At 43.3% G+C, this 115343-nt stretch carries 108 protein-coding genes (2 of these 108 only partly in view); 53 read left to right on the top strand and 55 right to left on the bottom strand.

The window, feature by feature from the left end:
• Positions 1 to 749, bottom strand: the 5' portion of a protein-coding gene (locus PQ469_RS05090) for an aldo/keto reductase (protein WP_274211969.1). Its footprint begins 271 nt before the window's first position; 749 of the gene's 1020 nt are visible here — the first part of the coding sequence; it begins with the start codon at positions 747 to 749; its stop codon lies beyond the left edge, outside the window.
• Between the two features lie 283 nt (positions 750 to 1032).
• On the opposite strand from PQ469_RS05090, the gene PQ469_RS05085 reads away from it, so the two are divergent.
• On the top strand, positions 1033 to 1359 hold the full coding sequence (locus tag PQ469_RS05085) for a hypothetical protein (protein WP_274211968.1): 327 nt from the start codon (positions 1033 to 1035) through the stop codon (positions 1357 to 1359).
• A gap of 46 nt (positions 1360 to 1405) precedes the next feature.
• Positions 1406 to 3031, top strand: coding sequence for a mechanosensitive ion channel family protein (locus PQ469_RS05080; protein WP_274211967.1), 1626 nt, complete (start codon positions 1406 to 1408; stop codon positions 3029 to 3031).
• A gap of 111 nt (positions 3032 to 3142) precedes the next feature.
• On the opposite strand, the gene PQ469_RS05075 is transcribed toward PQ469_RS05080, so the two are convergent.
• Together PQ469_RS05075 and PQ469_RS05070 are read right to left on the bottom strand one after the other, a co-directional pair.
• Positions 3143 to 4123: an acyl-ACP desaturase gene (locus PQ469_RS05075; RefSeq protein ID WP_090653297.1), complete on the bottom strand. Its 981-nt coding sequence runs from the start codon at positions 4121 to 4123 to the stop codon at positions 3143 to 3145.
• 62 nt (positions 4124 to 4185) lie between these two features.
• Positions 4186 to 5208, bottom strand: a complete 1023-nt coding sequence (locus tag PQ469_RS05070) for a glycoside hydrolase family 5 protein (protein ID WP_274211966.1) — start codon at positions 5206 to 5208, stop codon at positions 4186 to 4188.
• Positions 5209 to 5376: 168 nt separating this feature from the next.
• On the opposite strand from PQ469_RS05070, the gene PQ469_RS05065 reads away from it, so the two are divergent.
• The 4 genes from PQ469_RS05065 to PQ469_RS05050 all read left to right on the top strand — a co-directional run bounded on the left by PQ469_RS05065 (position 5377) and on the right by PQ469_RS05050 (position 12346).
• Positions 5377 to 6723 carry a sensor histidine kinase gene (locus PQ469_RS05065; RefSeq protein ID WP_090653295.1) on the top strand — a complete coding sequence of 449 codons (1347 nt, stop codon included), beginning with the start codon at positions 5377 to 5379 and terminating at the stop codon, positions 6721 to 6723.
• Positions 6724 to 6737: 14 nt separating this feature from the next.
• Positions 6738 to 8819 (top strand): cellulose biosynthesis cyclic di-GMP-binding regulatory protein BcsB, encoded by a 2082-nt coding sequence (locus tag PQ469_RS05060; RefSeq protein ID WP_090653294.1) that lies wholly within the window; start codon positions 6738 to 6740, stop codon positions 8817 to 8819.
• A 110-nt stretch (positions 8820 to 8929) separates the two neighbouring features.
• On the top strand, positions 8930 to 10774 hold the full coding sequence (locus PQ469_RS05055; RefSeq protein ID WP_274211965.1) for a glycosyltransferase: 1845 nt from the start codon (positions 8930 to 8932) through the stop codon (positions 10772 to 10774).
• 3 nt (positions 10775 to 10777) lie between these two features.
• Positions 10778 to 12346 (top strand): hypothetical protein, encoded by a 1569-nt coding sequence (locus PQ469_RS05050; protein WP_274211964.1) that lies wholly within the window; start codon positions 10778 to 10780, stop codon positions 12344 to 12346.
• Positions 12347 to 12431: 85 nt separating this feature from the next.
• Here the strand turns inward: PQ469_RS05050 and PQ469_RS05045 are convergent, their stop codons facing one another.
• The 5 genes from PQ469_RS05045 to PQ469_RS05025 all read right to left on the bottom strand — a co-directional run bounded on the left by PQ469_RS05045 (position 12432) and on the right by PQ469_RS05025 (position 18437).
• Positions 12432 to 12812 carry a nuclear transport factor 2 family protein gene (locus PQ469_RS05045; protein ID WP_274211963.1) on the bottom strand — a complete coding sequence of 127 codons (381 nt, stop codon included), beginning with the start codon at positions 12810 to 12812 and terminating at the stop codon, positions 12432 to 12434.
• Positions 12813 to 12875: 63 nt separating this feature from the next.
• A complete protein-coding gene (locus tag PQ469_RS05040; protein ID WP_274211962.1) occupies positions 12876 to 13691 on the bottom strand; it encodes a glycine-rich domain-containing protein in 816 nt (271 codons plus the stop codon).
• 117 nt (positions 13692 to 13808) lie between these two features.
• Positions 13809 to 16481, bottom strand: a complete 2673-nt coding sequence (locus PQ469_RS05035) for a TonB-dependent receptor (RefSeq protein WP_274211961.1) — start codon at positions 16479 to 16481, stop codon at positions 13809 to 13811.
• Positions 16478 to 17425, bottom strand: coding sequence for a GLPGLI family protein (locus tag PQ469_RS05030; RefSeq protein ID WP_274211960.1), 948 nt, complete (start codon positions 17423 to 17425; stop codon positions 16478 to 16480). Before PQ469_RS05030 ends, PQ469_RS05035 begins: the two co-directional genes overlap by 4 nt.
• A 244-nt stretch (positions 17426 to 17669) precedes the next feature.
• Positions 17670 to 18437 (bottom strand): DeoR/GlpR family DNA-binding transcription regulator, encoded by a 768-nt coding sequence (locus PQ469_RS05025; RefSeq protein ID WP_274211959.1) that lies wholly within the window; start codon positions 18435 to 18437, stop codon positions 17670 to 17672.
• A 123-nt stretch (positions 18438 to 18560) separates the two neighbouring features.
• Between PQ469_RS05025 and PQ469_RS05020 the strand changes: the two genes are divergently transcribed.
• The 3 genes from PQ469_RS05020 to PQ469_RS05010 all read left to right on the top strand — a co-directional run bounded on the left by PQ469_RS05020 (position 18561) and on the right by PQ469_RS05010 (position 22644).
• On the top strand, positions 18561 to 20150 hold the full coding sequence (locus PQ469_RS05020) for a glycerol-3-phosphate dehydrogenase/oxidase (RefSeq protein WP_274211958.1): 1590 nt from the start codon (positions 18561 to 18563) through the stop codon (positions 20148 to 20150).
• Between the two features lie 142 nt (positions 20151 to 20292).
• Positions 20293 to 21789, top strand: coding sequence for a glycerol kinase GlpK (glpK, locus tag PQ469_RS05015; protein ID WP_274211957.1), 1497 nt, complete (start codon positions 20293 to 20295; stop codon positions 21787 to 21789).
• 126 nt (positions 21790 to 21915) lie between these two features.
• Positions 21916 to 22644: an MIP/aquaporin family protein gene (locus PQ469_RS05010; RefSeq protein WP_274211956.1), complete on the top strand. Its 729-nt coding sequence runs from the start codon at positions 21916 to 21918 to the stop codon at positions 22642 to 22644.
• Positions 22645 to 22879: 235 nt separating this feature from the next.
• Here the strand turns inward: PQ469_RS05010 and PQ469_RS05005 are convergent, their stop codons facing one another.
• A complete protein-coding gene (locus PQ469_RS05005; RefSeq protein WP_274211955.1) occupies positions 22880 to 24067 on the bottom strand; it encodes a glycosyltransferase WbsX family protein in 1188 nt (395 codons plus the stop codon).
• Positions 24068 to 24255: 188 nt separating this feature from the next.
• Here PQ469_RS05005 and PQ469_RS05000 point away from each other — a divergent pair, with 188 nt between their 5' ends.
• A complete protein-coding gene (locus PQ469_RS05000; RefSeq protein WP_274211954.1) occupies positions 24256 to 24804 on the top strand; it encodes a CAP domain-containing protein in 549 nt (182 codons plus the stop codon).
• Between the two features lie 162 nt (positions 24805 to 24966).
• On the opposite strand, the gene PQ469_RS04995 is transcribed toward PQ469_RS05000, so the two are convergent.
• Positions 24967 to 26028, bottom strand: coding sequence for a polysaccharide deacetylase family protein (locus tag PQ469_RS04995; protein WP_274211953.1), 1062 nt, complete (start codon positions 26026 to 26028; stop codon positions 24967 to 24969).
• A gap of 115 nt (positions 26029 to 26143) precedes the next feature.
• On the opposite strand from PQ469_RS04995, the gene PQ469_RS04990 reads away from it, so the two are divergent.
• The gene (locus PQ469_RS04990) at positions 26144 to 26416 is read left to right on the top strand and encodes a hypothetical protein (RefSeq protein ID WP_090653283.1); all 273 of its coding nucleotides are present in this window, start codon (positions 26144 to 26146) and stop codon (positions 26414 to 26416) included.
• Positions 26413 to 27174, top strand: a complete 762-nt coding sequence (locus PQ469_RS04985; RefSeq protein ID WP_274211952.1) for an MBL fold metallo-hydrolase — start codon at positions 26413 to 26415, stop codon at positions 27172 to 27174. The genes PQ469_RS04990 and PQ469_RS04985 overlap by 4 nt, the downstream gene beginning before the upstream one ends.
• Positions 27175 to 27373: 199 nt before the next feature.
• On the opposite strand, the gene PQ469_RS04980 is transcribed toward PQ469_RS04985, so the two are convergent.
• Positions 27374 to 27841: a hypothetical protein gene (locus tag PQ469_RS04980; protein ID WP_274211951.1), complete on the bottom strand. Its 468-nt coding sequence runs from the start codon at positions 27839 to 27841 to the stop codon at positions 27374 to 27376.
• A 277-nt stretch (positions 27842 to 28118) separates the two neighbouring features.
• Between PQ469_RS04980 and PQ469_RS04975 the strand changes: the two genes are divergently transcribed.
• From PQ469_RS04975 to PQ469_RS04955, 5 genes are all read left to right on the top strand, one after another.
• On the top strand, positions 28119 to 28625 hold the full coding sequence (locus PQ469_RS04975) for a hypothetical protein (protein ID WP_274211950.1): 507 nt from the start codon (positions 28119 to 28121) through the stop codon (positions 28623 to 28625).
• A 50-nt stretch (positions 28626 to 28675) separates the two neighbouring features.
• Positions 28676 to 29530, top strand: a complete 855-nt coding sequence (locus PQ469_RS04970; protein ID WP_274211949.1) for a helix-turn-helix domain-containing protein — start codon at positions 28676 to 28678, stop codon at positions 29528 to 29530.
• Between the two features lie 88 nt (positions 29531 to 29618).
• On the top strand, positions 29619 to 30161 hold the full coding sequence (locus tag PQ469_RS04965) for a YbhB/YbcL family Raf kinase inhibitor-like protein (RefSeq protein WP_274211948.1): 543 nt from the start codon (positions 29619 to 29621) through the stop codon (positions 30159 to 30161).
• 118 nt (positions 30162 to 30279) lie between these two features.
• A complete protein-coding gene (locus tag PQ469_RS04960) occupies positions 30280 to 31911 on the top strand; it encodes an amidase (protein WP_274211947.1) in 1632 nt (543 codons plus the stop codon).
• A gap of 122 nt (positions 31912 to 32033) precedes the next feature.
• A complete protein-coding gene (locus tag PQ469_RS04955) occupies positions 32034 to 32960 on the top strand; it encodes a DUF72 domain-containing protein (RefSeq protein ID WP_274211946.1) in 927 nt (308 codons plus the stop codon).
• On the opposite strand, the gene PQ469_RS04950 is transcribed toward PQ469_RS04955, so the two are convergent.
• The 5 genes from PQ469_RS04950 to PQ469_RS04930 all read right to left on the bottom strand — a co-directional run bounded on the left by PQ469_RS04950 (position 32957) and on the right by PQ469_RS04930 (position 37959).
• Positions 32957 to 33736 (bottom strand): DUF1345 domain-containing protein, encoded by a 780-nt coding sequence (locus PQ469_RS04950; protein ID WP_274211945.1) that lies wholly within the window; start codon positions 33734 to 33736, stop codon positions 32957 to 32959. The genes PQ469_RS04955 and PQ469_RS04950 overlap by 4 nt on opposite strands.
• Positions 33717 to 33926 (bottom strand): YwbE family protein, encoded by a 210-nt coding sequence (locus PQ469_RS04945; RefSeq protein WP_274211944.1) that lies wholly within the window; start codon positions 33924 to 33926, stop codon positions 33717 to 33719. The genes PQ469_RS04950 and PQ469_RS04945 overlap by 20 nt, the downstream gene beginning before the upstream one ends.
• Before the next feature lie 31 nt (positions 33927 to 33957).
• Complete coding sequence (locus tag PQ469_RS04940; RefSeq protein WP_274211943.1) at positions 33958 to 34422, bottom strand: HAD domain-containing protein; 465 nt, start codon at positions 34420 to 34422, stop codon at positions 33958 to 33960.
• 3 nt (positions 34423 to 34425) lie between these two features.
• The gene (gene argH, locus PQ469_RS04935; protein WP_274211942.1) at positions 34426 to 35760 is read right to left on the bottom strand and encodes an argininosuccinate lyase; all 1335 of its coding nucleotides are present in this window, start codon (positions 35758 to 35760) and stop codon (positions 34426 to 34428) included.
• Positions 35761 to 36717: 957 nt separating this feature from the next.
• Entirely contained in the window at positions 36718 to 37959 is a 1242-nt protein-coding gene (locus PQ469_RS04930; RefSeq protein WP_274211941.1) for a glycoside hydrolase family 76 protein, read from the bottom strand.
• A 1010-nt stretch (positions 37960 to 38969) separates the two neighbouring features.
• Here PQ469_RS04930 and PQ469_RS04925 point away from each other — a divergent pair.
• A complete protein-coding gene (locus tag PQ469_RS04925) occupies positions 38970 to 39521 on the top strand; it encodes a dihydrofolate reductase family protein (protein ID WP_274211940.1) in 552 nt (183 codons plus the stop codon).
• Between the two features lie 456 nt (positions 39522 to 39977).
• Here the strand turns inward: PQ469_RS04925 and PQ469_RS04920 are convergent, their stop codons facing one another.
• The 6 genes from PQ469_RS04920 to PQ469_RS04895 all read right to left on the bottom strand — a co-directional run bounded on the left by PQ469_RS04920 (position 39978) and on the right by PQ469_RS04895 (position 46996).
• Positions 39978 to 41090: a hypothetical protein gene (locus PQ469_RS04920; RefSeq protein ID WP_274211939.1), complete on the bottom strand. Its 1113-nt coding sequence runs from the start codon at positions 41088 to 41090 to the stop codon at positions 39978 to 39980.
• An 840-nt stretch (positions 41091 to 41930) separates the two neighbouring features.
• Positions 41931 to 42575: a response regulator transcription factor gene (locus tag PQ469_RS04915; RefSeq protein WP_274211938.1), complete on the bottom strand. Its 645-nt coding sequence runs from the start codon at positions 42573 to 42575 to the stop codon at positions 41931 to 41933.
• A 9-nt stretch (positions 42576 to 42584) separates the two neighbouring features.
• Positions 42585 to 45410 carry a sensor histidine kinase gene (locus PQ469_RS04910; protein WP_274211937.1) on the bottom strand — a complete coding sequence of 942 codons (2826 nt, stop codon included), beginning with the start codon at positions 45408 to 45410 and terminating at the stop codon, positions 42585 to 42587.
• A 90-nt stretch (positions 45411 to 45500) separates the two neighbouring features.
• On the bottom strand, positions 45501 to 45641 hold the full coding sequence (locus PQ469_RS04905) for a hypothetical protein (RefSeq protein WP_274211936.1): 141 nt from the start codon (positions 45639 to 45641) through the stop codon (positions 45501 to 45503).
• 181 nt (positions 45642 to 45822) lie between these two features.
• Positions 45823 to 46434: a dihydrofolate reductase family protein gene (locus PQ469_RS04900; protein WP_274211935.1), complete on the bottom strand. Its 612-nt coding sequence runs from the start codon at positions 46432 to 46434 to the stop codon at positions 45823 to 45825.
• Positions 46435 to 46585: 151 nt separating this feature from the next.
• The gene (locus PQ469_RS04895) at positions 46586 to 46996 is read right to left on the bottom strand and encodes a DoxX family protein (RefSeq protein WP_274211934.1); all 411 of its coding nucleotides are present in this window, start codon (positions 46994 to 46996) and stop codon (positions 46586 to 46588) included.
• 133 nt (positions 46997 to 47129) lie between these two features.
• Here PQ469_RS04895 and PQ469_RS04890 point away from each other — a divergent pair, with 133 nt between their 5' ends.
• The 3 genes from PQ469_RS04890 to PQ469_RS04880 all read left to right on the top strand — a co-directional run bounded on the left by PQ469_RS04890 (position 47130) and on the right by PQ469_RS04880 (position 49147).
• On the top strand, positions 47130 to 48107 hold the full coding sequence (locus PQ469_RS04890) for a GlxA family transcriptional regulator (protein WP_090643786.1): 978 nt from the start codon (positions 47130 to 47132) through the stop codon (positions 48105 to 48107).
• 272 nt (positions 48108 to 48379) lie between these two features.
• Entirely contained in the window at positions 48380 to 48907 is a 528-nt protein-coding gene (locus PQ469_RS04885) for a hypothetical protein (RefSeq protein WP_274211933.1), read from the top strand.
• A 3-nt stretch (positions 48908 to 48910) separates the two neighbouring features.
• Entirely contained in the window at positions 48911 to 49147 is a 237-nt protein-coding gene (locus PQ469_RS04880; RefSeq protein ID WP_274211932.1) for a hypothetical protein, read from the top strand.
• Positions 49148 to 49338: 191 nt separating this feature from the next.
• Here the strand turns inward: PQ469_RS04880 and PQ469_RS04875 are convergent, their stop codons facing one another.
• Together PQ469_RS04875 and PQ469_RS04870 are read right to left on the bottom strand one after the other, a co-directional pair.
• Positions 49339 to 50235, bottom strand: coding sequence for a slipin family protein (locus PQ469_RS04875; RefSeq protein ID WP_090643773.1), 897 nt, complete (start codon positions 50233 to 50235; stop codon positions 49339 to 49341).
• Between the two features lies 1 nt (position 50236).
• Positions 50237 to 50602 (bottom strand): GntR family transcriptional regulator, encoded by a 366-nt coding sequence (locus PQ469_RS04870; RefSeq protein WP_090643767.1) that lies wholly within the window; start codon positions 50600 to 50602, stop codon positions 50237 to 50239.
• 278 nt (positions 50603 to 50880) lie between these two features.
• On the opposite strand from PQ469_RS04870, the gene PQ469_RS04865 reads away from it, so the two are divergent.
• Positions 50881 to 52164, top strand: a complete 1284-nt coding sequence (locus tag PQ469_RS04865; protein WP_274211931.1) for an acetyl-CoA hydrolase/transferase family protein — start codon at positions 50881 to 50883, stop codon at positions 52162 to 52164.
• Between the two features lie 203 nt (positions 52165 to 52367).
• On the opposite strand, the gene PQ469_RS04860 is transcribed toward PQ469_RS04865, so the two are convergent.
• A complete protein-coding gene (locus PQ469_RS04860; RefSeq protein WP_090643760.1) occupies positions 52368 to 52808 on the bottom strand; it encodes a hypothetical protein in 441 nt (146 codons plus the stop codon).
• Positions 52809 to 53033: 225 nt separating this feature from the next.
• Between PQ469_RS04860 and PQ469_RS04855 the strand changes: the two genes are divergently transcribed.
• The 9 genes from PQ469_RS04855 (at position 53034) to PQ469_RS04815 (ending at position 63050) form a co-directional block, all read left to right on the top strand.
• Positions 53034 to 54869 carry a PQQ-dependent sugar dehydrogenase gene (locus PQ469_RS04855; RefSeq protein ID WP_274211930.1) on the top strand — a complete coding sequence of 612 codons (1836 nt, stop codon included), beginning with the start codon at positions 53034 to 53036 and terminating at the stop codon, positions 54867 to 54869.
• On the top strand, positions 54859 to 55305 hold the full coding sequence (locus PQ469_RS04850; RefSeq protein WP_274211929.1) for a c-type cytochrome: 447 nt from the start codon (positions 54859 to 54861) through the stop codon (positions 55303 to 55305). The genes PQ469_RS04855 and PQ469_RS04850 overlap by 11 nt, the downstream gene beginning before the upstream one ends.
• Positions 55306 to 55352: 47 nt before the next feature.
• Entirely contained in the window at positions 55353 to 55814 is a 462-nt protein-coding gene (locus tag PQ469_RS04845; protein WP_274211928.1) for a RidA family protein, read from the top strand.
• A 10-nt stretch (positions 55815 to 55824) separates the two neighbouring features.
• Complete coding sequence (locus PQ469_RS04840) at positions 55825 to 57030, top strand: aminotransferase class V-fold PLP-dependent enzyme (RefSeq protein WP_274211927.1); 1206 nt, start codon at positions 55825 to 55827, stop codon at positions 57028 to 57030.
• Positions 57031 to 57112: 82 nt separating this feature from the next.
• The gene (locus PQ469_RS04835; RefSeq protein WP_274211926.1) at positions 57113 to 58405 is read left to right on the top strand and encodes an amidohydrolase/deacetylase family metallohydrolase; all 1293 of its coding nucleotides are present in this window, start codon (positions 57113 to 57115) and stop codon (positions 58403 to 58405) included.
• Positions 58406 to 58433: 28 nt separating this feature from the next.
• On the top strand, positions 58434 to 59363 hold the full coding sequence (locus tag PQ469_RS04830) for an RraA family protein (RefSeq protein ID WP_274211925.1): 930 nt from the start codon (positions 58434 to 58436) through the stop codon (positions 59361 to 59363).
• A 134-nt stretch (positions 59364 to 59497) separates the two neighbouring features.
• Entirely contained in the window at positions 59498 to 60589 is a 1092-nt protein-coding gene (locus PQ469_RS04825; RefSeq protein WP_274211924.1) for a bile acid:sodium symporter family protein, read from the top strand.
• A gap of 263 nt (positions 60590 to 60852) precedes the next feature.
• A complete protein-coding gene (gene map / locus PQ469_RS04820) occupies positions 60853 to 61617 on the top strand; it encodes a type I methionyl aminopeptidase (RefSeq protein WP_274211923.1) in 765 nt (254 codons plus the stop codon).
• 137 nt (positions 61618 to 61754) lie between these two features.
• Positions 61755 to 63050 (top strand): NRAMP family divalent metal transporter, encoded by a 1296-nt coding sequence (locus PQ469_RS04815; RefSeq protein ID WP_274211922.1) that lies wholly within the window; start codon positions 61755 to 61757, stop codon positions 63048 to 63050.
• Between the two features lie 16 nt (positions 63051 to 63066).
• Here PQ469_RS04815 and PQ469_RS04810 read toward each other — a convergent pair whose 3' ends face one another.
• The 4 genes from PQ469_RS04810 to PQ469_RS04795 are packed head-to-tail and all read right to left on the bottom strand — an operon-like array spanning position 63067 to position 65810.
• Positions 63067 to 63720 (bottom strand): response regulator transcription factor, encoded by a 654-nt coding sequence (locus tag PQ469_RS04810; RefSeq protein WP_090643685.1) that lies wholly within the window; start codon positions 63718 to 63720, stop codon positions 63067 to 63069.
• 59 nt (positions 63721 to 63779) lie between these two features.
• Positions 63780 to 64589: a sensor histidine kinase gene (locus tag PQ469_RS04805; RefSeq protein ID WP_274211921.1), complete on the bottom strand. Its 810-nt coding sequence runs from the start codon at positions 64587 to 64589 to the stop codon at positions 63780 to 63782.
• A complete protein-coding gene (locus tag PQ469_RS04800) occupies positions 64573 to 65238 on the bottom strand; it encodes a hypothetical protein (RefSeq protein WP_274211920.1) in 666 nt (221 codons plus the stop codon). Before PQ469_RS04800 ends, PQ469_RS04805 begins: the two co-directional genes overlap by 17 nt.
• Before the next feature lie 14 nt (positions 65239 to 65252).
• Positions 65253 to 65810 carry a hypothetical protein gene (locus tag PQ469_RS04795; RefSeq protein WP_274211919.1) on the bottom strand — a complete coding sequence of 186 codons (558 nt, stop codon included), beginning with the start codon at positions 65808 to 65810 and terminating at the stop codon, positions 65253 to 65255.
• Positions 65811 to 66150: 340 nt separating this feature from the next.
• On the opposite strand from PQ469_RS04795, the gene PQ469_RS04790 reads away from it, so the two are divergent.
• Positions 66151 to 66702: an inclusion body family protein gene (locus PQ469_RS04790; RefSeq protein ID WP_274211918.1), complete on the top strand. Its 552-nt coding sequence runs from the start codon at positions 66151 to 66153 to the stop codon at positions 66700 to 66702.
• 199 nt (positions 66703 to 66901) lie between these two features.
• On the opposite strand, the gene PQ469_RS04785 is transcribed toward PQ469_RS04790, so the two are convergent.
• Together PQ469_RS04785 and PQ469_RS04780 are read right to left on the bottom strand one after the other, a co-directional pair.
• Complete coding sequence (locus tag PQ469_RS04785) at positions 66902 to 67261, bottom strand: hypothetical protein (RefSeq protein ID WP_274211917.1); 360 nt, start codon at positions 67259 to 67261, stop codon at positions 66902 to 66904.
• Entirely contained in the window at positions 67258 to 67899 is a 642-nt protein-coding gene (locus PQ469_RS04780) for a TNT domain-containing protein (RefSeq protein ID WP_274211916.1), read from the bottom strand. Before PQ469_RS04780 ends, PQ469_RS04785 begins: the two co-directional genes overlap by 4 nt.
• Before the next feature lie 223 nt (positions 67900 to 68122).
• Between PQ469_RS04780 and PQ469_RS04775 the strand changes: the two genes are divergently transcribed.
• Together PQ469_RS04775 and PQ469_RS04770 are read left to right on the top strand one after the other, a co-directional pair.
• The gene (locus PQ469_RS04775) at positions 68123 to 68692 is read left to right on the top strand and encodes a C40 family peptidase (protein WP_274211915.1); all 570 of its coding nucleotides are present in this window, start codon (positions 68123 to 68125) and stop codon (positions 68690 to 68692) included.
• Positions 68693 to 68832: 140 nt separating this feature from the next.
• Positions 68833 to 69618, top strand: coding sequence for a hypothetical protein (locus PQ469_RS04770; protein WP_274211914.1), 786 nt, complete (start codon positions 68833 to 68835; stop codon positions 69616 to 69618).
• Between the two features lie 170 nt (positions 69619 to 69788).
• On the opposite strand, the gene PQ469_RS04765 is transcribed toward PQ469_RS04770, so the two are convergent.
• From PQ469_RS04765 to PQ469_RS04745, 5 genes are all read right to left on the bottom strand, one after another.
• Positions 69789 to 70433, bottom strand: a complete 645-nt coding sequence (locus PQ469_RS04765; RefSeq protein ID WP_274211913.1) for an START domain-containing protein — start codon at positions 70431 to 70433, stop codon at positions 69789 to 69791.
• A 190-nt stretch (positions 70434 to 70623) separates the two neighbouring features.
• Positions 70624 to 71268 (bottom strand): START domain-containing protein, encoded by a 645-nt coding sequence (locus PQ469_RS04760; protein WP_274211912.1) that lies wholly within the window; start codon positions 71266 to 71268, stop codon positions 70624 to 70626.
• Positions 71269 to 71408: 140 nt separating this feature from the next.
• Positions 71409 to 74096 carry an alpha-L-rhamnosidase gene (locus tag PQ469_RS04755; RefSeq protein WP_274211911.1) on the bottom strand — a complete coding sequence of 896 codons (2688 nt, stop codon included), beginning with the start codon at positions 74094 to 74096 and terminating at the stop codon, positions 71409 to 71411.
• A gap of 248 nt (positions 74097 to 74344) precedes the next feature.
• Positions 74345 to 75154: an alpha/beta fold hydrolase gene (locus tag PQ469_RS04750; protein ID WP_090643636.1), complete on the bottom strand. Its 810-nt coding sequence runs from the start codon at positions 75152 to 75154 to the stop codon at positions 74345 to 74347.
• An 8-nt stretch (positions 75155 to 75162) separates the two neighbouring features.
• A complete protein-coding gene (locus PQ469_RS04745; RefSeq protein WP_274211910.1) occupies positions 75163 to 76479 on the bottom strand; it encodes a GntT/GntP/DsdX family permease in 1317 nt (438 codons plus the stop codon).
• Positions 76480 to 76833: 354 nt separating this feature from the next.
• Here PQ469_RS04745 and PQ469_RS04740 point away from each other — a divergent pair, with 354 nt between their 5' ends.
• Both PQ469_RS04740 and PQ469_RS04735 read left to right on the top strand, forming a co-directional pair.
• Positions 76834 to 77193 (top strand): response regulator transcription factor, encoded by a 360-nt coding sequence (locus PQ469_RS04740; protein WP_090643628.1) that lies wholly within the window; start codon positions 76834 to 76836, stop codon positions 77191 to 77193.
• A 1078-nt stretch (positions 77194 to 78271) separates the two neighbouring features.
• A complete protein-coding gene (locus PQ469_RS04735) occupies positions 78272 to 78643 on the top strand; it encodes a response regulator transcription factor (protein WP_274211909.1) in 372 nt (123 codons plus the stop codon).
• Between the two features lie 84 nt (positions 78644 to 78727).
• Here the strand turns inward: PQ469_RS04735 and PQ469_RS04730 are convergent, their stop codons facing one another.
• From PQ469_RS04730 to PQ469_RS04720, 3 genes are all read right to left on the bottom strand, one after another.
• Positions 78728 to 79102, bottom strand: coding sequence for a hypothetical protein (locus PQ469_RS04730; protein WP_274211908.1), 375 nt, complete (start codon positions 79100 to 79102; stop codon positions 78728 to 78730).
• Positions 79103 to 79179: 77 nt separating this feature from the next.
• Positions 79180 to 79686 (bottom strand): GbsR/MarR family transcriptional regulator, encoded by a 507-nt coding sequence (locus PQ469_RS04725; protein ID WP_274211907.1) that lies wholly within the window; start codon positions 79684 to 79686, stop codon positions 79180 to 79182.
• Between the two features lie 163 nt (positions 79687 to 79849).
• Positions 79850 to 80989 carry a hypothetical protein gene (locus PQ469_RS04720; RefSeq protein WP_274211906.1) on the bottom strand — a complete coding sequence of 380 codons (1140 nt, stop codon included), beginning with the start codon at positions 80987 to 80989 and terminating at the stop codon, positions 79850 to 79852.
• A 219-nt stretch (positions 80990 to 81208) separates the two neighbouring features.
• On the opposite strand from PQ469_RS04720, the gene PQ469_RS04715 reads away from it, so the two are divergent.
• From PQ469_RS04715 to PQ469_RS04665, 11 genes are all read left to right on the top strand, one after another.
• On the top strand, positions 81209 to 84328 hold the full coding sequence (locus PQ469_RS04715; RefSeq protein ID WP_274211905.1) for a tetratricopeptide repeat protein: 3120 nt from the start codon (positions 81209 to 81211) through the stop codon (positions 84326 to 84328).
• A gap of 36 nt (positions 84329 to 84364) precedes the next feature.
• Complete coding sequence (locus tag PQ469_RS04710) at positions 84365 to 86239, top strand: TonB-dependent receptor (protein ID WP_274211904.1); 1875 nt, start codon at positions 84365 to 84367, stop codon at positions 86237 to 86239.
• Positions 86240 to 86273: 34 nt separating this feature from the next.
• Positions 86274 to 87407 (top strand): HU domain-containing protein, encoded by a 1134-nt coding sequence (locus PQ469_RS04705; protein ID WP_274211903.1) that lies wholly within the window; start codon positions 86274 to 86276, stop codon positions 87405 to 87407.
• Positions 87404 to 88114, top strand: a complete 711-nt coding sequence (locus PQ469_RS04700) for a MotA/TolQ/ExbB proton channel family protein (protein ID WP_090643596.1) — start codon at positions 87404 to 87406, stop codon at positions 88112 to 88114. The genes PQ469_RS04705 and PQ469_RS04700 overlap by 4 nt, the downstream gene beginning before the upstream one ends.
• A complete protein-coding gene (locus PQ469_RS04695; RefSeq protein WP_090643595.1) occupies positions 88111 to 88509 on the top strand; it encodes an ExbD/TolR family protein in 399 nt (132 codons plus the stop codon). Before PQ469_RS04700 ends, PQ469_RS04695 begins: the two co-directional genes overlap by 4 nt.
• Positions 88510 to 88609: 100 nt before the next feature.
• Entirely contained in the window at positions 88610 to 89485 is an 876-nt protein-coding gene (locus tag PQ469_RS04690; RefSeq protein ID WP_274211902.1) for an energy transducer TonB, read from the top strand.
• Between the two features lie 150 nt (positions 89486 to 89635).
• On the top strand, positions 89636 to 90937 hold the full coding sequence (locus PQ469_RS04685) for a bifunctional folylpolyglutamate synthase/dihydrofolate synthase (protein ID WP_274211901.1): 1302 nt from the start codon (positions 89636 to 89638) through the stop codon (positions 90935 to 90937).
• A gap of 164 nt (positions 90938 to 91101) precedes the next feature.
• Positions 91102 to 92094 carry an L-glyceraldehyde 3-phosphate reductase gene (gene mgrA, locus PQ469_RS04680; protein WP_274211900.1) on the top strand — a complete coding sequence of 331 codons (993 nt, stop codon included), beginning with the start codon at positions 91102 to 91104 and terminating at the stop codon, positions 92092 to 92094.
• Positions 92095 to 92197: 103 nt separating this feature from the next.
• On the top strand, positions 92198 to 93169 hold the full coding sequence (locus tag PQ469_RS04675) for a Gfo/Idh/MocA family protein (protein ID WP_274211899.1): 972 nt from the start codon (positions 92198 to 92200) through the stop codon (positions 93167 to 93169).
• Positions 93166 to 95268: a M48 family metallopeptidase gene (locus tag PQ469_RS04670; protein WP_274211898.1), complete on the top strand. Its 2103-nt coding sequence runs from the start codon at positions 93166 to 93168 to the stop codon at positions 95266 to 95268. The genes PQ469_RS04675 and PQ469_RS04670 overlap by 4 nt, the downstream gene beginning before the upstream one ends.
• Before the next feature lie 3 nt (positions 95269 to 95271).
• Entirely contained in the window at positions 95272 to 95775 is a 504-nt protein-coding gene (locus PQ469_RS04665; protein WP_274211897.1) for a hypothetical protein, read from the top strand.
• Between the two features lie 69 nt (positions 95776 to 95844).
• On the opposite strand, the gene PQ469_RS04660 is transcribed toward PQ469_RS04665, so the two are convergent.
• Positions 95845 to 96021: a DUF6496 domain-containing protein gene (locus PQ469_RS04660; RefSeq protein WP_167516215.1), complete on the bottom strand. Its 177-nt coding sequence runs from the start codon at positions 96019 to 96021 to the stop codon at positions 95845 to 95847.
• A 260-nt stretch (positions 96022 to 96281) separates the two neighbouring features.
• Here PQ469_RS04660 and PQ469_RS04655 point away from each other — a divergent pair, with 260 nt between their 5' ends.
• Positions 96282 to 96587 carry a VOC family protein gene (locus PQ469_RS04655; RefSeq protein WP_274211896.1) on the top strand — a complete coding sequence of 102 codons (306 nt, stop codon included), beginning with the start codon at positions 96282 to 96284 and terminating at the stop codon, positions 96585 to 96587.
• 214 nt (positions 96588 to 96801) lie between these two features.
• Here the strand turns inward: PQ469_RS04655 and PQ469_RS04650 are convergent, their stop codons facing one another.
• The 14 genes from PQ469_RS04650 to PQ469_RS04585 form a co-directional block, all read right to left on the bottom strand.
• Complete coding sequence (locus PQ469_RS04650; protein WP_090643567.1) at positions 96802 to 97134, bottom strand: MGMT family protein; 333 nt, start codon at positions 97132 to 97134, stop codon at positions 96802 to 96804.
• Positions 97135 to 97254: 120 nt separating this feature from the next.
• Positions 97255 to 97905, bottom strand: coding sequence for a tRNA (guanosine(46)-N7)-methyltransferase TrmB (gene trmB / locus PQ469_RS04645; RefSeq protein WP_274211895.1), 651 nt, complete (start codon positions 97903 to 97905; stop codon positions 97255 to 97257).
• A gap of 65 nt (positions 97906 to 97970) precedes the next feature.
• Positions 97971 to 98417 (bottom strand): hypothetical protein, encoded by a 447-nt coding sequence (locus tag PQ469_RS04640; protein WP_090643558.1) that lies wholly within the window; start codon positions 98415 to 98417, stop codon positions 97971 to 97973.
• A gap of 5 nt (positions 98418 to 98422) precedes the next feature.
• On the bottom strand, positions 98423 to 98773 hold the full coding sequence (locus PQ469_RS04635; protein WP_090643554.1) for a phage holin family protein: 351 nt from the start codon (positions 98771 to 98773) through the stop codon (positions 98423 to 98425).
• Positions 98774 to 98842: 69 nt separating this feature from the next.
• Positions 98843 to 99109: a YtxH domain-containing protein gene (locus tag PQ469_RS04630; RefSeq protein ID WP_090643549.1), complete on the bottom strand. Its 267-nt coding sequence runs from the start codon at positions 99107 to 99109 to the stop codon at positions 98843 to 98845.
• Positions 99110 to 99261: 152 nt separating this feature from the next.
• Complete coding sequence (locus PQ469_RS04625) at positions 99262 to 100305, bottom strand: AI-2E family transporter (RefSeq protein ID WP_090643544.1); 1044 nt, start codon at positions 100303 to 100305, stop codon at positions 99262 to 99264.
• A gap of 151 nt (positions 100306 to 100456) precedes the next feature.
• Positions 100457 to 100666, bottom strand: a complete 210-nt coding sequence (locus PQ469_RS04620; protein ID WP_090643540.1) for a hypothetical protein — start codon at positions 100664 to 100666, stop codon at positions 100457 to 100459.
• A gap of 4 nt (positions 100667 to 100670) precedes the next feature.
• Positions 100671 to 102104, bottom strand: a complete 1434-nt coding sequence (locus tag PQ469_RS04615; RefSeq protein ID WP_274211894.1) for a sigma-54-dependent transcriptional regulator — start codon at positions 102102 to 102104, stop codon at positions 100671 to 100673.
• A 180-nt stretch (positions 102105 to 102284) separates the two neighbouring features.
• On the bottom strand, positions 102285 to 102890 hold the full coding sequence (locus PQ469_RS04610; RefSeq protein ID WP_090644027.1) for a hypothetical protein: 606 nt from the start codon (positions 102888 to 102890) through the stop codon (positions 102285 to 102287).
• Between the two features lie 599 nt (positions 102891 to 103489).
• Positions 103490 to 104272, bottom strand: coding sequence for an enoyl-CoA hydratase-related protein (locus tag PQ469_RS04605; RefSeq protein ID WP_274211893.1), 783 nt, complete (start codon positions 104270 to 104272; stop codon positions 103490 to 103492).
• A 12-nt stretch (positions 104273 to 104284) separates the two neighbouring features.
• Positions 104285 to 104704 (bottom strand): cobalamin B12-binding domain-containing protein, encoded by a 420-nt coding sequence (locus PQ469_RS04600; protein WP_274211892.1) that lies wholly within the window; start codon positions 104702 to 104704, stop codon positions 104285 to 104287.
• A gap of 131 nt (positions 104705 to 104835) precedes the next feature.
• Positions 104836 to 105534 (bottom strand): response regulator transcription factor, encoded by a 699-nt coding sequence (locus PQ469_RS04595; RefSeq protein WP_274211891.1) that lies wholly within the window; start codon positions 105532 to 105534, stop codon positions 104836 to 104838.
• Position 105535: 1 nt separating this feature from the next.
• A complete protein-coding gene (locus PQ469_RS04590) occupies positions 105536 to 107182 on the bottom strand; it encodes a sensor histidine kinase (RefSeq protein ID WP_274211890.1) in 1647 nt (548 codons plus the stop codon).
• A gap of 116 nt (positions 107183 to 107298) precedes the next feature.
• Complete coding sequence (locus PQ469_RS04585; protein WP_274211889.1) at positions 107299 to 107706, bottom strand: hypothetical protein; 408 nt, start codon at positions 107704 to 107706, stop codon at positions 107299 to 107301.
• A 143-nt stretch (positions 107707 to 107849) separates the two neighbouring features.
• Here PQ469_RS04585 and pdeM point away from each other — a divergent pair, with 143 nt between their 5' ends.
• The 4 genes from pdeM to PQ469_RS04565 all read left to right on the top strand — a co-directional run bounded on the left by pdeM (position 107850) and on the right by PQ469_RS04565 (position 112439).
• Positions 107850 to 108515 (top strand): ligase-associated DNA damage response endonuclease PdeM, encoded by a 666-nt coding sequence (gene pdeM, locus PQ469_RS04580; RefSeq protein WP_274211888.1) that lies wholly within the window; start codon positions 107850 to 107852, stop codon positions 108513 to 108515.
• Between the two features lie 159 nt (positions 108516 to 108674).
• Positions 108675 to 109460, top strand: coding sequence for a succinate dehydrogenase cytochrome b subunit (locus PQ469_RS04575; protein ID WP_274211887.1), 786 nt, complete (start codon positions 108675 to 108677; stop codon positions 109458 to 109460).
• Positions 109461 to 109625: 165 nt separating this feature from the next.
• Positions 109626 to 111560, top strand: coding sequence for a fumarate reductase/succinate dehydrogenase flavoprotein subunit (locus tag PQ469_RS04570; protein ID WP_274211886.1), 1935 nt, complete (start codon positions 109626 to 109628; stop codon positions 111558 to 111560).
• 93 nt (positions 111561 to 111653) lie between these two features.
• Positions 111654 to 112439, top strand: coding sequence for a succinate dehydrogenase/fumarate reductase iron-sulfur subunit (locus PQ469_RS04565; protein ID WP_274211885.1), 786 nt, complete (start codon positions 111654 to 111656; stop codon positions 112437 to 112439).
• A gap of 260 nt (positions 112440 to 112699) precedes the next feature.
• On the opposite strand, the gene PQ469_RS04560 is transcribed toward PQ469_RS04565, so the two are convergent.
• Entirely contained in the window at positions 112700 to 113461 is a 762-nt protein-coding gene (locus PQ469_RS04560) for a hypothetical protein (protein ID WP_274211884.1), read from the bottom strand.
• A gap of 792 nt (positions 113462 to 114253) precedes the next feature.
• Here PQ469_RS04560 and PQ469_RS04555 point away from each other — a divergent pair.
• A protein-coding gene (locus PQ469_RS04555) for a circularly permuted type 2 ATP-grasp protein (RefSeq protein WP_274211883.1) crosses the window boundary here: on the top strand, positions 114254 to 115343 show its 5' portion. 359 nt of this gene lie beyond the right edge of the window; only the first 1090 of its 1449 coding nucleotides appear in the window; its start codon is at positions 114254 to 114256; its stop codon lies beyond the right edge, outside the window.

Genomic DNA, 115343 nt, shown 5'->3' with positions numbered 1-115343 from the left:
ACTTCCATCACTACTTTTGTAATCTTTTCGGCGCGGGCATTCAGCCGGTTACTTTCGGGTTTTATGCGGCCTTTATCACCTTTTAAATATTTACCGGTAAGCGCACCTCCGGCAAGCGGGGCCCAGGGGGTAACCGTCATCCCAAAATGTTTGGCCATCGGTATCAGCTCGCGCTCCGCTGTGCGGGCAAGCAGGCTGTACTCAACCTGTAAAGCTATAAACTGACTCCAGCCCATCAGTTCGGCCAGGGTATTGCCTTTGGCTACCACCCATGCGGGCGTATCGCTTATAGCGGCATAGGTAATTTTACCTTGTTTTATCAGGTCGTCCATGGCGCGCAGCACCTCGTCAATGGGGGTAATATTATCCCATATATGCAGGTATAAAACATCAATAAAATCAGTTTTAAGGCGCTTCAGGCTTTCCTCTACACTACGCATCATGTTTTTACGGCTGTTGCCCGATGCGTTCGGATTGGTTACGTTATCTTTTAGGGTATACTTTGTTGCCAGCACAAAATAATCCCGGTCGTGATTGCTCATATAATCGCCTATGATATTTTCGCTGGTGCCCAGCTTGTAAACATTGGCGGTATCCAAAAAATTGCCTCCTGCGTTGGCGTAGGCATCCATAATGGCAAAACTGGTTGCCGCATCGGCACCCCAGCCGCCTTCGGTACCGAAACCCATAGTGCCCAGGCACAGTTCAGAAACTTTAAGGCCCGACCGGCCGAGTAATTTGTAGTTCATAGGAGATGATGTTAATAGTTCAATTGCAGGGCGGTCAGACTCACCCGACATCGCTGCACTCGTCACCCTCTCTTCTGCTGCGCAGGAAAGAGGGCCTTGAAAGTTTGCTTATATTGTTATTAATTCTTTTAACATTGTTCAAGCCCATCTTTCCACCGCAGGTGAAGAGAGAAGCGTGCCCCAGCGCAGCGTCGGGCGGGTGAGTATAACCGCCTTCCTTAACCTGGATGCTCAAACAATAACAAAAGTGCTTTGTAATATTAAACAATACAAATGTATTACCATGAAAATTATAACACTCCACGTCCCAATACATATTCACGAGTTATTTAACATATTGCAGCATAAGCTTAACACGCTTTTTCACGAACGCAGGCAGGTTGATATTAATTTTACCATTAACGGGCATAATGATGTTATTGAAATAAGTCAGCCCGATTTGTACCAAGGTGTTTTGTTTAAGCTGGAAATAGTTGATCACGAACTGCATATTACCCGTAATGAGCATTATGTGGATGATGTAAATTCGCTCACGGTGGAATCTATCCTGAACGACCTGTTTGCCGATGTGGCTGGCAAGTACGGCACCGACCTTGTACAGGAAGGCTAAGCGAAAATTTGAAATATAATTTTTAGCTTTAACAGAAAAACTACCTATGCGTAATATTTGGTACCTGTTGATCTGTTTTTTATTAACATCTGTCAACCTGAACGCGCAAGCGCCTGTTAAAGCCAAAGGCCCGGCCACTGCGCCTTTGCGGGGCGAGCCTGTTATCATTAAGCGCGATACGCTGTTTAAATTTTATGCCGGCCAGGGCTTGTTTAACGTGCAGGAACGTGCCGCCATAGTTACCAAACGGATAGAGGCCCTTGTAGCACGGATGGATTTTAATCCCGATTCGCTCACTTTAAAAAACGACAGCACATTATCGGTTATTTATTATAACTCGCAAATTGTGATGGCCGTAAATAACCAGGACGCTACTTTTACCGAGCTTAACCGCCCGCAACTTGCCGCCAGCTATTTACTCATCCTTAAACAAAAACTGGGCAACTACTTTACCAATAATGGCACCCAACAGGTTATAGTTAATATTTTAGAAGCTATAGCCGTTATTATACTGTTAATAGCGCTTATTTGGGCACTATTTAAAGCCTCGCGATGGTTAAAGCTGAAACTATTAACGGCTTGGGAAACCCGGATGGATAAACTGGCATCGCAGGGCGCGCCCGTGGTTTACGCACACCGGCTGCTGCCCGTTATTACCGGCCTGCTGCGCATAGCACGCATCATTGTTATTATTATGCTGGTGTATCTTGCACTCCCGGTTTTGTTTTATATTTTCCCTTCGTCGAAACCAATATCGGTACAGTTGCTTGGCTATGTGATTACGCCGTTTAAAAGCATATTGCTTGCTATTGTGCATTATATCCCCAACCTGCTTACTATTGCGGTTATTTACCTGGTAACACGTTACATTGTTAAGCTGGTAAAATTTATAGCCAACGAAATAGCCCTGGGCAATTTTACTATCAAAGGTTTTTATGCCGAGTGGGCCATGCCAACCTATAACATCATCAGGGTGTTGCTTTTCGCATTTATGTTTGTGGTGATATTCCCTTATTTGCCAGGGTCTGATTCCAAAATTTTCCAGGGTGTTACTGTGTTCCTGGGAATATTGTTCTCGTTGGGGTCATCGTCGGCTATATCCAACATGGTAGCAGGAATTGTACTTACCTATATGCGCCCCTATAAAATTGGCGACCGCATAAAAGTAGGCGAAGTTATGGGCGATGTGGTAGAAAAAAACTTATTGGTAACGCGCCTGCGCACCATCAAAAATGAAGATATCACCATACCCAACGCCACTATATTAAGCGGCCACACCACCAACTATACAACCGTGGCTAATACAATGGGCCTGATATTGAACACCACAGTTACCATTGGTTACGATGTGTCCTGGCAAACGGTACATCATCTTTTAATCAGCGCAGCCGAAGCCACCGAAGGCATTATGGCCGATAAAAAACCTTTTGTACTGCAAACCGAATTAAACGATTTTAACGTGAGCTACCAGTTGAATGCATACACAGCCTTATCAAACCAAATGCCCGCCATCTATTCGCGATTACACCAAAACATACAGGACAAGTTTAACGAGGCGGGGGTCGAGATCATGTCGCCGCATTATACATCGTTACGGGATGGCAACCATATCCAGATTCCGGATGGCTATGTGGCCGACGGGTATGTTAAACCAGGGTTTAAGGTGGAGTAGGAATATTAAATGACAATGGGTCTTTTTGAAGGTAAATATTTTCAAACCACCCCCTAAACAAAAAAAGACGCATATAATGCGTCTCTTTAAAAATCTTATCGGTTTAAAAACTTATCCGTTTATCCAGCTAAACTTGTACTCCAGCATCGGGTTTTTCATCCTATCGGCAACGCGTAGTAAGCGGCCGGGCAGGTTCATGATATAATCGCGTGCTTTTTCGCCGCTTTCGTTAAGGTCGGTAACGCTTTCGATGTGCCAGTCTTCAATCAACTCTTTTAATATGTCAACATAATCAATTGCGGTGTAAATACCTAAACGCTGGGCGGCATCGGTAAAGTGGCCAAAAGTTTGGCCTATTTTTAAACCTACTTCGCGCAGGAAGTGGGCCGGCATTACAATTTTTTTGCGCATCATATCCTCAAAGGCTATCATGGCTTCGTTAGGGTCAACCTCAAATATTTTTTCGATAAAGTATTTGTAAGCCTTGGCGTGGCGGGCCTCATCGCCTGCAATTACACCACACATTTTTGACAATAAAGTATCGCCATCTTTTTTGGCCTGCGATGCTACACGCCTGTGCGATACATTGGTTGCCAGCTCCTGGAAAGAGGTATATATAAAGTTGCGGTACGGGTCGGTACCGGTGCCTATATCAAAACCATCGGCAATAAGGTATTGGGTAGATACCTCCATCATGCGCATATTAACACGGCCCGATAAATAAAGATATTTGTTAAGCAAATCGCCGTGGCGGTTTTCTTCGGCAGTCCAGTGGCGTGTCCATTTCATCCAGCCACCTTCTTCGTTTTTTGAAACACCATCAACCATGGTTAACCATGATTCGTAGGTTGGCAACGCTTCTTCTGTAATGGTATCACCTATCAATACCGCAATAAGGTCATAGCTTAATCCCTGTGCGCTTTCCTGCAGTTCTTTAATTTCGTTAAAGAAGGTATCTCTTGAAGAATCGGGTAAAAAATCTGAGGGCTGCCATATCGTATCAACAGGTTTTAAAAAATCATACATCTTTTCGAGCATGAATTTTTCAATGTGGCTCATTACTTCCCTGCGTTTTTCTACAAAAAATTCCATAACAAATTATTAGTGTTCAAAGGTAACATTTAAACCACAATAAAGTTACATCATTTTAAGGCTTAATAAGCTATTGCGTCTTTCATACACGCAGGCAAATTATCCATCGAGGGCTTGCCCGTGAATATCGAGAACGAATCATTATAGTCCCAAAGCATCCCTGGGATACCCAGCTTTTTTAGTGCCGCCCTTACCGCTTTAATATACCTGCAGCGGCTGTCTAAATCTGCGTATTTATTATATACGCCATACTCGCCGCAAATTATTGGTACGCCATATTTATCGCCCCAGGCCTTCACAATTTGCAGCTTATCATTTACCGACTGTTCGTTACCATCACGTTTATACATTTCGTGGTTGCTTTCGCCCGGCGTTCCTTTTGCCCTGGGATCAAGGGCTGGAAAATTTTCCGCACTATAAGGAAATGATACCCCGGTTGTGGCAACCTGGTTACCTACCCAACTGGCCCCCTGGTGGGTAAAAAAGAAAGGTTCGTAAAAGTGAAATGTGTATATAATGTTATCATCGGCAAGCCGCGCAAAGCGGCTTAACTCATATATACTGTTGTAGTTACTGGCACCTATGATAAATGTACGCGTTTTATCAACTTTTCGCAGTGCGGTTACGACGTTATATGCTACGTCTTTCCACACATCGGGGTTCATGTGGGGCGGCTCGTTGTATAACTCAAAAAACAGCTCGCCGGCATCGATATGTTTATACCTTTTGGCCAGTTTTGTCCACAAAGTGATAATTTTAACGGTTTCGGCATTGCCGTTTATATCATTTAAATTGCCATAATGGTAATCCAATACCAATTTAAATCCGTACCTATGGCATTGCTTAACTACGTTATCAATGTATTCCAATATTTCGGCAGCCGGCACGCCTGCAGATTCAAAATATGTAAAAGCTACCGGGAGCCTGATACTCCTAAACCCCAACCTTTTTATTAGTTTAAAATCGGTATCGTTTATAGCGCCCTGCCTCAATGAATTTTTATTCCAGGTTTGCTCGAGCCATGAAAAGCTAATGCCGTTGTTGAGGGTTGCGGCCCGTTTAAAGACCAGTGCACGCGCGTTCATATTTTTTGGACTGCTTTTTGCAATCGGGCATGTTGTTGCTATACATAATAATATTAACAAACAGTATAATAACCGCGTATAACACATAATTTTATTTTTCACAATAAAGCATTTACACCGATTAACTTAAAGCTTTTATTTTTGATCATAATTTCAAGATAACGAATAATGTTTGTTCAAATTACAAAAGAAGAATTAATAAAAGAGACCTCAAAAAAAGCATGGTTCCAAACCAACAATATTGTTTGGATGATCATATTTCTTTACCCGCTTTTTAGCATAGTCGATTTTATTTACGCGCCCGACATCTGGATACAGTTTTTTATTGTGAGGATAATTACCTGCCTTATAATTTATGCTTTATATACTTACATTCAATACAAAAAATACGACTATCGCATATTGTTACATGTTAGTATGTTACTGTTATCGGTAACATCGGCACTGCTTTGTAATATAGTAGGAGTGTCCAATTTAAATATATATTATTCGCTTTTTGCTACACTTGTACTGTTTTTTAACCTACAGGTTTTTTGGGAGCCTATACATTCAATCATCCAGTTTTTGCTGGCCATTTTGTTGCTTGCTGTGTTTTTTAACATGCAGCACGAGTACAACCTGGATATTGTGATAAACGGTGGCGGGCAGCTTTTTTTCATTATATCGGCCATTTCGTGTATTGTGCCTAATACCCGCTTTAAGATAATGAAGCGCGATGCGCGTTCGGCAATACTTATCGAGAAGTCAAACGAGCAGCTGAAGGAGCAAAATACATCTATCAACGAGAAAAACAACCTTATTGATTTACAGTATGCAGAACTGCGCAAACTGGATGAGCAAAAAAACAGCTTCATTAATATAGCAGGGCATGATTTAAAAAACCTGATCGGTTCTATCACCATGAGCAACAACATGATCAAAGAAGAGGATTACCGCTTGAGCAATGATCAGAAAGAATATGTGGGCTACATAGCCGAATCGGCCGATAAAATGCAATATATGCTTAATAAGCTGATGGATGTTAAAGAGATCGAATCGCCGGAGATTAAGTTCAACACCGAGATTTTTGATATTAATGTTGAGGTAATGCATGTTTTCAGGGGCCTGTATGATACCGCTCAAATGAAAAATATCCACCTGGTTGATAACATATTAAAACTGCCTTTAAACGTAAAACTTGATAAAGTATTTGCCGGGCAGGTATTCCAAAACCTTTTATCAAATGCCATTAAGTTTTCGCAAACCAATAATACCATCAAAGTCGTAACCAGCCTGCAGCGCCAACGCTTTGTTTTTGAAATTATTGACGAAGGTATTGCCATAGGGCAAAGCGAATTGGATATGATGTTTAATAAATTAAAAACATTAAACGATACATCGGGCATAACCGAAAGCCGTTTGGGGCTTGGCCTGTCAATAGCCAAATTAATGGCCCAGGAAATGGGCGGCGATTTATCATACCGCAGCGATGAAAATGGCAATTATTTCCGGGTAGAATTTTACGTTATAAGTTAATTATTTACAATCAGATGAATAAATTTTTTTCCCTCTTAGCCTTTGTATTTGTTATTAGTACGGCGTCAAAAGCACAGCAGCTTTTAACCTTTAAGTCGCTGGGCCACGATGATGATATGATATACGGCATGAGCGGTGCCAACTCATTTTATTTTAAAATTACGCCGCTTACCGAGATGAACGGAAGCAAAGTGGTGTTGTTTTTTGAGCCCTCACAGGCCCTGCTTAAAGATCATTCGTACATTAACATCGTTATAAACAACAAACCCGCTTATAGCGCCCGGATGACTAAGGATTCTATCCAAAAAATAGTACTTACCTTAACCAGGGCCGATTTATCGAACGATAAGTTCCTTAAAATTCAGATTAAAACACTGCTAACCATCACCGATGATGAGTGCCGCGATCTTGACAACCCGGGCATGTGGCTGAAAATTAAAAATTATTCATACCTATCATTATTGCGCAGCAATAAAGGTTTTTTTGATAATGTAAACATTAGCAATTGCTTCGATTCAAAAAAGGCCATTGTTTACCCTGCAAACCCAACCCTTTCCGATCTTAAAGCGGTTGCATGGGCCTACTCCAGGTTAAAAAAGACACAAACCAGAGACATTATGGTTTATGACGAAGCCCATATGCCCGATACTTTACGGAACTATATTAAAGTTGGTTTGGTTGGCAAGTTGAATGCCGATGCACGCCAACTGATAAAAGTAACCCCACAAAATGACCAGGGTTTATTTTACCTGCATAAATCAATGAGTTTGGTTACTGATACCAATACCCGCCTGGTTGATGTTAAAGGTGTACTTACAGCGGTAAAAACCGCAACACAGGAAATGCAGCCAAAAGAGATTTTATTTGTAACCGGCGGCGACGATGCTGGCTACGAAAAAGCCATTACCGCCCTGGGTAACATGAATATTTTAAATTCGACCTTTGGCGATTACCTGCTGATAGAAAAAGCACAAAACACCTTTTCAAAAACTATCGACGAAAACCGTTCAAAACTTTCATTAAAACAAATTGGCGGTGTAGCCGACTTTTTATCGGGTATAGGATCGTTAAAAAGTGCATACTCATTTAAAAACAGCGATTTTAGTTTTACTCCAAAAGAGGTGGAGATTCGTTTTGTGGCCAATTACAGCGCTTTAAGCGCAGGCGACCGTGGTTTCTTTAATATATACCTTAACGGCCTGCTTATTAACAGCGAAAAGCTTGATGGTACCGGTAAATTAAATACAGCCATTACCATTAACCGTTATCAGCACCACAAGTACAACACGCTGGAAGCCGAATTCAGGTTTTACCCAACCAGTGGACATTGCAAGGATAGCTTCACCAACTTTTTTGCCGAAGTTGATGTAGACAAATCATACCTGGAATCAAAAAATCCTTTTATAACCACCGATCTTAGCTTTTACCAATACCCCGAGGCATTTAATACCGGCACAACACGCATCATCGTATCTAAAGAATATGCAAAATACGCAGCCGGCGCTATGGGCGAAATTATTTATGAACTAAACAACAACATTAACGCCAACAACTTCCCAGAGTTTGCTTACTCAGCCGATTTTCCGTCAAACGACCTGAAAAAATATAATATCATTGCGTTGTTATCCAAAAATGACAAGTTAATGAAAGAATTTCCTGATGCCCCCATCCGCTTCGACAAGGATTTCAGGCTATATAAAACCGACGATAACACTGTAGTATACTCCTTAAATGATACCGTATCAAATGGGCTTGCGCAAATATTTTATGGCCGCAGCAATAACGCCACGCTGGTACTCACCGCAACCGGAACACACATAGCCGAAGCTTTTCTGGCCGCGTCAAAATCAATCACCGAGCAGCTTTCAACCCTGTCAAGCAACGTATGTATATCTGATGTAAACTCCAACAAATACCTGTTTAATATCAATAAATCGAGCGAAAACCTGGAGTATATTGATACTAAAAGTGGTTTAACCCGTTTCTGGGATAGTTATAACCTTTACATTTTGCTGGGGATACTTATATTGATATTGCTATCGTTCCTGTACGTTCGTTCAAGAGTTCAAAGGTCACAGGATTTGTTTAACGATTAACTTTTTAAGTATCAAGTAGTAAGTATCAAGTAGTAAGATAGCTGCAAAAGCTGCCTTCAGTACTAGCTACTTGATACTTACTACTTGATACTAATCTTACATTATATATAATGAGTATTTCAATTCCTGAACTTTTGGTTAATGACGGGTTTATAACACCAGGCGATCAGGTAAAAATTAAAAGTTTTGCGGAAAGATCTGGAATGGCCTATATTAAAATAGCGCTAAACTTCGGTTACATTTCGCGCAAAAACTATGAACGCTCATTAAGTAACGCAGGTTATCATTTTGAACAAATAAGGGAGGAAGCTTTTGATACCGAAGTATTAAAAAAAGTTGAACTCAAATTTGCCAATGACCACCTTGCCCTACCCCTGCGTATCGAGAACAACCGGGTGGTTACGCTTATGGCCGATCCTTCCGACCAGCTTTTTGTAGACTTCGTCAGGTTTACTTATGATATGGAACCCGATATTATTGTTGCCTATGATTTGGATATTACCTGGCTTAGTCACAAACTATTGGGCGAAAAGTATGTTAAAGCATCCGTTTATGAGCTTATGAGGCGCGATCCTAAAAGTTCGGCCTCTACCACTTTTACAACCCCGCAGCTGGCATTCCTGTTTATACTGCTGGGTATCATAGCGGCCGGGATGGTTTTGAATTTTAAAAATACATCCATCGCCATCAATGTGGTTATCAGTATGTTTTTCCTGGTTGCCATCACCTTCAAATTATTTTTGGCACTGGTTGGCTCGCGGTTTGAATTGCACCAGGCCGTAACAAAGGATGAAGTGCGCGATGTTGTTAATACCGACCTGCCGCTATACACCGTATTATTGCCGGTGTACAAAGAGGATAAGCTTATCAAAAAGCTCATTTGGAACTTGCAAAGTCTTGACTATCCGCGCGAAATGCTGGATATAAAGCTATTGATTGAGGAAGATGATGATAAAACATTAAAAGCTGTTCAAAACCTTGATTTCCCGGCTGTATTTGAAGTAATTGTGGTACCTTTTCACATGCCCAAAACCAAGCCCAAGGCTTGCAATTACGGCCTGCATTTTTCAAAAGGCAAATTTTTAACCATTTATGATGCCGAGGATATCCCGGATACCGACCAGCTTAAAAAAGTAGTTACCCTGTTTGGCAAACTGCCTGATCATTATATTTGTATCCAAAGCGCACTTAACTACTTTAACCGTAACGAGAACTTCCTTACCCGCATGTTTACACTGGAATATTCGTATTGGTTTGATTATATGCTACCCGGATTAGATACCCTTGATATCCCTATCCCATTGGGCGGCACCAGCAACCACTTTAAAATGGATGCCCTTGTTGAGCTTGGTGCCTGGGATCCTTTTAACGTAACCGAAGACGCCGACCTTGGTGTGCGCGCCTATGCCAAAGGCTATAAAATAGCCATTATCAATTCAACCACTTACGAAGAGGCCAATAATGAGCCTTTTAACTGGATAAGGCAGCGCTCAAGATGGATAAAAGGTTATATGCAAACTTACCTGGTGCACATGCGCAATCCCGCCGAATTAATAAAAAAGATTGGTTTTAAAGGCTTTTTAGGCTTTAACTTTTTTATCGGCGCCACATCGGCCACGTTTTTAGTTTACCCGCTGTTGCTGGCCATATTTATCAGTTACCTAATATTTGATTTTTCAACCATCCGCACCCTGTTTCCTGATTGGGTTTTGTTTATGGCTATATTTAATTTGATGGTAGGCAACATCCTGATGATATATGTAAACATGATGGCTGTATTTAAACGCCGCTATTTTGAACTGATATTGTTTGCCCTTGCCAACCCCGTTTACTGGTTAATGCACTCGGCAGCCGCTTACATGGGCTTATACCAATTGATAACCAATCCGTTTTATTGGGAAAAAACCAATCATGGTTTAAGCAAAGTTAATAACCCTACAAACGTTGTTAAATAAAAAATGAGGATCTCTAAAAGTCAATATCTGTTTATAATAACCGCAGTGCTTGCCGTTTATTACCTGGCAGCCGGCATTTATATGAACCATTTGGGCTATTATAACCAGGAGAGTATTTTTTATATCGAAAAAACCAAAATTATTTTTGAAGGCCTTGGCAACCGCATCAAAGTAATGGGGCTTACATCGCCGCTATTGCCTTTTTATTGTTCCATCATATTTAGCTCCATCAGCACTTTCCTGGCCCCGGTAATAGCATCTGCGTTGGGTACAGCCGCTTTATTTTACATCCTTGCATCCACGCTGCGCACCCGCATACCAAATGACGACTTTTATTTTTACCTTTTAATAGCCCTGTTTTTTTTACATCCCGGTTTGCTGTATGTGGCCACATCGGGCAAGGCCATTTACCTGGTGCTTATCAGTTTTTTCCTGTTCTTTTTTAACCTGTTAAAGTTTTACCGGTCAAATACAACCTTCCATGTGTCGTTGGCCAGTATAGCGCTGGTTACCCTTATTTTTTGCGATTATAAGTTTGTATGGCTTTGCCTGTTCTTTATCCCGCTGGTATTGGCCATTACTTTACAAAGCTTAAACCTGGGCGAAAAGGAATCCATCTTCCGGCTGTTTTTAAGCTTTAACAGCCCATCATTGCGCCGTAAGCTGGTAAGCAAAACCTTTGCTATTTATATCATCCTGTTTATTTTGCCCATAGCATCTATCATTTGTTATAAACTACTCAATTTAACCCACGCCAGCGATCTTAATTACTTTATTGAAAGCCCTTACGCAACCTGGAATGTATTGGTTGATAAACTTAATTATGACATCACCACAGCCGCTACCAATTACCAGTTGCCCGAGCTTTCGGTACTGGTATCGGTAAGGGTTGTTTATTTTTGCCCGCTCATTTTGGTTGCTATATATCTTTTCCGCGAAAGCACCTACCAGGCTTTAACCATTTTAAGCCCATTCGCTTTTATCGAGTTTTTACATATCAAATACGATAAACTATATATTACCTACGAGTACTATCTCATTTTCCTGGTGCTATCATTGCTTTGCCTTACTTTTAAAGCGCTGGTAGTTAAAAATCAAAAGGTATTTAAAATAATTGTGTCGGTTGCCGTACTCGCCCAGCTTTATACGGGCTATGCATTCCTCAAGGGGTCATTCATTCATGATGAAAAAGCATTTATCACCACGCTCTTCAGCGGTAAGCATAATATGGACCAGGCCGAAATTATGGACATGGCTGGATACATCAATACCCTGCCCAAAAGTTCGCACGTGCTCATGGACGATGCCGTAGCTTATCCGGTTGCAGCATTTACAAACGACATCAGAAAGCTGACCCTGCCTTACCAGGACTTGTTTTTAAGTGCTATAGAAACGCCTTACCGCTATGATGATTATATTCTGATTGCCACAGCAAAAAATCCATTTACCGGCTATACGCAGCTCAATAATAAGTACATCCCGGCCATACGCATTGTAAACAGCGGTATAAACTACAGGCGTGTGCACGAAAGCGACAACTGGGTACTGTACAAAATCATCTCTATTCAATAAAGCCGAACTATTAACTATTGACTGACTTATATTAACTAAGACCTGCTCCACAAAGCAGGTCTTTTATGTTTAAAGGCAATCCAGTTCACGTGGCAGTATCCCGTATTGGCGTACCCATTACAAACCAGGCTTTGGTAATTTTATCACCTGCCACTTCATAAATACAAAGCGCATCAATATAGCCCGGCCCATCAGGAAAAGTACGGGATACCAGCTCAAAGTCGACAACTTTATTATGGAGTACTGTTCGGCTAATCAGCTTACCGAATAAATTTGGCTCCTGAAACCTTACCAGGTGCCTTTCGCGGATGGCTGCAGCGCCGCTGGCCAGCAGCGTATCCGGAAATTCATAATACAAGGCATCGTCGGCCCAACAGGTCATGAACAAATCAATATCTTTTGAATTATAGGCATCAAGCTGTTTTTTTACCACTTGTTCCATAACGGTTTGGGCGGTGTTTTCCATCGGTAATTTATTGGTGCAGCTAATATAGCTGTTGTGGGGTTATAATATGCACAGCGGGCTTTGTTAGTCCCCGCCGCAGCCGCTACAACCCGAGGATGAGCAGCCCGAGCAGCCGCTGCTGCAACCGCTGTGCCCACCGCAGCCATGTGAACCACCGTGACCGGAATGACCACCATGGTGGCCGCTATCAGCGTCGCCACCGCAACCACTGCTACCACCATCACTCTTATTTTTACTATCGTCGTCGCTATCATCGTCCACGCCCTTGTAAACCGCTACAATAACCAACCCAATAACACCTGCCACAATGGCCAATGCGATGTTAGTTTCTGACGCCTGTATAAACAAGCCTACGGCAACAATCAGCATCAATAAAATAACAACCTGGCTAATACTTCGGGGCTTGGGCAGCAGCCAATACCTCCCTAAATTTACCCGCCTGTAATTGATATCTGTAAAACGGGTTGTGTTATTGTGCCAGATATCCGCCGGAGGCACTGCGCCAAAAGTCTGACTATACAGCTGGTGGGTATGGGTGTAATAACCATCGAACTTAACAGCCTCGACCTTGCCGCCTTTGGTTGGGTTATGATGTATTTGCTGCCCCAGGGTATCGCGGCATAAATCGTTCCAATACGATCGGGTGAAGGTTAAATGCAGGTGCCAGGCCTGGTCTACCGGGTCAGACGGGGTTACGCCGCCGGGCGTGATACAACACAGGAAGATAAACTTTTTATATTCTTCAATCACGCGCAGGGCATAGGCGGGTGGCCACCCGTTTTCGCGGGCAAGCCGGTCCGAAAATTTGAAATCGACACCGGGATTATCTAAACTAAAGTTTTGAATATTTTGCCAGAGTGGTTCTTGTGCGGGTATCATGATAGTGCAGGTTATCTGGCTTAAATGTAGTTAAACGGCGGCAGAAGAAAAAGAGGAACAATGCTGGATATTTATCGTGATCTTATTCTTAATCCGATACTGATACCTCCTTCCTTATCACAAATTAAACATCACCTTAACCAGCAACATTCTCCCCGGAATACTGTAAGTGCTTGACGTAAACACGTTGGCCGACAGGTACAGCGAGGTATAGTTTTTCAGGTTGAACAGGTTTTGCGCGGTTAGCTGTACATCTATTTTAGGTTTGCTGAATTTGTAGCGTATAGTTGCATCGGCAAAAAAGTATTTAAGATCATTGGCCTGCTGCTGGTGGGTATAATAATGATCGGCAGCAAGGTTGAATTGCAGGGTATTAAGCGGATTATATTCAATGGCGGCAGTTTGGATAAGCCGCTGAAATTTGTTGCTGCCCGCAACCGCTGTTGATTTGCTGGTGGTTTGGCTGTAATTGGCCTTATAGCTTAAATTAACTACACTGCTCAATTTGCTTTCGGCCCCCACGTTCAGTGTTTCGCCTACCGTATTGAAAGGCAGGATAAGCCCATTTTGCAGCTGGTTTAGCCGGGCGGTTTGCCAGGAAGCCCCGGCGCTGAAAGTGGTTTGTAAATCAAAATCATACTTGCTGACGTAGCCGCTAACCGCCCAGGCATCCGTTTTATTATCATAGGGCAGTACAACCCGTTGCTGCAGGTTATTGGTTAATGTGCTGGATGCAATATTGTTGGCGTAAATATGGCTGTAATTAACATTCAGGCTAAAAAAGAACAGCGTGATGGCTTTGCGGTAGTTAAATCCCAGTCCTGCATTTTGGCTCTGCCGCTCGGTAAGGTCGGCGCTGTTGGCGTACAGCGTGCGGTAATTGGTCAGGATATAGCCACGGTACACATCCTGGATGCTGCCAATGTTATTGCGCAGGCCATAATTCAGGGTAAAATAGTTTTCGATGCCGCTTTGATATTTTACATACAGCCGCGGGTTAAAGTACAAGCGGTTAAGGCTGTTGCTTAACTGGTAATAATCATCATTGTAATGGGTTTGCTGCCAGCTCAGGGGCAGGCTGGCCTCTATCTTCAGGATTTTGCCGGGTATGTCAAAATCCGCCTCGGCGTATGCCTTGTTACGGCTCCAGTTTAAGCTATTGCGGGTACTATCGCCAACCGGGTTAACCGTATTGTTTTGCTGGGTAGCTGATAGCGCCGAATTTAAGGTTTGCGACTGGCTGCTGAATCCTGCCTTATAGCTTTGTGTTATATGCTGGCCCGGTATTTTATAAGCCAGGTAATTATTGCTGAACCAGGTAGGGATATTCACCGTTTGAGTAAGCAGCGAATAATTAACACCATTGTTAAAAATATCCGGATTAAGGTTTGGCTCAATACCCCTACTCTCGGGTTCAGATGTGCGGTTAATGTAGCTGTACACCTCCATAATTTTATCGGAATGGAAGGTTTTCATCCAATTAAGCTCGTTTGAAAAATTGAACAAATTATCCTTAAACGTTTGGTTTACGGGTACGCCATTGCTCACCAGGTTTGAGTACGAGGTATTGTGGTTATAATCGGTTACCAGGTTATCGTTCAGGTAATATTTGTTTTGGTTAACGTTCAGGGTAAACTGGGTATGAATTAAATCGGGCCGCCATTTGTTGTTTTGCTTTTCGGTGTAACGTATGGTATCGCCGGGCAGGTAAACCTCGCTCAGGCGGCTGTAATCCTGGTGCTGGCTATCGCGCAGGTATGATATATTGGCCCGCAGTTGCACATCTTTTTTCAGGTTAACCAAGTTGTTAAGGTTAACTATACCCGATTGGTTAAACAAATACCTGTTGCGTGGCAGATCCGGGTCGCCGGCAGTACCTAAGGACAATACCGTACCAGGCTGATCATTATCCAGGCGTTGCATGTGCTCGGCCGAATTGTGCGACACTAAATCGCCGGCCACATCATAGCCCGTGTTGTTGCCGCGCAGGTAATTAATAGCCTTGTATTTATCCTTAAACATCATGGCATTAAGGTCTTCATCGTACTTTTTGGGCAGGCCCGCGCCTATTGTTTCCTGCCCTATCAGCTGTAGTTTGGCATCTTTTTTTATGGTGAGGTTAAGGGCCACATCCTCGCTTACCACCTTATCGCGCAGCATTTTTACAGGCTGATGGTTTTCCATTACCTGCACCTGGTCAACCACCCCATGCGGTATGGTGCCGGTAGCAATGTTATATTTATCGTCCAGCAGGTTATCGCCGCCTATATACAGGTTAGATATGGCCTTGCCGTTGTAGCTTATTTTACCATCCTTGGCTACATCAATGCCCGGCAGTTTTTTAATTACATCGCCAATAACCCTATCCTGCGGGCTGCTAAAATCCGACACCTTGTAGCTGGTAGTATCGCCGCTAACCCGCAGCCGCGGCCGGTTATTTTTTATGGTAACACCCTGCAGCTGATGCACCGCGCCTGCAAGTTTAAAGTTGTAGGGTATTGTAAAGCTGCTTACCGGTAGCCCCGCCTTTTTAAAGCCTATGCAACTGGCCTCTAAAGTAAGGCCGTTTTTATCGGCATTAGCGGGAATGCCCAGGCTGTATAGCCCCCCGGCATCGCTGGTGGTATAGGCTATAATTAATCTCCTGCTGTTTTTAAGGTTGATGCCGGCGTAGCTTATTGGCTTGCCCAGGCTATCAGTTACTTTGCCTTTAATGTTTTGGCCAAGGCATACCATGACCATGAGCATCCAAAATATGAACACCCCGGCGCTTTTATGCAGGCAACTCATTTTTTTTCGGGAAGCTCTAAAGGATTATTAATCACCGGTCCTGTGCCATTTATTCGAATTTTTACCTGGTCGCCACCACCCGGGCCCTGGCCTGGCCCGCCGGCCCGCATGCCGCCGCCCGAGCCTGCCATGGCCGACTGTGCAAAAGCATTGGGGTCTTTCCGCATGGCGGCTTCCAGGTTTTTAAATTCCTTTTCGGTGGTTTTAACCGCGTCGGTTGGCAAGGCTATTACGTTGGGATCGTCGTTGTCATCGTCCATGCCAATTAGTTTAATTGTTGCGCCACCCGGAACCGGGGTCTCTGCGGCCGTTTTTGGCGTGTTAGTTACCTCGTCGAGTCCGTCAAACTTAAAAACCACCTCTTTATTGGTATCATAAGCCTCCACAATTAAGCCCGGCAAACCATTCAGTTTCCACGGCCCGGCGTGAAAAGGCAGATCCTGGCAAAACCAGGCAGTATAATCCCTGCCCTTGAAATGGCCGGTTGCTTTTTGGCAATGCAGCCCTGAAAAACTGGCCGTATCGGCGCTTATCTTCCAGTCAATCACCGGCATGGGCTCTTCAATCATATACGGGGTTATCAGCCGCTCTTTACGTACCAGTTTATGTTGCAACGGAAACTGGTAAAACTCGTTCCGGGTGGTAGGCGCGCCGCCGGTTATTTTAATATTGACGCTACCACTTCCCTTTTGCTCGGCCATCTGGTCGGCAACCTGCTTTTTCATCAGGGCCTCCTGCAACTTACGGTCGTAACTTTTGTAGGCACTGGAAGTTGCGCCCACAAACAGTACCATATTTTCGGTATATGGCTTATCGCGATGCGCAGTATCCCGCAGGTGCGAAAACTTGTAATGCACAACAGCCCTGGCAGTATCAGGCTTTTGCGCCTGTGCCCCAAGTGCAAAACCAAGCAGGCAGGCTAAAGAGAATATTGTTTTTTTCATGATGGTTATAAGGTTATATCTGTTTTTTAATAATTACAGATCAAATATAACTAACATAATAGTTAAACTACGAAACTCTCGTAGAATTAACAAATTTTAACAATTAGGCCATTGTTCATTGGTTCACTGGTTCATCGTTGGATAGTTGGATAACTGATCGGCGCAGTATCCTTTACCCCTAAATCTTCCAACCATAAAAAAGTCTTAATTCTTGATTCTTGACTCTTGCATCTTCTTCACCAACCTATTTCACCACCGTAACGGCTATCCCCTTTTCCTGCAATACTTTCAGCATGGCCGGGCTGATGCCGCTATCGGTAATAATATGCTGGACCTGGTCGAGAGGACAGATTTTGCCTAAGCCGCGTTTGCCAAATTTGGTGCTGTCGGCCAGTACAACTACGGTTTGGGCGGCTTCTATCATTTTTTGGTTCAGGCGGGCTTCCATTAAATTGGTGGTGGTAAGGCCAATTTCGGGGTCGATGCCGTCGACACCTAAAAAAAGCATACTGCATGCCATATCCTGCAGCATCACTTCGGCATATGACCCGGTTACCGATGATGACGAGCTGCGCAACTGGCCGCCTAACTGAATTACCTCTATATTGGGGTGATGCGATAGTTCGATAGCCACATTGAGGGCCGATGTGATCACCGTTAAATGCTTCCCCGCATTTACCGACCGGGCCAGGGCCAGCATGGTAGTGCCCGATGCAATAATGATAGAATCGTTATTGCCAATAAGCGCCGCAGCAGCTATACCTATCTGTTGCTTTTCGGCAGCATTCAGCTTTTCTTTTTCGGCAACGGGCCTGTCGTTGGTGTAGGGGTTGCTTTTGGTAGCCCCGCCATGCGTGCGGAATAGTAGCTTTTTATCCTCCAAAAGTTTCAGATCCTTTCGGATGGTCACTTCCGAAACATTTAACTGCTTGCCCAATTCCTGTACGTTTACAAAGCCGCCGTCTTCCAGTTGCCTGAGTATGATTTTATGCCTGTCGGTATTTTTATTCATAACAAACAAAAATAAGTAAAAAACCGACATGGGCTAAATTGAAACAAAAAATAAGTTTCGATTTGTTATTTTATGCTTCGATATTGTATATTTGGAGCATTATCGAAATACAACATAACAAAAATGAGTATTTTCAGCAGGGATTCAATTTTGCAATCCATCCATGATCAGGATAAAATTTGGGACATCGTCATCATTGGCGGTGGCGCAACCGGACTTGGCGCTGCGGTTGATGCAGCCTCGAGAGGACTATCAACCCTGCTACTGGAACAGGCTGACTTTGCCAAAGGCACATCCAGCCGCGCTACTAAACTGGTACATGGCGGCGTACGTTACCTGGCGCAGGGCGATATTGGCCTGGTGCGAGAGGCACTGCACGAACGGGGCTTACTGTTAAAGAACGCGCCGCACCTGGTAAAAAACGAAAGTTTTATTATTCCTAATTACAGTTGGTTTGATGGTGTGTTTTATACCATCGGGCTAACGATATATGATTTGCTGGCTGGCAAGCTGGGCTTTGGCCGGGCGAAGCATATCTCGAAAAAAGAAACCGTAAGCAGGCTGCCCGGAATTGAAGAGAAGGGCCTGCATGGCGGTGTTGTATACCACGACGGGCAGTTTGATGATTCGCGACTGGCTATAAACCTGGCACAAACCGCTTTGGAGCAAGGCGCCAGCGTGTTAAATTATTTTAAAGTTACCGGGCTGATAAAAGATGGCAACCACAAAATAGCAGGCGTTAATGCCATTGACACCGATACCGGACTTAGCTACAGGCTAAAAGCCAAAACCGTTATTAACGCTACCGGGGTTTTTGTTGATGACGTGCTTAAAATGGATGTACCCGATAAAAAGCCTTTGGTAAGGCCCAGCCAGGGCGTGCACCTGGTTTTCGACAGGAAGTTTATGCCCGGCGAAGACGCCATCATGATCCCCAAAACCGAGGATGGGCGGGTACTGTTTGTGGTGCCCTGGCATAACAAGCTTTTGGTAGGCACCACCGATACGCCTATTGACGAACATAGCCTGGAGCCTGTAGCCCTCGACGCCGAAATAGATTTTATTTTGCGCACCGCAGCTAAGTATCTTAAAAAGGTACCCGCCCGTGCGGATGTGCTAAGCGTTTTTGCCGGACTAAGACCATTGGCTGCGCCGCAGGACGATTCATCCAAAACAAAAGAAATTTCGCGCAGCCATAAACTGATAGTTTCTAAATCAAACCTCATCACCATCACCGGTGGCAAGTGGACCACCTATCGAAAAATGGGCGAGGATACCATTGATAAAGCTATAGAGGTGGGCAAATTGCCAGCCAACCTTTGCCACACCGCCTGCTTGGCAATCCATGGCAGCAGGCCGAACCCGGATAGAAGCAATCATATGTACGTTTATGGCGATGATATAGAAAAGGTGCTGGCCCTGGCAAATGGGGATGACGACTGGAAAAACCCGGTGCACCCGGATGATGAGTACACCAAAGGCGAGGTGATCTGGTCGGTAAGGTACGAGATGGCGCGTACCGTTGAGGATATACTGGCCCGCCGCACCCGGGTATTATTTTTAAATGCCCGCCTGGCCATAGCCATGGCGCCCGAAGTTGCCCGGTTAATGGCTGGCGAATTAAATAAAGATGCCCAATGGGAGAAAGAACAGACAGAAGCCTTTAATAAGGTGGCCGGAAACTATATATTAGCAGGAAGAATCAAGAGTTAAATAGAAGAATCAAGAGTCAAGACAGGAAAAAAGTCTGGCGGATGGATAGTGTTTTAACAGTGCACGATACATTACGATAAACGAACATTTTTCCTCTTGATTCTTGACTCTAAAATAACCAACCAATTATAAACACTTAGTAATGGAACAATACATTTTGGCCCTCGACCAGGGGACAACCAGTTCGAGGGCGATCATATTTGATCATGCGGGGCAAATTATAGCGCTGTCGCAGAAAGAATTCAAACAATATTTCCCAAAACCGGGCTGGGTTGAGCACGATCCGAACGAGATCTGGTCGACCCAGGCGGGTGTTGCTGCCGAGGCTACAGTTAAGGCCGGGCTTAATGGCAAAAATATTAAAGCCATAGGCATTACCAACCAGCGCGAAACCACCATTGTATGGAACCGCGAAACCGGCGAAGCCATTTACAACGCCATAGTTTGGCAGGACAGGCGCACCGCGGCTTACTGCGATAAATTGAAACAAGACGGACACAGTGATATGATCCGCTCTAAAACCGGGCTGGTGATAGATGCCTATTTTTCGGGCTCCAAAATAAAGTGGATCCTGGATAATGTGGATGGCGCACGAGCGCTGGCCGACGCCGGTAAACTGGCCTTTGGCACGGTTGATAGCTGGCTGGTATGGAAATTTACCCGCGGCCAGGTGCACGTTACCGATGTAACCAACGCCAGTCGTACCATGCTGTTCAACATCCGCACCCAGCAATGGGATGATGAGTTGCTGCAGCTGCTGGATATCCCTAAAAGCATGCTGCCCGAGGTAAAGCAATCAAGCGAGGTTTATGGCGAAACAGCCACCACCATATTCGCCAGCAAAATACCTATCGCGGGTATAGCCGGCGATCAGCATGCCGCGCTGTTTGGGCAAATGTGTATTGACAAGGCCATGGTTAAAAATACGTATGGCACCGGTTGTTTTATGCTGATGAACATTGGCAACCAGTTTATCGAATCAAAAAACAACCTGCTTACCACCATTGCCTGGAAAATTAACGGCGAAATACAGTACGCCTTCGAAGGCAGCATATTTATTGGCGGCGCCGTGGTACAGTGGCTGCGCGATGGCTTAGGCATCATCAAAACATCTGCCGATGTTGAAGAGCTGGCCACCAGTGTTAAGGATACCGGCGGCGTATTTTTTGTACCTGCCTTTGCCGGCCTGGGCGCCCCTTACTGGGATCCCGAGGCGCGGGGCACAATAGTTGGCCTTACACGCGGAACTACCGCCGGTCACCTGGCCCGTGCGGCCCTGGCATCAATAGCCTACCAAACTATGGATGTACTAAAAGCCATGGAGGCCGATGCCGGGATGCCTATTAAAGAATTGCGGGTAGATGGCGGCGCTACTGCCAACGATTTGCTGATGCAGTACCAGGCCGATGTGTTAAATTGTAAAGTAATAAGGCCAAACGTGGTAGAAACCACCGCCTTGGGCGCGGCATACCTTGCCGGCCTGGCAGTAGGCTTTTGGAAAGATGTGGCCGAAATACAGCAACTGTGGCAATCCGAAAAAGAATTTATCCCCGCCGGCAACCCGGAGGATATTAAAGCGGATATTGAAGGCTGGAAAAGAGCCATTCATGCGGCTAAGAGTTGGGCCGATAAAGGCTAAAAGCGAAAGGCAGAAAGCAGAAAGCCTGGAAGCAAGAGGGATTAATTATCAAAGCGGTAGGCTGATGCATCTGGAATATTTTATTATAACCCGTTAAAATTATTTAAACCTATAAATTTTATTACCATGTCTCCATTTATTGCCGAACTGATTGGCACCATGTTACTCATACTTTTAGGCGATGGCGTTGTGGCCAACGTAGTATTAAAAGATACTAAGGGAAATAACAGCGGCTGGATAGTTATTACCACGGCCTGGGGCCTGGCCGTATTTGTTGGGGTGGTGGTTGCGGGGCCCTACAGCGGCGCTCACCTTAATCCCGCGGTTACCATAGCGCTGGCCATAGCGGGTAAGTTTGCCTGGGCGCAGGTGCCATTGTATATAGCCGCGCAATTTTTAGGTGCTATGATAGGCTCATTCCTGGTATGGATGATGTATTACGATCATTTTAAACGCACCAATGATCCGGCCTCGATACTGGCCGTGTTTTGCACCGGCCCGGCCGTACGCAATTACATCTCCAACATTACCAGCGAAGTTATTGGCGCCTTCGTACTGTTATTTACCATATTTTACATTGCGGGCGCGCAAATTGTGCCTACAAATACGCCTATAGGCCTCGGCTCCGTTGGCGCCATACCCGTGGCATTGCTGGTATGGGTAATAGGCTTATCGCTGGGAGGTACTACCGGCTACGCCATTAACCCCTGCCGCGACCTTGGCCCGCGCATTATGCACATGATACTCCCCATCAAAAACAAAGGCACCAGCGACTGGCCCTACGCCTGGATCCCTGTTTTTGGACCTATAGCAGGCGCAGCGATAGCCGCCGGCTTGTATTTATGGATAAGGTAAATGCTCACAGTATTAAAAGGCGTAATACATTAACAACGGGCATCGGCCCTACTTACCCGGTAGCTTTGCAAGTCCGGTCTCCATAGTCGGGGATTGCTTCGTATCTCGCAACGACGGTCTGTTGTTTTATTTTTAGACAGCTTCTTATTTAAAAGAGGTGCTCACAGGACAGCCCGAGAGAGGAAAACCGCACATTTCCAACGCTTTTTTAAAGAGCGCCCGGTCACAAAACCTTTCATTTTAAAAACACATTTTTAACAGCCTCCAGGTAACCGTAGCCGTGTTTTTTATCCGGTTCAAGGTAGCTGCCTTCGGCCCACTCGTTCCAGGCGTTTATGGTAATTAGTGGCGGCTGGTTAGGGTGCGCGTCAACATATTCTTTAGCTTTTTGAAGATACACCTGAAAATATTCGGGCTTGTTGTTTACAACCAGGTCTTGCTTTTGTACCGGGAAACGCGGGTTGCTGTCCCAGCCTATAGAAACATGCGGGCAGTACGGAATTTTAAAGGTAGTATCCCACTCGGCCCATTTGGCTATGGCTTTTTGGCCCCAGGGAATATAATCGCCGCTTGGCGCTACAAAATGGCACCACTGGTAATTGGTCATGCTGTTAAATCCAAAATACTCCAGCGTCGAATTTTGTGTTTGTACCTTATCGCCGGGCACATCTTTTAACGTCGACGGGATATTACCCCAAAGTGTAGCCTGCAAATGCAAACCGGGGAAACCAGCGTCTACCGTCTTTTTACGGAAGTAATCTATAGCCTCTTTTGCTTTTTCGGAGCCACCTATGCCTTTGATAAAGGTCGACAGTTCGTAAATGCTGAACACCGGCCGGCCATTTATTTTATAATAGTTGGGCTTTTTAAAGTAATCGTTAATGATATGCGCAACCATCTCCTCAAAAGTTTTCTTATCTACTCCACCATAAAAGTACACCTTGCTTTTATCGGGGTTCGATGGATCTAAATACGAGTTATGATCATGGTTGGCCCACATCAGGTAAAACTTCATATCGTTGGTGTTTTTAGCCTTCAGGAAACCCTTGTTCAGGGCATCCTCCAAAAAAGGTTTTTTATCGTACCAGTACCAGTCAAATATCATTACGTTAACGCCATACTTTGCAGCCGTAGCTATTTTTTTACCCATCACTGCAGGGTCTGTTTCATCTTCGTAGCCCCAAAGTGGCACCTTGGGCACTTCGTGGCCTGCAAACTTGGGCTTCGCCTTGTAAATAGCCTCCCACTCCCCTTTCCCATCCGGAAAAACGCCAATATCCTTAAACCTGGCATCGGGGTGGTAGGCTGGCCAATAAAACGTGGCCACGTCATAATGTTTAGCAGGGCTTTGGCCATTTGCCTTAAAAACAAAAAAGCATGCCTGCATAAGCGCTAAACAAAGCAACAATTTGGTTTTATTCATTATTATCCGGTATAAATTAAATGAGAACATATTACGCCACCGCCAGGCAGATTTAATGGCGATAATAACTGGTTGTTTTAAAAGTAGTTCTTTGATTTCGACGCGCTATCCTGTACAGTCTTTTTTATTTCTTCAAAACACTGTTACATTATACTAAACCTCAGCCATTTTTGTTTGTCTGATAAGTTATGACTAAATCATTTTTAAGCACTATATATTTGTTTGCCATATTGTTAATCTGTGGCAAGGCCTATGGGCAAACCGAAGAATTTAAAAGCGAGTTTTTAAACCGGATAAACCAAACCCGCACTAAGGGCTGCAATTGCGGCGATAAGTATTTTCCGCCCGCTCCTGCCCTAACCTGGAACGATAAACTGTTTAATGCAGCCACCGGCCATGCAAAAGATATGGCCAAGCGCAGTTATTTTAGCCATACCAGCAAAGACGGCCGCAGCATGGAGGATAGGATAGTTTTGGCAGGCTATAAGTTTAAAGGCTTTAAAAGCTTTGCCATAGGCGAAAACATTGCACAGGGTCAGCAAAGTATAGCCGAGGTAATGGACGGATGGTTTAAAAGCGAAGGACATTGCCGAAACCTGATGAACCCCGATTTTAAGGAAGTTGGCGTAGCAGAGTATAAAAGCTATTGGGTACAGGATTTTGGCGGTCGCACCTCGTTTTCGACCGAGCAACAAAAGCTAATCAAATCCGGGAAGTACAAGCTGATACAGAATTGATTCTTTGATATGCAGATTTCAGATGTGCAGATGAAATAGCAGACGTAAAAATATGCGGGTGCCAATGATGAAACATTTGTTGTACCGATATGCAGTCTGCTATTACATTTCTGAATCTACAGATTTAAAATCTGCACACCTGAAATCTGCACATCTGCACATCTAAAGATCCCCGGCTTTCACCCTTCTTTCCATTACCTCGCGCCAGGTGGTTAGTATAAATCCTTTGTCTTTTAAAAACGCTTTTAGCCGGGGATCGAGCATGGCCAGCAAGTCGCCTTTGCGCTTTTTTCCGGTATCGGATATCTGATCGAAGTTTGGCGATGGGTTGGTACAATGCATAATTACCATGGTTAACCCCGGCGAGAGGCGGCCAATGCTTTCGATATAGTGATCGGTATACCATTTTTGAATTTGGGCGTCGGTCATTTTATCGATGTTGGGCATCTGCCAGTCGTAACTTGAGTTATGCAGATCGTCGAGTACCGGCAGTCCGGCCTTCCAGATCATAGCTCCGGTTTCTTTCACATTGGCCAATACCGCCGGATCGGGTATCGGCATACCTTCGGTATATTTACCTTGTTGTTTTAATTCGGCTATGGTAGCGGCCCGGGCTTCGGCACGGTAAAACAGGTCATCGCCGCCGGGGAACATTACCGGAATTTGCTTTTCAATTCCAAGCTTAATATATTTTTCGGTAAATATCGGCTTGGCAAACAAGGTACCCATGTGCGAATCAAGGTGGGTGGGCTTAAAGCCCATTTTTAAAGCCCTGTCCAGTTGCGCCCTTATTTCCTTGTCAACTTCATCGGCCGATGCATTAAAATAAACAGCCACAACACTGGGGTATAAACATCCTTGTTTATCGGTAAGGCCGGGCACAATGGTTTTACCCGCTAAAGGACCCCAGCGATAGTTATCCCATTCGGATGTTAAGGTTAAATGCAGGCCGGCATCGGTATTGGGGTGCTTATCCAGGTACTTTACAAATTCGGGCACCCATGGGCAGGGCATCATAACACTGGTTGAGGTAGCTACACCCTTTTCAATAGCTGTCTCTACCCCATCGTTCGATTCATGCGACATCCCGGCATCGTCAACATGCAAAATAATTACACGTGCGCCTTTGGGCCAGCCCAGCTTTTCGGCATAGGTTTTTGTTTGCTGTGCAAAAGCTACGGTATGGCAAATTATGCAAACAGCCAAAAAGATATTTTTTTTCATGATGGTACAAGGTTGCAATTGGTTTATAAATATACCTATACAAGCTATTTAAACCAAAGGCATCGATATCCAAAAATGAACCTGTAATTACACTTAATTTACTACTTTTGAAATAATGCTACCCGCTACCAACCATACACTCGAAAAATTAGAGATGCTGCTCAAAACAGCAGGCTACAAGGTGCGGTACGAGAAAGGCAACTTTAAAACCGGGGCCTGCCTGCTATTAAACAGCCGTATGGTGATTGTAAACCGGTTTTCGAACCTGGAAAGTAAAATTCTGGCCCTGGTTGAACTGCTCCGCGAACTGGAAGTGGATTTTAGATTGCTTGACGAAAAACAGGTTGCATTTTTACAGGAAATAAAACAAACAAAATTGCAGCTGTGACCATAACATTTTTAGGTACCGGAACATCGCAGGGCGTACCTGTTATTGCCTGCGGGTGCGAGGTGTGCACATCTGCCGATGCATACGATAAGCGTTTACGCACCTCTATTTTAATTGAGGCCGAAGATAAAACCATCGTTATTGATTCGGGCCCCGATTTCAGGTACCAGATGTTGCGTGCTGGCGTAAAACGTTTGGATGCCATTGTATACACCCACGAGCATAAAGATCATATAGCCGGGATGGATGATATCCGGGCATTCAACTATTTTCAGCAAGGCCCTGTAGATGTTTACGCCGATTTCAGGGTTCAACGCGCGCTTGCCCGCGAGTTTCCTTATGTGTTTGATGGTACCGGATATCCGGGTATTCCGCAGGTTACTGTTCATCCCATCGGTTTAGATCCATTTAATATTGGCAGTGTAAAATTTATCCCCATCGAGGTTTTGCACTATAGGCTGCCGGTACTGGGCTTCAGGATTAATGATTTTACCTATATCACCGATGCCAAAACGGTATCAGAGGCCGAAAAAGAAAAAATAAAAGGCTCAAAAATATTAGTGATCAACGCTCTGCAAAAACAAACCCATATCTCGCACTTTACGCTCGACGAAGCTATCGACTTCGCCAATGAAATTGGCGCCGAAACTACGTATCTTACCCATATAAGCCACCGCCTGGGCAAACACCAGGATATATCGGCCGAGCTGCCACCCAATATCCGGCTTGCTTACGATGGTTTAAAGCTGGAGATTTAAAAGAAGGGCTTAAAAGCTATCTAAAAATGGTTTATTAATATTTTTAAACTTCGAATGAAGCAATATTCATGCGTCATTGCGAGGTACGAAGCAATCCCGAGCTATGTAGGACTTAGCATATCGGGGATTGCTTCGTACCTCGCAATGACGGTGTTTAAGACTTTGTTTTAATGATATTAAACAGCCCGGCAAGGCTTATTTATAAATCGATATAACTAATTCTTTCAATAGCTCCTTTGTATTGGTTCAGGTGCCCGGTATCGTGGGCATCAACCCGCCCCTTTATAGTTACATGTTTATCATTTATCTGCGTAAACTGGCCGTTATTATATTGAAAAAGACCTGTTCGCGTTCCCTCTAAATAAAGCGGACAATCGGGGTTAAAATTTATCCAGATGGCATGCCCTGCCGAGTGATCGGCAAAAAGGCTATCATTAAACAAAACGGATTGCTCTGGCGCTTCTATATATTTGCCGGTAACCTCTACATATTGCCTATCATACTTTTTTAGGTTTTTTACCAGCTCGGTAAAAGGAACACGCTTATAAACGGGCGAGAAATCATCGTTGCAATCACTTTTAAACACCTGTTTAACATGGCCGCATCCCAATAAAATAGTCGTTAAAATGACCGGGTATAATGTTTTGATCAGACATTTTAACATCATCAGGAAGCAGTTATGTTTTTAAATATGAAGTTACCTAAAATTAACGCCGCCTGCATTTTGTAATGGAATTTATACAGATATAGTGCCGCCGCCCTTTTGCAGCTACTATCGCTTAGGTAAAGTAAAGTACAGGCTTGCAGTATTGGCAAAACTGTTTCGATATTGATAACAACGTTAAACCGCATCCAAACTAAAATATATTTTTTATAATCTGCCGAAAGCTTATATTAGACTCAGAGTTACATTAATAACCCGGAAAAGATCATCAATATATACCATGAAAAAAATCATAATTTACCTGTTCGCCATTGCTATTTTGCCATTAAACGTATTAGCCCAGGACACTGCTACGGTAAAACACCAGGCAAATATTTTGGCCCAGGCCATGATAGCCGGCGATTATGCAACTATTATAAACCATACTTATCCTAAAGCTGTGCAAATGGCGGGTGGTAAGCAAAAAATGGTATCGATAGTTAACAAGGGTATGGCACAAATGAAAACCCAGGGAGTAATTTTTGAAAGCGCAACAGTAGGCTCTCCCGGAAAATTTTACAAAGCAGGTGCCGAAACCCATTGCCTTGTGCCCGAGAACTTAACCATCAAACTGCCAAATGCTCATATAATCAGCCACAGCTATCTATTGGCAATAAGTAAGGATGGTGGCAAAACATGGTCTTTTTTGGATTTAAACAACTCCACCAGCGATAAAATAAAACAGCTGATCCCTGATTTTAACCCAGCTTTACAAATTCCAAAATCAACTACCGAGCAAATACTGTAGTTGATTTTGACGGCTTCACTGCCAGATTTACGCCACAAAGAGATGAATTAATGACCAACATTTACATACCCCAGGCTACCGAAAACCAACAGCGTATAACTGCCGGTGATATTTCATTTGTATATTATACCGAAAAGGATAGCCTGCAAAACAGCAGGGTTGTATTCAACTGCTATGCCATCAGTTTTGTAATTAATGGCGAGAAAGCAATTTTTCGCCCGGCCAATAATACCATTGTGGGCACAGGGGAAGGGATTGTGATTCCCGAAGGAAATTCCATTATGGCCGAGCATACTTTAAACAATCATCAATACAGTAGCATACTGGTATTCTTTTCATCAGCTTTCGCCCAGGATTTTTTAAACCGGCATAAATTGAACTCGCGGCCAGCCCAGCTAACGCCAGACTATGTTAAGTTCAGGCAAACTAATTACATTGCCGATTATGTTAAAAGCATACAAACGCTTATACAGGAGGGGCAAAACTTGCCATACCTATTGGCCGTCAACAAAGTAGAAGAGGTGCTTTTGGTATTATTAGATAGCTACGGCAGCCAATTGACCGACCTGTTACGTAGCAATACCCCCTCGCCCGAATTGCTGTTAAAAAACGTAGTGGAGAACAACCTGTTCAATAACCTTACGCTTGATGAGCTGGCCTTTTTGGCCAACAAGAGCCTGGCATCATTTAAACGCGACTTTGAAAAGGTATACCATATGGCCCCAGGCAAATACATTCGCGAGAGAAAGCTTGAGGTAGCCCGGCATGAGCTGGAACAAGGTAAAAATGCCACATCGCTTTATATTGATTTTGGGTACGATAACCTTTCGAATTTTTCATCGGCATTTAAAAGAAAATTCGGCATGAGCCCAAAACAATATCAAATGAGCGTACAGGAAGCATGAGCTGTTTTCAATAGTTTTTGAGCCGGCGGCATTAACGCCTGCCACTGAAAATAAGCCACATTTGGATATTATTTATATCCAGAAAATCATGAAAAAGTTCTTCTTATTTTTATTTGCTGCCCTAAGCTGCTTAAGCACCAAAGCACAAACATTTACATTAAAAAGCGCCGACCTGGGCGGGCAATTCACCAATGAATTTGCATCAAATACATTTGGCTGCACAGGGTTAAATAAATCGCCGCAACTGGAATGGCAAAATGCACCACAAGGCACCAAAAGCTTCGCTATTACCATGTACGATCCCAACGCCCCTACCGGCAGTGGATGGTGGCACTGGGTTGTTTTTGATATCCCTGCCAGTGTTCATCAACTTAAACAAGGCGCGGGCAGTCAATCTGCAAATGGATTGCCCGCTGGCACCATGCAAGGCAACACCGATTTTGGTGTTCCAGGTTATGGCGGCCCCTGCCCACCGGTAAATGATGCTGCGCACGGCTATGTCATCACCATTTTCGCCTTAAAAACAGATAAGCTTGGCATTGGCGATAAGGCATCACCCGCATTGGTTGGCTTTATGTTAAACCAGAATGTTATCGCGAAAGCATCGTTAATTATATATGCCAAACGTTAATTGCTAACCGCCCGTGCATAAACCGGCTGTACATGAATACATGTTGTAACATTTTAGGTTGATAATTTTTTATCCGGCAAATATTTTGTTACTTGTAGATGCTTTTCAACAACCGGTTATGCACAGACGAAATTTTCTTAAAACAGGGTCATTAGCTGGCCTTACGTTATCAACATTGGTCACTGCATCATGCAGCCAGCCAGCAGCAGACGATAAAAAACCAGATACCACCGCTACAGATAGTAAGGATGATCTGTTCGAGCTTTCGGAAGCTACTATAACCGATTTGCAGGAAAAAATGAGGGCGAAGCAATATACCTCGCGCCTGCTTACCGAACTTTACCTGAAACGAATTGACGAAATTGACAAGAATGGCCCTAAGCTAAACTCCGTTATTGAATTAAATAAGGATGCTTTAAACATGGCCGATGCCATGGATAAAGAGCGGGAGAAGGGTAAGGTACGCGGCCCCTTACATGGCATACCCGTGCTGATAAAAGATAACATAAACACCGGCGATAATATGCATACCACTGCCGGTTCGCTGGCCCTGAGTGACAATTTTGCCAAACAGGACGCTTTTATCGTACACAAATTACGCGAGGCCGGCGCGGTTTTATTGGGCAAAACCAATTTAAGCGAGTGGGCCAACTTCCGTTCAACACACTCTACCAGTGCATGGAGCAGCCGGGGCGGGCAAACCAAATGCCCCTACATTCTCGATCGTAACCCCAGCGGCTCAAGCGCAGGTTCGGGGACTGCTGTAGCGGCCAACTTATGCACCATAGCCATTGGCACCGAAACCGATGGCTCAATCGTATCGCCATCGTCAGTAAACGGGCTGGTGGGCATTAAACCTACTGTGGGGTTATGGAGCAGATCGGGCATTATTCCTATCTCCAAAACGCAGGACACCGCCGGGCCTATGGCCCGCACCGTTAAGGATGCGGCCATTTTTTTAAGTGCCTTGGCCGGCGTTGACCCACAAGATAGTTTTACTTTGGCCGGCAAAGGCAAGGCCGAAGCTGATTACACCAAATTTTTGGATGCCGACGGCTTAAAAGGCAAACGCCTCGGGGTCGAAAAATCGGCAATGGAGGGTAACCCAGGCATGGTGGCTTTACTGAAAGATGCCATTAAAACCCTGGAAAGTAAAGGCGCTACCGTAATTGAAGTTGAGCTGAATAAAGAACTGAAAGATATTGGCAAAAGCGAGTTCCCGGTTTTATTATATGAATTTAAAGATGGGCTGAACCAGTATTTAAGCAATGCCAACAGCAAAGTAAAAACCCTGGCCGATGTAATTGCCTATAACAAGCAAAACGAAGCCAAGGCGATGCCATTTTTTAAACAGGAAACCCTTGAACTGGCCCAGGCCAAAGGCGACCTAAATACCGAAGAATACCTGAAAGCCGTAAAGCAAACCAATGCCGGCACCCGCAAAGCGATAGATAAGATTTTAACCGATAACAAACTGGATGCCATCATAGGCCCCACCAACGGCCCCGCGGTTTGCATCGACCTTATAAATGGCGATTATGATAACGGTTTCGGCTTTTCCAGTCCGGCGGCTATGGCGGGCTATCCGCACATTACTGTACCCATGGGATTGCTACATGGCTTGCCTATTGGCCTGTCGTTTTTCAGCACAGCCTGGAAAGAAGGCGATATTATTAAACTGGGATATGCTTACGAGCAGGCGAGCAAAAAACGAGTTAAGCCTTTGTTTAAGGTGGATTTGTTGGGGTAATTGTCAGAATCAAAATTTACAGAATTATTTAATTAGCAGAATAGAAAACTTTCTATCAATATTACTATTTTTAAAATTCTGAAATTCTGAAAATTCTGATTCAGATACTTAATCAACTAATCATGGAATTTGGCAAAGTAGCACCCGAAGAATTACCCTTAATAGATTTTACCCTTCCGCCCGATACAGAACTCACCACTAAGGTATTAGCAACGGCTAAAAACAATGAGCCAATACAGGTTCACGTAGGTTGTGCCAAATGGGGGCGCAAGGAGTGGATTGGTCAAATCTATCCGCCTAAAACCAAGGAAGCTAACTTTTTGGATGAATATGTAAAACACTTTGATTGCATTGAACTGAATGCCACATTTTATAACATTTATGGACCGGATACAATTGCCAAATGGAAAGCCAAGGCCGAAAGCAACCCCAATTTTAAATTCTGCCCCAAATTTTCGCAAAGCATCAGCCACATCCGCAGGTTAAAAAATGCCGACGATGTTACAACAACTTACTATGAAGGCATCATGGCATTTGGCGAAAAGCTGGGACCACTATTTTTGCAATTGAGCGATAACTACACACCCAAAAGCTTCCCCGAGCTGAAAGCATACCTGGAAGCCTTGCCCAAAGATGTACCCGTTTTTGTAGAGCTGCGGCATAAAGAATGGTTTGCCCAACAGGAAAACAGCGACAAGGTATTCGGCCTGTTTCGCGATCTTAATATTGGCGCCGTAATAACCGATGCTTCCGGACGCCGGGACGTAATACACATGAGTTTACCTACACCTCATGCCTTCATCCGTTTTGTGGGCTGTACCGATAAAATAGGCGAATACAGTATTGATGAAGCCCGCCTGGATATGTGGGTAGAAAGGATAAAAAAATGGCAGCAGGAAGGTTTAAAATCGGTCTGGTTTTTTATGCATCAGCATGATGAACGGTTTTCGCCCATACTATCAGATTATGTAACCCAAAAATTAAACGCGGTCCTTGGCACCAATTTACTTCGCCCCAAATTTATTGATCAGCAGGGTGGTTTATTTTAGTTTGATACCAGTCCTGATATCACGTTGATACTCAAAGCCACAATAGCAGTATTAAAGGCAAAAGATATCATGCCGTGAATCCAGGCCAGGCGGCGGATTTGCCGGGATGAGATCTCGATATCCGATACCTGGAAAGTCATCCCCAACACAAAAGAGAAGTATACAAAATCAAGATAATCAGGCTCAAAACCCTTCTCATCGCCTGGAAACTCCAGTCCGCCCAAAGGTTTAGTCTTGTTATCACCGTCGGTATCTGTGGCGTAATACATATGGGCATAACGCAGGGTAAATATGGTGTGCACCAATATCCAGGAGATAATTACCGACGTCATTCCTAACAACACATGCCCTGTAACTACGGCAGGCGATAGCTGTTTAGATGATTTGAGCAGGAAAAAAATTGCCAGGAGACTAATGATGGATGCTACAATTACAAAAGCAAATATCAACACCCGGCTGGAATCCTCAATTTTGGCTATGTGCCTAACCTCCTTTGGGTGCGACGACAGGATGATAATCCAATCCATCACTATAACGCTCAACCCAAATGCCGACCACGTAACCAAGACGATTGCTGGTATACTAAAACGTTCCCAAATAAAAGCCAGGGTGGCAATAGCTACAATAAACGAAATTAATAAACGGTGATGCGTATCTAACCGTAACCATAATTTCGATTTTCGTTGAGGGTTTGCAGGCATATAGGATTGTACTATGGTAAGTACAAGGTAAATATGGTAAACAATTGTGTAGAAATTATGAATTATCTTCCTCATCAACAATCCAGGCTACGCGGCCAACCTGGCCATCATCCAGCTGTACCTTAATGCCGCGGGAATGGTATGATGCACTGGTTAACAGCCTTTTCACAATGCCGCGGGTAAGCGTTCCAGTTCGCTGGTCTTTTTTTAGGATAATATCAACTTCCAGTCCGGGGTATATATCGCTTCTGTTTTGTCCGTTCATTTTTAGGATTACACTGATTTATAGGGTCATTTCACCGATTATTTAAAAGGATATCCAAGGCCTTTTGTTTGGCCTCAATATCAATTCCAAGATAGGGTTTGATGGTAACCCACCTTTGCTTTATAGCATTTGGCAAGTTATTTATTGACAAGTCATCATCTATAATGACGTAGTTCGCCTCACCGTTCTTATGTATCCACTCCTGAATTTCGCTACCACGATCCTGCATATCCGACAGTGATTGCCTATCGTTAAGTTTAGATAATTTACTAATAGTTATCCCCCTGATCTTGAAGATCTCCAGCCAACGTTCAATAGTAAAGCTAATCCTATGTGTACTGGATAAAACCACGTCGGCACCTGTTAGCGACAAAATATCAACCAGATTTTCTGCCGATTGTTTGTTAAACAGCATGAACCCATCGGCACCAATTTCTACCTTTTTCCAGGACGGTTCGGTTACCAATACTCCATCTATATCCAGCAGGATTACCATTTGTTAGGCCACCAGCTCCTTTATTGCCGTTTCAACTTTCCCAAAATCAAAGTTAGTCAGCAGCTTATCAAAGGCGGCGGTAATATGCTGGTTACCCAGGTTGCCTATACTGCCTTCGTGGGTGTGGTTTACAGTTTTATCGGGGTTAAAATCGCCTCGCTCTATAGCTAAACCTACTTGTTTGTAGGCATCCCTGAAAGGGGTTCCGCTTAATACCATGCGGTTAACTTCCTCAACGCTAAATAGGTAAGCGTACTTGGTGTCCTTCAGTATATCAGCATTCACTGTTATATTTTGGAGCATGAAGGTGGCCATATGCAGGCATTTCTTCAGGTCGGCAAAGGCGGGGAACAGGAGCTCTTTGAGTAGTTGCAGCTCGCGGTGATAGCCGGATGGCAGGTTGGTGGTCATCATGGCTACATCGGTTGGCAGGGCTTGCAGGCGGTTGCATTTGCCACGCATAATTTCCCAAACATCCGGATTTTTTTTGTGTGGCATAATGCTGCTGCCGGTAGTTAGTGTATCGGGGTAGCTTACAAAGGCAAAGTTCTGGCTCAGGTAAAGTGCCTGATCCATAGCCATTTTGGCAAGTGTAGCGGCTATACTTGATAAGGCCTGGGCAATGATCCGCTCGGTTTTACCGCGACCCATCTGGGCGTATACTACGTTGTAATTCAGGCTATCAAACCCTAATAATTGGGTAGTTAGCGTACGGTTAAGCGGAAACGACGAGCCATAACCAGCTGCCGAACCCAGGGGGTTTTTGTTAGTGATTTTATAAGCAGCCAGCACCAGTTCAAGGTCATCGGCAAGGCTTTCGGCATAGGCACCAAACCACAGGCCAAACGAGGATGGCATGGCCACCTGCAGGTGGGTGTAGCCGGGCAGCAGTATATCTTTATGCTGCTCGCTTAGTGTAATCAACTGGCGGAAAAGGGTTTCGGTTTCCTCAACCACCTGTTGCAGCTGATGGCGGAAGAATAATTTGAGGTCGACCAGCACCTGGTCGTTGCGGGAGCGGCCGGAATGGATCTTTTTGCCGGCATCGCCAATGCGTTGGGTTAGCAGCATTTCTACCTGCGAGTGTACATCCTCCACCCCATCTTCAATGGTGAAATTACCGGCCTCAATATCGGCATAAATGGCCTTTAACTCGCGCTGAACAAGCTCAAGATCAGCACTATCCATCAGGCCGATGCTTTGGAGCATACGGGTATGGGCCAGCGAACCCAGTACATCAAATGCAGCCATTTCCTGGTCAAATTCCCTATCCTTGCCTACGGTGAAATCCTCTACCAGCTGATTTACATTAGTAGTTTTTTGCCATAACTTACTCATGGTGCAAATGTAAAGTTTAGTAGCAAGATTTTAGTATCAAGTCGCAAGTATCAGGTATCAAGATTTTTGAAGCGTCGGTTACAAGTTAGGGTTTGATACTACCGCCAGGTGTTCGGTTTTTTACAGGAATAAACAGGTGTTCGGGGCCGAACACTTAAAATATTATATATCAGATAATTAAGTGTTCGGATAATTTCAGGGCGAGGTAAATTGGTCCTGTTTTGCCGGAGGTGGGTGGCCTGTGGATGTTTGTACCCGTGAACACCCTGCCAGGTTCTGTTAGCACCTTGTTACACCCTTATTACATACCTGCCACCCCACGTAAAGCACTCGTTGGGCACCGTAAAATTCTGCTCATTCTTTAATTCTGAAAACGGCGCAGCCCTCTTGAACACCTTTAAAAATCATTTACATGTGAAAAATTCTGATTTACGAAATTATTTTGTAGAAACTACAACATCGGCCCGCTCATTCGCCGCGGGGGGCTTGTTACTTTTGAAGCCCCAAAAGTAACCAAAATGGCCGTCAGCAGAAATGCTTCTTTGCCGCACGGGCCTTTGCCCTGCAAAACGGCCAAAACCTGGGCTGGATTTATTTTGCCCCGGCGCGGTCGGCCCCCACACGTGCAAAAACATCCTATGCCCTGCCACCGCACAGCCCATCATCGTTTTGGTCGCTTTCGCCCGAAGCTCCCTCTGCTGACACTTTTGGGACGACAAGGTGTTTTTTCTGTAATGAAATTTGCAACTAAAATTTTGTTAATTCTAAAATTCTGATTCAGACAATTACCTGCAGCTAAAATTCTGCTAATTCCTTAATTCAATAAATCCTGATTCAGACAATCACCTGCGGCTAAAATTCTAAAAATTCTGATTCACAGTTGTTTAATCTTCTGGGGGTATCAAAAGCATCATCAAACAAAAAACTATAAAACAAACAGGGACATGCTAAATTAATTTAGCGGTACCAGTAAATACCATTCACCATTGATACCCCTGGTGTGGTTTCAAAAGCGTTCAGGATGGTGCCGTCGGGGGTGCGGGTGGCCCATTTGCCCCACATTTGTCCGCTGCTGTTGCGTATCGACCATGCCTGCGTGGCGTTGGCATCCAGCCAGCTGCCATAAGTGCTTTGCAACCCGGCCGAGTGCACGTAAATGCAGGCCCAGCGGGCAAATATGCCCTTAAAGCCCTGGGTATCGGCCGTGTCGTACTCATCAAGCAAAATGCCGCCGGGGGTTTGGCACATGTTGTTTTTACTGTAGTTCATTACGTTATTGGCCATGGCGGCGTAGTTTACGGCAGGGTATTGCAGGCGCAGGGCATCGCAAGCGCCTATGAACGTGCCTTGCGTGTATGAGCGGCTGCCTTCGGTAATGGTGCCTGCCGCGTTTATGGCGCCCTTAACCTCGCCGCTGCTGGTGTACAGGGTGGCCACCATCCAGTCCATCAGCAGCTTGGCCTTGGTTTGGTAGCTGGCATCGCCGGTGGCGGCGTACAGCTTCATAGCGCAAATAATGGCCGGTGCGTTTACGCAGGCATTTTTGGTTTGCTTGTCGGTAGTCCACCACAGTCCACCACCCAGTGCGGTATCATAGGCGCGGTTCCACACAATGGCGAAGTTGTTTTTGGCCATATCCAGCATGCCGCCATCATTGGTAATGGCATAGGCGCGCACGCACATCAGGCTGCCCCAAATAATATCATCATTATAAATGTTGCTTTCCCAGGTAAGGCCGTAACCATCGCGCATACCGTTGTACAGGTAGCTAATTTTGTTCTTCAAATCCACGTTGGGGTTTATGTTATAAGCGTCAATGAGGGTTTCAATAGCCTCTGCCTGCGTCCAAAAGTCCATACGGCCGGTGTGGTTCTGATCTTTCCAGTAATAGGCCTTATAGCTGGGGCCATAGGTGCCGTACTGGTTGTAAAACGTGTTGTTGTACACTTGCATAGCCACCAGCGCTTCGGCACGGGTAGGCAGGGTTGCATTGGTTACCAGCTTACGCCCGGCCACCGCTGCCGAAGCCCCCGGCGACCCAGCCGCCAACTGCCCCTCCTTTTTACAGCCCGAAGCCACTACCATACAGCCCATCGCCGCCAGCAGCAGGCCGTACCCTGCCCGGCCCATCAATTTAAAAGCACGCAGCACGCCCAACGCGCCGCCGGTTTGTTTAACATTGTTTTTCATAATTTTCATAGAAATTGATTTTGTTTAATTGGTTTATATAAAGCCTGCCCCTGTTTGTTGCATTATTAAAAGCCTGTTGAACGCCGGCCAACACTCACCCGGCTACGCTGCGCTGGCCACCCTCTCTTCGGCTTCGCCGGAAAGAGGGGCTTGAAGTGCTGAATCAATTTAGCATACCGGGTTTGGCCGACGTTTCAAGCCCTCTTGCCCCATTTAATCCCCCTCAACAGTATATACCCCGTTCAAGCCCCTCTTTCCACCGCAGGTGAAGAGAAGGTGGCGGGCGCAGCCTCGCCGGGTGAGTCTTCCCCTCCAATACCCCTTACGCCAGCCATCCCCCAAAGCATTATTAAAAACCTGTTGAACGCAGGCCAACACTCACCCGGCTACGCTGCGCTGGCCACCCTCTCTTCGGCTTCGCCGGAAAGAGGGGCTCGAAGTGCTGAATGCATTTAGCATATCGGGTTTGGCCGGCGTTTCAAGCCTCTCTTTCCGGGTTTAATCCCCCTCAACAGTATATACCCCCCGTTCAAGCCCCTCTTTCCACCGCAGGTGAAGAGAGGGTGGCGGGCGCAGCCTCGCCGGGTGAGTCTTCGCCGCCATACGCCACGCTCCCGCCCTACCGGTAAAAAACTACCCCCTAAAAAAATCACGAATGTTGGTTTACCCCGGCTGCTGCAAACGCTAAAAGCGCCCGCCTGCCCGGCTTATGGTATTGTTTTTCAATTGGTTTATAATAGTAGGATGCTGCCAGCGGGGCTCAGCCCCCAAGCGCCGGGAAAATTTTTTAAGTTTTTTTTATAAATTTTATCTTTCAACGAAACCACTTGTCAACTATGCACAGGGGGCCTTGAGTCTTAAGTCCTGAAAAATCGGACTTCCGACTAAAGACTTCAGACTTCCGACTTAAACGCCCTTTATTTGTCGCACCTGGCCCTCACCACTATAAACGCCGTATTTTATTTTTGATATTTATTTAGCAAAACCGGTCAATAAAAATTAACGTTAAAACCAATCCCATGAGAACTGTAACTTTTGGCATGAATATCAGTATTGATGGCTGTTACGAACACACCAAATTTAATGGCGATGAAGAAATTCACCAATATTTTGCCGACCTGGCGCACGATGTAGACCTGGTGGTATACGGACGTAAAATGTACGATTTGATAGTTCCGTACTGGACCGAGGTGGCCAAAACCCAGTCGGGCACGGCAGCGGGCAATGCGTTTGCGCAAACCGTTGTCGACGTTGATAAAATTATTTTTTCGCGTACCCTCCAAAGCGTGGAAGGCAATACACGCATCCTACGCGACAACCTGGAAGCCGAAATCCGGAACCTGAAACAGCAGCCCGGCAAAAAAATCTCCATCGCCGGCGTAAGCCTGCGTTCGCAACTGATGGCGCTCGGCCTGGTCGACGAAATTCACATTGTAATTCACCCGGTAATTATTGGCGAAGGAAAAAAGCTGATGGAAGATTTTCCCCTGCCGGAAAAACTAAACTGGAAACTGGTGGATACCAAAGTTTTTAAATCGGGATGCGTAGGGTTGCATTATGTGAAGGCGTAAGGGTGGCTTTGGGATTGCCGAACCGGCTGACCTTCAGACTACAGGATAGTTGAACTTTGGAACCGGCAAACATCTGGACTTTATGATTGGTGGATGATTGATAAGTTTTCCTACCTCAAAAAATCTTGATACTTGATACTTTTTTCTGACTCTTGATTCTTAACTCTTCTTCCTGGCCTTCTTGTCTCAAATCTCATATCTCACATCTCAAATCTAATTTTGGCGTTCCCTGCGGGCCGTGCTGTTCGTTCATACTGCGCGCGCCTTAGGCACTGGGCCGGTATCCACTGCCATCACTAACGTGGGCTGTCGGGGCGGTTGGGGATTTGTGTTTTGCAATGGCATCGTGCTTGGTATGCGGGAGCACCCCGATAAATATCGGGGTGTTAGGGGAAGTAATTGCGGTAGCCTTAGGGGGCGACACCAACAAGCTTTTAGGCACTCTTTATTTAACTTTTACCTTGCTTTGGTTTTTTGAGCATCAATTGCTGCCTTATGTACGAAAATACTTGATAAGTTAACACTACCGGCTACAAAAATACTATGTGACCAAACCGAATTGTGAGTCCAGTCGATACCTACCCCCGCACCCGAAACTATATTTGTATTATTTTGACCGTAAAAGGCTTTCCCTAATAAACTGAAGAAAACACCAAACATATTATTGGACTTACCATTAAATTGGCCATAATAGTTATAATAAGGTATAAAACATGGCTGAAGGGTAGTAATAAAATGCAAAGTATCTGTTATAAACGCAACCGAAACTCTGTAACGATAATTATTTATTTTTTTTAAATCTCCTAATTTACCGACGTAATCACCTAAGGATATGATGTCTTTATTCGAATAAAAGGGCGTGTTGGCCTGATAATTTTTCAAAGTCGAAATATTATTACCTCTTTCGATATTAACAGACCCAGAAACAACAATGGCATTTGCAGGAAAAAAGGATACTTCGCCCAAAAAACCTAACGTTACTGGTTTTTGTCTTGATGAAATTGCCGCTTCTTTGTCGTAAATCAAAGTATTATCTAATTTGCCGTAAACATTTACATTCCAAGGAACTGGAATAAAGTAATTTGATAATGATTTGACATTTTCCCAGTTATTAAAAATATCAACATTATGTCCTATACCAACACTAACGCCATATGTTGGATGAAATGTACTGACTTTAGATAAATCTGATTTAATGTTATCAACTGATAACGACCAAATGAGCCCTAATGAAGTCGCATAAGTCAATTTGGCTTTATCTTCTATAGAATAATGGGCTGTATCACCTTTACCTATCAATTTTATCTTATCATTTGGTGTTGGGCTAACAAAATACTGGGTACCATTTCCTAATTGTGACGTACCTGTTAACTTAAATGAACCACTTGATGTTGAAACAGGGATAGATAGCGACTTTGTTTGATAATAATCAAAAATGTCCTTTCCCCGGCTATCTGTCCCTATAGATTGACCAACACAAACTGTGCTAATGAAGCTATATATAACAACTACTGCGAGTGAATAACATTTCGATCTGCGAAAATTGAATACGCTTTTTGATAAATTCATGATAATACGGGTTAGATGTTACCGATAAAAATTTTATTAACTTTTTATTCCTAATTAATCTATAAAATATGGCTTTTCATATTTATGCCCTGTTGGTGTTATCACCATAGACCAATACTTGTCAATAGGGAAAACATTTCGTTGAGAATGAACTTAAACCGTAAATAGATAAATTTAGATGGATTGCCTTTAGATCGTAAATAATGGCCACTGATTTTGGGATCGGTTTGAGAAAAAGCAACGGGGGATATCTCCATTTCCATAAGTAGTATGGGTTTCATTTTGATAAAAATTAGTTGATATGAATATATAACACTCTATATCCAAATTTAGGCGCTGACCCTAATACATTGAACCGTATAATCCCCCTTTTCATCACAGTATTTATACCGTATAAAAACGGTATAAATGCGCCAACAAAACACTATTACTGAACTATAACTTATAGTTTAAACGAAGATGAAAATCCATTAATAACCATATGGCCCGGTCAACAAAAGAAGTAACACAATGGAAAATCCTGGCACTTGGCAAAGTGAAGGCTGGTCATTAGGAAAAAACTTGAAATGCGCAAGCGCACTACTTTAAGATAATTGGTATCATTGACATTTTGAAAAATGCAGTCCCGATCAAGATTTACTATGTCCGACTATATACCGGCATGGAAAGCTATGTTATTTCAATACTGCCGTAAAATTTCGTGCCCTACAACAGATCTTTGTGAAAGATAACAAAGGTGCGATATGTTATAATTTGGATTTACAATAAGTCTTGCCTCAGAACCGCAATTGTTGTTCCGGTTGCCAGGCTATTTTCAAGCTGCATAAGGAGATTGATGGCCTATATAAGATTATTATTCATAGCGTATAGAACCAACCCTATTCTACTCTTTACCCCTAGTTTTTTAAACAATTGTTCCCGATAGCCATCGACGGTACGGTTACTAATGCACATCAAATTCGCAATTTCCTTATAAGTCAATTCTGAACTTGCCAATTTTAAAAATTCTATTTCGTAAAACTTCAAATTGATTTTTTCATCATTTTTTGCCATCCTTGATTTGCGGGCATCCTTAATCAGATAATTAGTTATATACGATGGGAAATAATTGCCGTCCTTTCTAACCGTATCCAAGGCGTTTTTAAATTCGTTTAACTCTGCATCCTTAAGCAGGTATCCGTCAATCCCCTTTAGTACCATTTTGACGACGGTATCTTCGTCGTGATTCATCGATAATATGATGATTTTAATTTCGGGGAAGTTTTCTTTTAGATGTAAAACGGTTTCATAGCCGTCCATATTGGGCATGTTTTGATCCAGAAGAACGATATCAGGTTTAAATTTATTGCTGATTTTTTGAATGAGGTCGGAACCGTCATTACAGCAAAGTATGACTGTGTATTCGGTAAATGTTTTAATTAGAACCTCTAAACTACGACCGAATAATTTATGATCATCTACGATAGCTACCTTAGTCAAATCCATTTTCAATAATTAAAGAGGTAATGACAATTTAATTTCACATCCTTTATCAGGACTACTATTTATAAGCAACATCCCCCCCGCTAATTTTGCTCGTTGGCGCATATTATTCAGGCCAAGACCATTTTTTTTGCGTTGCAGATCAAATCCCAGCCCATCATCTTTTATAATTAAAATAAGCTCTTTTATATTCCCATTTATAGACACAGAAATATTTTTTGCATGTGCGTGTTTAATTATGTTATTAACTGCTTCCTGAAAGATTCGATACACTAAGGACTCAATCTGGCCAGTTAATTTACAGTCGTGCCACTGCATCTCTAAATTAACTTTTATTTGATTAGTATTATTCAAACTGTCGATATCTTTCTTTATCGTGGTGACTAGATCATCCATTAAGAATTTTCCATAATATAAATTGTGTGTAAATTCACGCAGGTCTTTGATCACATCACTTAAAATTGATTTTGCTTCTTCTAATTGAGCCGGGGCTCCCATGTTGAGATTCAGCTTGATAACCGATAATGATTGGCCTATATCATCGTGAATCTCCCTGCTGATATTTTGCCTCTCCTTTTCTAATGCCAGTTCCTTTTCAAAAAACGCTTTTTGCTCTTTTAATTTTGAGATATGGTAGGCCCGTGAGGCTGTTAAAAGTAAAATCAGGAAGAACAAAGTTAATGCGACTTTAAATATCCAGGTTTGCCACCAGGGATCCAAAATCAGAAAGTTTTTAACGATATAATTTGTACTTTCTCCAAGAATAGGATGAATTGCCTTTATCATAAGCTGATATTTACCCGGTTTTAAAGATAAAAAATGAAGAGTGCTTTCGCCCGGCTTTGTGGCTTCCCAATTCCCCTGTTGATCACATGTCAACCGGTAGCGGTAAAAACTCATCTCGGGATTATTAAATACCGGGAAGGATAAATTTACAGACAGTGAATTTTTATTATATGGCAAAATTAAGTTGTTATCATTTGTAGTATCTGAATCATTTATGACGGTCGATAATTCCGAACATACCAATTTGTTGTCAGGGACATCGCTATTGGTCTTGTTAAACAATAATTTATTGTCACAAATGACATAGGCAATGCGGTTTAATACCTCAACATCATTAACATTTTTAGTATAGCTGATGGTATTTCCAATGGGCTCATCAGTCCTGGTGTCAAGCAACCGCATAACTTCGTTGTCCAAAAGATAAAGTGTATGTTCGATCTTTTTAATTTTTGTTATAAAATGTGGTGGTAATGCGCTGCGATCCAATAATTGCGATACGACGTTATTTTTTAAGACAAGTAACCCATCCTTTCTACTGACGATATATAGTTTTTGATCTGTATAAATCAAAGCGGACGCGATGATTTTTACATTATTAAATACAATACGTTCTTCATGCCCATTGACATATTTTACAAGATCATTTCTTTTGGCCAAGAAAAATACGTTGTTTATAGAATCCAGTGCAACCGCATTCAACCTGTATTTAATTAATTCCCGTTCAGTAGGGTTAAGTTGAGACTGATTTAAACTGGATCCATTTTGATCAAGTATAATTGGATTATGTCCATCGGCGACATATAAATGGTCTCCAATCTTAAAAGCCCCTTCGAATTTGGAAATGAATGGCCCAGGAAATTGGATCTCCTTTTTGGAATTATATAAATACAGTCCATTATAAGAACCAAAAATGAATTTTACTGAATCTATAGCCTGGATAAAGCTAATTCCTCTGTTGAGACCAGGGGCATGATGAATTTGGATCTTCAGTTTTAAGGCAGGATCATATCTGTAAATAGCGCCTGATGAGGTCCCAACCAATAAATTCGGTACTTGCTTTGCAATTGAGGTTATTTGTTCATTTTTGAAACCGACTGTATTGATGCTATATTTTTTAGGTTCAAAATACAAGCCTTTTCCGGGCGCCAAAAACCACTTATTTCCTTCATTATCAACAACTACGTCCACTATTCCCATCCCCTTCTTTACTTCGCCTTTATTAGAAGCTATTTCATCATAGGAACTTACCCATTGCTCACCCGTACTAAACGTTCGTACCCCAACTATACGCGAACCATAATAGTTAAGAATATTCGACAAGTACAATATGCCGTTGAAATATTTCAGTTGGCAAATAAACTGATCTGGATTTAATTTAGATTCATCTTTGATAACGGTAGTAACGGGATCACCAGCCTTATTTTGAAAATAACTGACGTTTATTTCGTGTGAATTGTTGAAACTAAATCCAAGAAGCTGTACTTCGGAAAATCCAGAAGTTTCTTCGAATCGATAAACCTTTCTGCTATAGCGGCCAGTTATAAACAAGTCCTGCCCTATCGTAAAAATATTGGTTTCATTATCTAAAATACCTCTATTCTGATGTTTATATTCTCTATAACTGAAAGTTTTTATATCAAATACGAACAATGATTCTGATGTACTGAGGAACATAAACCCTTTAAAGCTTAACAACTTTAAGAGTGCCACATGGTCAATTTTTTTTACTAAAACTAATTTCTCGTTTTTTACACACCAAATTGAATTCCTCATGATGCACCAAATCCGTTGCAAACTATCCTCGGCCAAGCCCCAAACCATTGAATTAAAAGCAGCGGTTTCCCCGCTATCAAAATCCTTTATATTTGATCCATCATAACGGGTAAGCCCGGCGCTATGTCCTATCCAGATGGCGCCAATTCGGCTAACCAATAGACGAGAAGTCTCATCAGTTGGTAGAATTGGGACATGAATAAGATTTGAACGCTGGCACCTTCCGGCTGTTTGAAAAATTGTCAGCAATATGAACAAAATCAAAGACTTGCGTTTCATCCCGTTATTATATGGCATGAAGATACGACGATATCAGGCATATTTTCAGGGTATTTTACCCGATCTGTACGGGAAAAACATCTAATTAGTTTACACGTCCTGCTTTGGTTCGTTTGATTTTGCTAAGGAGATCAATCCGCTCATGGCGCCCAGGTTCATGGAATCCAATGCCGAGCTTGGCACTTCGCCCTTGTTGGTGTTCCCCTGCCGCGCTTTGTTGTGTGTTATCACCAACAAATATCCGCATGTAAAAAGCTTTCAGGTTTACGTAATGTCATCTTGTTTTGGCTATCCCTGCTGCTTGATGGCAACGGCGGAAATGGAGTTTCGGCCTGGCACTTGTTGGCGCTCCCTACCCTGTTCGAATACTTCGCAATTCCACATACCGGATTTGCATACAAATAATAAAGCTTTATGCCGGCAAACCAACAACAGGCATCTGCTCACCCGCTTTTTCGCAGCCATAACTCAAACGCACAATGCCCGACGAAAATACCTGCGTGTTGGTTAACCGCATTTGTAAATTATGGCTAAGGGTGGGAAATAAACGTTTCCCGGTAGAAATCACTACAGGGTGCACCCACAGTTCGTACCTATCTACCAGGTTTAGCTTCATGAGTGATGATACCAGCTGTCCGCTCCCCAAAACTATGATATCCCGGCCCGGCTGGGCTTTTAATTGGTCTATCTGTTTTTTTAACTTTCCTTTTAGCAGGATGGTATTGCGCCAGGGGGTAAGGTGGATTGATTTGGATACTACTGCTTTGGTGTGTTGGTTCATCAGCTCGGCCATTACAATATCTTCTTTGGCCATCAGCAGGTCGTTGGCTTTTGCGGGCCAGTAGTTGGCAAAGGCTTCATAAGTGCGTGCACCTAATAAAATGGTATCTGCCCGGGCCAGTTGCCGGCAAAGGCTTTCGCACAATTCACCATCCCAGTATTTAAAATGCCAATCAAGGCTGCCATCGGGCCCGGCCATAAAGCCATCTAAAGTTACATTTACCGATGCCACCAACTCCCTCATTTTTTATTATACTTATTATTTACAGGCTATATATTACCAGGAAACCGCTTTTTAGATTTTTTTGCGCCAGGGCGCTAAGTGGCAAAGCAATTCCTTATTTTTCTTTGCGTCGTTTTCTTTGCGTCATTGCGCGAATTATTTTAAAGCCGATTTACCACTTACCGCCAAAGTTGAGCAGGCTTTTTACTTTTCCATCGCGCAGGTAAAGGCTTAGCCATACCAGTATGCCAAAAACTATAGGGAAATAGGCCGGCTGGTTGGCCCTCATCATAATAGCTACAGCGCCACCGAGGTAGCCGGTAATTAAAATAGCGCCCAAAACAGCAGTACGCGGAATGATGTAGATGATGGTGCAAACCAGCAGTATGGTACCTATTACCTGTACCATGTTTTCGCCGTAGCCCAAAAAAATGGTGCCTTTTACCGAGTGACTTTCTCTCATGATTTTGGCGATAGCATCAAACAGCAGGAATAAAATGCAGATAACGCTGATGATACGCCCGGCTAACAACGATGATTTTGAAGGCGCAGTTGCAGTGGTTGATGATACTGTGGTTTCCATAATGATATTTTTTGTTGGTGATTTTGTTAATTCAAAGGTAGTGTGGAGGTAACCAAGTAAGTACTGCATGTATTTGACATCTGCAGGGTGTAAATGCGACTTTTTATTTTTTGATTGCTTAGATTTGATCAACATGAAACACATATCCATCCTGGTGCCCTATGAGGCCGTCCCGTCTGCAATCGTCGATCCGCGGTATATGTTCACCGCCATTAATCAATTTTTGGTTAGCGCCGGTAAACAGCCCGCGTTTGAGGTGCAATTGGTGGGCTTAACCGCCCAGGTACCGCTCAACAACGGCGCTTTCGCGGTTAATACGGATGTGCTGATAAGCGACCTTAAAAAAACCGACCTGGTGGTTATCCCCGCGCTATCGGGCGATATGAAGGCCATGGTTGAACTGAACAAGGATTTTGTGCCCTGGATTATCAACCAATATAAAAACGGCGCCGAGGTGGCTTCTCTTTGTCTTGGTGCTTTCCTGCTGGCATCTACCGGGTTGCTTAACGGAAAATCATGCTCTACCCATTGGATGTCGGGCAACGAGTTCAGGGCCATGTTCCCGGAAGTGGCCATGACCGATGGTACCATCATTACCGAAATTGACGGCCTTTATTCAAGCGGCGGTGCCAGCTCTTACTGGAACCTGTTGCTGCACATTATTGAAAAATATACCGGCAGAGAACTGGCCATTATGGCGGCTAAGTTTTTCGCTATCGAGATCGACCGGAAAAGCCAGTCGCCATTTGTCATGTTTAACGGGCAAAAAAAGCATGAGGACGAACCCATTAAGCTTGCACAGGAATTTATTGAACATAATTACACCGGGAAACTTTCTGTAGATGACCTGGCCGACCAGTTTGCCATCGGCCGCCGCCATTTTGAACGCCGTTTTAAAAAAGCTACCAACAACACCCCAGCCGAATACATTCAGCGGGTGAAGGTGGAAGCCGCCAAAAAGCAGCTGGAAAATTCATCAAAAAACATCAACGAGGTAATGTACCAGGTGGGTTATAATGATGTTAAGGCTTTCAGGGCGGTGTTTAAAAAGTTCACCGGTTTGTCGCCCAACGATTATAAGCACAAATACAACAGGCAGGCGGCGGCGTAAAAAAACACCCGGCTACCGCAAGTACTTTCTGCTGCCGCAGGCCTCCAGGCCTGTGCGCCCGCATTCAAATCACAATGTTGTTTGGCATGTAAAAAGTTTTAATGTTTACGTAACGCCATCTTACTTTCGGCTATCCCTGCTCGTTAATAGCAACATCGGCAACACGCGGAAATGGTGTTACATATCCCTATAGTTCAGCTAAACCTTTATCTTTTTAACCTGATTTTACTTTAAAAAGCAATTATTTTTTACAATTTCCGTATATTCGTATAATGCCTGATGATTCAGTTTATCACCTTAATTTAGTTATTGACGACCTTACCAACAGTATCCGCCAGTTGAATAGCGGTGAAAGTTTAGAAACTGAACTGTCGTTGGCAACAAAGGAAGACATGAAATTCGCCATCAAAAAAAACAAGTGGCATTTTACATGGAAAACCGAGTTTAACGAGCAAGACCGCTTAGTATATAAATTAACAACGGTAGATGAACCCGATGTTATACAGGGCTTGATAAGTTTAAGCGACAAAGAGGGCTTTGTATATGTGCATTTAGCTGAAAGTGCACCGATTAATTTCGGACCGGATAAAAAGCACGAGGGAGTTGGCGGTAACCTTTTTGCATTTGCTTGTAAAAGGTCGTGGGATGCCGGTAACGAAGGCTTCGTTTCTTACCAGGCAAAAACGGATTTGATACGCCATTATGAGGAAGTACTGGGCGCTGTACATGTGGGTGGGCATAATATGATCATTTATCCGCAAGAGGCATTATTTTTGATTAAACAATATTTTAAAGTTTGAATTATGGGATATATCAGAGAACCCAAAAACGTTGACCTAATAGTGGGGCCATCGGTTTTTACTGAGGCTACCATGCAAACCATTGCTCAGGCTATTGCCAGATATAAAAAAACAGGGCAAAAACCCGTTAGTGTACAAATAACTACACAAGGTTCGTCAAATACAGCCATGCCTGCCGGCGGTACAAAAACAGTAACCGTTCGGCCACAACGTGTGTCAAAGAAAAGGGCCAAAATATAATTTCAGACTTATACAATAGCTTGAATAACGAAACGCTCCCGCAAGCACTTTTCCCGCCGCCGCCCCGATAATATCGGGGTGCGCCCGCATGCAAATCACAATGCTGTTGTAAAGCACAAAACCCCAACCTTACCCGCAGCCCGCGTTAGCAATACCTATGGAATTAACTGAACACCGGGTTTTATGCAAGTTCACACGTCCTGCTTGGGTTCGTTTGATTTTGCCAGGGAGATTAACCCGCCCATAGCGCCCAGGTTCATGGAATCCAATGCCGAGCTTGGCACTATCACCATCGATCCTTTTTCTTTCAGGCCCTCAAACAACATATTCATCCCCCTAAGGTGTAAGGCCACCGGATTATTGATATATTGTTCACTTGCCACCGCAAATTTTTCGGCAATTTCCACCTCGGCGGTGCCCAGTATTACCCTTGCACGGCGTTCTCTTTCGGCCTGGGCTTCCTTGCTCATGGCATCGGCTAATAATTGAGGGATAACAATATCTTTAATACCCACATTCTGGCAGGTTATGCCCCAGGGGTTGGTATGCTCGTCCAGTATTCTTTGCAGTAAATCCGTCACCTTATCGCGTTCCTGCAACAGCTCGGCCAATTCATGTTTACCTATTACATCCCTTAATCCGGTTTGCGCTATGTAGGCAATAGCCACCTCATAATCCTGCACTTCAAGCGCGGCCTTTTCAACATCCCAAACAGTCCAGTACACTACGGCATCAACATTTACCGGCACGGTATCTTTGGTAAGCGTTTGCTCGGCTTTAAACTCGGTAACCCTAACCCGCTGATCGATATAATTATCTATTTTGTCAACCAGCGGTATGGTAAAAAATAAGCCCGGGCCGCGTAGCCCGGTATATTTACCCATGCGTAAAACAATAGCTTTCTCCCACTGATCGGCTATATGCACCGAGTTGGCCAAAAACAGCGAAGCTATAAGCAACAGCCCCAGGGTTAAAGCGTTAATGCATTCCAAATAATACAAACCAATAACGCCTCCTGTTAACACAACAAATATCACGGCTGCAATCGGGTTAACGCCCAGCTTGGTATTCTTTTTACTACTTATCATATTATTGTTTTTTAAGTTGATTAATAATGTCGTCTGTCGAAAAACCATAGCTGAATGCAATGGACGAAAATTCGTTACAGATCTCTTTTAATTTGGCGCTTCGCTCCTTTTCGGTTATCTGGATCCTGATTTCGCTTATAAATGTGCCTGTCCCCTGCTGTGTTTCTAAAATATCCTGAATTTCCAGCTCTTTGTAGGCTTTGGCCACCGTATTCAGGTTTACTTTTAAATCCACAGCCAACGAACGCACAGTGGGTAATTGTTCGCCTGTTTTCAGGTTTCCCGCAGCTATGCCAAAGGTGATCTGGTCAATTATTTGCCGGTAAAACGGGGTACCCGTTTTAGGGTCTAATTTAAATTTAATCATGTTAAAATACTATTGTACTATACATATAGTACAAACATACAACAAGTTTCTTATTTTCAAAATATTAATTTTTTGAAGATTGAAGATGGTACTGCAAGCACGGACCGCAGGCAACGCCATTTTTAAAAGTCAAAAGTCAAAAAAATGTCGGGCCTGTGTTGGCATTCGCCGCCTGCTCCCCCCTTAAATTGACTTTGGCATGAATAAGATAATTCTGAATCCATCGGCCTAAGGGCATATCTTTGAAAAAGCCACCGGATAGCAGTCCGCATAACCATATGATTGAAATACAATACACTACCGCGCAGGAAGCATTAAAAATAGTTAAACCCGGCAACCGGGTATTTATACATGGAAGCGCTGCCACACCTGTATGCCTGGTTGAAGCCTTACAGGACAGGCATCATGAATTAAATAATGTGGAGCTGGTGAGTATAACCACCCTTGGCCAGGTAAATTTTGATAAGCCGGAGCACAGGAAAAGTTTTTTCTTCAACTCATTATTTGTTTCGGCTGCTACCAGGAATGTAGCTAACAGCCAAAATGGCGATTATGTGCCCATTTTCCTGAGCCAGATTCCGCAGCTGTTCCGCAAAAACATCCTCCCTATTGATGTTGCCCTGGTACAGGTTTCGCCGCCCGATGCGCATGGTTACTGCTCGCTGGGCACTTCGGTAGATGTTGCGCGTGCTGCTGTTGATACCGCCAAATATGTGATTGCCCAGGTTAACCCGCTGATGCCCCGAACACACGGTGAAGGGTTTATTCACGTGAGCAGGTTTTATGCGATGGTTTTGCAAAACAGCCAACTCCCGGAGATAAATTACGACTTCCAGACCTCGCCGGTGATTGAGAAAATTGGCTACCATGTAGCATCAATGATTGAAAACGGTGCAACCCTGCAATTGGGCATAGGCGCAATACCCGACCAGGTACTTAAAAACCTGACCACGCACCAAAACCTTGGCCTGCATACCGAGATGTTTTCGGACGGTATTATCCCCCTGATTGAGCAGGGCGTTATCAACAACAGCCAGAAGAAATTGAACCCCGGCCGCTCGGTAACCGCTTTTATGGCAGGCACCAGGAAGTTATATGATTTTGTACACGATAACCCTGCCATCCGGGTGATGGATATCAGTTATGTTAATGATACCAGCATCATTCGCCAAAACCCAAAAGTAGCCGCTATTAACAGCGCCATTGAGATTGACCTCACCGGCCAGGTATGTTCAGATTCGATAGGTACGTACCAGTTTTCGGGCATTGGCGGGCAAATGGATTTTATCCGGGGCGCCTCGCTGTCAGACGGTGGTTTGCCAATCATCGCTTTGCCCTCACAAACCAATAAAGGCATCAGCCGCATTGTTCCGTTCCTGAAAGAAGGAGCCGGCGTAGTAACCACCCGCGGCCATGTGCACTGGGTAGTTACCGAGTACGGAACGGTTAACCTGTTCGGCAAAAATTTAAAGCAACGTGCGCAGGCCCTTATTCAACTGGCCCACCCCAATCACCGGGAATCCCTGGAAAGGGCTTATCACCAACGATTCGGGCAGGCCTAAGCCGGGGTGGTCCTGCGGCAACAGCCCTGCGCTGTTCGGAGACTTCGAATGATTATGTCTATAGTCTCTGACTATAGTGATGAATTTAATAAGTTTTTGTACGTATTAAATGCTACCAGACCGCACGAAACTATCTGGTAGTCTGTAGACTACGTGCATAGCAGATCGAAGTCATAGACTTCGATCTGCAGGGGTAGATAAAATTACTTTCTTATCATAGTTTCAATCACCACATACCTAAGGCCACTGACGTCGGAAGTTTCGAATCTAAGTGTGAAGGAGTTTTTGTTGATCATTTTAATTTCGGCAGTACCTTCGTCAGGCGAACCATGGCGGCCCTGGATACCTACCCAGTAATAATATTTCCCCGAGTCGTATTTAATAGTGTATTCGCCGGAAGACGTTACGTCACCTTCGGTATAGTCTACTGTTCCATCGGTTTTAAATTCAAATTCATAAGCATATGCTTCAAGCGGATCTTCCCTGGAGAGCTTACCATCCTTGTAGCTTTGATACACCAGGCTTGGAACTGTCCATTTGCCGACAATGCTTCCGGCTGTTATTTCTGTTCCGGGTTTTGTATCTTTTTTGCAGCCGGCAAAAACAAATACAATACAGATAAGGGTAGTGATCAAGGCTTTCATAACAGGTTTATAATCACGTAAAAATATAATTTTTCTACAAAAAGCCACTATGAAATAAGCTGCAAGCAATAATTCGATATCAAAGCCCTCGTGTTTAACTAAAAAACGGGCAGCGCAAAAATATTTCGGCCTTCCGGAGGGATAAACTGCCGGTAGTCATGTGTAATAAGAAATGTATAACCGGGTACCCCAGCCTGGCATTGTATATAAAAAATTATTGTTTGCATGAATAATACTAAAGGCACAAGGAGGGCTTCGGCTGCTGCTTCGCGTTATTTTGGTTCGCGTTTATTGATGTTTACCTGTGCGGCAGCTTTGTTTGTATTTATGGGATTTGGGTGGATGGCCACCGATACCAAACTCCCTGTGGCTGATGCAGATGATAATGGCGGGCTGTTTTTGCCGGCTGGTTTCGGCGCGTTTGTTGTTGCCGATAGTTTAAAGGGCCAGGCCAGGCACATCGCTGTTAACGCAAACGGCGATATTTATGTAAAAGCCCGCGACCATTATGCCAACGATGGATACGGTAACGTAGCCCTGCGCGATACCAACGGCGACGGCCGCGCCGATGTGATAACCCCTTTTGGCAAATACGATGGCCAAACTTACGGTACGGCCATGCGTGTTCATAACGGCTACCTGTACTTCAGTTCGGAACTGATGGTTTACCGGATGAAGCTTAAACGCGGGCAACTGGTGCCCGATAGTAAACTGGATACCATTGTTATCGATAATCCGCCTTATCATGAGCATCAAACCAAGCCCATTGCCTTTGATAATAAGGGCCATATTTTTGTGGGATGGGGGGCAGGGTCAAATGCCGGGCAGGTTAACAACCGGCAGCCGGGTTCGCCGGGCGTTGGTAGTCCGGGTTCGCCGGATAATGGTAACCCCTGGTTAAAAGATCATGGCGGCATCTGGATGTTTGATGCCAATAAAACCAACCAGCACCAGTCCGATGGTGTAAAATATGCCACCGGTCTAAGAAGCATTGTCGCCCTGGATTGGGATGTCAAAAGTAAATCGTTATATACCATTAACCATGGCCGCGACGATTTCAGGCTGCTATGGCCCGATTTGTACACGCCCTGGGAAAGCGCGGTGCAGCCCGCCGAAGAGTTTTTTAAAGTACAGCAAGGCCTCGATGGCGGCTGGCCCTACTATTACTATGATCCTATAAAAAACAAAAAACTGCTTAACCCCGAGTTTGGCGGCGATAAAATTAAAGTGGGCGACGGCGCTAAACTAACCCAGCCGCTTATTGGCTTCCCCGCACACTTTGCACCCAACGATTTATTGTTTTACAAAGGAAAGCAGTTTCCTGATCATTACAAAAACGGCGCGTTCATCGCTTTTCATGGCGCTACAGATAGGGCGCCTTATCCGCAGGCGGGCTATATTATTGTATTTGTTCCGTTTAAAGATGGCAGGCCTTCGGGACCATGGGAGGTTTTTGCCGATGGCTTTGCGAGGGTTGATCCTATTGTAAACGTAAGCAATGCCGTATACCGCCCCATGGGCCTGGCCGAAGGGCCGGATGGCTCATTATATGTAAGCGATACCGAAAAAGGACGGATCTGGCGTATTATATACACCGGCGATAAAAAAACCTTCGGCCCGGCACAGCTTGCCGCCATGGAAACACGAAAACAAACGGCATCCAACATTAAAACTCCGGATGAGATTAAAGATAACCTGTTTAAAGATGTGGCCGCCACGTCTGTTGTATACAGCACCTATTGCGTGGCCTGTCATCAAAACGATGGTAAAGGCGATGGAAAGCGTTTCCCCCCGCTGGTACAATCCGAATGGGTAAATTATAATAAAAACCGGTTAATTAAAGTGATACTTAACGGGTTAAAGGGCCCGGTAAAGGTAAAAGGGCTATCGTACAACGAAGTAATGCCCGCGCACGGCAGTTTTTTATCTGATAAACAGGTAGCCGAAGTGCTCACCTACATCAAATCCAATTTTAACAACATCCCCGAAATTGTAACACCGGCCGACGTAAGCGCCGTGCGAAAAATGGCGGATAAACAAATACAACAACATGAAGATTAATAAATTAATAACAGGCATTTTCTGCGTTGTTTTAACCATTCTGTGCTGCCAGGCCGGGGCGCAGGTAAGAAAAAAAACTGCCCTAAAAAAGAAAGCCGCCGCGCCCGCTGTAATATCAAAACCACCCTTTGCCACCGCCCCCGAAATTGAGGCCGGTAAAACACTTATTTCCAAATCCGATTGCCTGGCATGTCATAAAGTTGAAGAGAAACTGGTGGGGCCTGCCTATGTAGCCATCGCCGGCAAATATCCGCAGGACCAGGCTTCTGTGGCTATGCTTTCGCAAAAAATAATAAGTGGCGGCAGCGGTACCTGGGGCCCGGTACCTATGGCGCCACACCCGGCGGTAAGCGCCGATGAGGCTAATAAAATGGTGAAATATATCCTTACGCTGAGTGCCCCAAATACCACGGCACCCACAAATAAATCGCGCTAACAAAACTAAAACAACATATACACCACATCACACAAAATAAAAACGACATGGAAAAAAGAAGATCTGTTTTAAAAAGGATACTGGCCTCGGCAGTAGGCATATCCGTATTCGGCATAAGCAAAGACGCCATTGCCGCGCCCGCCGATGAAAAGGTAGCTAACAATGTAACATCTTATCAGGATGTGCCATTGTTTTCCGGCTCGACCAAACTGGGCAACATGGTTTTTATAGCCGGAAAAGGCGCCCACATTGAACCATTCGAAATTAAGGCGCACACCGAGATTGTACTTAAAGAGCTGGAAAAAGAACTGATAAAAGCCGGCTCATCGATGGAAAAAGTACTCAAGGTAACGGTGTTCCTGAATGATATTGCCGACTACCAGGGCATGAACGAGGTTTACAAAGGCCGCTTTGGCAAAAATCCGCCGGTACGCACTACCGTTGCAGTAGCTAAGGGTGGTGTGCCCGGAAACTCGCTGGTCGAGATGGATTGTATCGCTTACATATAATAATCAAAAAATGAAACGCAGAGACATACTTAAGGGCCTTACACTGTTACCGCTAACGGGCAGCCTGGTAAGCAAAGCCGCCGTTACGCTCCCCTCCTCCCCGGCCAAAAAGCCGGTGCGCGATTTGTTTAAAGAGCTTGGTGTTACACCGGTAATTAACGCTTCGGTAACGATGACGTTTTTATCCGGTTCGCTGATGCTGCCGGAAGTGTTGGAGGCCATTAATTCAACATCGCACGATTTTGCCAACATGTACGAGTTGCAGGATAAAGTTGGGGCAAAAATTGCCGAAATGCTGCATGTCGAGTCGGCCATGGTAACATCGGGAGCGGCATGCGCCATATTGCTGGGTACAGCGGCTGCCATAACCGGTACCGATCATGAAAAAATAAAGCTGCTGCCCAACCTGCCGGGGCCGCGGCCCGAGGTAATTATGCAGAAAACGCACCGATACCTGTTTGACCAGGCCGTAACCACTACCGGCGCCAAAATTATTGAGGTTGAGGGCCCGGACGAAATGGAAAAAGCCTTTAATGATAAAACGGTAATGGCCCTGTTTTTTAACGCCGCCGAAAAAAGCAGTATTACGCATGCCGATTTTGTGGCTATTGCCAAACGGCACAGCATACCAACCTTTTTGGATGCCGCGGCAGACGTGCCGCCGGTTGAAAACCTGTTTAAGTTTCAGAAAATCGGTTTCGACCTGGTGACCTTCTCGGGCGGTAAAATGATACGCGGGCCGCAAAGCGCGGGCTTGCTTTTTGGCCGTAAAGACCTTATTACCGCCGCCCGCCTTAACCACAGCCCTAATGAGGCGCCTATTGGCCGGCCTATGAAAGTAAACAAGGAAGAGATGTTTGGCATGTACGCCGCGCTGAAGGCCTACCTGGAACGGGACCATAAAAAAGAATGGGAAGACTGGATGCAGCGCACCAAATATATCGGCGCGCAACTGGAAAGCCTGCACAGTGTTAAAACCGAAACGGTGGTTGACCCCGGCCCGGCTAACGCCTACCCAAGTCTTAACGTAACCTGGGATAGCAGCAAAATTAAAATTACGCCTGGGCAGGTAGTAACGGCTTTAAAAAACGGCACGCCAAGCATAGTAGCCAACAGCCACGGCGATAGCCTTACTATCGGTGTGGTGCTTTTGCGGCCAGACCAGGTTGATATTGTAGCCGGGAAAGTAAAAACCATTTTACAGCAAGCTGTCTGATAACGTGCCGTTCAATATTATCCATCTGCCTTTTAAAAATTACAACCTGCAATCTTTATTATGATTTAAATATTAACCCAAAATGCAAAAAACCTACTTCTTATTATTGGTGCTGTTAAGCGTATTAAGCACGGCGGTAATGGCACAGTCGTACGATATTGTGATTAAGGATGGCCACGTGATTGATCCTAAAAATGATATCGACGCCATCATGGATATTGCTATCATCAACAATAAAATAGTGCTGATATCCAAAAATATCGACGCCAAACAGGCAGCAGATGTAATTGAGGCCAAAGGCATGTATGTAGTGCCCGGATTGATTGACATCCATACCCATAATTTTGGCGGTACCCAGCCCGATCATCAATACGAAAACGGGAACCTGGGCCTGGCGCCAGATGGATTTACTTTCAGGAATGGTGTAACTACGGTTGTTGATGCAGGCAGCTCGGGCTGGCGAACATTTTCGACCTTTAAAACGCAAACTATTGATAATTCCAGGACCCGCGTACTGGCGTTTTTAAACATTGTTGGCGAAGGCATGCGCGGCGATTACGAGCAGGACCTGAATGATATGGATCCGCGGATGACCGCTCTGGTTGCCCGGAGATATAAAGATATTATTGTAGGCATCAAACTGGCCCACTACGAAGGTCATGACTGGACACCTACCGACCGCGCAGTAGAGGCCGGTACGGCTGCAAAGGGAATACCCGTAATGATTGATTTTGGCGGCAGCACCCCGCCGTTACCCATTGAAGAGTTATTTTTGAAACACCTTAGGCCAGGCGACATTTTTACCCATTGTTTCGGTCAGTTTAATGACCGCGAACCCATTGTTGACCTGGCGACTAAAAAAGTAAAACCTTTTGTATACGAGGCCCGGAAACGGGGTATTGCTTTTGACGTAGGCTACGGCAATATCAGCTTTGCTTATTCACAGGCACTGCCCGCCGCCAAAGAGGGATTTTTCCCAAGCTCCATCAGCACCGATTTGCACGTAGGTAGTATGAATGATGCCATGAAGGATATGCTTACCTGCATGACCAAATTTTTGGCCATGGGCATGCCCCTGCACGATGTGATAGAGGCCTGCACATCAAACCCGGCGAAGGAGATAAAACACGAGGAGTTGGGAAATTTGTCGGTAGGCTCGGGTGCCGATGTAGCTATTTTAAGTATTGTCGAAGGTAAATTCGGTTTGTTTGATTATACGGGTTACAAGGTAGAGGCCAGCAAAAAATTTGTGTGCGAACTCACCATCAGGGCGGGTAAAATAGTTTATGACCTTAACGGGATAGCATCGCCCATATATCAGCCTAAAATTAATACCAAAAACCCGCAAACCGTTTTAATAACCGAAAATCATTAATTAATATTATCCTGTTTTAATAAAAGTTATGAGATACTATAAACTTTTAATCCTGGGGCTTTTTGCCGGCATAGGCTGGTACAGCAACGCCCGGGCGCAAACCATTTCAAAAGACGAACTGGTATTTTTTACGTCGGAGTGGAAAGGCGAGCGCTTTGCCGATGGCAGGCCTAAAATTCCGGATGATATTATAGAGCGGGCAAAAAAAATAGGCATTGAAGAAGCCTGGACGGTATTAAAAAACGAAGGCTATAATAACCAGTTTGAAGGTGGGTGGAAACTGGTTAACGATACCCTGCCTGTTGTTGGCCGCGCCGTTACGGCCATGTTTATGCCAAGCCGCCCCGATATTGAAAAAAGTATTAAAGAGCGGGGCCTTAAACAAGGCCGAAAAGGAAACACCAATGCCTGGCCGATAGAAACTTTAACCAAAGGCGATGTGTATGTTGCCGATGGTTTTGGTAAAGTTAAAGGAGGTACGCTTATTGGCGATAACCTGGGCAACTCCATTTTCAGCAAATCGGGCAACGGTGTTATTTTTGATGGATCGGCGCGCGACCTGCAGGGGCTTAAAGAAATACATGGCTTTAATGCTTTTGTACGCGACTTTGATCCATCGTACCTGGAAGAAATGGTACTAATGGGGCTTAACACGCCCATACGCATAGGCCGCGCGGTAGTGCTGCCCGGCGATTTGGTTATATCCGAAAAAGAAGGCGTACTATTTATACCGGCACATTTGGCCGAAAAAGTGGTGGCTACTGCCGAATTCATCGCCCTGCGCGACGAGTTTGGACATGCCATGCTTAAATCGGGCAGGTTTGCCACCGGCGAAATTGACAGCCAGTGGACCAGCCAGGTGAAAGACGCATTTATGAAATGGCTTGATCAAAATCCCGGCAAAATGAAAATGACCAGGGCGCAATTAGATGCCTTTATGGAAAAGCGCACCTGGTAACCAAATTATAACCTAATGTCAAGTTAGCAGTACTAAGTCTTAAGTCAAAAGTTAGATTTAATCTTTTTAACTTAAGCCCTTGGGGTAAAGACTATCCGTCGTTACACGATTAACATAACACTAAATTTAAATAGTTGAAAAATATCGTTATTTACAAACTCATTGCGGGTATTGCCGTGCTTTGCGCGCTTTCCGCAGCCTGGCAAATTTACCGGGAAGGCATTGCCCATGCCGGCCCGTTTATTATCGCGTTCTTTATCATGCTATCTATAGCATGCCGCGGATGGGAGCTATTAAAGGGCTTCACCTTTACGATTATCATTTTCGCTGCTGTTACTGCGGCATTATACTATCCTCAATACTTTATTGAAGTAAAAGGGTTTAAGCTATCAGGCCTTATTACACCGCTGCTGCAGCTTATTATGTTCGGGATGGGCACATCTATGGGCATTAAAGATTTTGCCGGGGTTATTAAAATGCCCAAAGGCGTATTTATAGGTGTTGGCAGTCATTTTTTAATTATGCCGCTGCTGGGCTTCACGCTGGCCAAATTAAGCGGCTTTCCGCCAGAGATTGCCGCAGGCTTAATCCTCGTGGGGTGTTCGCCAAACGGTACGGCCTCCAATGTTATCTCGTACCTGGCAAAGGCCAACCTGGCGTTGTCTGTTACCATAACCGCGGTATCAACCATGCTGGCGCCGTTTTTTACGCCACTGTTGATGAAACTGCTTGGCGGCGCGTTTATTAAAATAGATACACTTGGCATGATGTGGGATATAACAAAAATTGTTGTTTTACCCATCGCCGCCGGTATTCTTTTTAATAAATACCTGCTTAAACGTGCCGCATGGCTGGAAACACTCATGCCAATAATATCCATGTTTGGTATCGCTTTTATTATCGTAATTATTACCGCCGCCGGCCGAAACAGTTTATTAAATATTGGCGCTATGCTGGTGCTGCTGGTGCTTATTCACAATTTATTGGGCTATACACTGGGTTACTGGGCTGGCCGGTTATTTAAAATGCCCGAACGCGATTGCCGCACCATGGCCATAGAAGTAGGCATGCAAAATGCCGGCCTTGCTTCCGGGCTGGCAAAAGCGATGGGAAAAATCGCGACGGTAGGCCTGGCCCCCGCGGTATTTGGTCCGCTGATGAACGTCACCGGGTCATTGTTGGCCAATTACTGGCATCGTAAACCGCTGGAGAAGAGTATTAAGTAGCGGGTATCAAGATTTTTTAAAGACGGAATCAATTGGGAGTGGGATGCCGGAGTGGATTTGGTATCCCACACCCTCTCCAGTTTCGCCCACGTTGAAATTCCCTACCGCTCTTTGTTGTGTGTTATCACCAACAAATATCGGCATGCAAAAAACTTTAATATTACATAACGCCGTCTTCCCTTCGACTATCCTTGACTCGTTAGTGACAGCATCAACCCCTTCCTTCCTGTAAAACCCCTATATTTGAGCAAAAAAAGAATACCATGTCAATCACATCTGAGGAAGAACTATTTGGGATGAAACAAGTGAGCAATGCCGTTGCCGAAACGTTAAAGCAGATGCGAGAGCATGCGGTACCGGGTATGTCGACTAAGGAGCTGGATGAGTTTGGGGGTAATATCCTGAATCAAATGGGGGCTAAATCGGCACCAAAGCTAACCTATGGTTTTCCGGGGTGGACCTGCATCAGTGTGAACAACGAGGTGGCGCATGGTATTCCAACCGAGACCAGGATTTTGAATGAGGGCGACCTGATCAATATCGATGTGTCTGCCGAGCTAAACGGTTTCTGGGCCGATAATGGCGGCTCGTTTATACTTGGCCGCGATTTAAACCGACTGCAACCGCTGGTTGATGTTTCTAAACAGATTTTAAAAAAGGCAATCAGTGAGATTAAAGGAGGTGTAAAAATTGCTGATATCGGCAAGCTCATTGAAACGCAGGCCAAACAAGTTGGTTATAAAGTGATCAAGAACCTTGCCGGGCACGGTGTAGGGCGAAGTTTACATGAAGAACCTCATGATATACTGAACTGTTATGACAGGTACAACACCGCACGGTTCAAAAAAAATTCGATTGTAGCCATTGAAACTTTTATTGCCACGCACTCCAGCTATGCAGATCAGCAGGAAGATGGCTGGACGTTAACAGGAAACCGTGGCGGATATGTAGCCCAGCATGAGCACACTATTATGGTAACTAACGGCATGCCCATCATTCTTACCGCAGCAAACGATATTTGGGCGTAACCGGGTTCCATTCAGGATGCGGGACGAAATTAGCGGCCATACCATCGATGATCCCATGGTTAAACTGTTCCGGATGAAAAAATTTCAATCTTTATATCGTACCTTATTGCTCTTATTCATTTCAACGTCTACCAGGTATGTCTGTCAACCCCAAACCCCAATTTCGTAAGCGGAAAATTCTGAAATGGCTAAGCCTGCTTGGGCCGGGCTTAACTACCGGCGCGGCAGACGACGACCCGTCGGGCATAGCAACCTATTCGCAAACGGGCGCTCAATTTGGCTATGGCCAGTTGTGGACGGCCCTTTATATGCTGCCCTTTATGACCGCCGTTCAGGAGGCCTGCGCACGTATTGGGCTGGTTACCGGCAAAGGCATAGCTGCTGTGGTGAAGGAACATTACAGTCGTAAGGTATTATACACAGTTGTAGGGCTGGTAGTGGTAGCCAATACCATTAACATTGGCGCCGATATTGGCGCCATGGCCGCTGCCGCCCAGTTGCTGATACCTATACCTTTTATCATACTGACGCTGTTATTTACTACGGGCATTCTACTACTGGAAATTTTTACCACTTACAAGCTATATTCCAGAATATTGAAATGGCTGGCGCTTACGCTGCTGGCCTATCCTATAACGGTATTTATTGTTCATCAGCCCTGGGCAACGGTGCTGCGGGCAAGCCTTGTGCCGCATTTTGAATTTAGCTTTGCTTTTTTGTTTATCATCACCGGGGTATTCGGAACTACCATTACACCTTACATGTTTTTTTGGGAGGCCTCGCAGGAGGTTGAGGAAGAACAAGCCAAGGGGCTGGTGCGCAACGGCAAACCCAGGATTGGCTGGCCGCACATTCATGCCATGCGTAAAGATAATACCTTCGGTATGATCGTTTCAGAGTTCACCACCTGGTGCATTTTGCTGGTGGCGGCTACGGTTTTACACAACAGCGGCGTAACTGATATTAAAAACGCGGCCGATGCGGCAAAAGCGCTGGAACCTCTGGTACATTCATTTCCGCATGCCGGGTTCCTTGCCAAGCTGATTTTTTCCATAGGCATCATCGGCCTTGGTCTGCTGGCTGTGCCGGTTTTATCAGGCTCGGCCGCCTACGCTGTAGCCGAGGCTTTTGATTGGAGTGCCAGCCTGAACCTGAAATTCCGCAAAGCTTATGGGTTTTATGGCGTAATTACCGTTGCTACACTGGTGGGCCTGGCTATAAATTTTGTGGGGATAGACCCGGTAAAGGCCCTGGTATATACCGCGGTGATAAATGGCGTGGCAGCTGTTCCTTTACTGTTCCTCATCGTGAACATAGCGGCCAGTGAAAAAATTATGGGCGTGTATAAAAGCGGCTGGTTATCTAAAACCCTGTTATGGTCAACATTTGTGATTATGGGTGCTGCCGCAGTGGCGTTATTTTTCACATTATAGTTCGGTAAAAGCACATTTATATTATCCCGTTTTTTACCGCAAACATTACCAGGCCGGCGGTATTCCGAACGCCCACTTTTTCAATCAGCCTTATCCTGATCCCCTCTATAGAGCGCGGGCTGAGGAAAAGTTGTTTGCCCATTTCGGTAGCTGTTTTTTCTTCACATATCAGTTTTAAAACTTCCTGCTCACGTTCGGTAAATTCAATATTTTGATTAAACGATGGCTTCAGGTTACCCTTTATCACTAATTTTTTCAGGAGGGCCTTGCTTACTATATCATTAAAATAGTAGCCATTTTCATGTACGGCATAAATTGCCTTACCAATTTCGTCTGAGTCGGCATTTTTTAATAAGTATCCGTTTGCGCCAATCTCCATTAAATGGATAATAAATTTATCGTCATCGTACATGGTTACCACCAAAATTTTAACCGATCCAAATCTTTTTTTAATCAGTTTGGTGGCTTCTATGCCATCCATTACCGGCATTTTTAAATCCATAATAATAACATCCGGCAATTCTTTTTCCATCCCTTCTATTAAATCCTGGCCGTTGCTGGCTTCCATTGTTACTTCAAAATCGTTATGCTGGGCCAGGCCAACTTTTAAACCGTCTCTGAATATAGTATAGTCGTCTGCTATCGCTATTTTTATTTTATCGGGCTTCATAGTTTGTACTCATTAGATGGTGTATCGGATAAAAATATTTGCCAATGTTGCTTATTGCTTCAGGGATTAAAGTTGTCTTTTACATATATATCAATACAATACCCCCCGGCCACCTGCGAAAACGAGAGCTGGCCCTTTATCAAAATTATACGGCTTTGTATGTTCTTTAAGCCAAGTCCATTTTTTTTAAAGCGTAACTCTTCATACTGCTTCTGGGTTAGCCCGTTACCATCGTGAAAAATGGTTAGCCTTAACGCGTGGTTTTCATAAACCGAGCTGATATGCAGTTTTTTGGCGTTGGCGTATTTAATGATGTTATTTACAAGCTCCTGAAATATCCTGTAAATACTGATATCATTTTCGGTTGTTGGCGCTGTATAGGATTCGGCCAATGCAGTTGTAACCTGTATAATATTGCTGTTATGGATTACCTTTTCGGCAAAGTGCTGGATTGCGGTATTCAGGCCCAATTCTTTCAATATCCCCGAGTGAAGGTTATGTGAGATATCCCTTACCTGTTTAATGGCTTCGTCCAGTAACTCTTTGGCTTTTTCATAAAGTTCGTTGTTTTTTTCGTCGAAAACGTTAATTTTTATCCCCTGGAAATGCAGTTTTGACGACGATAATATTGCCCCAACCTCGTCATGCAAATCCTCGGCAATCCGGTGCCGTACCACTTCCTCGCTGCGCACGGCTGCTTCAATTAATTGGTTTTGCTGATTTTCGCGTAAACGTTGAATGTTTTTTTGGTATTGAAATTTCTTTCGCTGAAAAAATATAAAAATCAATAAAACGCTCGCAAACAGAAAAAGCATCACTGCTATCCCCATAAACAAAAAAAGCTTTATCTCTTTATAATTCTGACTCATAAAAGGCTTTTGCTATAAATGCACAAAAAATAATAAAGGTGATATTATGGATATTCCATAAGCTTACCGCAAAATTTTGCAGGTGTATAGCGAGTTTGTTATACAGCAGGAATATGAAAAAATTTACAGTTACATAAATCCCCAGGCCGGTAACAATCCATAAATCGGGCTGTTTTTTACTTATTTCCTCGTCATCGTTTATCCTGAATAAATAATATTGAATACAGTAAAACAACAACAGCGCGGCCTCAACCGATAACAGCAGGCTGCTAAAATGCCAATAGTCAAAAAAATGTTGATAAATGCTGAAATTTACAATTACAAACCCTGCAAAAACAAGCTGAATAACCTTTTTTGTTGCGGTAAGAAACGGTTGCTTAAGCCGGATAAAATAAGAACTGAACAACCCAAACCTTACTATGGAATGGATATTATACAGATAATTATTCGATTGAAATTGAACGGGTAGTTTTGTCCTGAATTTCCAGGTTAGGTCGATAGCTATATTTAGTATCAGTGCTATCCAAACATATATTACCACAGGCTTATTAAAGGCCGGTTGTTTTTTGCGGATGTAAAGAAAAGTCAAAGGTATGAGCAATGCCCAAACCTCCGACCAATCGAGAACGTTTTTAAGAATATTTTGCACAGCCTTTATATGTTTTATTGCATAGTGGCCGGCGGCGAAGGGTTTGAATTTACATCGCCGGTGCCGCATTTTAAAACAACCTCTCCTTTTATAATTTGAACCTGGTACACTACATGCTGATTGGACGGCAGTATTATTGGGGTTAAAAGAAGATAGTCAAAGTCCCGTTTTTTTCCGCCGGAATCTTTTAACATATCGAGGATGGTTTTTTTGGAGATATAGGAGTTGCCCAAGATGGCCTTACCGCTTAGCGTGGTTAAACTATCTTTTGCCAATGATAATGTATCGGGGCTGGCAGCATTTAAGTAATTCCCGGCCGTATCAATAATGTACGAGATAAGCTGATAAGGCCGCTTTTCACTATCAGCAGCCGGTGTGTAAAATTGAAAAACGAAGTTATTGGTCTTGGCCGAATCGAGCCAATGGGTAACCTGCCCCGAAGTATATTTTAACGAAGCAAATTTAATGCCCCCGCCTGCCGGCGGCTTACAGGCTGTTACAAATAAAAATACAAAAAAAATAAGTACATAGTGGAGCAATCTGGTAAAATTGCCAAAGGGTTGTTGTTGCATAATAAATTGATTTACAAGGTTTGCGATGCGTAGCTTAATAGTTAATGGCTTTAAAGGCTGGTCAAATTAACTAAGGTTAAGTTAAGTATATTGTTTTAATAATTAATATAATAATATACATTTTTTTCGCAAACGCCCATTTTCTGCGTATAAATACTTATTTATTTTTTTCGGTATTTCTACTCTTCCCTAATTTCCGGTTCAGAGCAATATTTGTATCGCAATAAGGGCATATGATACCGGTTAAGAAGCTTCGGTCATACGCCCTCCTGAGCAGGAGTTAACTCGAAAATCCTTTTAAAGAGTAGAGACCATTATTTAACTTTTAAATTTACTACTTATGGCAATTTCACCAGCAAGCGATTCCAATGAAATCGTTTATATCCAAATAGTTATCGATACCGAAGCTATTATAGCCGATAACCCTACACCAAGTACCAATGCAGATAGCCCAACCGGCCTGGCGCATAATTATATGTACATGGTAGCCACCAGGGGCAATGTATTTACCCCACAATCTGAAGGTACGGCAGACCTTAACGTAAAAGCCGTTACCGGCGATGTTGTTCGCTGGTACGCGGTATCTGAAAATGGCAATTTTGACACCGCCGTAGCCATTTACAAAATTGCAAGATATGACAGCAGCGATGATGTATTCAGCGCAGTTGACTTTAATGTATTTAACAGGACAGGTATCCTGCCAACCGACAGAACCACATTCCCGATTACATTTTCGTTACAGAGTTACTGGTTCAACAGTGCAACCATCCTTAAAACCGGAACAGAAAATTACAGTATCAGTTTTGCACTTTACCGCCACACGAGGGACCAGGCAGAGCCGGTATTATTCGGCTACTTTTGGTGGGATCCAACGCTTACCATTCAGTTTTAAATCAAGGCGCCGCAAAAGGCTGCATAGTTAACAACTTTAGTGGCTTACACTACAAATTATCTCTCCTTTTGTAAGCCTTGTGCAGTTTAACCGCAAATAGCCGACTTGTGATTTGTTATCCAAAACACAAGTTGGCTATTTTACAAAGGTATCAAGTCGCAAGTATCAGGATTTTTTTAGATCTGCCTTAGGTGCATAGCTAAGCTATTGTCCAAAAGCCTTCCAGGTAAAGCATATAACGGGCCGGTTGAAATTCGCCGTAGGCAAAAACAATTATAGTATTACCTTTTTTGTTGTAATACAGCCTAAGGTTATTGCTACCCTTATATAAATTCAGGAAACCGCCATCGCTAACAAATGCCCCGGTTTTTACAATGAATTCAAAGTCGGCGCTGCTGATAACTCCTCGCAGGTCTTCAAGTGTATTATTGGCAAAGTCATCCAGTTTTATGGTTATGCCCAAGGCGGTTTCACGGCTCAAATCGAATGATTTGTGCAGTATCTCCTGTTCGGGGCCATCAAATATGAGTGACTTTGCCTTTTTATAGTTGATTATCATTTGGGGCTTTCTTTATCTTTTTGCTCGGCAATATACCCGCCTTTTTTCAAATCGTTGATATTATATGGTAATTCAAACTGGATACCTAAACCGGGCTTATTAAACCAGGGGATGATCTGTCCTTTTTTAACACCGGCAATGGGTTTTACAATTTTATAAACCCTGTAAGGCGATTGTAAGGTTTTATCGGGCAAAGCGCGTTGCGGAAACGGCACACCTACAAATGATACAAAGGTGCCCTTGTCCTGGAAAACACTGTCGGCATCGTAGTAACCGCCATAGCGGTCAACCAACAAGCCGGCCTGCAGGGTAATCATTTTTAACGACAGGGCGCCACGGTTTGGGGGCCAGCCACCATTAAGGTTGCTTGTGCTAAAAAATTGCTCTAATTCGGCCCATTTTTCGTGCTTCCAAAGTTGCCAGGCAGTTTTGGCAAGTTGCTTTTTGGTACTGTCGGCAAAATCGGCAACGGAGGCAACAAAAACACTGTACGAAACACCCCGTACAAGGCTGTCATTTTTTTGATGTTCTCTTCCTGAACCAACTGTGTGTTTGTGTGTGTTTTTGGTGTGCCCCGTTTGCGCATCCACAACAAAAGGCAACAGTACTGCCAACAGCAGTATTCTTATTGTTTTCATAGGACAAGATATTTGGTTTATTAATTAGCTAAAGTTAATATATGTAAATACTTTATCAATGTAAACCGGCATATTTATTTTCAATAATATGTTGGGATAATTAAAAATATCAAAGCAATGCACTTTGTTAGAACGCTCAAAAAAACCTGATACTTGCCATCGACTTTTTGACATCAACTACTGATTGCCCAAAACAATTGTACGGCATTCATGTATACTGTACATGCATGCCATTCCTTTGTATCTACTTATCTTATTGACCTTTAGCGGCTGCCAGGGCTGCAGTCACGAGGCGGTAGTAATTAACGGGCAAACGTTACTGCGTGGCGATACCCTGCCGCCGCCGGCTCCGGATAGCGCGGAATTTGTGACCAGGATAAACACAGCAGGCATAAACCCCGATAGCCTGGTTGCATTTGCTCAAAGCCTGCGGGGTATCCCCTATCTATACGCATCTACCGATCCGGCGCAGGGATTTGATTGTTCGGGATTTATAACTTATGTGTTTAACCATTTTAAGATAGCAGTGCCCCGCCGGTCGATGGATTTTGATCATGTACACAACGAGGTTCCGCTAAGCCAGGCTAAAACCGGCGATCTTGTGCTGTTTACCGGTACCGACAGCACCGACCATGTACCGGGCCACATGGGCATTTTAATTGTAAAGCCCGGCCAACCTGTGGTGTTTATCCATTCCACCTCGGGCAAGGCTAAAGGTGTTACCGAAACCCCTTTCAGCCCGTATTACGATAGCAGATATCTGAAAACAATAAGGGTATTTGAAGGAGAGTAGCAAGTAGTAAGTATCAGGTAACAAGACTTTATTTGCATGAAGATATGATAGGCTGAAAATATTTTAAATTCCGATTAATTTTTTTACTTCGCAAGAACTATTCATGCAAAAACAACGTTTGTATTGAAAATACTGAAACTATGAAAAAGATATTTACTAATACAGTACGGCTATCGTTAGTTGTCATTGGCCTTACCCCTACTCTGGCGAAGGCTCAAAACGCCGATACCGTTAAAACTAAAAACCGGATGCACAGCGGCTGGCATAAAGATATGACCGGCGGCCTTGAATTGCAAGCCGAGTACCGTAAAAACAACGTACGCGATATTAATGCTTATTTGGTGCCAAAAGGCTTCCCCTTGCTGACCAACAACAGCACATGGTTTAACCTATCAATGACCAGGATGTACAATAACCGCTTTATTACAACACTGGGTATTGGCGGTACAGCGCCCGAGTCGGTAACGGCTAACGATGTAAAGGTGTCGGTTTTCAGAGGGCAAATCCAGGTTGGGGCAGGTTACAACCTATCAACCAACACGGCCTACCGTTTTTATCCAACTGTGGGCCTTAATTTCCAAAACTCGTTCCTTAAAGTGAAGGATAATGGCAATATTAACAGCACTACCGATTTTGGGCAGGAGATTACCCAAAGTTCATCAAGCAAAACGCTTAACCAGCATACATTTGGCATCGAACTTGGAGGTGGATTTGATTACGTGATACACCTTAAATCAAAACAAATGGATTGTGTAACTGTCGACCGCACCATCCCGATAGGCATCCGTGCAGGCTACTACATCGCCGCCAACAATAGCGACTGGAAGGTGGATGGCCACAAACTTACGACCGGCCCCGACAGCAAACCCAACGGCGTGTTTTTAACCCTGGTACTGGGTTTGGGTTATGGGGTACATAAAAATTAAAAGAAGAGTCAAGAGTTAAGAGTCAAGACAGAAATGGTCAGGTCGGAATTATCAAGATTTTTTTAATCAGCAAAACCGTAACTACAGGCATTCGACAATCTTACAAAGCTTACTTATTGTTTCCAAGAATCACAAATCATCTGAAATTTGCACATCTGAAATCTGCATATTTAATCTATTATATAAGCCAGCTTTGCATTTTTGTAGGCTGGCTTTTGTAATTGCAGCTTTAGCTTTTTAAAGCTTTCTATGGGGCCCTGCGTTACAAACATATTTACCAGCCAGGAGGGGATATTGCCTCCGGGATCGGCATGAAGGGTGTACTCAATTTTCACCTTGCCATCACCGGTTGGGGTTATAATCCATTTTCCGGTTGATTCTTCTATCCGTACGGTATTGGGCTTTCGGGGCACCATATCGGCAATGCAGGGTGCATCAACGGTGATTACCTTGGTAACCGGATCCTGCGTAACTTTTATGTGGGCAATAAAATCGCGGTTGTGCACCGGCCAGGGCACATTCACCAACGAGTAATAATATAATTCGGACGGTGACACCTGTTTGATAACATAGCTTGAAGCGGTATGGTACACCCAGCCGTCGCCATTGCTGATATCCATTAAAACCGCCACCAATTGCGACGGGGTTGCGTCAAGACTGCACTCCACTTTAATTGCTTTAACTTTTGAGGAAGCTATATTGCGGGTATAAACTTTAATACCGTCGTCGTTTTTATCAAGGGTCCAGCTACCGTCGGGGTTTGCAAAGGCAAAATTCACAACCAACAGGAGTAGCAAGGTTAATTTTTTTTTCATGTTGTTACGGGTTACAGGATCCGTTACATCAAAACTATAAGGCTTATTTATTTTACCTGTCAGTACAAGGTCATTTGCCTTAGGGTTAATATAAATGTGAAATTGCGATGGCAATTCGCTTGGGCACAGCCGGTGTAAAAGGATAGAACAATCGAATATCTTAAACTCCCCCTTTAGGGGACTGGGGGCCTTACTCAGTTATGTAAGGTACTTTTACGTTTTTGTAGGCGGGTTTTTGTAGTTGCAATTTTAGTTTTTGAAAACTTTCGGTTGGGCCTTTGGTGGCAAACATATTGCTTAGCCAAGCAGGGATACTACCACCAGGATCGGCATGCAGGGTGTACAATACTTTCACTTTATCTTTACCAACAGGCGTAAGTACCCATTTGCCTTTTGAATCGGCCACGCGCACCACACCGGCCTTCCGGGGTACCATATCAGGAATGCAGGGTGCATCAACAGTAATGACTTTGGTAACCGCGTCCTGCGATACTTTAATGTGGGCTATAAAATCGCGGTTACTCACCGGCCAGGGAACTTCTACCATCGAATAGTAATATAACTCCGATGGCGATACCTGTTTTATAATATAGTTTGATGAAGTATGGTAAAGCCAGTCTTCACTATTTTTTACATCCATCAAAACGGCAACCAGCCGCGATGCCGGAACATCAAAATGACACTCTACTTTAATGGCGTTTATTTTTGAGTTGGGTACTTTGCGGGTATATATATTTACGCCGTCGTTACTGTGTTTTAACACCCAGCCCTCATCGTTTTGTGCAAATGCTGTATTTACAATCAGCAGGATTATTAATGTTAATTTGTAGTACATGGTAGCTAACCGGGTTGCAGGTCCCCGATGTAACAAAGCTATATACAAAACAGGCCGGTTGTGTTACCGGCCTGTCAGTTTAACGTCATTTAGGTTAACACTGGTTCATTAAAACGAGTGCGATAAGCAAAAACTCCCCTTTAGGGGGCCGGGGGGCTTATTTTAAACTCATAGTTGCCCGCCACTGCTTTATATTCCCTCCCAATTAATTTACCTGATAAGGTAACTTTAGCTACAGGGAAAGTGATACTTGCCGTTGAATTTGCAGGTATAATTACCTTATAAGTAACACTGCTCCCCTCCCGTTTCCATGACGATAAAATTTTGCCGTAGGGGCCAGCATGCGTGGCTGTAAACTCATTTAAACCGGGCACAAAATGCGGTGCCAGGATCACATTTTTAAATCCGGGCTCATTTGCATCCGGCTGAATGCCTGCAATGCCTTTGTACAACCAGGCGCCGATTTCGCCAAACATAATATGGTTGAGGGAGATATCAGATTTGGCATCAATCTGCCAATTTTCGTACAGCGTTGTGGCGCCGTTCACCATCCACCATCCCCAGGAAGGGAAGGTTTCCTGCGATGCTATCCTGTACGCTACATCGGGGTAACCATTGTCGCTCAGGGCGCTTAAAATGGCTTTGGCACCAAGAATACCCACATCCAGGTGGTAATTATCGGCAGCAACGCGGGCAGCCAGGTTAGCAGCCACCTTGCTTTTCATGTTATCGGGTACCACACCCCAAAATAACGGAACACTCAGCTCGGTTTGAAAACCCTGACCGTAAATGCCGGTTTGCATATTAAGGTATTTGGCATTGATGGCGTTTTTTATTTTCGTAGCCAGGCCCGTATATTTTACAAAGTCGGCTTGTTTACCCAAAATATGGGCTGCTTTGGCCAATATCGTTGCATCTTTATAATAATAAACCGATGAGGTAAGCTCGACCGGCGAAACAGATTTCACCGGCACCCAGTCGCCAAGGCCCCAGCTGGTAAGGCCGGTTGGGTAAAGCTCATCTATGTGGTTCACATATTTTTCGATGCTGGTATAGCTATCGGCCAGCAGTTTGCTATCGCCATAAAACAAATAGATATTCCAGGGGATGATGGCAATGGTGCTTGTCCAATCGGGGCCGTTACCCCACTCATAGCCCCAGCCGCCGGTAGGGATAATGGATGGTAATACGCCGTTGGGCTGTTGCTCGTCGCGGTGGTCGGCCAGCCATTTTTCGTAAATGGTGATGGCATCAAAATTATACAGTCCTGTTTCGCTGGCTATGTGGGCATCGCCTGTCCAGCCGTTTTTTTCGCGTTGCGGGCAATCTGTTGGGTAGCCAAACAGGTTACTCAGGTAGCTGTGGTTGGTGGCGCTCCAAATTTGGTTAATAGTTTGGTTTGATGAGCTTACCTCGCCTATCGGCTGTACATCGCTGTGCATAAAGTAAGCCTTTAAACTTTCTTTGGTCAGCTGGATGGGCTTGCTGCTGCTTACCTCTACATACTGAAATCCCTTATAGTTAAACTTAGGCATAAAGGTTTCTTCGCCTTTGCCGCCCAGGATAAAAATATCGGTCTGGAAAGGGTCTTTATCATCGGTTGGGCGGTAATGCAGATCGATATTGGATTGATCTACGTGGCCGTTTTTGTTCAGCCGTTCAGCGTGTTTCAGTCGGATCACAGTGCCCGAATCACCTTTAACGGTAATCTGGCTTACGCCGGATATATTGCGGCCAATATCAAACACCCATAGGTTATTATCAATTTTAGTAACGGTTTTGGTGGCTATCTCCTCTACATTGCGAATAGGCTGCAGGCTTTGGGCCACAATATTTGCTGATGGGGCCGAGCGGTTGATAACGTTTTTCCATGCCGAGTCGATAAAATCGGGGGTATTCCATCCGGGCTGCTCCTTGCGGGCATCATAATGTTCGGCGGTATAAATACTGTTGAATACTACGGGGCTCAGTGATGTTTTCCACCGGGTATCAGATGATATCGTTTCGGTAGTGCCGTCGGTATAAGTCACCCTTAAATCCATGCAAAAAGCTGGCCTTCCGCGCCACGGCGCCTGGTGAAAAAACCATACAGCTGTGCTTTGGTGGTTGTACCAGCCGTTGCCCAATAATACGCCTACCGCGTTTTTACCATTTTGCAGGTTGGCGGTTACGTCATAGGCAACATAAAGTGTGCGCCTGTCAAACCGGGTATACATCGGGTCGAGCCTGTGGTTGCCAATTTTTTTACCATTAATGTAAAGCTCATACAAACCGGCTACCGCGATATACGCCCTTGCCGCCCTGACAGTTTTACCCACTTTAAAGGTGTTACGAAAATAGGGTGCGGGGTTAACAGATATACCTTTATTATCGCTTATCCACGATCCTTTCCAGTTTCGCATTTCCATCATGCCGGTTTCAAAGCTTGTAATTGCCGATGCGTTTAATTTTTTACCGGCCTTATCCCATACAATAACCTTCCAAAAATATTTGGTAAATGGCTGCAGGGCCTTGCCGTTGTAGGTAACCAGGCTGGCAGCCGAAACTACCCTGGCAGTTGTCCAGCTATCACCCCTGCCTGTGGCAACGGCCGCCGAATCGGCACCTACAAACAGTTGATATGCGGTTTGGGCTGCGCCCTGCCGCGCATCGGCCATTTGCCAGGTTAAACGCGGATGTTTGGTATCGATACCTATCGGAGCAACCAGGTATTCGCACTTCAGGCCCGTAGTTGCAGGCGTTTGTGCAAAAGCAACTGCCGAAATTTTAAACAAACAAATAAACAATAAAGCGGTGTAAAGCGCAGGTTTGCGTAAACATTGTTTCATCTTAAAAAGGAATATCCGGGTTTATAATAGTAGTAAAAGCTTTTAGCAAAATCATGGGTACGGTATACCCAAAGTACTCTTTCAGCATAACACCCGCAATGTAAAACGATATTTTTATTTAGGTGTCCTGCACAGTCTTGAACAACCCTTAGAAAAATAAATGGCTATAAAAACGCCCGATATTACAACACTTCATTCAACTCCGCCCCGTCCCCACTATCAATAGTCAGCAATGCCCTACTCAAAGTTTATTTAAAAAACTCCATCACGCTGGCCGAAAACTGTACCGTTTTTGATGCAGCGTTATGGTCGCCAGGCACATAACTTAGTTTGGATGTCGCGATCATTTTATGTAATGCTGTTTCAGATCCGCCGTCATGATCTTCTGTGCCATTTATCAGCAATACCGGAATTTTCACTTTAGCCAATTCCTCCGGACTTGTTGACGGCTGATATTTTTGTTGCAAAGCCAATGCAGGTACATCAAAAGCCGGGTTACTATGAATATATTTTATCATACCATCCACATCATGAAAACTTGTATCGCCCATCAAGGCTTTGTATGCGTGCACGCGCCTTGGCCATTCGGGATTGGTATATGCATCGCCCATACCGCCCATTACCAATTTTTGCACCCGCTTATCCAGCACCAGTAACCGCGATGCGATGATAGACCCGCGCGAATAGCCCACCACGTTATATTTTTTGATCCCCAGGCTGCTTACCAACCCCATTATGTCTTTAGCCTCGGCATCGTTAGCGTAACCAGCATCTGTATGCGGCTTGTCCGACTGTCCGTTGCCGCGTTGGTCAAGTACAATCACTTTATAACCGGCAGCAAGCAAATCGGGGTAAAGGTGCCCGTTTTTCCATCCCTGCCCAGTGCCCGAAAACCCGTGAATAAGCACAACCGGCATTCCGCTGCCCTTAACCTCGTAATAAATTTTTACACCGTCGGCCGCTGTATAAAAGTTTCCGGCCGCTTCCTGTCCAAAACCGGCAAGGTTTGCTGTAAGCGCTATTAACAATACTGTTATTAATTTTATAAGTTTTTTCATTACGGGCCTTACTTTACAAACTGGTTAATAATTAATACTCCCGCAAGGCCTGTTAATGAAACCAACGTTTCCATTACCGACCATGACCTGATGGTATCTTTTATGCTGATGTTAAAATATTCTTTAAAAAGCCAAAAGCCCGAATCATTAACATGCGAAAACGCCAGGCTTCCTGCACCTATAGATAGCACCATTAAATTAGGATCAACGTGACTTTTGGTTACCAATTTTACCAAAATTCCCGCCGCTGCAAGCCCGGCCACCGTTGCCGATCCTAAACTAACACGAATAATGGCCGCTATAACCCAACCTAAAAGCAATGGCGGCAGGTTCAAGGCCTTTAACTGATCGGCAATCTGATCGCTGGCGCCACTGGCGGTTAAAACTTCGCTTAAAGCTCCCGAGCCGGCAATAATAAGCAGTATGAGCGCTATGTCTTTAACAGCATCGGTATAATTACCGGCCAGGGTGCCCATTTTTTTTCCCTGTTTAATACCCAGCGTAAAAGTGGCCACCAGGAGCGCAACCAACATTACTATGGAAGGATCGCCAAGGAAAGCTATCAATTTTACCACGAAAGCATTTTTGATACCCAGGTACGGGAACAAGGCCGAGAGCATTAATAATATCACCGGCAGTAAGGCAGTAAGAAAACTATTTACAGCGCCGGGCAATTTTTCGGGCGGCAGTTCATCGGCCCTGAAAGTAGCCAAAGGTTCCGAAGGTATTTTTTTTAAAAACCGGGCAAACAACGGGCCGGCAATTATAATGGCCGGTATGGCTATCATCAAGCCATAAATAAAAGTTGTGGCCATGTTGGCATGAAACATAGCTACCAGCGCCGATGGCGATGGGTGCGGCGGTAAAAAACCATGCGTAACCGATAATGAGGCCAGCATGGGTAAGCCAATATAAACCGCCGGTAATTTATATTTATAAACCACCGAAAATATAAGCGGCACCATTAATACAAAGCCAATTCCATAAAAAAGCGGGATACCGATGATAAAACCGGCCGAAACCAGTGCCCACTGTATATGTTTTTGGCCAACCGCCCTAACCAATACTTCGGCTATTTTTTGGGCAGCTCCGCTAACGGCCACAAGTTTACCCAACATGGCGCCCAGGCAAATGATAATAAGCAATTTGCCCATAATATCGCCCATACCTTTTTGCACAGAGGCCATCAGCTTATTTATCGGAATGCCCAACATTAACCCCGCGGCTATAGCAACAATAAGAAAAGCTACAAAAGGGTTTACCTTGCCCCAGCTTACCAATAAAATAAGCAGGATAATACAAATAAGGATAATTGCTAACACCATTACATCAAATTGTTAAATTGGACACGTAGGCCAAATGTGATGCGACTAAAGTAGCAACTATATTTGATTTAAGCTTTTATGCAAACTGATAAATTTATGAAGATAACAGCCATTAATTATTTGCTTAAAAGCTGGCAAAAGCCTCAACTATCTTCTTCTTTTCTTAAAGAAAATTAATTAAAACAAAAAAATCACTAAAGCCATATTCTTTTTTTATGTCACTCTATAAAAAATGTTTAGGTTTGTGTGCTGATTTATCGTTAATAATGGCCTCCCCTACTGTTATTTTATTCAACAGCGTTAGTTAAAGATACTTTAATACATTTTAGGCCCTCTTCACCCTTTACGTTTACTATGTCAAAGCGTATTTTAGTATTAGACGATAATCAGGACATTTTAGAAATTGTCCACGAGACACTCACGTACGAACAATTTGAAGTACGCAGTACCTCAAACAGTGGGGACGTATTACCGCTAATAGAAGAGTTCGCTCCCGATCTGGTTATATTGGATTATCGCGTGGCCGGCACAAATGGCGGCGAAATTTGCAAAACAATCAAAGTGCATCCCAAATTTGGCAACACGCCCGTTATTATATTTTCGGCTTATTTAAGTAATGATGACCACCTTTTAAATTATGGTTGCGACGGCATTATCAATAAGCCTTTTGATCTTGTAGAACTTGTAGAGAAAGTTAACAACCTGATAAAATAATTGCCCCGCAACTGCGCTTCATCCCCACTATTTAAGCCGAAATATCACAGCTTCTTATTTACTTTTTACCGCGCTTTTAACAAGAATTTAAAAAGATTGTTTAAAACCTGATGTTTTTTCAAAAAAAAATTCTTTTTCGTTAAAAAAAATAAAAATAAGATAATAAACAACCTAAATGATTGAAATATTGTTAACAATCATATCTTTGTGATAGTAAAAACAAAACGTAATTAAATACAATAAACCCCTGATTGTATTATGGTTGTACAAATAAACCCTCAGCAAGGTACAAAGGCACCACAAAAAAAGAAGCCGTTGTGCCCAAGATGCAAGGCAGAACTCGAAGACAGGATCCCGAGAGGTTTTTTTGCCAGGCGTTTTTTATTTTTCCTTCCGATTAAAAGATACATTTGTTATCGGTGCCAACGCAAGAGACATGTTTTTTATTAATTTAACTAATAAAAAATAAACTAAAAGTATATAAATACTAACTTATTGGTAGTATTTGGACGTGGGGTACTGTTTTATACAGGCTAAATTGTAAATTGCCATTCCTATATTACTATGGCAGACGATCAAAATATCAGCGAAAAACCAAGAAAAGTATATTATTGCTCAAAATGTGGAACCCCTTTCCATTTTAAAATGCGCCGTGGCTGGTTTACCAAAAGGGTTTTGTTTTTTTTACCTATAAAAAAGTACTTCTGTGCCAGATGTAAAAAGGCAAGTTATATTTTTGCCAGGCAGGATGAAGCATAGTGTTAACCGCTGAATTTGGAGCCTCAAGTCAAATTTCCTTCTTTCTTATTTAAAAATGATGACTTTAGCAAAGGTCAATCATCAAATTTGAACCAAAGAATTAGTACAAATTGTTTCGTTTTTACAACATTCCCCATCTTTTCATTTCTTCATTCAGGTGTTTTTACATTTATTTTGAATTAAATTAAGTATAAGCACAATATTACACTGATTTAAAACTACTTATCAAGCTAATTTGGTATAACATTTGCTTATGTTCCACGTAAAGTTATTAATTAATGATTAATAACATTTTTTGAAGATACTAAAAGACAATACCATGAGACGGATATTAGCGGTTGATGATGATAAGGACATACTGGAGGTTTTACAATACATACTTGAAGAATCGGGCTACGAGGTTGAAACACTTTCAGACGGTCATTACCTTTTTGACAGGATCAGAAAGCATCATCCCGACTTGATTTTACTTGATATTATGCTGGGGGGCTTAGATGGACGTGAGTTATGCAAACACATTAAGGGCATGAAAGAAACCCATAACATCCCGGTTATTATGATCTCGGCCAGCCACAATGTTTCTGACAGGGTGCTCCAAACTAATGGCGGTCCGGACGATTTTATAGCCAAACCCTTTGACATTGATGTATTATTGCACAGTGTGAAAGCACGGCTCAACCATGCGGCCTAATGGTAAAAATAGCAGGTTAGCCAATCGCGCCCCTGCTATCTTGGGCATACGTAAGGCCCCAAAAGCACCTGTTTTCTATTACGTTTATTGAATATTTATATTAAAAGCCTTATCCCGTTTTGCGCGGCTACGTAGTTTAAAAAACACAACCAGGTTTAAAAAGTGCATACCTCCCAAAATTAAAATTATCCATCCCAATTTGTAGCTTAGCACCTCCACCACTACCTGTGCGCTGCCAATGCTACCTGTTTCTTTCAAAGTCAGGCTCATATACCCAATATTAACAAGGTAAAAGCCAACTACAAGCAATTTATTTACAGAGTCGGCCAATTCATTATTACCGTGAAAAATATCCACCAAAAAAACGCGGCCGTTTTTGAATAATACTTTGGCAACCCAAACAGTTAATGCAATGCTTACCAGCAGGTAAACAAAGTAAGTTAAAATAAAGTAGTTCATGATTTTGTGATCTGTGTTTATATATATTTAATTATTTAATTTTCAGAAAGAATTGAAATTAAAATTCAAAAAAAATGTTACTTGAACATTTTAAATATCGACCCGAAAAACCAACTTTCTTCTGCTTTTAGCATGGTATCCAAAGTTGTATTTACGTTTTTGGCCAGTTTATTAATGTCGTTTATTGATGTTTTAAAAGTTTTATAGGCGGGTTCATTTTCATCACCTTTAACTTCGGTTAATTGGGCAAGAATCTTCAAAACCGGGTCAAGCTCGCGTTTCTTGCGCTCTTCGGCCACACGGCGTGCAATTACCCAGGTATCTTTCTCGGCATAAAAAAACTCTTTCCGTTCGCCGGTTTTGTGCTGTTTTTCAACCAGCCCCCAATCAATCAAATCGCGCAGGGTCATATTGGCATTGCCACGCGATATGCTTAATTCAGCCATCACCTCCTCGGTCGTCAAAGCATCGGGCGATACCAGGAGCAGCGCATGTACCTGTGCCATAGTGCGGTTAATGCCCCACTCCGAACCCAGCTTTCCCCAGGCCTCAATAAACTTCAGCTTCGCTTCTGCCAATTCCATGCACAAATATAGATAAGTTTTCAAACTTTCAAAAATAAATGAAATTAGATGTGCAGATTTTAAATGTGCAAATTACAGATGATTTTGATTTGCATAGCTGTATATCAGTTCGTTAATCTGCACATCTGAAATTTGCATATCTGCACATCTGAAATCTGCACATCTAAGGCTTAAGTTCTTTATCAATCTTCTTATTCCACTCCTCCTGCACGCTTACATTAAGCCCGTGGTTTGTTTCGTCATCATACTGTTTTTGCAGGTCGTTCATTTCCCTGAACGAATCGAGGTAATCTACATTAATCGGGCCGTCATAATTGTCAACCGTAAGTCTTTCTTTGAGCAAATGCTGCTTAAAATGCTCCATCACCAGCTTTACAATATCAAAGTGCCTTTGCTCGTGATTTAAATTATAAGGAGTACGGCCTCCATCCTTTACCCAGCAAGCGCTTTTGGGCAAATATGGTTTTAGGTTTATGTGCACGTTAATTATTCCCTTAACGACCTCCACATGCTCTCCATAAGCTATGCTCGGGAAAACTTCAGCTTCATATTTACTGGCAAGGGGCCTTTGCTGAAAATCGTCCCAACTTAAACGCCGCTTGGCCGAATAGTAAATAGTGTCGCCTTCGGGTTGTTCGGCATAATCACTAAAAATTAATTTTACACCTTTGGCCAGCTTAATATTGCCCCCAGCTTGTTTATCTATCCAGCTATTAAAATACAACAGCCCCGCCCGTAACGAGTTACTTAACAGCCCGCCCACATCCATTTGCTGCCCTGTGCCCCTGGTATAGTTTGCCCCCCCGCGGTAATCAATCAGCCGCAGGTCATCATCATCCTTTTTTAACCAAAATGATAAAACAATACTCAATTTGCCTTCAACTTTACCTCCCGGCTGCAGAGTTTCATCTACCATTAGTTTTTTGATATGGATAATAACCGGCCTTAATGTTTTATCGGGCGGCAGGCTTTTGCCCATATATTCTTTAACTGCCGGTAGCGTACCCCCTACCAGATCAACCCTGTATTTTGGTGTGGCTGGGGTTAGCTGCGCAGCAGGTAAAAGCCAGGCTACAGCACCGCGGTCATCCCGGTCATCCACAATCCCGGCAATGTAAAACTCGTTGGCCGGCAATAAAAATTGCGGGGCGGTTAAAACAATTGGCCCGTTTATTTTTTGTGCATTACAAAACAACGGAAAAAACAAAATGATTAACAGCTTAAGTCCTTTACCGGCAAAACGGTATATCCTGGCCGACACCAAAATCGAGCGACACACGCAAACAAACATATTATCAAACACGCTTAAAGTTTTAAAAAATTGCAGTGATTTACACTAATTGGTTATTTTGGGCAAACGCCCAATGGCTGTGGAACAATCAACAATTTTAAAGTTTTCCACACACATATCATCTTTAGTATTACCTTCGTTTTATAAACGTGTTTTCCACATTTGTTAACTACTTGTGTTAATTAGCCATTTTCGTTTCGCTAATTTAGCATCATCGTTAGTATGCGCTTTATGATCAAAAAAAGATACATCCCCCTGCTAATTCCTGTTTTTATAGCTTCAACCGCTCTGGCACAGCAAAATCCATCTACCCAGGTTTACCGCACTTACCATACCGCCATCGACCTGATGAGTAAAGGAAAATATGCATCTGCGGCCGAGCAATTCCGGCTATTAGAAACTGCCCGGCTAAAAACTACCAACCAGCCCAAATTCGAGTCGGATTTGTCGCTGGTAAAAGAAAACAGCCAGTATTACGAAGCCTTTTGCGCTCTTAACCTTAATAATGACGATGCCGAAAGCATGTTTCTGCGTTTCATTAAAGAACATCCTGAAAATCCGCTTACTAAACTGGCTTATTTCCAGATAGGCAAATCATATTTTAAGCAGGGCAACTACGAAAAATCAATTGAATGGTTTGATAAAGTACAGGCCGGCGAACTTAACGGCCATGATAATACCGAGTATAAATTTCGCAAAGGCTACGCTTATTTTTCGTTAGGTAATTATAAAGAAGCCCAATTGCTTTTTGCGGAAGTAAAAGCCAAAAAAACCGAATTTACCGAGGATGCAACTTATTACTTTGCCTACATAGCCTACCTCAACAAAGATTACCACCTGGCATTGGTAAACTTTGAGCGGTTAAAAAAATCAAAAAAATACGAAAACAGCTACCCTTATTACATTTCGGCAGTTTACTTTTTAGATAAACGCTATGACGATGTAATAAACTACGCGGTACCTATTGTTAATAACACCCACCAGCAAAACGAAACCGAAATGCTGCGCATCATTGCCGCATCGTACTTTGCCAAAGGCAATTTTGACAATGCTGTTAAGTACTACGGCCGTTTCCAGGACCGTGACCAGGGGCGTACCCAAAACACACAGGATAGCTATCAGATAGGTTACACCTTTTACAAGGTGGGCAACTACGCCCAGGCGGCCAGCGAACTTGAAAAACTGGTGGAGCAAAAAGATGTATACAGCCAAAATGGCAACTACACCTTAGGCGATGTTTTCCTGAAAATGAACAACAAGCAAAGTGCACGTAACGCTTTCCTTAATGCATCAAAGCTTAATTACGACAAGCAATTACAGGAAGATGCCTTGTATGAGTACGCCAAGCTATCATACGAACTGGATTTTAATACCGAAGCCCTTGCCGCCACGCGTTTATATCTTAAAAACTATCCGCGCTCGCGCCGTAATGATGAGATGAAGGTTTTATTAGGCGAAGAACTGCTAAACTCCCGTAATTATAAAGAAGCGGTTGACATCCTGGAACCCATCCCCAATAAATCAGAAAGTGCTCAGATAGCTTATCAAAAGGTTACCTATTACCGTGGATTGGAGTTTTATAACGAGCGCGCCTTTGAAAACGCCATAGGTATTTTTCTTCGGTCGCTAAAAAACCCTATCGACCCAAAAACCGCAGCCCTTACCACTTACTGGATGGCCGAAGCCATGTACGAGGTACGTAAATATGCCGAGTCGGTTGAAACCTTTGAGCGGTTTTTAGATATGCCCGAGGCTAAGGAAACCGAAGTGGCCAACTATGCCAACTACGCCGTGGGTTACGCTGCCTTTTATGGCGAGCAATACAAAAAAGCAGCTAACTATTTTGAAAAGTTCCTGGCCGGCGACGTAAAAGACGAAAGTACCCAAAACGACGCGGTAACCCGTATTGGCGATAGCTACTTTGTGCTTAAAAGCTACGGCAAAGCGCTTGATTACTACAACCGCATTATTGCCAGGCATAGCCAGGGCGAAGATTACGCATTGTTTCAGCGTGGCATGATCCAGGGATTGCAGGGCTCGTTGGATACCAAGATAAGCACGTTGAACGATGTGCTGAACAAATTCCCAAATTCTGATTATGCCGATGATGCGTCGTTCGAGATAGCCTACACTTATTTCCTGAAAACAAACGGCGATAAAGCCAAAACAGATTTGCAGGCCATGATTCAGAAATACCCGCGCAGCAGCTACATCCCGCGTGCGCTGGTTACTATTGGTTTAATTGATTACAATGCCGGTAATGATGATGTGGCCGTTGAATCATTCAAAAAAGTGATCCAGGATTACTCATCAACCGATGAGGCTAAACAGGCGCTTAAACAGATAGAAAAAATTTATACAGACAAAGGTGATGCCCAAACATTTATTAGCTATGCGGCTACCACACCAATAGGTAACTACACCGCTGCCGACCAGGAAAGCATTATGATAACTGCTGCCAACAACCTTTATTTAAAAAACGACTGGCAAGGCGCGTTAGGTGCCGTAAACGCTTACTTTGATAAGTTCCCGGGCAAGCAGATTTACGAAAAACAAGCAAGGTTTATAAGGGCGCAAAGCTTAACCAACCTGAACAGGACACAGGAAGCAGTAGTGGACTATAATTTGATATTAAACGACTGGACAAGCGCCTACAGCGAAAAATCATTAATAGCGATGGCCAAGCTTTACATTAGCCAGCAAAAATATAACGAAGCAGTGGTATTTCTGAAACGGTTGGAAACCAATTCAGAATATAAGGCCGATTATACCTTTGCCATTAATAACCTGTTGCTTTGCTATGCCGAAATGAAAATGCCGGACGACGCGCTGAACTATGTAAAACTGGTTAGAGAAAACGATAAAACCGCGCAGGAAGATAAATTCCGCACAGGTTTATATGCAGGTAAGGCTTATTTGCAAAGGGGCGATACAACCACCGCAATTAAGGAATTAAACTACACCATAACCAACACCAAAACAGTTGCCGCAGCCGAAGCAAAATACAATGTAGCACAGGTGGAGTATTTAAAAGGCCGGTACAAAACATCGCAAAAAATGTGTTTTGACCTGGCTAAGGAGATGCCAAACTACGATTATTGGGTAGCCAAAACATATATTTTATTAGCCGACAACTACCGGGCCCTGAAAGACAATTTCCAGGCTAAAGCAACCCTGCAAAGTATTATTGATAACTATAAAGCCGATGATGATATACTGCCAACGGCCAAACAAAAACTGGATGTGTTAAACGGTGGCAAATCAAGCAAAAATGCCGCACCTGTAGTACCTGATACCGGCGACAATAAAGCAGCGCCTGCGGATACCACCAAAACCCCAGCCCAAAACTAACAGGATAACGAAGAGTAATATAAAAGAAGACAAGCAATGAAATTAAGATACACCTATACGCTGCTTACCTTAATAATAGCATTATACTTTGTTCCTGCACAAGCGCAAACAAAGAAACATGCAAAAAAGGCAACAGTAAAAACAGTTAAAGCCAAAACGCCGGCCAAGGCACCCGCAAAACCTGCAACAAAAACTACTGTTAAGAAAACCGATGCCGGTGCAAAAAAACTGGGTGATGTAGTTAGCAAAACCAGCCAGGATACTACTAAAAAGGGTGGGGCCAACGGCAACAATCCCGCAAACGGCGGAAGTTTATCAGAAGAGATTGTGGTAACTACTGCCTATAAACCGGTTTTAGCCGATGCGGTAAAAATTCGCCGTAATCCTGACCTGGAAGATAAAGTACCTTTTAAGGCGCCGTTGGCCTATGCCCCGTTGGATAAAAAACTGGAGCAGGATTCGGAAATTAAACGCCTTGATGCCCAAAAACGGCCTGCCGAGCAGGACTCGGTATTGCTTAACAACTATGTTAAAGCAGGCGTGGGTAGCATGAAAACCTTGTTTGGCGAAGCGTATTTTGGTAACGGCCGCGACCAGGCTTTACAGGTTGGCGGTTTCCTGAAACACCTTTCGCAATCGGGTTCATGGGATAAGCAAACCGAAAGTAAAGACGAAGTTGGAGTATTTATCAAAAGCATCAATTCAGAAAACACCATTAGCGGCCGTATTAATTACAAACGCCGTGGAGTTTACTTTTACGGCCATCCGGATTCAATTCCTTTAACCTTTACCCCGCAAAAGCAATATTTTAATGATATCAGCGGCGAAGTTGAACTGGCCAAAAACTTTAAGAATGTTGAAAACGACTTTACCTACTCGGTAAAACTAAACGGTTATTCTTTTAGCAATGCGTTTAAAGCGCGTGAGAGTAATATTGTGCTTTCGGGCTTCGTAAACCAAACTATTAAACAGTTTTACACCGGCCTTGGCGCTTCAATTGATGTTGCCAATCCAAAAGATAGTGCTTATAACTTAAACAACAGCATTCTGCGGTTAAACCCTTATATTAAATTCCAGGGTACCAACTATAAAATAGACGCGGGCGTAACCATCGCTAAAGAATTTGGCGATTATGACCGCTTTTTTGTTTTCCCTGCAGCAAAACTCGAGTACCAGGTAATTCCTAAATATGTACGCCTTTTTGTTGAGGCCAAGGGTGATGTAAACAGGGCATCTATTCGCGATTTTGCAAATGTAAACCCATATATCAATCAAAATATAAAGCTTCAAAACTCCGTTGATCAATTGGATATCAGCGCCGGCTTAAAAGGCACGCTGGCACCCGGGCTTAGCTTTAAAGCTGCAGTGTTTCGCAACAGCGTAAAAGATATGGCCTTATTTGTAAGTACCCAAACCACTCAGGGTTACAAGTTTGATGTGATATATGATAAAGGACGGTCGCGTGTAAGCGGTTTTAATGGCGAGCTTGATTTTAAGGCAACTGAAGATGTAAACATTTTTGGCCGCGTGGAGTTTAAGGACTATAAAATGGCCACAGAAGCGCAAGCCTGGAACTTGCCTAAGTTTTTGTTAACAGCAGGTACTGCCATTCATATTAACAACAAAGTAAGCATTACCGGCTCATTATTGATAAGGGGAACCGCCTATGACAGGCCATTCGGCATAACACCGGGGCCGTTGGGAACGCCGACACCAAATACAACCCTGTTAATGAAAAACCGCGAAATTACGTCATTTGCCGATTTGAATGGCGGTGTTGAATACCGGGTTACACCCGTTATTACAGTATTTGCGCAGGCAAATAACATTTTAAACTCAGGTTATCAAAACTGGGTATACTATCCTAACTATGGATTTAATATCTTTGGCGGCGTTGGTTTCTCATTTTAAGATATCAACTTTGTAGTAAACCGTATTTTAGCAAATGGATATAGCCAATTACTTAAGCGAACTATTGGGCCAGCACGGCGAAATAAGCGTGCCTGGGCTGGGCCATTTTGTGCATGTTCGTGTAAGCGCATGGTATAACGATGCCGAACGCAAATTTTACCCGCCAGGCTATAAAATACAGTTCAATCCGCAAATAGTTGATGGTGATGACACTTTAACAAGGTACATCGCCGAAAAGAAAAAAATTTCCCTTGCGTCATCTAAGTACTTCACCGATAAATACATAAACTCCTTAAAACAAGAGGCTGCTTTGCAGGAAGTTCCGTTTGCCGATCTGGGTTGGTTTTTTATGGATAAAGGCAAAATTGCCTTTAAATCAAAGATAAGCAATGCTGATAATGCATCGTTTTACGGGTACGCGCCCGTCGGCATAAAAAAACTAAACCAGCCCGCTGCGCCAGAGGTAACAGTTGAAACGGGCACTGCCGCGCCAGAAGCTGTTGGCACGCCCCAGGCAACAACGGCCGCTGTACAATCGCCGGAGCCTTTGCCATTACCGCCACCAATCAGGGAAATCCTGTCAGAGGAAACTGTTAATCAACCCGAAGAATATTTTGACGACGAGCCAGAACCAAGGCGCAGTATAAGCACCTGGGCAATTGTATTAATAGCTATAATAATTTTGGCCAGCGCCGGTTTAACCATTTACAAATTTAAACCACAATGGCTGCGCCTGAACAAAGGCCAGGAAATGCAGTTGCCGCCCGAGCCCAAAGCAACACCTGTTACAAAAAGCGATACCGACTCCGTAAAAAAAGCGGCACAGCCTACTGATACCATCAAAAAAGCAATTTTAAAGCCCGATTCTGCGTTAAAGACAGCAAGTGTTGCCACCCCGCCTGCCGATTCATCAACCGGCCCTGTTTTCGCCGTTATCCTGGGGTCGTTTAAAACGGTAAAAAAAGCCCAGGCAGAAGCAGATAATTACCAGAGAAAAGGGGTTGATGCCCGCGTTTACAGCGGCCCCGGTACTGGTCCGCGCATTAAGGTTGTAACCGGCAGCTTTGCAACTTATGATGAAGCAAAAGCACAGAAAGACAGGCTGGTAAAAGAAAAGAAAATAGAAATAACATCGTATCCATATCAACTCGTTAAACATCAGAAATGACTTTATTATTAATACAGGCAGTAACAGATACAGCAAAGCACTTAGCAGATACCGCTAACCATGCAGCCACTCAATTAGCACCCGCAGAAGATTTACGTTTTGGCGACCTGCTGATAAAAGGCGGCTGGGTAATGATACCTATTGGCATACTTGCTGTACTGGGGCTTGTGATATTTTTTGAACGCTATTTTACTATCCGCAAGGCATCCCGTAATGAGTCGAACCTGATGGTACAGGTACGTGCAAGTATCCATTCGGGCAACCTGGAATCGGCCATCGCCATTTGCCGTAACAGCAATACGCCATTGGGCCGTATGCTTCAAAAAGGCCTGTTGCGCATTGGCCGCCCGATAAAAGATATTGAAGGCGCGATAGAAAACATTGGCAAGCTGGAAGTATCCAAACTCGAAAAAAACATTGGTATTCTGGGTATTGTTGCCGGTATTGCGCCGATGTTTGGTTTCCTGGGTACTATTGCGGGTGTAATCAAAATTTTTTACGATATTTCTAAAACAGATAACATCAGTATGGGTGTTATATCTGGTGGTTTATATGTAAAAATGGTAACATCAGCCGCCGGCTTATTTGTGGGTATTGTGGCCTACGTGTGCTACCATATTTTAAATATGATGGTTGATAAGGTGATCCTGAAACTGGAAACTGATGCCATTGAATTTATTGACCTGTTAGAGGAGCCAAGCAAATGAATTTAAGAAAAAGACATAAAAGTGCATCTGCCGAGGTACATACCTCGGCTATGAACGATATCATGTTCTTCCTGCTTTTGTTTTTCCTCATCGCATCTACGGTAACCAACCCAAACGTGGTTAAGCTGGTTTTGCCAAAATCGTCAAGCGGGCAGTCTATCTCCAAAAAAACAATCAACGTAGCTATTACTAAAGATCTGGTGTATACCGTTGATAAAAAGGTTGTGCCTGTAGATAAACTAATGGACGAACTATCAACCTACAAAACGATGGCTAAAGAATTAACCATTGTTTTATCGGTAGATAAAACCGTGGCCATACAGGATGTGGTACAGGTATTGGATATAGCACAAAAATTGAACATTAAACTGGTTTTAGCAACGGAACCTAAATAGGCAGTTTGCAGTTTACAGTGGGCACTCGGCAGTTATCAGTTTGCGTAAAGGTTTTGCTTTTGCTTAACTTTGAAATAAAGAGCAACTGATAACTGCAAACATGCAACTGATAACTGCAAACATGCAACTGCAAACCGGCAACTGCCAACTGAATAAAATGGAATACAGGGAAGAGCAAAATAACTATCCAAAGGCGTTTTTAGCAACAGGCATTATCATGACCTTGCTGATAGCGGCATGTTATTTTATCGTGTTTAAAAACCCGCCTAAGCAAGAGGAAGGTACAGGTGGTATCCTGGTGAATTATGGCACCGTTGATGAAGGCATGGGTAACGATTATATGAGTACAGAAGAACCTTCGGTTGCCGAGAAAGCTAATCATACCAAACCCGACAAAGTTACCCCTGCCCCGCCGTCGGAGGACAAACCAACACCGCAGGCCAGCGAAAAAACCGTTGTTACCCAAAATACCGAAGATGCGCCTGAAGTGGCGGCCCCAACCAAAAAACCAACAACGGCAGTAGCTACGCCACAGCCTACTAAATCGGTTGCAAAACCCGTTGTGAACCAAAATGCCCTTTACAAAGGCAAAGCCACAACCGGCACCGGTGAAGGCGACGGAACGGGCAATAAACCGGGAAACCAGGGCAAAACTACAGGCACTACGCTAACTAACAATTATAACGGAACAGGATCTGGTAACGGAGGCAACCTTAACATGGCCCAGCGTAATTTTGTAAGCCGCCCCTCTGTTAGCGACGACAACCGCCAAACAGGCAAAATAATGGTTGATATAAGAGTTGATAAAGATGGCAACGTAGTATACGCGCGTGCCGGTGCCCGTGGAACCACTATAACCGATGCGGCGTTGTTGCAAAAATGTGAAGATGCTGTAAAAAACTCTAAGCTAAATCCCCTCGATTCGGCACCTGATACCCAGGTAGGTACTGTGGTATTTGTGTTTAAGGTAAATTAATCTTTGGTTCATGGATCATAGTTGATGGTTCATGGCAACCAGACAGCTTCAAATTTTACAATACCAAACATTAATTTAACGGTTCAATGCTACATTTGTAGCATTGTTAGTAGTTCAACCTTCATCACCATGAACTATCAACCATGAATCATGAACTACCAGGAAACCATCCAATACCTATATACCCAGCTCCCCATGTTTACGCGCGATGGGGCTTCTGCTTATAAAGCTAACCTCGATAATACCGTCGAGCTTTGCAAACGCCTTGATAATCCCCAGCATCAATTTAAAAGCGTGCATGTTGGCGGCACCAATGGCAAAGGTTCTACGTCGCACATGCTGGCGGCGGTATTGCAAACGGCAGGTTACAAAACAGGCTTATACACGTCTCCCCACCTAAAAGATTTTCGCGAACGCATCCGCATAAACGGGCAAATGATCAGTGAGCAAACGGTGATTGATTTTGTTGAAGATCATCTTAAAGATTTTGATGAGATCCGCCCCTCGTTTTTTGAAATGACTGTTGGCCTTGCTTTTGATGTTTTTGCAAAAGAGAAAGTAGATATAGCCATCATTGAAGTTGGGTTAGGGGGCCGATTGGACTCTACCAATATCATCAATCCGCTACTTTCCATTATCACCAATATCGGCTGGGACCACATGAATATCCTGGGCGATACTTTACAACTCATTGCAGGCGAAAAAGCGGGCATTATTAAACCTGATACTCTTGTAATCGTCGGTGAGCATCAACCGGAAGTAGCACAGATATTTATTGACAAAGCTTGGGAAGGACAATCAGGGATTACCTTTGCATCGGAGAAATGGAAAACATATGGTGGCAGCAAAAAATCCACAAGGGCAGATAAATATCTTGATTTCAAAGTTGAAAGGCGTAAGCCGCAATTTGCTTATTATCACATCCGGCTTGATCTTACCGGCTCATATCAGCTCAAAAATGTAAAAACGGTGTTAACCGCTATTGACGAACTACGTATTCAGGGTTTCAATATCAATGACGATGATATCCGCACAGGCTTATCGCAAGTAAAAACCCTCACCGGTTTACATGGCCGCTGGGAAACATTAACAGAAAAACCCCTGACCATTTGCGATACCGGCCACAATCCTGACGGTATACAGGAGGTTTTACAAAACATTGCATCCGTCAATTACAAACACCTCCATTTTGTAATTGGTATGGTGAACGATAAGGATATTACCAAAGTTTTAAGCATGCTCCCCAAGGATGCTACCTACTATTTTTGCAAACCCGATATCCCAAGGGGTTTGGAGGCCGAGAGCTTAAGGCTGAAGGCTGAAAGCATTGGTTTGCAGGGATCGGCATATACATCGGTTAAACAGGCATTACAGGCAGCTCAAAACGCAGCTGGGGATAACGACCTGGTTTTTGTTGGTGGCAGTACTTTTGTGGTGGCCGAGGTTGTCTGAATCAGAATTCACAGAATTATACGATTAACAGAATTATAGGAGTGTATCCTGCTTAGATTCTGAAAATTCTAAAATCCTGTAAATTCTGATTCAGACAAAATATTCTGATTAAAATTCTATTTTTACTTCCGATACAATACACCCAATCCATACCTTTTATAAATATGACATATCTACCATCTGCAGACAGATACAAAAAAATGCAATACCGCCGCTGCGGTAATAGCGGCATTAAATTACCGGCTATTTCACTGGGATTGTGGCACAATTTCGGGCACGTTGATGTTACCGAAAACTACCGCAAAATTTTGCACCTGGCATTTGATAGCGGCATTACCCATTTTGATCTGGCCAACAACTACGGCCCGCCGCCGGGTTCGGCTGAAGAGAATTTTGGTCGCATTTTAAAAGAAGATTTTCGCGGTTACCGCGATGAGATGATCATCAGCAGCAAAGCCGGCTATACTATGTGGGATGGCCCTTATGGCGATTGGGGTTCAAAAAAGTACCTGGTTGCCAGCCTTGACCAAAGCCTTAAACGTATGGGCCTGGAGTATGTAGATATATTTTACCACCATCGCCCTGATCCTGAAACGCCGCTGGAAGAAACCATGGCAGCGCTTGATCTCATCGTTCGCCAGGGGAAAGCTTTATATGCGGGCATTTCCAACTACCCTGCCGATCTTGCAGCTAAAGCCATTAAAATATTAAAAGAATTGGGCACGCCATGCCTTATCCACCAGCCAAAATACTCCATGTTTGAGCGTTGGGTTGAAGGTGGCTTAATGGATGTGCTGGGCAACGAGGGTGTGGGCTGTATCCCTTTTTCGCCATTGGCCCAGGGTATGTTAACCAACAAATATTTACACGGCATCCCCGAAGATTCAAGGGCAGCAAAATCAACCGGCTTTCTACAGGCTTCGCAATTAACTGAAGAACGCCTGAGCCAGATAAAAAGACTTAACAACCTTGCCCTGCAACGCGGCCAAACACTGGCACAAATGGCATTGGCATGGTTGCTTAAAGATACCCGCGTTACATCGGTACTAATAGGCGCAAGCCGTGCCGAGCAACTGGCCGATTCATTAAAGGCGCTGGATAATATTATTTTTTCGGCCGATGAACTGGCGCAGATAGAGGCGATATTAGCCCCCTAACCCCCTGAAGGGGGAATAATAGTTAGATTATCAATTAATTAAAAATACAAGTTTCTTAAAAGTCTCCCCTTTAGGGGAGATTTAGAGGGGCAGAGGGGGCAATATGATCAATTGGGGCATAATTGGTTGCGGCAATGTAACCGAACTTAAAAGCGGGCCGGCATTTAAAAAAGTGGCCGACAGCGATCTGATAGCCGTTATGCGGCGCGATGCAGTTAAAGCAGCCGACTATGCCAGCCGCCACCTGGTGAGCAAATGGTACAGCGACGCTGATAAAATGATGGCCGAAGCCGGCGTAAATGCTATTTATATTGCTACTCCCCCATCATCACACCTGGAGTATGCTTTAGCTGCCTTAGAAAAGGGTTTTAATGTATATGTGGAGAAACCAGTTACCCGTAATGCCGATGAAGCCAGGGCTATGGCTGCGGCCGTAAAACAAAGCAATGCAAAACTCACTGTAGCACATTACCGCAGGGCCGTACCTATGTTTTTAATGGTGAAGGATTTGCTGGATAAACAAAAAATTGGCGAAGTGCGCACAGTACAAATCAGGATGTGGCAAAGCCGTAAGCCAAAACTGATTGCCGAAAGCGAAGCTAATTGGAGAGTGCTGCCCGAGTTTTCGGGCGGTGGCTATTTTCATGACCTTGCCCCGCACCAGTTAGACCTGATGTTATATTATTTTGGCGAGCCTGAAAAATATCATGGCTTCTCGCTCAACCAATCGGCATCAACACCGGCTGATGACCATGTTTGCGGCCAAATTCAGTTTAAAAACAAAGTGGTAGTTAATGGCTCCTGGTGCTTTAATGTTGCCGAAAGTTTAGCAACCGATACCTGCGAGGTCATCGGCACAAAAGGGAAAATAACTTTCCCGTTTTTTGGCAATTATGTGAGCTGGAAAACGGATACCGAAGATGAAACCGTAACTTTTAAACACCCGCAACACATACAGCAACCCATGATCGAAAAAATTGTGGCTTACTTTAAAAACGAGGGCCCTAACCCCTGCTCTATTGACGAGGCCGTTGTTTTAATGGATATTATGGATTCATTTACTAAAACTAAATGAGCACAAGTGCCTTTACATTTCCGCCGATGCCTGTACATGCCGATAAAGGCATTTTAAAGCCGTCGCGGGCTTTTACCAAACAGGTTTACAAATCCATCGGTGCAATATTTCTTTTTATACTTACCTACCTTTTACTACTCCTGGGTGCCGTTGCCATTGCAGGGGCATTTATCGCTTTGGGCGTAGTTATCATATCCGGGCTGTCGTCATTTATGGGATTGATAGCCGGAGTTGCTTTAATGGGATCGGGGTTGATGCTGGTATTTTTTACCATCAAGTTTCTTTTTAAAAGTACGCCTGCCGACCATTCAGATATGATGGAGATAACTCCGGACGATCAGCCTGCGCTTTTTGCATTTATTAAACAACTAACGGACGAGGCGCAGGCGCCTTTTCCAAAACGGATATTTATTTCGGCCGACGTAAACGCCGGTGTATTTTACGATTCCAGCTTTTGGAGCATGTTTTTTCCGGTTAAAAAGAACCTTAAAATTGGCCTCGGGTTGGTAAACTCCATTAACTTATCGGAGTTTAAGGCAATTATGGCGCATGAGTTTGGCCATTTTTCGCAACGAAGCATGAAGTTTGGCAGCTACGTATATAACCTTAACAAGGTTATATACAACATGTTGTATGACAATGATGGTTACGGCAAGCTTTTAAACGGCTTTGCCCGCGTTCACAGCATATTCCGGCTGTTTGCCTGGATCAATATCCAACTGGTGATGGGCATGCAAAACATCCTTAAAAAGATATATGTGGTGCTTAATAAAACATATATGGGCTTATCGCGCGAAATGGAATTTCATGCCGATGCCATGGCAGCCTACGTAAGCGGTTCAAACCATGCCATATCATCGTTAAAACGGATTGAAGTTGGGCAGCTATGTTACAGCGGCCTGTTAAATTACTGGAATAGCCAATTGGCAGAAAACAAACGGTCACAAAATTTTTATCCGCAACAGTTGGAAATGATCAGTCATTATGCGGCCAACCATGGGCTTAAAGCCGATAGCATAGGGCTGCCAATAATTGATAAGCATACCAACATTGGCGAAACCAGCGAGGTGATTATTAATGACCAATGGTCGTCGCATCCGTCAAACGAGGACCGGGGAGCTGCATTAACAATTATCAACTTGAATGCACCTGTAGTTAACGAGTCCGCCTGGGTGATATTTACTAATCCCGAACAGCTGCAGATACTGCTTACCGACGAGATTTATGCCGGGGCAAAACTAAACAAGGATTTTTCCGTTATCAACCTGGAAGGTTTTAAAGCTGATTTTTATAACGCTATTAGCCAAAACTCATTTAACGAGGCATATAAAGGCTACTATGATGGTCGTGGGATAACCCGGTTTGACGTGGAAGATGCAATTAACATGGTTACAGATACAACTTTTACTTTTGAGGAATTGTTTACCGATGCCAATTGCAGCCTGCCAAAAAACATCGAAAGAATGGAGCAGGATATTAGCACATTAAATACACTTATAACTGCCCAAAACGATATTAAAACCTTTGATTACAAAGGCAATAAATACATAAAGAACGAGGCGCAAACAGTAAGCGGACTTATTGATCATGAACGGCACGAATCCGTTAAAAAGCTGGAAAGTTTGGACAAAAATATTTTCATCTTCTTTTACAACAACAGTAATACCGGCGAAGCCCGCGATTTACTTGCCGTTAAATACAACAGGCTATTTAAATACCAGGCCGATGCCGTACAGGATTATGATTTGTACAATAAAACCATGTTGGTTTTTAACCGGGTGTACAACACCATGACAGCCGACAATATTAACGCTACTTTAACCGAAGTTTATAATTTTGAACGCACACTGAAGCCAAGGATAGCGGTTGTAATAGCCGATGAAGAAACCCGCGCCTTTATGGATGAGGAGCAACTTGAAGCTGCAGATAAATACCTGGCATCAAAGTGGATTTATTATTATGAACCTAAATACGATAATGAGGCCATCGGCATTTTTAACAAAGGGGTAGGTGCATATATATCGGCAGTAGCCAAAAGGAATTTCGAAATAAAAAAAGACTTGCTGAACTTTCAGTATAGCCTGCTTAATAACAAATAACACATGAAATACATTTTAACACTTAGTATAACATTAACTATCTTTTGCCTTACGGCAACCGCACAAAAATATGATGTGCCCATGCATTACGAACTGCAAACCGATGCCGACTTTGACATGTACGAGCAGCAGGTAATAAACACAGCCGACTGGCTGCAACAAACCGGCTGGAAAGACAAACGCGAAAAAAGGCAGGCCGCCCGCTTATTTATCTTAGCCTGGGTACAAGGCTCGCACAGCGTTTCCGTATCCATCAATAAGGCCGTAAATGACCTCAGTGATCTTAATCCCGAGCTGTTGTTTACCTATACTTCACAGTACGCCAAATTTGCATTACAACATAAAACCGATTTTGATAAAAACACGGCCAATCTGGTAGCATTAAGAGCCATGCTATCCAAATACAGCATGGAAGAATCTCATAAAAAGGATGATGACGTTGAAAAACTGATAGAGATTAATAAAGAAGGCAACCTGGCCAGTTGGATAGCTACCGATTTTAAGTAGATATTTTTATCAATTAAAAGTAACAAAGCCATCGATTATTACAGCCGGTGGCTTTGTTACTTTTAAATATCAGCTTTTCTTTTTAGGCACCTTTGCGCCTTCCTTACGGGCTTCTGATAAACCAATAGCTACGGCCTGTTTCTTGCTGGTCACTTTTTTACCGCTGCCGCTTTTAAGTTTCCCCTCTTTCATTTCGTGCATGGTTTTCTCAACTTTTTCACCTGCTTTTTCTGAATACTTTGCCATAATATTTAGTTTTAAGTAGATATTTTAACCAAAGCAAAATAAAGGCCATTTTTTTTAAGGCCATTTGTTGTTTGCAATTTTTAGCCGACTTTTGATTGTTTTTCGTAACGCCACATCGATAAGCATATACCAATTAATAAGGTGAGGCAGGAACTGCCCATATCGCCGTGCTGTGTTGAATAAGTAGTTTTGTTTCTGAATATCCGATGATTAACTTTAAACGTGCCGACCATTTCCAGATTGTTGTACCTGCCGAGTGATTGGAGGAAGCACGGATTTTTTATGCCGATATTATAGGTCTTGAGCAAATTGAGCGGCCTAAGTTCAGGTCGAAAGGTTATTGGTTTAATATTGCCAATATCCAGCTGCATTTGAGTACCGAGGAGGCCATGCCACGCACCTCAAGGCACAATGCCTTTGAGGTGACCAATATTGCAGCAGCACGTGAACATTTAAAAAGTTATGAAGTAGAATTTATGGAAGAACCCGTAATCCCCGGCAGGGAACGGTTTTCTTTTATCGACCCATTTGGTAACAGGATAGAATTATTAGAGATGCTTAAATAATATTGTTATGAGTCACAGTTTCAGACAAGCCAAATTCGATTTCACACTGATCATGTTTGCCTTTATATTTAGCATCATTATTCCAGTCGGAATTTGCTGGTTAACTTACAAATGGTTGAGGGGTAAAAACCATCCTGTAATGGCAATTATAATACCTTTTATAGAGCTTTTTACCATACTGTATCTCTATTACACTATAATTCAAACCATTAACCTATAACGCCAACTCAATATTTGGATCCCAATACACATTTTTAAAATCCTGCACCTGGTCGTCAGTTACTTTTACGCCTTCGCTTTCCAACATCTCCTGCATGGTATTACCCCCGAAATGAAACTTGGCGGTAAGCAAGCCCTGCCTGTTTACAACCCGGTGCGCGGGTACCGGCGGATTGGCCCTGCCTGCCGCCTGCATCGCATAGCCCACCATACGCGATGATCCTTTGGTACCTAAATAGGCGGCGATAGCCCCATATGACGTTACTCTGCCTTTAGGTATTAGTCTTGCAACCTGGTATACTTTATCAAAAAAGTTAATATCATCCATTTTAAAAGCTTAGGGCCGGATGCTTAAGGCTAAAAGCTTTAAATCACCTGGTGTTATTATTGACAGATTTTGGCTTTCAAGGCTTTAGGCCTTTCGCTTTAAGCTTTTAGCCTTCATGTGTTACTCAAACGAAAACTTAAGATAATTAATGTTCTTGTTATCCTTCAAATATTTTTTTTCGTAATAGGTTTTTATCGATAGCACATCATCGGCATAAGGCGAATGATAAAGATCTTCGGTGCGGATGTGTAGTTTTAGTTTCAGCTCTTCAATCTTTTCGGCCGTGTAAGCATGCAGGCCGTCGTTATCGGTTTTAAGGTTTACGCAGCCGGATGGTTTCAGGATCCTGATATATTTATCTAAAAACCGCGGAGAGGTTAACCGTTTTTTCTCGCGGCTTAGTTGCGGCTGCGGGTCGGGAAAGGTAATCCAGATTTCGTCTACTTCGCCATCGGCAAAATAATCAAGCAGGTTTTCTATCTGGATGCGTAAGAAAGCAACATTAGAAACGCCATCTTCGATAGCCGTTTTTGCACCACGCCAAATGCGGTTGCCTTTATAATCAATACCAATAAAATTTTTATCAGGAAAAAGCTGGGCCAGGTTTACCGTGTATTCGCCTTTGCCGCAGGCCAGCTCTAAAACTACCGGGTTGTCATTATTAAAAAAACCTTTGCTCCACTCCCCTTTAAAAGGTTTGCCTGCATCCAATTGTAATACATTGCTAAAGGTATCAATCTCTGCAAATCGTTTTAACTTATCTTTTCCCACTTTATAAAATAAAGTGCAAAAATAACTTTTTCTGCTAATTGAGCAGGGTGGGGTTTAAAATAGCATTAAACTACCGGCCCGGCGACTGGCTTTTTATAGGGTTCGGGCTTGTACTCGTCCTTGCTTTTCTTTTTGGTAAACTTTTCAAAAAGACCTTTTACAGTACCCCAAATACCCGAAACAGAATCTTCATTAACATAGTTGGATGCCTTTTGCGACACCAGCCCCACCAATGTTTTAACCAGGAAATTTGAATTTCTAAACAGCGTTTTATTTAAAGTAAGCGGAATTACAAACCTTGATACCAGGTTTATAATATCCGGATGAAAAAGGCCGGGACTACGAACACCATCGCTATCAACCGAACGCGGAAACAACGACATAACAGATGAAAATATGGCAGAGGGGCTGCTCACCCGCGCCTTTAAAGCCGCGCTTTGATGGCTCTCCAGTGTCTTGAGCCTGAATATCTCGTCCTGCAAATCGTTTATACTTCTTATCTGGTAGCTCATGATGTTTACCTTTTAAATATTTTTTGAATAAAAATATTGGCCAGTGGTTTTTCTATACGGCTTTTATTCAACTTAATAATGATGGCAATAATTAAATAAATAAGGGCAACGCATCCAAAGCCCATCCAATTGGAGTTCCATAAATCGGCCAGGTAAAACGCTAAAGTAAGGCTGGCGAATATGAAGAAGAGCACCATACCTAATACCACAACAACATCGGTAATAACACTTGCCAAAATGGAAGTGCCATTTTCAATAGCCTCATATTTTAAAAGCTTAAACCGTGTTTCGGCGTATTCCCTTAACTGATCAATAATTGGTGGTAATGGTGGTGGTGTTTCTTTTTCGGCTTCCATAGGTTGTTTGTTTACTAATTTTATAATCCCGGATAACTCAATAATATGAATTATCCGGGCTATTTAAAATTATGCATGTTCCAAATCGTCCTGGTACTCTTCTTCGGCACCGCGGATTTTTGATTTAATGTTTCCAACCACTTTGTCTTTCAGGCCAACCAGGTTGTCAATTTCGGCCGCGGCGGTTTCTTTAATCGAATCGCCAAGGTTTTTTAATGATTCCGTAAGCTTATCGCGAGTTTCGTCACCTTTATCGGGTGCAAATAAAATGCCTAAAGCTGCCCCTGCTGCCAAGCCCGCAAGCAATGCAACAACTACTTTTGTGTTATCATTCATTGTAATATAAATTTAAAGTTGAACATTTGATTCATTAATACCAATACCTTGCCAAATATCATTAATTGTGTTATTTGTATACTAATTGCGTGTAAATGGCTTTTTTGTCAGTTATTTTTTTGTTCTGTGTTTACAAAACTGTTCAATGGCTGTCAGTTTTCTGCTGCTGTGTTAATCCGTTCAAGCCTGTCGGCAGCCATACGGTTAGTTTCATATATCTCCAGCAATAATAAAAAATAAGATAATAAAAGCGGACCAAAAACCAGGCCTAATATTCCAAAAAGCGGCAACCCTATAAACACGCCAATGATGGATATAATGGGGTGCGTATTGGCCACCCGTTTGTTGATAATCATCCTTAAAAAATTATCAACGTTGCCTATAAATAATAAACCATAAGCCAGCAATGCAACACCCTGCCAGTTATGCCCCTGTGCAAATAACAAAATACTTGCCGGTATACATAATGTAGGCGCACCTACTACCGGCAAAAACGAAATAAATATGGCTATAACCCCCCAAAAAACCGGGTCGGGAATGCCGAATATTAAAAAACCATTGGCCAGCAGCGCGCCCTGGGTAACAGCTATGATCCCTTGTCCTAAAACGTTTGAATAGGTAGAATCGCGTAGGGCGGCTGCAAATTTTAATGCGTGCTGTTCTCTGAATGGTGCGTATTTTAACAAACCCGCTTCAAACTCGCGCATTTGTGTAAGCATAAAATATAAAATAAAATACAAAACCAACAAGGTAAGTATAATGCTTGCCGCGCTGCTAAGTATAGATGGGAACAGGCTGGTACCAAATGAGCCTAATTTTTGCAGCGTTTCTTCGGCAAAATGGGGCTGGTTAAGGTTAGCGGCAGCAAAAGCGTCAATTTTTGTAGTCCATTGATCAATGGGTAAGTCTTTAATATTAATGCTGGATATTTTTCCTACTACCATGATGCTCAGGATAAGGAAGGGAATAACAATAATGATTAACGAAGTAAAAATAATGAGAAGCGCCACCAGCGATTTAGGCCATTCACGCTTCTCCGCCAGGTTCACATACAGCGGCCTGAAAATAACATACAATACAATAGCGCCAAGTATACTACTGAATAAGCCACTAAGCGCATACAGCAAAAAACATCCCAGCACTATAATACTGGCCAGGATAATATTGTTGCGTTGTTTGTAGTTAAAAATTGACATTAGTGATAAGAATCAAGATATTAGAATCAAGAAAGCGAAATCGCAAACTGTGTCATTTCCGGCTTTTGGGTTCTTGATTCCGTTCATTTCTGAGACAAAAAAAACGCTAAAAAGTTTCAGCGTTTTGAAAAGTAATTTGGCCGTAATTTGCCTACTCCGCACCATTTAACAACTCGTTTATCTTTTTGGCACTTGTGTCAATCATTTCTATATAAAACAAACACTCCTCGTTTATATCCGGCAATTCGTACTTTAGTTGTTCCAATGCCAGGTGCACGTTTGAAAGCTGGTTTCTAATATCGTGTTTCAGCTTGCGCAGCTGGTCATCTTCGCTATCCTTTTCCTGTTCATGCAAATCCATCGTATTACTTTAGGTTGATAGCCTTCATTTTATTATACAGGGTTTTCCTGTCAATCTTTAATATCTCGGCTGCCCTGGTTTTATTAAAGTTTACTTCCCGTAAAACGCGGATGATGGTCTCATACTCGGCCTCAAGCGCGGCATTTTTTAAATCATGCCTGTTTTCTTTAGCCTCTGGCGCATCAAAAGGCAACGGCGCAGAATGAACCGGGTATTCAAACGACGGCATTTTAAAGTTCGAGATTTCCAGCGGCAGGGCCTTCATGGTAATCTCGTTGTCCTCGGCCAGTAATGCGGCCCGCCTTATCACGTTTTTAAGCTCGCGGATGTTACCCGGCCAGCGGTAGTTCATAAAGCAATCAATAACTTCGGGCGCAAATGACTCCACATTACGGCCCAATTCATTTGCGGCTATCCTTAAAAAATGTTCGGCCAACGACATGATATCAGCACCACGATCCCGCAGTGGCGGCATGTAAATGGTAAACTCATTAAAGCGGTGGTATAAATCTTCCCTGAATTTACCCTTGCTTATACCATCTTGCAGGTTTTCATTAGTGGCTATAATGATGCGCACATCAAGATCAATCTCCTTTGTGCTGCCAATCCGTTTAACCTTGCGCTCCTGTACTGTGCGCAACAGGGCGGCCTGTATCTCGTATGATAAGTTGCCTACCTCATCCAAAAACAAAGTGCCCCCGTTTGCCATTTCAAAGTGGCCTATTTTGGTATACAAAGCACCGGTGAACGAACCCTTCTCGTGCCCAAAAAATTCGCTGGCTGCCAGTTCTTTGGTTAACGAACCGCAATCCATAGCAATAAAAGGCTGATTATGGCGCGGACTATTCAGGTGGATGCTTTTAGCAACCGATTCTTTACCGGTACCGCTTTCGCCTAAAATAATTACGCTGTAATTAGTTGGCGCCACCAACTCAATTTGCCTCAGCAATTCTTTTGATGCCTTGCTGGTACCGGCCACAAATTCACTGGCGAATACTTGCTTTTTAGCCTCTTTGCTTTTTGATTTGTCGGCGTTAACAGTTCCTGTAGTATTTTCGGTGGCCTCAACTAAAGCATAATGTGTTTCAAACGCTTTGTTGATGGTATTTAAAATTTCATCAGGATATAGGGGCTTGGTAATATAATCATAGGCACCCATTTTTATAAGCTCAACAGCCATTTTTATATCCGAGTAGCCGGTTATAATAATTACGCCGGTTTTTGGATATTGTGTTTTAATATTGCGGAGCATTTCCCGCCCATCGGTATCTTCCAGCCTGAAATCGCACAGTACCAGGTTATAATCGCCAACTTTAAGGGCTTCCATTCCGCCTGTACCACTTGATGCGGTGCTTACATCAAAGCCGTTGCGGATTAAAAATTTAGATAGCAGTAAGGCTACATTAACTTCATCATCAATGATGAGGATTTTTTTCATATCGGTTACTACAGTGGTAAAATGTATTAAAGGCGTTAAATTACAAACAATGTAGCTATTTGTACGATTTTATTGAATTATAGTTGTCACATTGGTTAAAAAAATATCCACAAAAAGCAAAAAGAGGCGACCATAACCGGCCGCCTCTTTTTGCTTTTTTAGGTAAAAGTAGAGTCGATATTAAAAACCGTATGCTACCCGTACACCTATAAAATTCACTTTGCTTGCATCAACACCAGTGGCATATTTGGTGGTTGCTTCGTAACGCACGCCAGCATCAATAAAGCTGGTTTTGCTTACCGGGAACTGAACACCAATTTGTGGAGCATAAACAAAAGCGGTTGATTTGTTGGCGCCAAGATCAGATTTGTTTAGCAAAAAAGCCGCACCTGCTTCACCCTGTACATAAAAATTTTCGATAGGGAAGAATTTTAAACCGGCTTTTACTGGTAGCAATTTAAAATCGGTAACATCATTGGCAGCAACACCACCAACATTCTTTTTGCCAAAAACATTGTTGTATCCTGCGTTAATAGTTACAAATAACTGTTGTTTGTAAACCGGAATATCTGCCTGTACCGATCCGCCTAAGTTCCATTTGTAATTATCTTTAAAGTTGCCTACAGGAATACCCGCATCAACGCCAATGCTGTAACGAATGCCACCCGGGGTGGTTGTTGTAGTAGAAGTTGTTGTGGTAGTAGGTGTTGTTGTTTGAGCTGATGCGCCAAGACCTAAGCCGGCAAAAGCTAAAATTAAAGCTGAAATTTTGAATGAATTTTTCATAACCATTGTTGTGTTTTGATTTTGTTTTGTTTTAAACACAGGGCAAATTAAAGCACCAAAACACATATGATTTTTCATCCAAAAGTCATGAGTATTTAACCGTTTGATTGACAATAATTTATTTTTTGACCAATACAGTACAATGGTCAGGATACTGTAAAATAGCTTGACAATTGCTGTTTCAATGTCAGAATTAACACTGGCTTAACATGGGATTTAGTGCGATCGAAAGGTATTTTCTGCGTAAAATGCCGCAATTGCGAAAAAAATTAAATTAAACTGCGTTCTTAATTCTGATTCTAACCGCTCGATTCTTTTTCCGGGCATTGCCTACGGCCCAGGCTCTGTGCTCATACTACACAGGCCTTAGCCACTTTGGCCGGTATCCGCGACGATCCCTAATGCACTTGTCTGAACCACGATTCGTCGGATTTATCAGATTTTTTTGGATTTTGATTTTTAGGATCTGATAATTCAATAATTCAATAATTCAATAATTCAATAATTCAATAATTCAATAATTCAATAATTCAATAATTCAATAATTCAATAATTCAATAATTCAATAATTCAATAATTCAATAATTCAAATTCAATAATTATCTTCCCTTAAACTCCGCCTTACGTTTCTGTAAAAATGCGGCTACCCCTTCTTTAAAATCTTCGGTGCCAAAGCATTTGCCAAACTCTTCTATCTCTGTTTCATAGCCGTTAACACCATCGGTTAATCCTGAATTTACGGCGTGAATAGCAGACGCAAGGGCCAGCGGGGCCCTTGATATAATTTTCAACATCAACTCTTCGGCTTTTGCTAACAAGGTTTCCTGGCTAACTACATGGGTAACCAGGCCATATTGCAATGCATCGGCAGCTGTAATCATATCAGCGGTTAATATCATCTCCAGCGCTTTGCCTTTGCCTATTAATTGAGTAAGGCGCTGCGTACCGCCGTAGCCGGGTATAAGGCCAAGCGTTACTTCGGGCAAACCCATTTTGGCAGTCTCGGCAGCTATCCTAATGTGGCAAGCCATAGCCATTTCCAATCCGCCGCCCAAGGCAAATCCATTTATAGCCGCAATAACAGGTTTGTTGCCATTGGCTATCAAATCAAACACCAGGGTTTGGTTATCACGGGCAAGAGCGGTTCCATTGGCAACATCCAAATCGGCAAATTCGCTAATGTCGGCACCGGCAGCAAAGGCCTTAGCCCCGGCACCGGTTATAATAATACCGCCGACAGCAGGCTCATTAAAAGCATTAAAAAACACGGCATGCAGTTCGGCGAGAGTAGCCTTATTAAGGGCATTGAGCTTACTTTCACGATTAATAGTAACATACTGTATTCTATCTTTCGTTTCTGTTAATATGTTTTCAAATCCCATTGGTATAATTATTTAAAAATTGCGGTGCTGATGCACCCAATCGGTTATATATTTTACAATATCCTGCGTGCTTGTTCCGGGCGGAAAAAGCTCGCCTACCCCCTGCTCTTTCAGCGCAATCATATCGTCGCTTGGGATAATGCCTCCGCCGGTAACCAGCACGTCATCCATCTGTTTTTCTTTAATCAGCTTTAATATCTTTGGAAAAACCGTCATGTGCGCGCCGGATAATATAGAGATACCGATAGCATCAACATCCTCCTGCAGGGCGGTATTCACCACCATCTCGGGCGTTTGACGCAAACCGGTATAAATTACTTCCATGCCGGCATCGCGCAGCGAAGTAGCTATGATGCGTGCGCCACGGTCGTGACCGTCGAGCCCTACCTTGGCAACAAGAACTCGGATGGGGCGGTTAAAGGTATTACTCATGTAAACCGTATTGGTTGCGGTAAAAGTAGTAAGAAAGAAGGGAATGTAATATCGAATAACGAATTTTGAATATCCAACATCGAAGTTTTTCCTTCATCATTCGATATTGGACATTCGGTGTTCGATATTATTTACCAAACCAGCTTATATCCCAAACCCCTCACGGTAATGATCTGCACATTAGGATCGGCCTTTAAATGGCCGCGAAGTTTGCTGATAAAAACATCCAAGCTGCGGGCGTTAAAAAAGCTGTCGTCACCCCAAATTGTATCTAACAGCACTTTTCGGGGAATCACCTCATGCTGCTCTTTGCAAAGCAGTTTCAGGATATCACTTTCGCGGCTGGTTAGTTGCCAGTTGTTGATGCCCTGCTGAATAATATTTTTAAATGGTATAAAAGTGATATTGCCAATTTGGTAACTCTCATTTAAGGGCTTTACCTGCCGCGCGGGTATTAATAATCGGTTGTCGCTCAGCAAAACCTTAATGCGCACCACAAGTTCCTCTACGCTAAAAGGTTTTTTCAAATAATCATTGGCTCCAGCTTCAAAGCCGTTCACCACATCTTTTGGTTGCGACCGGGCGGTTAAAAATATAATTGGCGTTATTTTGTCAGTCTCACGTACCTTTTTCGCTACCTCAAAGCCATCCATTTTGGGCATCATAATATCAAGGACCAAAATATCGGGCCTGCGGCTTTTATAGTTGGCCAGGGCTTGTTCGCCATTGGCACATAAAGTAACATCAAAACCATTCTCCTGCAGGCTTTCACGTACAATATGTGCCAGCGCCAATTCATCTTCTGCAAACAGGATGCTTGTTTTATCCATTTTATAAAGGTATTGATACTATAAATTCGCTGCCTGCATTTAGTTCACTTTTTACGGTTACACTGCCGCCATGGGCTTCCACAATATATTTCACATAGTTTAAGCCAAGGCCGGTACCTTTTACGTTGTGTATGTTACCTGTAGGTACCCGGTAAAATTTTTCAAATATCCTGTTAACATGGGCGGCCGGTATCCCTATACCATTATCCTGAATAGTAAATACCGCCATGTTATTGCTTTTTGTTAGGGTTATGCTGATAACGGCAGGTTCGGTGCTATACTTCACAGCATTATCTAAAATATTCATCAATACATTTTTAAAATGCAGCTTATCAGCAGTAATATCAATTATGCCCGCTTCGTTTTTATAAGTAATGGTTGTGGTTTTATCCGCTTTTGATCTTTCTGCGGTTATCAATTCATTTACAAGCTCGTCAATATTAATTTTTTCCTTAATGAGTTTAACTTCCTTATTTTCAAAAGCGGCCACATCAAGCACTTTGCTTACCAGCTCATTCAGCCGGGCCAGTTCATTTCGCGATGTTTCCAGGTAGCATTGTGTTTTTTCGGGATCGTTTAATACGTTGTACTTCTGCATTCCCTCAATAGCCACCGCAATAGTGGCAATTGGTGTTTTCAGCTCGTGGGTCATGTTATTTATAAAATCGTCCTTGAGCTCGCCCAGTGCTTTTTGCTGATTTAGGGTTTTTATAATATAATAGAAACAGAAAATGGTGAACAATATTAACAAACCCGATAGGCCAAGTGTTACCAGCATGCCCTTCATAATCACATACTGTGGATTACGAAAAGCGGCCCTGGCATATAAAGTATAACGATACTGCAGGGTATAGCTAGTTAATAAAAACGTGAACCCATGGTATTGGTATTTGTACTCGTTAGTTTCGCTAAGAAAAACATTGTCTGATTTTGTTGTCGTGGGCTTGCTGCTTAGGTTTATTACAAAGTCTGCGTTGATATGCATTTTGTCCAATTCTCTGCGTAAGTAGCTCCCTATCTTTAAACTATCTGCCTGTTTATAATTGCGTGGCTGTTCAAAGATGCCATTTTGGGCAATCGGGTATTTAAAACCTGGCTTATTGTAATTGGCGTTTATATATGCCCTTACAGCTGGCGGTGGGTTCATGCCGTCGTACACAAAAAAATCCTGAATCAGTTCACTCATCAAAGGCGGAACATAGAAAGACATTTCTGTAAGTACCTCCGGCACAGTTGGATTAGTATGTTTTATTTTCGATTTGTAGTAATTATATATATTAGAACTTGTTTGAAAAGAGGCGCTGCTTCTTGAGCCATGAACAGATATCCAGATAGCATACGGTGTAACTAACGGGCCGGTACTAAAAGTAGAACGACCGCCGGCAGCAGCAGCATTTATTTGTGATGTGCTATCAATTTTTATTGCTGTGGTGCTTTCAGAAAGTCTTTTTACCAATACCGTTCTTAGCGAGTCAAAGTAATCCCGTTTGCAACTATCCAGCGCCCGCTGCATGGCTGCATCTATTTTGTTTTCAAAAAGTTTTTTGTTTTCCTTGTAGGCATTAAAACTCCAGTACCCCTGAAAGATAATAATCCCGGTAAGTGACAGTGCAATTAAGAACAGTACAATTTTAAGCTTACGTTTCATATTAAAGTGATTGATGAAGGTAAAGCTAATTACACTTCAAACAATCAATACAATCTGTTAACATTGCTTAACATTAAATAAGATAGCTTGAAAAAAAAATAATAACTCAGCTAAGGTTATTGTTTTTTAAGGGTGTAAATAAAATTGTAGGTGCCCTCGGTTTTCGTCCATACCAGGCTATCGCCTTTTGTGCTTTGTTTAAATGTGCCGTTTAACAGCAAACTCCAGTTAAAATCAGCGGTATGGGCAAGGCTATCGGTAAAGGTTATTTCATTACCTGCTATTGCATAACTACCCCTGCTTTGTTGCGCTGCTGTTGAACCACCCTGGTAATTATTACCGCTGATAACAATTTCGGCGCTACCATTAAGCAAGCCCGATCTATCAGTCATGGATGCCGTATTTAAGCTCCTGAATGAACCTTTGTATATTCCTTGTAATTGTTGGGGTTTAATTTTATCATTTTTACAGGCGGTTATCATAAAGCAGGCAAATAAAAAAACTAAGAGGCGATGCGCTTTCATAAAATTGGTTTTATATAATTACGGTTAATTATAGAATTGTGCTACAGGTGATTGAAAATATTAAAATTAAGCCGCCCCTTGCATATTTAATTATGCAACCTTATCAAGTTGGCCCCAAATAAATTCTTAACTTTGTTTTTGTTATGATGATTAGTGTGGCTACTCCCTTTAATTTACTTAACCAGGATCTGTTATTGCTGCCCCAAAAAGCTATTTACTGGCAACAGCAAAAAGCTTTAATAATAGCCGATGTGCACTTTGGTAAAGTGGGCCATTTCCGCAAGGCGGGTATTGCTGTACCCCGCGATATGGAACAAAGCGACCTGGCCACCTTATCCGACCTGATTCACGAATATAAACCCGAAAAACTTATTTTCCTTGGCGATTTGTTTCATAGCGACTTGAATAATGATTGGGATTGGTTTATCCTCTGGCGCAGCCAGTTCCCGGAATTGCAAATCATCCTGATAAGAGGAAACCATGATATTATAGCTGATAACAACTATCAAAAACTCGACATCGAACTGCACGACGAGTTATTGATTGGCCCCTTCCTGATGCTGCACCATCCCTTGACAGACGATAAACTGCAAAACGCGGGCGGTTATGTTTTTTGCGGACACATCCATCCGGGTGTAAACCTGAGTGGTAAAGGCAGGCAAAGTATCACCTTACCCTGCTTTGCATTTGGCAGCAGGCAGGCTATCTTCCCGTCATTTGGTAAGTTTACCGGCAAAATAGCCATCCACAGCCGGCAAGCAGATAAAATTTTCGCTGTATTGAAAGATAAAGTAGTAGCTATAGCCTGATATTTCTGGTTCAACCCGCATTTAAAGCTCAGATTTTGTGTAATTACATTGCAATTTCTTAGATTGATTCTAAATAACTTTTTCGCGGTTAATAAGCCGGATGCATTTATATCTTTTGGCATATAATAGATACTTTTGCCAAAATAAATCTAATTCATAATGAGCGAAATTAAACAAACCTTTAACTCATCGCTGGGCAAAAAGCTAATTATGGCTTTAACAGGCTTGTTTTTGTGTACTTTTATTATTGTACACCTTGGGGGCAACCTGCTGCTATTCAGCAACGATAATGGTTTTGGTTTTAATGTGTATGCCAACTTCCTTACACATTTTGCACCAATTGAAGTAATTGCGTATATCCTATACCTGTCTATAGCGGTACATGCGCTTTACGCATTAATTATTACGGTAAAAAACCGCAAATCACGTCCGGTAGGCTATGCTATTCAGCCAAAATCAGATGCTACCTGGTCGTCAAAAAACATGGGGCTTTTGGGTTCTATCCTGTTGTTATTTATCGTTATCCACATGGGCGATTTTTGGTTTAAGTATAAATATACCAACGATGTTGCTTTTAAGGAGTACCGTACTGATCTGGCAACAGGTAAAACAACCGAGGCTGTTTACACACCTGTTTCAGAAGATTTTAATCATTCGGTATCAGTAGAAAACAATGTAGAAATTGTACGTGTGAAAGATTTGCATGCACGCGTAGTATACAGCTTTAGCCAGTGGTGGTATGTTATCCTTTACGTTATAGCCATGGGGGCTTTATCATTCCACCTGTTACATGGTTTCCAGAGCGCTTTCCGTACACTGGGCTGGGTACACCGTAAGTACACACCAATAGTGTATGCTATAGGCACATGGTTCTTCGCGGTTATTATCCCACTGGGGTTTGCCGCCATGCCGGTATGGTACTATTACATATACGTGATTAAATAGTTAGTTGATTAAGTTAAATGGTTGATTAGTTTGAACTAAATTGAATGGTTGATTAAGTTAGGTGACGAATTAAGTTAAAAAGGCAAATACCCTTTCAAACCCATAACTCACTACTCGCCACTCACAACTCACTACAGCCACTCACTAATATAAAATATAAAAGAAATGAGTTTAGATGCTAAAATTCCAGAAGGCCCATTAGCCCAAAAATGGAGCAAGCATAAATTTGACCTGAAGCTGGTTAACCCGGCCAATAAGCGTAAATACGATATCATTGTTGTAGGTACCGGTTTGGCAGGTGCATCAGCAGCAGCCTCATTGGCCGAGCTTGGTTATAACGTAAAGGCTTTTTGTTTCCAGGATAGCCCACGCCGTGCGCACTCTATTGCAGCACAAGGTGGTATTAATGCTGCAAAAAACTATCAGAACGACGGTGACAGTGTGTTCCGTTTGTTTTATGACACTATAAAAGGTGGCGATTACCGCGCCCGTGAAGGTAACGTGTACCGCCTTGCCGAAGTATCGGTAAATATCATTGACCAGTGCGTTGCACAGGGTGTTCCTTTTGCCCGCGAGTACGGCGGCTTGCTTGATAACCGTTCATTCGGTGGTTCGCAGGTATCACGTACTTTTTATGCACGCGGCCAAACCGGACAGCAATTGCTTTTAGGCGCATATTCGGCATTAAACCGCCAGATACATGCCGGTAAGGTAAAAATGTACACCCGTACCGAAATGCTGGATGTGGTTACCATTGATGGCCATGCCAAAGGTATTGTTACCCGTAACATGATTACAGGCTCTATTGATACCCATGCCGGTCACGCGGTATTGTTATGTACAGGCGGCTACAGCAACGTATTCTACCTGTCAACCAATGCTATAGGTTCAAATGTAACCGCTGCCTGGAGGGCCCACAAACGTGGCGCTTTCTTTGGTAATCCTTGCTATACCCAAATTCACCCAACCTGTATCCCGGTAACCGGCGATCATCAGTCAAAGCTTACGCTGATGTCTGAATCATTGCGTAACGATGGTCGTGTTTGGGCGCCAAAAACTGTAGAAATTGCCGAACAATTGCGCAAAGGAACCATCAAAGCCGACCAGGTAAAAGAGGACGACCGCGATTATTTCCTTGAACGTAAATACCCTGCTTTTGGTAACCTTGTACCACGCGACGTAGCTTCACGCAACGCCAAAGAGATGGTTGCAGAAGGTAAGGGCGTAGGAGGTTCGGGTTTCGCGGTGTTCCTTGATTTTGCCGATGCCATCAAACGTTTAGGCGAAGACACCGTAAGGGCCAAATATGGCAACCTGTTTGATATGTACATCCAGATAACGGATGAAAACCCATACAAACAGCCCATGCGTATTTACCCCGCAGTACACTACACCATGGGCGGCCTTTGGGTTGATTATAACCTGAGCACAACCGTACCCGGCTTATATGCTTTGGGCGAATGTAACTTTAGCGACCACGGTGCAAACCGCTTGGGTGCTTCTGCTTTGATGCAAGGCTTATCTGATGGTTATTTTGTGATCCCTTATACCCTTGGCGATTACCTGGCTAAAATTGGCCCTAAAAAGGTTGATACATCGCACCCTGCTTTTGAGGCTACTAAAAAGGATGTAGTTACTTATATCAATAAATTACTCGCTTTAAAAGGCAATAAAACTGTAAACGAGTATCACCGCGAGCTTGGTCACATTATGTGGGAATATTGTGGGATGGCCCGTACGGCAGAAGGTTTAACAAAAGCCAAAGGTTTGATTCAGGCGCTGAAAGCGGATTTCTGGAAAAACGCTATTGTAACCGGCGAAAATGAGGAAGTAAACGCTTCATTAGAAAGGGCCGGCCGCATAGCCGACTTTATCGAACTTGGCGAACTAATGGTTGATGATGCGTTGATGCGCAATGAATCATGTGGTGGCCACTTCAGGGTTGAATCGCAAACAGCAGATGGTGAGGCATTGCGCGACGATGAAAACTTCGCGTTTGTAGCAGCCTGGGAATTTAAAGGCGAAAACCAACCGGAGGAATTACACAAAGAACAACTGGTATTTGAAGCAGTTCATTTATCGCAACGAAATTATGCTTAGTAGCAAGTAGTTAGTATCAAGTATCAAGACAGAAAAAAATCTTGATACTTGCGACTTGATACTCACTAAATCATATCTCAAATCTAATAAAAGATGAGTAACGGAAATATGAACCTGACGCTGAAAGTATGGCGTCAAAAAAATGCTCAGACATCGGGCAAATTCGTGACTTACAAGGCCGAAAATATTTCGCCTGATATGTCATTTTTGGAAATGCTTGACGTTGTTAACGAAAGTTTGACCCATAAAGGCGATGAGCCTATTAACTTTGATCATGATTGCCGCGAAGGTATTTGCGGCATGTGCTCGTTATATATCAACGGCCACCCGCACGGGCCAAAGCGTGGTGTTACCACCTGCCAGCTGCACATGCGTACCTTTCATGATGGCGAAACCATCACCATTGAACCATGGAGAGCTTCAGCATTCCCGGTTGTGAAGGATCTGGCAGTTGACCGTTCGGCGTTCGACAGGATTCAGCAGGCCGGCGGTTATGTTTCGGTAAATACAGGTGTAACTACTGATGGCAATGCCATCCTTATCCCTAAAGTTATTGCCGACGAAGCATTTAACTCGGCTACCTGTATTGGTTGCGGTGCCTGCGTTGCGGCATGTAAAAATGCTTCGGCTATGTTGTTTGTATCTGCAAAAGTTACCCAACTGGGCTTGTTGCCGCAAGGTCAGCCAGAGCGTTATAGCCGTGTACAATCAATGGTAGCACAAATGGACGAAGAAGGATTCGGCAGCTGCACCAACACCGGCGCCTGCGAAGCCGAATGCCCTAAAGAAATTAAGCTTACCAACATTGCCCGCATGAACAATGATTTCTTTAGCGCTAAACTGTTCAGGGAAGAAGAAATTCACGAGGTAAAGCACTAAGCTATTTTGACTTAAATATTGTAAATACCCGGAATTTCTTCCGGGTATTTTTTTGAGTTGATTTTAAGGCTTGGCGGTTCGCCCAGGTGTTGCGGTTTTGTTTCGGTTTGTAAATTATGACAATTGATAATGTCTTGATTGTTAGACAAATGATACTTTTTACTGTTTCACTTGTTGCGAAACACTACACTTTGATTCGTCTCGAAAAAGATCGACAATGAATTGTTTGTAGTTGATAAGATTAAAAGCTGACGAGCCGCTTATTTATCGTGTTTAATCGCAAACACATTATCCGGTGTTAAAGAAAACCCGGCACCTGGGCCCAGGAAAATAGCACGTTGTTTATCAGCCAGCGTTTGCATATAATTGTTTAATATATTACCTGCCTGCGAAATAGCATTGCCGCCATTGTTGTACTTAACTTTATAATTGCTCCCTGCAAATGAAGTGGTTTTAATTGTAACCGTTTCCCATCTCATAATACTGATTTGCATTACCCAGGCATAATAAAAATTATAATCAGTCCAGGTCAATTCCAACTGATCGTGCCGGATTATATCCCCGCTGAGTTCAAGTGTATATAATTGAAACTGCTGATCGGGTATCGTTTGTAAAGCCAGCGATGAATTATCTCCTCCACAATCGTTATACTTATCATCATATTCCTTTTTAAGGTCATTAAAATCAATGATATATTCGATATACAGGTCGTGATATAACTCATGCGTGGCAATCAGCGCACGGCGGTTATGGGTGGCGCCATCCCGGATATGCTGGCTAAAGCTTAAATGGGCACGTTCTTCAATCTCGCTTTTTGTGCGACCGCACTCGCTGCAAAACAGGCCATCCTTATATTCCTGGACATTAAATTCGTACTTTTTCCGCCTGGCATCAATTTTCGATTTAATCTTTTCGAACTTTATTTTACAGCCATCGTCTGCATTATCGGCCAAAACAGAAGTTTGTGCCGGTACAGGGCGGTAACTTGCCAGGATAATAATAATACCTAAAATAGTTTTCATGTTCAAAAGCCCGAAAAACTTGAAAAAGGATGGTTTAAATATGGCAGGCCTTATTGTAAGCTTACTACCAAATTAAGCAGAATATTTTTGATATACTCAAAATCGGAATATTATTTAAGAAAACAGGCGGATAACCTCGAAATCAACAACTTAAACATGCCCGGTATGGAAAAACACCTAAGCAAACCTTCTGTGGGGTTTGTTTTGCCAATCCGTATAGGGCCTTATTATTATGTCCTTTTGTGGAACTTGAAATAACCACTCTTTTTTGAATAAATTTCATGGTATACCTCTCACCTTCGCAACCAATTATCGTTAACTTTAGCGGGAACGCGATCCTTGATATTTGAAACGCAGAATCGGTGCTAAACCTATTGAAGAATATATTAAAACTTTCTGACGCGGTATCAACCGCGTTGAACTTAACTGTTGCTTTAGAATGCAGTGAGCCTTTCGCCCGTTTGTTATTGTCGCAAGCCTGGAGCAACAGTAATACCGCCTCACATAAAAAGCCACATTTTTTACTGATTTGAAATAACATGAATAGCTGCATAAGGTTTATGCAAAGATACATTACTGACGATTGATATTTTAGGCGAAGACAACGAGACCTTAAAACAAGTTTCACCTTCATAAATTACTATATCAATACATAAACTTTGTTAAAAATGAAAAATCAATTAAAATAATCGCAAAAAATTCAAAATAATTTGCTTTTTTATCAAAAACACTTCATAAATTACATTTTTAAAAAATAACTGATTAGTAATCTTCAAATCTTCACAATTTCATATGCAGGAATCAGCTTATTTTGATAAATATAACCCAATAAGTGGTGTTTGGGACGAAATGTATGGCCTGGACAGCAATGTTCGTGAACATTATCGCAAGGTAATAGAATATATTTCGCAGGAATCGGCCGATGATCTGAACAAAAAAGAGGAACTGGCCAAACGTCTTTTTATGAGCCAGGGTATCACCTTTACGGTGTATAACAGCGGCGAGGGCATTGAAAAGATTTTCCCTTTTGACATTATTCCGCGCATTATTACCGCAAGCGAATGGGCTTTTGTAGAAAAAGGTATTAAGCAACGCCTTACCGCGCTAAACCATTTTCTGAAGGATATTTACAATAACCAGTTTATTGTAAAGGATGGTATTGTGCCGATTGATATCATTTATTCGTGCCCCCACTTTTTGCGCGAGATGTACCAATTGAAGGTGCCTTATGATATTTATGTACACATCTCGGGCATCGATCTTATTCGCGATGAGGACGGTACTTTTTATGTATTGGAAGATAATTTGCGCACCCCATCGGGTGTAAGCTATATGCTGGAAAACCGCGAAATAACCAAACGCTTATTCCCCGATTTGCTGCCTCAGTGCGGTGTAAGGAGTGTTACAGAGTATCCAACGATACTGTATAAAAACTTGCTGGCGTTATCGCCAAGGCAAATCTCCAACCCTACTATCGTGCTGTTAAGCCCGGGTATTTATAACTCGGCTTATTTTGAGCATACCACCCTGGCCCGCCTGATGGGCGTTGAACTGGTGGAAGGACGCGACCTGGTGGTAAATAACCATAAGGTTTATATGAAAACCACAACAGGGCTGCAGCAGGTAGATGTAATTTATCGCCGGGTGGATGATGAATACCTGGATCCGCTGGTATTTAACCCCGCGAGTATGCTGGGCGTAGCAGGTATTATGGGAGCTTACCGCAAAGGCAACGTAGCTATTGTAAATGCTATTGGTACCGGCGTGGCCGATGACAAAGCAGTTTATGTATATGTACCGGATATGATCAGGTATTACCTGAACGAAGAACCGATACTTAAAAACGTGCCCACCCACCAGCTGGGCAACCCCGACGAGCGTG

The organism is Mucilaginibacter sp. KACC 22773 (assembly GCF_028736215.1).
Taxonomy (GTDB): domain Bacteria; phylum Bacteroidota; class Bacteroidia; order Sphingobacteriales; family Sphingobacteriaceae; genus Mucilaginibacter.
Note: the sequence above shows the minus strand (reverse complement) of the source record. Positions and strands in the feature narration are given on the sequence as shown.

Coding starts and splice junctions, on each gene's coding strand:
- PQ469_RS05085 (WP_274211968.1), top strand. CDS start 1,033: ATGAAAATTATAACACTCCACGTCCCAATACATATTCACGAGTTATTT.
- PQ469_RS05080 (WP_274211967.1), top strand. CDS start 1,406: ATGCGTAATATTTGGTACCTGTTGATCTGTTTTTTATTAACATCTGTC.
- PQ469_RS05075 (WP_090653297.1), bottom strand. CDS start 4,123: ATGGAATTTTTTGTAGAAAAACGCAGGGAAGTAATGAGCCACATTGAA.
- PQ469_RS05070 (WP_274211966.1), bottom strand. CDS start 5,208: ATGAACGCGCGTGCACTGGTCTTTAAACGGGCCGCAACCCTCAACAAC.
- PQ469_RS05065 (WP_090653295.1), top strand. CDS start 5,377: ATGTTTGTTCAAATTACAAAAGAAGAATTAATAAAAGAGACCTCAAAA.
- PQ469_RS05060 (WP_090653294.1), top strand. CDS start 6,738: ATGAATAAATTTTTTTCCCTCTTAGCCTTTGTATTTGTTATTAGTACG.
- PQ469_RS05055 (WP_274211965.1), top strand. CDS start 8,930: ATGAGTATTTCAATTCCTGAACTTTTGGTTAATGACGGGTTTATAACA.
- PQ469_RS05050 (WP_274211964.1), top strand. CDS start 10,778: ATGAGGATCTCTAAAAGTCAATATCTGTTTATAATAACCGCAGTGCTT.
- PQ469_RS05045 (WP_274211963.1), bottom strand. CDS start 12,812: ATGGAAAACACCGCCCAAACCGTTATGGAACAAGTGGTAAAAAAACAG.
- PQ469_RS05040 (WP_274211962.1), bottom strand. CDS start 13,691: ATGATACCCGCACAAGAACCACTCTGGCAAAATATTCAAAACTTTAGT.
- PQ469_RS05035 (WP_274211961.1), bottom strand. CDS start 16,481: ATGAGTTGCCTGCATAAAAGCGCCGGGGTGTTCATATTTTGGATGCTC.
- PQ469_RS05030 (WP_274211960.1), bottom strand. CDS start 17,425: ATGAAAAAAACAATATTCTCTTTAGCCTGCCTGCTTGGTTTTGCACTT.
- PQ469_RS05025 (WP_274211959.1), bottom strand. CDS start 18,437: ATGAATAAAAATACCGACAGGCATAAAATCATACTCAGGCAACTGGAA.
- PQ469_RS05020 (WP_274211958.1), top strand. CDS start 18,561: ATGAGTATTTTCAGCAGGGATTCAATTTTGCAATCCATCCATGATCAG.
- glpK (WP_274211957.1), top strand. CDS start 20,293: ATGGAACAATACATTTTGGCCCTCGACCAGGGGACAACCAGTTCGAGG.
- PQ469_RS05010 (WP_274211956.1), top strand. CDS start 21,916: ATGTCTCCATTTATTGCCGAACTGATTGGCACCATGTTACTCATACTT.
- PQ469_RS05005 (WP_274211955.1), bottom strand. CDS start 24,067: ATGAATAAAACCAAATTGTTGCTTTGTTTAGCGCTTATGCAGGCATGC.
- PQ469_RS05000 (WP_274211954.1), top strand. CDS start 24,256: ATGACTAAATCATTTTTAAGCACTATATATTTGTTTGCCATATTGTTA.
- PQ469_RS04995 (WP_274211953.1), bottom strand. CDS start 26,028: ATGAAAAAAAATATCTTTTTGGCTGTTTGCATAATTTGCCATACCGTA.
- PQ469_RS04990 (WP_090653283.1), top strand. CDS start 26,144: ATGCTACCCGCTACCAACCATACACTCGAAAAATTAGAGATGCTGCTC.
- PQ469_RS04980 (WP_274211951.1), bottom strand. CDS start 27,841: ATGATGTTAAAATGTCTGATCAAAACATTATACCCGGTCATTTTAACG.
- PQ469_RS04975 (WP_274211950.1), top strand. CDS start 28,119: ATGAAAAAAATCATAATTTACCTGTTCGCCATTGCTATTTTGCCATTA.
- PQ469_RS04970 (WP_274211949.1), top strand. CDS start 28,676: ATGACCAACATTTACATACCCCAGGCTACCGAAAACCAACAGCGTATA.
- PQ469_RS04965 (WP_274211948.1), top strand. CDS start 29,619: ATGAAAAAGTTCTTCTTATTTTTATTTGCTGCCCTAAGCTGCTTAAGC.
- PQ469_RS04960 (WP_274211947.1), top strand. CDS start 30,280: ATGCACAGACGAAATTTTCTTAAAACAGGGTCATTAGCTGGCCTTACG.
- PQ469_RS04955 (WP_274211946.1), top strand. CDS start 32,034: ATGGAATTTGGCAAAGTAGCACCCGAAGAATTACCCTTAATAGATTTT.
- PQ469_RS04950 (WP_274211945.1), bottom strand. CDS start 33,736: ATGAGGAAGATAATTCATAATTTCTACACAATTGTTTACCATATTTAC.
- PQ469_RS04945 (WP_274211944.1), bottom strand. CDS start 33,926: ATGAACGGACAAAACAGAAGCGATATATACCCCGGACTGGAAGTTGAT.
- PQ469_RS04940 (WP_274211943.1), bottom strand. CDS start 34,422: ATGGTAATCCTGCTGGATATAGATGGAGTATTGGTAACCGAACCGTCC.
- argH (WP_274211942.1), bottom strand. CDS start 35,760: ATGAGTAAGTTATGGCAAAAAACTACTAATGTAAATCAGCTGGTAGAG.
- PQ469_RS04930 (WP_274211941.1), bottom strand. CDS start 37,959: ATGAAAATTATGAAAAACAATGTTAAACAAACCGGCGGCGCGTTGGGC.
- PQ469_RS04925 (WP_274211940.1), top strand. CDS start 38,970: ATGAGAACTGTAACTTTTGGCATGAATATCAGTATTGATGGCTGTTAC.
- PQ469_RS04920 (WP_274211939.1), bottom strand. CDS start 41,090: ATGAATTTATCAAAAAGCGTATTCAATTTTCGCAGATCGAAATGTTAT.
- PQ469_RS04915 (WP_274211938.1), bottom strand. CDS start 42,575: ATGGATTTGACTAAGGTAGCTATCGTAGATGATCATAAATTATTCGGT.
- PQ469_RS04910 (WP_274211937.1), bottom strand. CDS start 45,410: ATGAAACGCAAGTCTTTGATTTTGTTCATATTGCTGACAATTTTTCAA.
- PQ469_RS04900 (WP_274211935.1), bottom strand. CDS start 46,434: ATGAGGGAGTTGGTGGCATCGGTAAATGTAACTTTAGATGGCTTTATG.
- PQ469_RS04895 (WP_274211934.1), bottom strand. CDS start 46,996: ATGGAAACCACAGTATCATCAACCACTGCAACTGCGCCTTCAAAATCA.
- PQ469_RS04890 (WP_090643786.1), top strand. CDS start 47,130: ATGAAACACATATCCATCCTGGTGCCCTATGAGGCCGTCCCGTCTGCA.
- PQ469_RS04885 (WP_274211933.1), top strand. CDS start 48,380: ATGCCTGATGATTCAGTTTATCACCTTAATTTAGTTATTGACGACCTT.
- PQ469_RS04880 (WP_274211932.1), top strand. CDS start 48,911: ATGGGATATATCAGAGAACCCAAAAACGTTGACCTAATAGTGGGGCCA.
- PQ469_RS04875 (WP_090643773.1), bottom strand. CDS start 50,235: ATGATAAGTAGTAAAAAGAATACCAAGCTGGGCGTTAACCCGATTGCA.
- PQ469_RS04870 (WP_090643767.1), bottom strand. CDS start 50,602: ATGATTAAATTTAAATTAGACCCTAAAACGGGTACCCCGTTTTACCGG.
- PQ469_RS04865 (WP_274211931.1), top strand. CDS start 50,881: ATGATTGAAATACAATACACTACCGCGCAGGAAGCATTAAAAATAGTT.
- PQ469_RS04860 (WP_090643760.1), bottom strand. CDS start 52,808: ATGAAAGCCTTGATCACTACCCTTATCTGTATTGTATTTGTTTTTGCC.
- PQ469_RS04855 (WP_274211930.1), top strand. CDS start 53,034: ATGAATAATACTAAAGGCACAAGGAGGGCTTCGGCTGCTGCTTCGCGT.
- PQ469_RS04850 (WP_274211929.1), top strand. CDS start 54,859: ATGAAGATTAATAAATTAATAACAGGCATTTTCTGCGTTGTTTTAACC.
- PQ469_RS04845 (WP_274211928.1), top strand. CDS start 55,353: ATGGAAAAAAGAAGATCTGTTTTAAAAAGGATACTGGCCTCGGCAGTA.
- PQ469_RS04840 (WP_274211927.1), top strand. CDS start 55,825: ATGAAACGCAGAGACATACTTAAGGGCCTTACACTGTTACCGCTAACG.
- PQ469_RS04835 (WP_274211926.1), top strand. CDS start 57,113: ATGCAAAAAACCTACTTCTTATTATTGGTGCTGTTAAGCGTATTAAGC.
- PQ469_RS04830 (WP_274211925.1), top strand. CDS start 58,434: ATGAGATACTATAAACTTTTAATCCTGGGGCTTTTTGCCGGCATAGGC.
- map (WP_274211923.1), top strand. CDS start 60,853: ATGTCAATCACATCTGAGGAAGAACTATTTGGGATGAAACAAGTGAGC.
- PQ469_RS04815 (WP_274211922.1), top strand. CDS start 61,755: ATGTCTGTCAACCCCAAACCCCAATTTCGTAAGCGGAAAATTCTGAAA.
- PQ469_RS04810 (WP_090643685.1), bottom strand. CDS start 63,720: ATGAAGCCCGATAAAATAAAAATAGCGATAGCAGACGACTATACTATA.
- PQ469_RS04805 (WP_274211921.1), bottom strand. CDS start 64,589: ATGAGTCAGAATTATAAAGAGATAAAGCTTTTTTTGTTTATGGGGATA.
- PQ469_RS04795 (WP_274211919.1), bottom strand. CDS start 65,810: ATGCAACAACAACCCTTTGGCAATTTTACCAGATTGCTCCACTATGTA.
- PQ469_RS04790 (WP_274211918.1), top strand. CDS start 66,151: ATGGCAATTTCACCAGCAAGCGATTCCAATGAAATCGTTTATATCCAA.
- PQ469_RS04785 (WP_274211917.1), bottom strand. CDS start 67,261: ATGATAATCAACTATAAAAAGGCAAAGTCACTCATATTTGATGGCCCC.
- PQ469_RS04780 (WP_274211916.1), bottom strand. CDS start 67,899: ATGAAAACAATAAGAATACTGCTGTTGGCAGTACTGTTGCCTTTTGTT.
- PQ469_RS04775 (WP_274211915.1), top strand. CDS start 68,123: ATGCATGCCATTCCTTTGTATCTACTTATCTTATTGACCTTTAGCGGC.
- PQ469_RS04770 (WP_274211914.1), top strand. CDS start 68,833: ATGAAAAAGATATTTACTAATACAGTACGGCTATCGTTAGTTGTCATT.
- PQ469_RS04765 (WP_274211913.1), bottom strand. CDS start 70,433: ATGAAAAAAAAATTAACCTTGCTACTCCTGTTGGTTGTGAATTTTGCC.
- PQ469_RS04760 (WP_274211912.1), bottom strand. CDS start 71,268: ATGTACTACAAATTAACATTAATAATCCTGCTGATTGTAAATACAGCA.
- PQ469_RS04755 (WP_274211911.1), bottom strand. CDS start 74,096: ATGAAACAATGTTTACGCAAACCTGCGCTTTACACCGCTTTATTGTTT.
- PQ469_RS04750 (WP_090643636.1), bottom strand. CDS start 75,154: ATGAAAAAACTTATAAAATTAATAACAGTATTGTTAATAGCGCTTACA.
- PQ469_RS04745 (WP_274211910.1), bottom strand. CDS start 76,479: ATGGTGTTAGCAATTATCCTTATTTGTATTATCCTGCTTATTTTATTG.
- PQ469_RS04740 (WP_090643628.1), top strand. CDS start 76,834: ATGTCAAAGCGTATTTTAGTATTAGACGATAATCAGGACATTTTAGAA.
- PQ469_RS04735 (WP_274211909.1), top strand. CDS start 78,272: ATGAGACGGATATTAGCGGTTGATGATGATAAGGACATACTGGAGGTT.
- PQ469_RS04730 (WP_274211908.1), bottom strand. CDS start 79,102: ATGAACTACTTTATTTTAACTTACTTTGTTTACCTGCTGGTAAGCATT.
- PQ469_RS04725 (WP_274211907.1), bottom strand. CDS start 79,686: ATGGAATTGGCAGAAGCGAAGCTGAAGTTTATTGAGGCCTGGGGAAAG.
- PQ469_RS04715 (WP_274211905.1), top strand. CDS start 81,209: ATGATCAAAAAAAGATACATCCCCCTGCTAATTCCTGTTTTTATAGCT.
- PQ469_RS04710 (WP_274211904.1), top strand. CDS start 84,365: ATGAAATTAAGATACACCTATACGCTGCTTACCTTAATAATAGCATTA.
- PQ469_RS04705 (WP_274211903.1), top strand. CDS start 86,274: ATGGATATAGCCAATTACTTAAGCGAACTATTGGGCCAGCACGGCGAA.
- PQ469_RS04700 (WP_090643596.1), top strand. CDS start 87,404: ATGACTTTATTATTAATACAGGCAGTAACAGATACAGCAAAGCACTTA.
- PQ469_RS04695 (WP_090643595.1), top strand. CDS start 88,111: ATGAATTTAAGAAAAAGACATAAAAGTGCATCTGCCGAGGTACATACC.
- PQ469_RS04690 (WP_274211902.1), top strand. CDS start 88,610: ATGCAACTGATAACTGCAAACATGCAACTGCAAACCGGCAACTGCCAA.
- PQ469_RS04685 (WP_274211901.1), top strand. CDS start 89,636: ATGAACTACCAGGAAACCATCCAATACCTATATACCCAGCTCCCCATG.
- mgrA (WP_274211900.1), top strand. CDS start 91,102: ATGACATATCTACCATCTGCAGACAGATACAAAAAAATGCAATACCGC.
- PQ469_RS04675 (WP_274211899.1), top strand. CDS start 92,198: ATGATCAATTGGGGCATAATTGGTTGCGGCAATGTAACCGAACTTAAA.
- PQ469_RS04670 (WP_274211898.1), top strand. CDS start 93,166: ATGAGCACAAGTGCCTTTACATTTCCGCCGATGCCTGTACATGCCGAT.
- PQ469_RS04665 (WP_274211897.1), top strand. CDS start 95,272: ATGAAATACATTTTAACACTTAGTATAACATTAACTATCTTTTGCCTT.
- PQ469_RS04660 (WP_167516215.1), bottom strand. CDS start 96,021: ATGGCAAAGTATTCAGAAAAAGCAGGTGAAAAAGTTGAGAAAACCATG.
- PQ469_RS04650 (WP_090643567.1), bottom strand. CDS start 97,134: ATGGATGATATTAACTTTTTTGATAAAGTATACCAGGTTGCAAGACTA.
- PQ469_RS04640 (WP_090643558.1), bottom strand. CDS start 98,417: ATGAGCTACCAGATAAGAAGTATAAACGATTTGCAGGACGAGATATTC.
- PQ469_RS04635 (WP_090643554.1), bottom strand. CDS start 98,773: ATGGAAGCCGAAAAAGAAACACCACCACCATTACCACCAATTATTGAT.
- PQ469_RS04630 (WP_090643549.1), bottom strand. CDS start 99,109: ATGAATGATAACACAAAAGTAGTTGTTGCATTGCTTGCGGGCTTGGCA.
- PQ469_RS04625 (WP_090643544.1), bottom strand. CDS start 100,305: ATGTCAATTTTTAACTACAAACAACGCAACAATATTATCCTGGCCAGT.
- PQ469_RS04620 (WP_090643540.1), bottom strand. CDS start 100,666: ATGGATTTGCATGAACAGGAAAAGGATAGCGAAGATGACCAGCTGCGC.
- PQ469_RS04615 (WP_274211894.1), bottom strand. CDS start 102,104: ATGAAAAAAATCCTCATCATTGATGATGAAGTTAATGTAGCCTTACTG.
- PQ469_RS04610 (WP_090644027.1), bottom strand. CDS start 102,890: ATGAAAAATTCATTCAAAATTTCAGCTTTAATTTTAGCTTTTGCCGGC.
- PQ469_RS04605 (WP_274211893.1), bottom strand. CDS start 104,272: ATGGGATTTGAAAACATATTAACAGAAACGAAAGATAGAATACAGTAT.
- PQ469_RS04600 (WP_274211892.1), bottom strand. CDS start 104,704: ATGAGTAATACCTTTAACCGCCCCATCCGAGTTCTTGTTGCCAAGGTA.
- PQ469_RS04595 (WP_274211891.1), bottom strand. CDS start 105,534: ATGGATAAAACAAGCATCCTGTTTGCAGAAGATGAATTGGCGCTGGCA.
- PQ469_RS04590 (WP_274211890.1), bottom strand. CDS start 107,182: ATGAAACGTAAGCTTAAAATTGTACTGTTCTTAATTGCACTGTCACTT.
- PQ469_RS04585 (WP_274211889.1), bottom strand. CDS start 107,706: ATGAAAGCGCATCGCCTCTTAGTTTTTTTATTTGCCTGCTTTATGATA.
- pdeM (WP_274211888.1), top strand. CDS start 107,850: ATGATGATTAGTGTGGCTACTCCCTTTAATTTACTTAACCAGGATCTG.
- PQ469_RS04575 (WP_274211887.1), top strand. CDS start 108,675: ATGAGCGAAATTAAACAAACCTTTAACTCATCGCTGGGCAAAAAGCTA.
- PQ469_RS04570 (WP_274211886.1), top strand. CDS start 109,626: ATGAGTTTAGATGCTAAAATTCCAGAAGGCCCATTAGCCCAAAAATGG.
- PQ469_RS04565 (WP_274211885.1), top strand. CDS start 111,654: ATGAGTAACGGAAATATGAACCTGACGCTGAAAGTATGGCGTCAAAAA.
- PQ469_RS04560 (WP_274211884.1), bottom strand. CDS start 113,461: ATGAAAACTATTTTAGGTATTATTATTATCCTGGCAAGTTACCGCCCT.